Annotated in this window: 79 protein-coding genes and 1 tRNA gene (1 of these 80 running past the window's edge); 35 read left to right on the top strand and 45 right to left on the bottom strand. The window is 47.1% G+C overall.

Annotated elements, in window-relative coordinates; translation table 11 throughout:
- On the bottom strand, positions 1-1,739 hold the 5' portion of the coding sequence (locus tag NC994_RS02185) for an energy transducer TonB (protein WP_190440845.1). It extends 472 nt beyond the left edge of the window; only the first 1,739 of its 2,211 coding nucleotides appear in the window; the start codon lies at positions 1,737-1,739; its stop codon lies off the left edge, out of view.
- A 312-nt stretch (positions 1,740-2,051) separates the two neighbouring features.
- Here NC994_RS02185 and NC994_RS02180 point away from each other — a divergent pair, with 312 nt between their 5' ends.
- Entirely contained in the window at positions 2,052-2,702 is a 651-nt protein-coding gene (locus NC994_RS02180) for a MotA/TolQ/ExbB proton channel family protein (protein WP_190428953.1), read from the top strand.
- Positions 2,686-3,084: a biopolymer transporter ExbD gene (locus NC994_RS02175; protein ID WP_190415598.1), complete on the top strand. Its 399-nt coding sequence runs from the start codon at positions 2,686-2,688 to the stop codon at positions 3,082-3,084. Before NC994_RS02180 ends, NC994_RS02175 begins: the two co-directional genes overlap by 17 nt.
- 92 nt (positions 3,085-3,176) lie before the next feature.
- Here NC994_RS02175 and NC994_RS02170 read toward each other — a convergent pair whose 3' ends face one another.
- Genes NC994_RS02170 through NC994_RS02160 form a run of 3 tightly spaced genes read right to left on the bottom strand, consistent with a single transcriptional unit; the run spans position 3,177 to position 4,931 of the window.
- A complete protein-coding gene (locus tag NC994_RS02170) occupies positions 3,177-3,944 on the bottom strand; it encodes an ATP-binding cassette domain-containing protein (protein ID WP_190440843.1) in 768 nt (255 codons plus the stop codon).
- A gap of 4 nt (positions 3,945-3,948) precedes the next feature.
- On the bottom strand, positions 3,949-4,551 hold the full coding sequence (locus NC994_RS02165) for a hypothetical protein (protein WP_190440833.1): 603 nt from the start codon (positions 4,549-4,551) through the stop codon (positions 3,949-3,951).
- A gap of 41 nt (positions 4,552-4,592) precedes the next feature.
- Positions 4,593-4,931 (bottom strand): 2Fe-2S iron-sulfur cluster-binding protein, encoded by a 339-nt coding sequence (locus NC994_RS02160; protein WP_190428956.1) that lies wholly within the window; start codon positions 4,929-4,931, stop codon positions 4,593-4,595.
- A gap of 106 nt (positions 4,932-5,037) precedes the next feature.
- On the opposite strand from NC994_RS02160, the gene cimA reads away from it, so the two are divergent.
- Positions 5,038-6,699: a citramalate synthase gene (cimA, locus tag NC994_RS02155; RefSeq protein ID WP_190440831.1), complete on the top strand. Its 1,662-nt coding sequence runs from the start codon at positions 5,038-5,040 to the stop codon at positions 6,697-6,699.
- Between the two features lie 123 nt (positions 6,700-6,822).
- On the top strand, positions 6,823-7,542 hold the full coding sequence (locus NC994_RS02150) for a Uma2 family endonuclease (RefSeq protein WP_190441279.1): 720 nt from the start codon (positions 6,823-6,825) through the stop codon (positions 7,540-7,542).
- A gap of 23 nt (positions 7,543-7,565) precedes the next feature.
- Here the strand turns inward: NC994_RS02150 and NC994_RS02145 are convergent, their stop codons facing one another.
- Positions 7,566-8,450, bottom strand: a complete 885-nt coding sequence (locus tag NC994_RS02145; protein ID WP_190429421.1) for a lipid kinase — start codon at positions 8,448-8,450, stop codon at positions 7,566-7,568.
- A gap of 312 nt (positions 8,451-8,762) precedes the next feature.
- On the opposite strand from NC994_RS02145, the gene NC994_RS02140 reads away from it, so the two are divergent.
- The gene (locus tag NC994_RS02140) at positions 8,763-8,984 is read left to right on the top strand and encodes a DUF4327 family protein (RefSeq protein ID WP_190415607.1); all 222 of its coding nucleotides are present in this window, start codon (positions 8,763-8,765) and stop codon (positions 8,982-8,984) included.
- Here the strand turns inward: NC994_RS02140 and NC994_RS02135 are convergent.
- From NC994_RS02135 to NC994_RS02085, 11 genes are all read right to left on the bottom strand, one after another.
- Entirely contained in the window at positions 8,981-10,255 is a 1,275-nt protein-coding gene (locus NC994_RS02135) for an FHA domain-containing serine/threonine-protein kinase (RefSeq protein WP_190440830.1), read from the bottom strand. The genes NC994_RS02140 and NC994_RS02135 overlap by 4 nt on opposite strands.
- Before the next feature lie 77 nt (positions 10,256-10,332).
- Positions 10,333-12,645: a serine/threonine phosphatase gene (locus tag NC994_RS02130; protein WP_190440827.1), complete on the bottom strand. Its 2,313-nt coding sequence runs from the start codon at positions 12,643-12,645 to the stop codon at positions 10,333-10,335.
- Between the two features lie 224 nt (positions 12,646-12,869).
- Positions 12,870-13,484: a pseudouridine synthase gene (locus tag NC994_RS02125; protein WP_190441277.1), complete on the bottom strand. Its 615-nt coding sequence runs from the start codon at positions 13,482-13,484 to the stop codon at positions 12,870-12,872.
- A gap of 39 nt (positions 13,485-13,523) precedes the next feature.
- Positions 13,524-16,916: an isopeptide-forming domain-containing fimbrial protein gene (locus NC994_RS02120; RefSeq protein WP_190440825.1), complete on the bottom strand. Its 3,393-nt coding sequence runs from the start codon at positions 16,914-16,916 to the stop codon at positions 13,524-13,526.
- Positions 16,900-17,190: a hypothetical protein gene (locus NC994_RS02115; RefSeq protein ID WP_190440823.1), complete on the bottom strand. Its 291-nt coding sequence runs from the start codon at positions 17,188-17,190 to the stop codon at positions 16,900-16,902. Before NC994_RS02115 ends, NC994_RS02120 begins: the two co-directional genes overlap by 17 nt.
- Positions 17,190-20,270 (bottom strand): DUF11 domain-containing protein, encoded by a 3,081-nt coding sequence (locus NC994_RS02110; protein ID WP_190440821.1) that lies wholly within the window; start codon positions 20,268-20,270, stop codon positions 17,190-17,192. The genes NC994_RS02115 and NC994_RS02110 overlap by 1 nt, the downstream gene beginning before the upstream one ends.
- A 113-nt stretch (positions 20,271-20,383) precedes the next feature.
- The gene (locus NC994_RS02105) at positions 20,384-22,471 is read right to left on the bottom strand and encodes an OmpA family protein (protein ID WP_190440819.1); all 2,088 of its coding nucleotides are present in this window, start codon (positions 22,469-22,471) and stop codon (positions 20,384-20,386) included.
- Between the two features lie 90 nt (positions 22,472-22,561).
- Positions 22,562-26,620 carry a hypothetical protein gene (locus NC994_RS02100; protein WP_190440817.1) on the bottom strand — a complete coding sequence of 1,353 codons (4,059 nt, stop codon included), beginning with the start codon at positions 26,618-26,620 and terminating at the stop codon, positions 22,562-22,564.
- Entirely contained in the window at positions 26,620-27,543 is a 924-nt protein-coding gene (locus tag NC994_RS02095; RefSeq protein ID WP_190440814.1) for an isopeptide-forming domain-containing fimbrial protein, read from the bottom strand. Before NC994_RS02095 ends, NC994_RS02100 begins: the two co-directional genes overlap by 1 nt.
- Positions 27,544-28,105: 562 nt before the next feature.
- The gene (ileS, locus tag NC994_RS02090) at positions 28,106-31,033 is read right to left on the bottom strand and encodes an isoleucine--tRNA ligase (RefSeq protein ID WP_190440811.1); all 2,928 of its coding nucleotides are present in this window, start codon (positions 31,031-31,033) and stop codon (positions 28,106-28,108) included.
- Positions 31,034-31,332: 299 nt separating this feature from the next.
- Positions 31,333-32,271 (bottom strand): Ycf66 family protein, encoded by a 939-nt coding sequence (locus NC994_RS02085; protein WP_190440794.1) that lies wholly within the window; start codon positions 32,269-32,271, stop codon positions 31,333-31,335.
- Positions 32,272-32,501: 230 nt separating this feature from the next.
- Between NC994_RS02085 and gndA the strand changes: the two genes are divergently transcribed.
- The 4 genes from gndA (at position 32,502) to NC994_RS02065 (ending at position 36,358) form a co-directional block, all read left to right on the top strand.
- Positions 32,502-33,998: an NADP-dependent phosphogluconate dehydrogenase gene (gndA, locus tag NC994_RS02080; protein WP_190440791.1), complete on the top strand. Its 1,497-nt coding sequence runs from the start codon at positions 32,502-32,504 to the stop codon at positions 33,996-33,998.
- Positions 33,999-34,340: 342 nt separating this feature from the next.
- On the top strand, positions 34,341-35,414 hold the full coding sequence (locus tag NC994_RS02075; RefSeq protein WP_190440788.1) for a tocopherol cyclase family protein: 1,074 nt from the start codon (positions 34,341-34,343) through the stop codon (positions 35,412-35,414).
- A 49-nt stretch (positions 35,415-35,463) separates the two neighbouring features.
- Positions 35,464-35,537: transfer RNA gene (locus tag NC994_RS02070), tRNA-Arg, on the top strand.
- Positions 35,538-35,680: 143 nt separating this feature from the next.
- Positions 35,681-36,358 carry a YdcF family protein gene (locus tag NC994_RS02065; protein WP_190428839.1) on the top strand — a complete coding sequence of 226 codons (678 nt, stop codon included), beginning with the start codon at positions 35,681-35,683 and terminating at the stop codon, positions 36,356-36,358.
- On the opposite strand, the gene NC994_RS02060 is transcribed toward NC994_RS02065, so the two are convergent.
- The 7 genes from NC994_RS02060 to plsX form a co-directional block, all read right to left on the bottom strand.
- Positions 36,297-36,599, bottom strand: a complete 303-nt coding sequence (locus NC994_RS02060) for a DUF2288 domain-containing protein (protein ID WP_190415638.1) — start codon at positions 36,597-36,599, stop codon at positions 36,297-36,299. The two genes, NC994_RS02065 and NC994_RS02060, sit on opposite strands and share 62 nt — an antisense overlap.
- A gap of 74 nt (positions 36,600-36,673) precedes the next feature.
- Positions 36,674-37,723 (bottom strand): AI-2E family transporter, encoded by a 1,050-nt coding sequence (locus NC994_RS02055; RefSeq protein ID WP_190441275.1) that lies wholly within the window; start codon positions 37,721-37,723, stop codon positions 36,674-36,676.
- Between the two features lie 181 nt (positions 37,724-37,904).
- Positions 37,905-38,543, bottom strand: coding sequence for a lysophospholipid acyltransferase family protein (locus tag NC994_RS02050; protein ID WP_190415746.1), 639 nt, complete (start codon positions 38,541-38,543; stop codon positions 37,905-37,907).
- A 13-nt stretch (positions 38,544-38,556) separates the two neighbouring features.
- A complete protein-coding gene (locus NC994_RS02045; RefSeq protein WP_190428837.1) occupies positions 38,557-38,694 on the bottom strand; it encodes a hypothetical protein in 138 nt (45 codons plus the stop codon).
- Positions 38,684-39,571: an ACP S-malonyltransferase gene (gene fabD / locus NC994_RS02040; RefSeq protein WP_190440784.1), complete on the bottom strand. Its 888-nt coding sequence runs from the start codon at positions 39,569-39,571 to the stop codon at positions 38,684-38,686. The genes NC994_RS02045 and fabD overlap by 11 nt, the downstream gene beginning before the upstream one ends.
- Before the next feature lie 239 nt (positions 39,572-39,810).
- Positions 39,811-40,809, bottom strand: coding sequence for a beta-ketoacyl-ACP synthase 3 (locus NC994_RS02035; protein ID WP_190440781.1), 999 nt, complete (start codon positions 40,807-40,809; stop codon positions 39,811-39,813).
- Positions 40,810-40,936: 127 nt separating this feature from the next.
- A complete protein-coding gene (gene plsX, locus NC994_RS02030) occupies positions 40,937-41,968 on the bottom strand; it encodes a phosphate acyltransferase PlsX (RefSeq protein ID WP_190440778.1) in 1,032 nt (343 codons plus the stop codon).
- A 351-nt stretch (positions 41,969-42,319) separates the two neighbouring features.
- Here plsX and NC994_RS02025 point away from each other — a divergent pair, with 351 nt between their 5' ends.
- Positions 42,320-43,645, top strand: a complete 1,326-nt coding sequence (locus tag NC994_RS02025) for a D-alanyl-D-alanine carboxypeptidase (RefSeq protein WP_190440775.1) — start codon at positions 42,320-42,322, stop codon at positions 43,643-43,645.
- Between the two features lie 138 nt (positions 43,646-43,783).
- On the opposite strand, the gene lptC is transcribed toward NC994_RS02025, so the two are convergent.
- From lptC to metG, 3 genes are all read right to left on the bottom strand, one after another.
- Complete coding sequence (gene lptC, locus NC994_RS02020; protein WP_190440772.1) at positions 43,784-44,953, bottom strand: LPS export ABC transporter periplasmic protein LptC; 1,170 nt, start codon at positions 44,951-44,953, stop codon at positions 43,784-43,786.
- Between the two features lie 38 nt (positions 44,954-44,991).
- Positions 44,992-45,600 carry an NYN domain-containing protein gene (locus NC994_RS02015; protein WP_190415651.1) on the bottom strand — a complete coding sequence of 203 codons (609 nt, stop codon included), beginning with the start codon at positions 45,598-45,600 and terminating at the stop codon, positions 44,992-44,994.
- 166 nt (positions 45,601-45,766) lie between these two features.
- Positions 45,767-47,359, bottom strand: a complete 1,593-nt coding sequence (metG, locus tag NC994_RS02010; RefSeq protein WP_190440769.1) for a methionine--tRNA ligase — start codon at positions 47,357-47,359, stop codon at positions 45,767-45,769.
- Between the two features lie 409 nt (positions 47,360-47,768).
- Between metG and NC994_RS02005 the strand changes: the two genes are divergently transcribed.
- Positions 47,769-48,491 carry a lysophospholipid acyltransferase family protein gene (locus tag NC994_RS02005; protein ID WP_190430404.1) on the top strand — a complete coding sequence of 241 codons (723 nt, stop codon included), beginning with the start codon at positions 47,769-47,771 and terminating at the stop codon, positions 48,489-48,491.
- A gap of 228 nt (positions 48,492-48,719) precedes the next feature.
- Positions 48,720-49,535: an alpha/beta hydrolase gene (locus NC994_RS02000; protein ID WP_190440765.1), complete on the top strand. Its 816-nt coding sequence runs from the start codon at positions 48,720-48,722 to the stop codon at positions 49,533-49,535.
- A 227-nt stretch (positions 49,536-49,762) separates the two neighbouring features.
- On the opposite strand, the gene NC994_RS01995 is transcribed toward NC994_RS02000, so the two are convergent.
- Together NC994_RS01995 and NC994_RS01990 are read right to left on the bottom strand one after the other, a co-directional pair.
- Entirely contained in the window at positions 49,763-56,062 is a 6,300-nt protein-coding gene (locus NC994_RS01995) for a CHAT domain-containing protein (protein ID WP_242032607.1), read from the bottom strand.
- 240 nt (positions 56,063-56,302) lie between these two features.
- Positions 56,303-57,142 (bottom strand): COP23 domain-containing protein, encoded by an 840-nt coding sequence (locus NC994_RS01990; protein ID WP_199299811.1) that lies wholly within the window; start codon positions 57,140-57,142, stop codon positions 56,303-56,305.
- 313 nt (positions 57,143-57,455) lie between these two features.
- Between NC994_RS01990 and crtR the strand changes: the two genes are divergently transcribed.
- Positions 57,456-58,358: a beta-carotene hydroxylase gene (gene crtR / locus NC994_RS01985; protein ID WP_190440762.1), complete on the top strand. Its 903-nt coding sequence runs from the start codon at positions 57,456-57,458 to the stop codon at positions 58,356-58,358.
- Positions 58,359-58,415: 57 nt separating this feature from the next.
- Here crtR and aroH read toward each other — a convergent pair whose 3' ends face one another.
- On the bottom strand, positions 58,416-58,850 hold the full coding sequence (gene aroH, locus NC994_RS01980; protein ID WP_199291973.1) for a chorismate mutase: 435 nt from the start codon (positions 58,848-58,850) through the stop codon (positions 58,416-58,418).
- An 81-nt stretch (positions 58,851-58,931) separates the two neighbouring features.
- A complete protein-coding gene (gene sppA / locus NC994_RS01975) occupies positions 58,932-59,753 on the bottom strand; it encodes a signal peptide peptidase SppA (RefSeq protein WP_190440760.1) in 822 nt (273 codons plus the stop codon).
- 432 nt (positions 59,754-60,185) lie between these two features.
- Between sppA and NC994_RS01970 the strand changes: the two genes are divergently transcribed.
- From NC994_RS01970 to NC994_RS01920, 11 genes are all read left to right on the top strand, one after another.
- The gene (locus NC994_RS01970; RefSeq protein ID WP_190440757.1) at positions 60,186-61,307 is read left to right on the top strand and encodes a DMT family transporter; all 1,122 of its coding nucleotides are present in this window, start codon (positions 60,186-60,188) and stop codon (positions 61,305-61,307) included.
- 238 nt (positions 61,308-61,545) lie between these two features.
- Positions 61,546-62,859 (top strand): HEAT repeat domain-containing protein, encoded by a 1,314-nt coding sequence (locus NC994_RS01965; RefSeq protein WP_242030630.1) that lies wholly within the window; start codon positions 61,546-61,548, stop codon positions 62,857-62,859.
- Positions 62,860-62,919: 60 nt separating this feature from the next.
- The gene (locus tag NC994_RS01960; protein WP_190441267.1) at positions 62,920-63,993 is read left to right on the top strand and encodes a glycosyltransferase; all 1,074 of its coding nucleotides are present in this window, start codon (positions 62,920-62,922) and stop codon (positions 63,991-63,993) included.
- A 16-nt stretch (positions 63,994-64,009) separates the two neighbouring features.
- Entirely contained in the window at positions 64,010-64,951 is a 942-nt protein-coding gene (locus NC994_RS01955; protein ID WP_190441264.1) for an LD-carboxypeptidase, read from the top strand.
- Positions 64,952-65,100: 149 nt separating this feature from the next.
- Positions 65,101-66,321, top strand: coding sequence for a hypothetical protein (locus tag NC994_RS01950; RefSeq protein WP_190440753.1), 1,221 nt, complete (start codon positions 65,101-65,103; stop codon positions 66,319-66,321).
- Positions 66,322-66,602: 281 nt separating this feature from the next.
- Entirely contained in the window at positions 66,603-67,652 is a 1,050-nt protein-coding gene (hemE, locus tag NC994_RS01945; RefSeq protein ID WP_190440751.1) for a uroporphyrinogen decarboxylase, read from the top strand.
- Positions 67,653-67,711: 59 nt separating this feature from the next.
- Complete coding sequence (locus NC994_RS01940; protein ID WP_190440748.1) at positions 67,712-68,689, top strand: NAD(P)-dependent oxidoreductase; 978 nt, start codon at positions 67,712-67,714, stop codon at positions 68,687-68,689.
- Between the two features lie 270 nt (positions 68,690-68,959).
- Positions 68,960-70,561 (top strand): B12-binding domain-containing radical SAM protein, encoded by a 1,602-nt coding sequence (locus NC994_RS01935; RefSeq protein WP_190440745.1) that lies wholly within the window; start codon positions 68,960-68,962, stop codon positions 70,559-70,561.
- A 55-nt stretch (positions 70,562-70,616) separates the two neighbouring features.
- Complete coding sequence (locus NC994_RS01930) at positions 70,617-70,760, top strand: hypothetical protein (protein ID WP_190668467.1); 144 nt, start codon at positions 70,617-70,619, stop codon at positions 70,758-70,760.
- A 156-nt stretch (positions 70,761-70,916) separates the two neighbouring features.
- Positions 70,917-72,503 carry a B12-binding domain-containing radical SAM protein gene (locus NC994_RS01925; RefSeq protein WP_190440742.1) on the top strand — a complete coding sequence of 529 codons (1,587 nt, stop codon included), beginning with the start codon at positions 70,917-70,919 and terminating at the stop codon, positions 72,501-72,503.
- Positions 72,504-72,593: 90 nt separating this feature from the next.
- The gene (locus NC994_RS01920; RefSeq protein WP_190430938.1) at positions 72,594-74,183 is read left to right on the top strand and encodes a B12-binding domain-containing radical SAM protein; all 1,590 of its coding nucleotides are present in this window, start codon (positions 72,594-72,596) and stop codon (positions 74,181-74,183) included.
- A 215-nt stretch (positions 74,184-74,398) separates the two neighbouring features.
- Here the strand turns inward: NC994_RS01920 and NC994_RS01915 are convergent, their stop codons facing one another.
- From NC994_RS01915 to gyrB, 5 genes are all read right to left on the bottom strand, one after another.
- Positions 74,399-74,947 (bottom strand): DoxX family protein, encoded by a 549-nt coding sequence (locus NC994_RS01915; protein ID WP_190440739.1) that lies wholly within the window; start codon positions 74,945-74,947, stop codon positions 74,399-74,401.
- A gap of 225 nt (positions 74,948-75,172) precedes the next feature.
- Positions 75,173-76,012 (bottom strand): DUF1838 family protein, encoded by an 840-nt coding sequence (locus NC994_RS01910; protein ID WP_190411111.1) that lies wholly within the window; start codon positions 76,010-76,012, stop codon positions 75,173-75,175.
- A 44-nt stretch (positions 76,013-76,056) separates the two neighbouring features.
- Positions 76,057-77,985 (bottom strand): ABC transporter ATP-binding protein, encoded by a 1,929-nt coding sequence (locus NC994_RS01905; protein ID WP_190440738.1) that lies wholly within the window; start codon positions 77,983-77,985, stop codon positions 76,057-76,059.
- 89 nt (positions 77,986-78,074) lie between these two features.
- Positions 78,075-79,052, bottom strand: a complete 978-nt coding sequence (locus NC994_RS01900; RefSeq protein WP_190440734.1) for a type IV pilin-like G/H family protein — start codon at positions 79,050-79,052, stop codon at positions 78,075-78,077.
- Positions 79,053-79,490: 438 nt separating this feature from the next.
- Positions 79,491-81,434, bottom strand: coding sequence for a DNA topoisomerase (ATP-hydrolyzing) subunit B (gyrB, locus tag NC994_RS01895; RefSeq protein ID WP_190440731.1), 1,944 nt, complete (start codon positions 81,432-81,434; stop codon positions 79,491-79,493).
- Between the two features lie 342 nt (positions 81,435-81,776).
- Here gyrB and miaA point away from each other — a divergent pair, with 342 nt between their 5' ends.
- From miaA to NC994_RS01865, 6 genes are all read left to right on the top strand, one after another.
- Entirely contained in the window at positions 81,777-82,703 is a 927-nt protein-coding gene (gene miaA, locus NC994_RS01890) for a tRNA (adenosine(37)-N6)-dimethylallyltransferase MiaA (RefSeq protein ID WP_190441263.1), read from the top strand.
- 555 nt (positions 82,704-83,258) lie between these two features.
- On the top strand, positions 83,259-86,411 hold the full coding sequence (locus tag NC994_RS01885; RefSeq protein WP_190440728.1) for a PAS domain S-box protein: 3,153 nt from the start codon (positions 83,259-83,261) through the stop codon (positions 86,409-86,411).
- 186 nt (positions 86,412-86,597) lie between these two features.
- Positions 86,598-89,624 carry a tetratricopeptide repeat protein gene (locus tag NC994_RS01880; RefSeq protein WP_190440725.1) on the top strand — a complete coding sequence of 1,009 codons (3,027 nt, stop codon included), beginning with the start codon at positions 86,598-86,600 and terminating at the stop codon, positions 89,622-89,624.
- An 8-nt stretch (positions 89,625-89,632) separates the two neighbouring features.
- Positions 89,633-91,105, top strand: a complete 1,473-nt coding sequence (gene glcD / locus NC994_RS01875) for a glycolate oxidase subunit GlcD (protein ID WP_190440723.1) — start codon at positions 89,633-89,635, stop codon at positions 91,103-91,105.
- Between the two features lie 45 nt (positions 91,106-91,150).
- On the top strand, positions 91,151-91,804 hold the full coding sequence (locus tag NC994_RS01870; RefSeq protein WP_242032605.1) for a hypothetical protein: 654 nt from the start codon (positions 91,151-91,153) through the stop codon (positions 91,802-91,804).
- 111 nt (positions 91,805-91,915) lie between these two features.
- Positions 91,916-92,503, top strand: a complete 588-nt coding sequence (locus tag NC994_RS01865; protein WP_190440721.1) for a GDSL-type esterase/lipase family protein — start codon at positions 91,916-91,918, stop codon at positions 92,501-92,503.
- A 179-nt stretch (positions 92,504-92,682) separates the two neighbouring features.
- Here NC994_RS01865 and NC994_RS01860 read toward each other — a convergent pair whose 3' ends face one another.
- A complete protein-coding gene (locus tag NC994_RS01860) occupies positions 92,683-93,249 on the bottom strand; it encodes a hypothetical protein (RefSeq protein ID WP_190440719.1) in 567 nt (188 codons plus the stop codon).
- Here NC994_RS01860 and NC994_RS01855 point away from each other — a divergent pair.
- Positions 93,232-94,257 carry a 1-acyl-sn-glycerol-3-phosphate acyltransferase gene (locus NC994_RS01855; protein ID WP_190440717.1) on the top strand — a complete coding sequence of 342 codons (1,026 nt, stop codon included), beginning with the start codon at positions 93,232-93,234 and terminating at the stop codon, positions 94,255-94,257. The genes NC994_RS01860 and NC994_RS01855 overlap by 18 nt on opposite strands.
- A gap of 39 nt (positions 94,258-94,296) precedes the next feature.
- Here NC994_RS01855 and NC994_RS01850 read toward each other — a convergent pair whose 3' ends face one another.
- The 8 genes from NC994_RS01850 to dxs form a co-directional block, all read right to left on the bottom strand.
- Positions 94,297-94,830, bottom strand: coding sequence for a rhodanese-like domain-containing protein (locus NC994_RS01850; RefSeq protein ID WP_190440715.1), 534 nt, complete (start codon positions 94,828-94,830; stop codon positions 94,297-94,299).
- 107 nt (positions 94,831-94,937) lie between these two features.
- The gene (locus tag NC994_RS01845; RefSeq protein WP_190440714.1) at positions 94,938-95,738 is read right to left on the bottom strand and encodes a sterol desaturase family protein; all 801 of its coding nucleotides are present in this window, start codon (positions 95,736-95,738) and stop codon (positions 94,938-94,940) included.
- Between the two features lie 61 nt (positions 95,739-95,799).
- Complete coding sequence (locus NC994_RS01840) at positions 95,800-96,099, bottom strand: hypothetical protein (protein WP_190440712.1); 300 nt, start codon at positions 96,097-96,099, stop codon at positions 95,800-95,802.
- Between the two features lie 73 nt (positions 96,100-96,172).
- Positions 96,173-96,814 carry a type IV pilin-like G/H family protein gene (locus NC994_RS01835; RefSeq protein WP_190668444.1) on the bottom strand — a complete coding sequence of 214 codons (642 nt, stop codon included), beginning with the start codon at positions 96,812-96,814 and terminating at the stop codon, positions 96,173-96,175.
- 91 nt (positions 96,815-96,905) lie between these two features.
- Positions 96,906-97,454: a type IV pilin-like G/H family protein gene (locus tag NC994_RS01830; RefSeq protein WP_190440705.1), complete on the bottom strand. Its 549-nt coding sequence runs from the start codon at positions 97,452-97,454 to the stop codon at positions 96,906-96,908.
- A gap of 173 nt (positions 97,455-97,627) precedes the next feature.
- The gene (locus tag NC994_RS01825) at positions 97,628-98,260 is read right to left on the bottom strand and encodes a type IV pilin-like G/H family protein (RefSeq protein WP_190440703.1); all 633 of its coding nucleotides are present in this window, start codon (positions 98,258-98,260) and stop codon (positions 97,628-97,630) included.
- Between the two features lie 42 nt (positions 98,261-98,302).
- Entirely contained in the window at positions 98,303-99,361 is a 1,059-nt protein-coding gene (gene mtnA / locus NC994_RS01820; protein WP_190440701.1) for an S-methyl-5-thioribose-1-phosphate isomerase, read from the bottom strand.
- Between the two features lie 231 nt (positions 99,362-99,592).
- Positions 99,593-101,500 (bottom strand): 1-deoxy-D-xylulose-5-phosphate synthase, encoded by a 1,908-nt coding sequence (gene dxs, locus NC994_RS01815; protein WP_190440698.1) that lies wholly within the window; start codon positions 101,498-101,500, stop codon positions 99,593-99,595.
- 219 nt (positions 101,501-101,719) lie between these two features.
- Here dxs and NC994_RS01810 point away from each other — a divergent pair, with 219 nt between their 5' ends.
- The gene (locus tag NC994_RS01810; protein WP_190440696.1) at positions 101,720-103,315 is read left to right on the top strand and encodes a serine hydrolase domain-containing protein; all 1,596 of its coding nucleotides are present in this window, start codon (positions 101,720-101,722) and stop codon (positions 103,313-103,315) included.
- 192 nt (positions 103,316-103,507) lie between these two features.
- Positions 103,508-104,260 carry a peptidylprolyl isomerase gene (locus NC994_RS01805; protein ID WP_190426720.1) on the top strand — a complete coding sequence of 251 codons (753 nt, stop codon included), beginning with the start codon at positions 103,508-103,510 and terminating at the stop codon, positions 104,258-104,260.
- A gap of 531 nt (positions 104,261-104,791) precedes the next feature.
- Here NC994_RS01805 and NC994_RS01800 read toward each other — a convergent pair.
- Positions 104,792-105,028 (bottom strand): hypothetical protein, encoded by a 237-nt coding sequence (locus NC994_RS01800; RefSeq protein WP_190426718.1) that lies wholly within the window; start codon positions 105,026-105,028, stop codon positions 104,792-104,794.
- 37 nt (positions 105,029-105,065) lie between these two features.
- Between NC994_RS01800 and NC994_RS01795 the strand changes: the two genes are divergently transcribed.
- Positions 105,066-108,662, top strand: coding sequence for an endonuclease/exonuclease/phosphatase family protein (locus tag NC994_RS01795; protein WP_199299808.1), 3,597 nt, complete (start codon positions 105,066-105,068; stop codon positions 108,660-108,662).
- A gap of 538 nt (positions 108,663-109,200) precedes the next feature.
- Positions 109,201-115,343, top strand: a 6,143-nt coding sequence (locus NC994_RS01790; protein ID WP_190440693.1) for a DUF4347 domain-containing protein, incomplete at its 3' end; no start/stop codon positions are given.

The raw sequence follows: 115,343 nt of genomic DNA, 5'->3' as shown, positions 1-115,343 counted from the left end.
GCTGTTTCCAAACGCCGCCGCCGACTAATCCGGCGTGTTTCCGAAGCACTCGTGGAAGAAGAAGCCGTTTCCAAACGCCGCCGCCGCCGGGGAGTCGATGACTCCGAGCTACGGCTGGAAGATGCCGATTCTGTGCGACGACGTTCGCGAGAACGACGCGATCGCTCCGATCCCTCTAGCTGAAAATCAACTGAAGCCACAACCCCTTGTCGTCTACCAGAGGAAGAATCAAATTTCCAATTTCTTGCTGCTCTCACAGCAGCTTCATCAAGTTCGCTGCTACCGCTGGAACGCGACAGCCGAACATTAGTAACATTTCCTTTGTCGTCAACATCAACACTGACCTTGGATGCGCCTTCGACGCCTTGCCGTCTCGCATTGCTTGGATAGTCGGGCTTGTCACATTTAACGCAACCGATTCGGCTCGATCCCGATCTTCTCGAAGGACGTTCTTCATCCCTCTGTCTTGGCTCAGTTCTTGGCTCGGTTCTCGGTTTGAAATTTTCTGGAACTATCGCTACATCCCTTCCGCTTCCCGGTTCTTTGCTGGTGCCAGTGCCTCTACCAGAGCCACTGCCGGTACCTAAGCCATTGCCGATACCTGAGCCATTGCCCGAACCATTGCCTGTACCCGTACCCAAGCCATTGCCCGAACCATTGCCTGTACCCGTACCCAAGCCATTGCCCGAACCATTGCCTGTACCTGTACCCAAGCCATTGCCTCTACCAGAGCCACTGCCGGTACCTAAGCCATTGCCGGTACCTAAGCCATTGCCGGTACCCAAGCCATTGCCGGTACCGCTTCCTTGTCCTGAGCCTTGAGTGCTGCTGCCCGTCCCAGAACCACTGCCTAGCAGGCTTCCCAATCCGCTTGCAACAGTAGATCCGCCGACAGCACTGCTTTTATCAGTTTGACTGCCACTATTTCCTGCACTTTCTTGAGTTTGTCTAGAGCCAGTGATTCCTCTAACCAAATCTCTAAATCTTTCAGATGTTTGTTGCTGGAAAGATGGACTCGCTTGTGTTGGCGCTGCGGGCCTGTCATTTTGTGAAGACGGCGCAACGGCAACCGATCTAGGCTGGGGAATCGGCTGCGAGTTACTTGTTCGATTGGGTTCGTCAGTGCGTTCCAAAGACGTCTTTTCTACTGGTGTGGGTGGCACGCTTGCCACTCGATCGGGATCGACTCGTTGCTCGACTCGTTTGGGCGTTTGAGCGGGTCGGAACGGAGGTAAATTTACTGCAAGCGGCTGTCGCACTGGCTGCGGTACCACTTCAGGGCGTGTAGGCGCGGGTTGCGACGCTACTAGTGGAGAGCGAGCGATCGCTTTTGGTTCCGTGCGAGGTTGAGATGCTGGCGCAGCTGTACTGGTATTGGGTGTACTGCTTTGACTCGAACTCTCTGCTGCAACTGAACCTTCTTCCGATTCCTGCCTAGAACCCGTAAGTATGCGAGAACCTCCGGCTGCAACTGAACTTGCTGCCGATGGCGTCTGCTCTTGTTGATCTTCTTTTGGTGTATCTTCCTCTGGTTCCAAAGCTTCAAGGCTCTCAGGATCGAGAACCACAACTTCCATTGGCTCTTCTGCAATAATGTCAGATGTTTTCACCCAACGATTGCTCATCGCCAATACTCCGATATGGAGCGCTAGGGAACCGATGAGGCTATAGGCAATAAAAGACCTCAGAGCCTCTTCTTCTTTTTCTCGCTGCTGAACAGCAACAGTTGACAAGCCCATATATTATTGCAAGTTATTTGCACTTGTTTGGTCAAGGTAAGATGCACTGAAGTAAATGTCAAGAGGGAGAACCAGGAAAATGGGCTGTTATCACCTTAGCCAAATCCTCTCCAAACCTTTCCTTGATAGGCTTCTCAACCTTTTCAACAGTTCCGTTAAAATTACTTAATAAAAATCATTATTCCCCAAGTTGTGGAGAACTGCTTGACATAGATTCTCATTAGGTTTAATTTCTCTTGAGAACTTCTATCAGCTTTAAGACTCAAGTAAGCTGGTAGGCTTAGCCTTGTTGAGTGCCCTAGAGAAACTTAGATGGGAATTAGTAATCTTTTTGCGGCGGGCGGCGTGGTCATGTGGCCACTGCTAGCATTTTCTATATTAGCGATCGCCCTAGTAATAGAGCGTTCAAGATTTTGGTATGGTATTAACCGACGGCAAGGTCGGGTTGTCCGAGACGTGATGAAGCTTTATCAGCACGATCCCGAAGCTGCTGTGCATCGGCTCAAGCAGAATGCTGACTTGCCGATTGCGCGAATCTTTTTGGCAGCATTGGAACTGGAACAACCCAATCCAGAAGAATTTCGATTAGCGCTAGAAAGTGAAGCGCAAGCAGAGTTACCGGGATTGAAGCGATTCAATGTGGTGTTTGAAACGATCATCGCCCTGTCCCCTCTGCTGGGGTTGCTGGGAACGGTTTTAGGATTGATTAACTCCTTTGCCTCGCTGACGCTAGGGAGCGTCGGAGGTAGCCAGACGGTCGGTGTTACAGCAGGGATTAGCGAAGCGTTAGTTTCCACCGCCACCGGGTTAATTGTTGCTATTTTTGCCCTAGTATTCTCCAATGCCTTTCGCGGGTTTTATCAGAGGCAGATGGCACACATTCAAGAATACGGCGGTCAGTTAGAACTGTTATACCGCCGCCGTTATGAAAAAGGAGAGCCTTCTTATGCGACTACCCGATGAGCCGGATATCCCAGTGCAGATTAACATCGTGCCGATGATCGATGTAATCTTCGCCATTTTGACCTTTTTCATCATGTCCACGCTGTTTTTGACCCGTTCAGAAGGACTATCGGTAAATTTGCCGAAAGCAGCGACCGGACAAGCTCAGAAATCGACACCCGTAACGGTGTCAATTGATGAAGAGGGAGAAATCGCACTGAACCGCCAGCCCATTGATTTAGAGGAACTGGAAACCGGAGTGCGATCGCTTATTCCATCTGAGCAAGAAACCCTCGTCGTGCTAAATGCTGATGAAGGAGTTAATCACGGTCAAGTCGTGGCGGTGATGGATCAGTTGCGTAAAGTTAAAGGTGCAAAATTAGCGATCGCTACGAAGAAATAATCCGTCCATTGGGTAAAAGATTATTCGTTATCAGTCGATAGTCATTAGTTTGTTGCTACTAACTAATGACTTATCACTCATGAAAATTCTTTTTAACCCCAATCTTGAGCGGCTTGGGCTTCCGCTTGGATAAAGCGATCGCGTAAATTAGTCCAATCTATTTGTGCTGCTGAGACATCCTCCAGCAACTGCCCATCCTGCAAATACAAAACCCGATTGCAAAACATTTGGGCTAAATCTAACTGGTGATTGACCATCAATACTGTAGTTTTTCCCTCGTTGCAAAGTTGCGTTAATACTTGCAGGACGTAAGCAGCACGACCCGCATCTAGCGCAGATGTTGGCTCATCAAATAATAAAATTTTAGGTTCAATCATCAAGGCGCGAACAATTCCAACCAATTGCCGCTGTCCTTGCGACAGTTGCACTTCCGTCCGCCCTAACCAATCTTCTGGAAGGTGCAATTGCTCGATCCATTTGAGCAATTGTTGCTGAATTACCTGTTTTGTGACTCCTTGCAAAACCAGAGGATAAGCTAAGGCATCTCTAACCGTCATTCCCAAAAGTTTTGGTTCTTGAGAAACCAACATTACCTGCCGACGCAACGGGATAACCGGAAGCTTTCGGTAATCTTGATTTTCTAGGTAAATTGTGCCAGCAGTGGGTTCTAATAGCCGGTTTAATAGCCGCAATAGCGAGGTTTTTCCGGCACCAGAAGGGCCAATTAAACACAAGCGATCGCCCGGAAATACCTCAAACGAAATCTCCTTCAATAAATACTGCGAACCAACTGGCGCTGCAAGGCTTACCCGTTCCAGCCGCAGCAAATTTTTTTGTGCTTTCGTGTCTTCGTAGTTCAAAAAATTATGTTAATTGTCCTTGTGTAGTCGCCATCCAAATTGTCCACGCATCTGTAACAAAAAGCAGCAGCGAGAATACTAACAAAATTAGATACATCCAAGGCTGAGACAAAGGACGAACATCAGTTGTATCAATTCCCGTCTTGTCTTCCACCAGTTTAACTAACCGAGCAAACCCAACGACCCGCATCGGTAGCAAATAAGCTTTTTGCTCTGACTTACTTACAAAGTAATAAACGATTCCACCTTGCCCTGTCGAGCGAAATTTTAAATCTTTGACTTCTGCCCAAGCTAACGACCAACCCTTGCGGAAGAAAACGGGAACCCAGCGAGGATAAGTAACCTGGATTTTTTCATCATCCACAATTACCCGTTCGCTGAGGACGCCAGATAATGGGACTAACCCTAAGGCAATTCCCAGCCACAGCAACCAAGGCGGTACAGGTGACGCAGATGCCTGTGACAAAAACGGTAGCGGAATCGTCAGTGCCAGATAAAGTGCTATCAACGTGATGCGAATCAGGGGGGAAATGCGAAAAACGAAATGACTGGATTGCGCTGATTCCGGCTGGGCTGATTCCGACTGTAAATCAAGATTTTGTGACACGCTTTATAACCCAAAATCTAAAATTTAAAACTGAAATTGTTTTATTTTTGCGGCGTCCAAACCGTTTGAGTGCCTTGTCCCCAAAATCCATCAAATTTGGTTACTTTGACATCTCCTAAAACCTGGGTTTGACAAGCTAAGCGACGGTTTGCCGTGGGAGAATGAGGAGGAAGCGATCGCCTGGTTTTATCTTTCCAGTTGGCTTCGGAAACGTTTCCTTCTACTGCCACTGCACAGGTACCACAGGTGCCAATCCCCTGGCAGTTAATGATTTTTGCCTTGCCATTGTAGAGGTCGATGCCATTTTCCAGTAGCACTTTACGCAGGTTAGCACCCGTACTGCACTCAAACGTTTTTCCTTGAGCTGTTACCTTTGGCATAATGATGGATTCAACGAGCCTCTTGAGTGACGATTTATCTTCACTTTATTTTTACAGTTCTTTACAAAATTAGCTGTTAAATTTTCTCCCTCGGCGACAACTTCCCATGCACTCAGATCAAACAAACCGAATTTGGATTTACGACACGACATTGCGTGACGGTGCCCAACGCGAAGGGCTATCCCTGTCACTGGAAGACAAGTTGCGAATTGCCCGAAAGTTAGATAAGTTGGGCGTTCCATTCATTGAAGGGGGTTGGCCTGGAGCGAATCCTAAAGATGTACAATTTTTTTGGCAATTGAAGGAAGAACCGCTTTCCTCAGCGGAAGTTGTCGCTTTTTGCTCTACTCGCCGTCCAAATACAACTGCGGCAGAAGATCCGATGTTGCAGCCGATTCTCGCGGCGGGAACCCGCTGGGTAACGATTTTTGGCAAATCCTGGGATTTACAGGTTATAGAGGGTCTGAAGACCAGCTTAGAAGAAAATCTGGCGATGATTGGAGATACGATTGAATATCTCCGCAGTCAGGGGCGGCGGGTAATTTACGATGCCGAACACTGGTTTGATGGCTATAAGCACAATCGGGATTATGCGCTCAAGACCTTAGAAAGTGCGATCGCAGCCGGTGCAGAATGGCTCGTTTTCTGCGATACCAATGGCGGCACGCTTCCTCACGAAATCAGCCAAATTGTCCGGGATGTTGCCAGTGTAATCGGAATCAACGCTCAGCAGTCAGAAGCCAGCAGTGAGATCAAAACTCAAAACCTCCCGCTTCTCGGCATTCACACGCACAATGATTCTGATACAGCGGTGGCGAATGCTTTAGCAGCCGTCATGGAAGGAGCCAGAATGGTGCAAGGCACAATCAACGGCTACGGCGAACGCTGCGGGAATGCTAACCTTTGCTCTGTGATTCCCAATTTGCAACTCAAACTGGGATATGACTGTATTCAAGACGAACAACTGCTACATCTGACAGCTGCCAGTCGTTCAATCAGCGAAGTCGTCAATCTTGCTCCCGATGAACACGCACCCTTTGTGGGTCGTTCTGCGTTTGCTCACAAAGGCGGTATCCACGTTTCAGCGGTTGAGCGCAACCCGTTAACTTACGAACATATTCAGCCAGAACAAGTCGGCAACGAGCGTCGAATTGTGATTTCCGACCAAGCTGGACTAAGTAATATTTTGGCAAAGGCTCGCAGCTTTGGCATTGACCTAGATAAGCAAGACCCCGCCTGCCGCCAACTTTTACGCCGCCTTAAGGAACTGGAGAATGAAGGCTATCAGTTTGAAGCAGCCGAAGCGAGTTTCGATTTGCTGATGCGCGAGGCACTGGGACAACGACAGCAAATGTTTGAACTCAAAGGCTTTCAAGTCCACTGCGATATTGTCAGGAATGCAAACGCCCTTGCCACGGTGAAAGTCGCTGTCAATGGCAAAGATATTTTGGAAGCTGCGGAAGCAAATGGTCCCGTTTCGGCGTTGGATGCTGCATTACGCAAAGCTTTAGTCAATTTCTATCCAGAAATTGCTGTATTTCACTTGACCGACTACAAAGTGCGGATTCTCGACAGTGGCGCGGGGACTTCAGCCAAAACTCGTGTTCTCGTGGAATCTAGCAATGGTCATCAGCGCTGGGCAACTGTAGGGGTTTCTAGCAATATTCTGGAAGCTTCTTATCAGGCAGTCGTCGAGGGAATTGAGTACGGTTTGCTGTTGCAATCTTCAGCAAGTTGGACGACAGAAGTTGCAACGACACAATTGTAGAAACCAGAGTAACTTACGTCTTTCTCGATAAGTTTTGATGGCGATCGCGTGATGAGAAAATCCTCAGGCGCGATCGCATTCTCATCCGCCACAATAAAGCTAAACCAGTGCGAGGGAGAGAAGATGACTTTAACTGCCCAGCAACTAGATGCGATGATGCCCGACGCGAGTCAACTGTATAGTGATGAACCAGAAATGGAAAGTTCTTTACACTATATGCAACTGCTGTTGCTTGTCACTTGTCTGGAATGGCTGTGGCGCGAAAGAGAGGATTTTTTTATCGGTGCCAATCTCACGATTTATTTTAGTCGGCAACAACTGAGAAATCGTGATTTTCGGGGTCCCGATTTCTTCTTAGTCAAACAGACCCAAAAATCTCCTCGCAATGCTTGGGTGGTGTGGGAAGAAGATGGCAAGTATCCCAATTTGATTATCGAGTTGCTATCAACTTCTACCGCCACGACAGACCGCACGTTGAAAAAAGATTTGTATCAAGACCGCTTTCGCACACCGGAATATTTCTGGTTTTCCCCAGATACGCTGGAATTTCAAGGTTTTCGATTGATGGGAAATCGATATCAGGAAATTGCCCCAAATAAAAGGGACTGGCGTTGGAGTGAGGAGCTAGGCTTGTATCTGGGCGTAGAACAGGGACAGCTACGCTACTTTACTCCAGAAGGCGATCGCGTACCGACCCCAGAAGAAGCCGCTCAACAGGCTCAAGTGCAAGCTCAGCAAGCTCAAGCGCAAGCTCAACAGGCTCAATCCCAACTAGAACAAGAACGACAACGCGCCGAACGATTGGCTGAACGACTGCGATCGCTCGGTATCGATCCAGAGTAAGCGATCGCTCTTACCCTATCTATCTACCTTTTGCTAGATGACGGCACAAAAACCGATAGAACTTGCGGAATCACCCGAAATCGGGCTGGCGTCTCCGTTGTTCTTTCCCCATCGGTGTTAATTGGATAAGGTTTTCGAGTATATAACTCAATGTCTTTACCCTGGATGGTACGCACCCCCCTACCTATCGCAGATTTTCCCCGCAAAGCAGCAAATACCAACGGCAGGGTTTCCCACCAATGCTGAATTTCCAAACTATGCAGATCCAGCCTTTGGTCATCAATGGTGGCATCATCCGCAATCACTAAGCCACTGCCGTAATAGCGACCATTCCCCACCGTAATCTGCAAAGTTTTTACTTCGATAGACTGACCTTCCCAGTGGATATCAACCCAAAACGGTCGCACAGTCGAAATAACTTGCACTGCTGTAGCAATATAAGCAAAAACGCCCCAATGCCGCTTCAATCTTTTGGAGACTCTGCGGTTTACTTCTGCACTCAGTCCCAGACTGGCAATATTGAAAAAATACTGTCCGTTCACCCAGCCCAAGTCAATCCGTTGAATTTGACCATTGGCAATGATTTGACAAGCTTCTGGCAGCGACTGGGGAATATTTAGGGTTCTTGCCAGATTATTGGCGGTGCCTAAAGGCAAAATTGCCAAAGGTAAGTCAGTATCTAGCAATCCTTCGACTGCTGCATTGACACTGCCATCTCCACCCCCAATGATGACCAAATCAACCTGTTGGCAGTGTTTCCGAATAAGTTCAGAAAACTGCTTGGGATTTTCACTCTTTTCCTCTACTAGTTCAAAACCCAGTTGTTGCAATTGTTCAACTGCTTGCCGTCTGGCGTCTTGACCTCGTCGAGCATTCGGATTCACTAACAGCAGTGCCCGCTGACTCATTTGCATTGTTTTGAGGGAAATCGGTCATTGGTAGAAAGAAATTACCCCAATCCTCCCAGCCTCAAGTATATGCTTCCGATTGCAGCCTGCGATACTGTCTAGTTGTGTTGCAAAGGAGCTTCCAATCGCTCTTAGGGGATGCGACGGTAGTAATTTCCGTACAAAACTTGTCAAAACACTTGCCAGAATACCCTAATATACGCTACAAGGATAAAGGATTGCTTCCCTAGCGCATAGAATTCTACGCATTAAATCTCAGAAGCGGGAAGCTTTTTTACTTCGTAGTATTTACAAAACTGATTTCTAGACCCTATGACTCAGCAAGTAATTCACCCAATGGTGAAAATGCAGCGTCAAATGCATTCACTTGTAACATCGAATATTATCAAGCCCACAGATAAACTCTGGAAAATCGCTCTCCTCTATGGAGATGAGTGGTCTTACTGGAAAAAAGAACTGTTGGAATTTGGATTTACCATGCAAGATCCAGTCAGCGAACTGCTGGCGGTTGAAGCTTGGGAAGACGAGGATTAAAGGCAGGCGGTTAAAGCTTGGGAAAGTTCCCATGCTGATTGATAGCGATCGCTCGGTCGGGGTTCTGTCACTTTCTCTATCACTATCCGCAGTTGGGGTGTAATTGTCGGCATCCCTTCGACATTGAATCTGTAACCCATCCCCTTTCGTTTATAAAACTTTTGGGGGCTTTCACCACCTAATAGAAAAATTAGGGTCGGCCCGATTGCATATAAATCTGATTGTGTCACTGGCTGACCCCGATCTTGTTCTGGGGCGCTATAATCTGGGGCACCAATGCGTGTGCCTGGTGGCGTGCCAATTTCTTTGACTGCCCCAAAATCCAATACAACCACCTGATTGTCTCGAAAGCGCACCATCAAATTTGCCGGTTTAATGTCCCGGTGAATGAGGGGCGGATCTTGACTGTGGATATAGCCCAAGATGTCGCAGGCTTGAATCATCCACTCAATCGCCTGTTTGAGATGTACTGGTCCCTTTAGATAGATGCGCTTTTCTAAATCCTCGCCTTGGATCAGCTCCATTGCCAGGTATTTCTTGCCAGCCTCTACAAAAAAGTCATAATACTGCGGAATCCCTGAATGATGCAGCGTCTTGAGGGTACGAGCCTCTCGTTCAAAGAGTTCTCTGGCTTTAGAATTTTGTGCCATATCGGCATTCATTTCCTTTAACACCACGAGAGCCTCCCCGCGCAAACGTTCAGGGTCCCAGGCAAGATAAGTGGTGCCCATTCCTCCTTGTCCTAGCGTCCGCAACACCTGATACTGACGGATGTGGCGATGTATCTTGACTAGAGGTTGCCCGCAGTGGATGCAGAACAAATTCCCCGGCGGATTTCCGGCGTGAGAACAAGCTGCTTCAGAACTGACTGCTGGCTGTGGGATTGAACTACTGCGTGCCCTTTCTCCGGACTTCTGAGAGAGAGTTGCTGGCTCTTCTTTGCTGCTGAGTTGAAATTTCAGTACCGGGCCTCCTCGCGCCAGCTGAATGAGGGAATCATCTGATACCATCCCCTGAGAAATCAGGATGCCATTGACAAAGGTGCCGTTCGTGCCTTGATTAACCAACAACCATTGGACGGATGGGGTGCCTCCGTTGCTACTAGATGAGTTGCCTAATCTCCGAAGTTCTAGATGGTGCCTGGAAACCATGCCATCATTCAGAACTACGTCATTATCAGGGGCGCGACCAATCCGAATCGTGGATGCTCTTTGGAAGTTCCACTGCTGCGGAGAGGTAGACGAGGGATCGAGAAGGGTCAGCGTAACCATAATAGTTTTGAGTTATTGGTTTTAAGTTTTGAGTTTTAAGTTTGAATTCAAAACTCAAAACTCAAAATTCAAAACTTTTAAAACATCTGATGTTGATCCAGGTTTGGTCGCACTTTCGCTCGGATAACCACCGCTGTGATGTTATCGTGACCGTTGTGCTGATTGGCGAGGTCAATGAGTTGCAAAAGACCCTGATCTAGGTTGGCTCTAGAACTTAAGAGAGGCAAAAGGTGAGTTTGCCAGTGAGTTTCTATGAGGTCGTTGTCTGATAAACCATCGGAACACAGAAGCAATAAAGTATCTTCATTGAGTTCCAAAAATTGGACATCAGGACGGACAAAATTCTCGTCTCGCGGTCCCAAAGCTTGGGTCAGCTGGTAAGCATCAGGTCGATCGTAGGCGATGGCAGGGTCTACCCCGCGCTGGATTTCCCGTTGACCCACTTCGTGGTCGATTGTAATTTGTTCTAAACCGCGTTTGCGGCTGAGACGATACAGGCGGCTATCCCCAACATGAGCGATCGCTACCTTCGTATCCTCAATCAAAACCATGACAAGGGTCGTCCCCATTCGTCCAGATCCAGAGCGTTCTTGCTGTTGGTTAATATCAAAAATCGCTTTATTGGCTAAAAGCACTGCCTCTCTAATGCGGTCTTCTGTTGGTAAACGGTTTTGCCAATTGTCTTGGAAATAGCGCCTGACGGTGTCCACCGCCATCACACTTGCCACTTCGCCCCCAGCGTGTCCTCCCATTCCATCGCAGAGAATATACAGCCCCCGCGCTTGGACGGTTCGACCTAGTGGAGTTTCCTGCTTTTTAACTTCTGTGTTGATGCCGAAGTTGTCTTCATTGTGTTCGCGTTGCCGCCCGATATCCGTGGTACCCGCATCGTCGAGACTGAGCAACTGCATCGGCAGGATGATGGTGGGCATATCATCGCCCTCGCTGGTGTCAGGAACGCGATCTTCTGAGGTCAGGGGCGGCTGAATCCGAGTTTTTGAGGTTTGTGAATCTTCTTGTTCTTGAGCGATCGCTTGTAGCTGCGCTCTCAGCTCTAAGGGGGTTTGAATCTTACCGCTTTGTAGGTTAACCAAAAGTTGATCCAGAGAATCTAATTGCGATCGCCCTGATAGTTCAAATAATTTTTGCCACACTTGCCCCAAATTTTCGAGTGGCAGGGTTGCGTTGGCTGGCTCTTTATACAAGCGTTGCAGGCACAGTGTCTGATCTTCATCCACCCGCAGATTTGATAGCTCCAGCAGACTCTGACGCATTTGCCAGGGTTCTAGTGCTACCCACAATTTCGTCATTTCATCTAGCCAGTACAAAATCTGCAACAGCGGAATTTGAGCATCATTGTCCAAGTCATTAAGGAGAGGCCACTGGGAACGGTCTTCTAACAGCACAACGGAAGTTCTGTCCTGCTGCCATGCATCGTGAATCGCTGGCAGGGTCGGGGACAACTTATTCTGTAAATCCAAATAGGCTTGTGCAATATTGGGAATACTTTTGGCGGCTAAAGAATTTACATTCAGCGTCTGGTCAATAAAATTACGGTTTTTGACCGATTCCGCCGAAGAAGACATCGATTCCGAGCTACTTGCAGCATTTGCTGCTTCAGCACCTTGTAGCTGCTCCATAATGGCGGTCAGCGGAGCTTTTTGGAACGGCTGGCAATCCAAAACTCTCACCATCACCTCAGCGCTGTCCGAATTGGTCGGTAGAGAGTCTAGCAATTGATAACGCTGTTGAGGGTCTAAATATACAACCTGTGGCGTTAATTGAGTCTCCCCGCTACTGCTATTTTCAGGGGTTGTCTGTGTGGAAATGTCCGCAGCCGAACTTGAGGCGGTTAATTCGTTCTCCGCCATTGGAGTCTGAGCATCTGTTGATGAAACAGATGCGGAGGGTGACATTGTAGAAGCTGAAGAATTTGCGAATAAAGTGTTTTCCTCTAGTGAAGAGGTTGCCTGCAACTCCCCGGCCCCTGAAGCGTTTGGCAAGGGTACAGTTGCCCCGTCCAGGTCAACTTCAACTGTAAGGTCTGCTGGCATTGTAGCTGCGTCTGAAGCCGCAGCCGGTGACGGCGGTGTTGTTTCAGCAGTCGGGGCGCTCTCTGCAACTTCCATATTTTCGCGAGAATCAGATGTTGCCGCTTCCTGCCCAAGCATGGGAGTGGCGGCTGCGGCGACTTGCGAGTTTAAATCTTTCGAGAGAATTGCCCACCACACCGTTCCCGTCGTGGCACCACATTTGGGACACTCTACGAGATTAAATGGCACTTGAGTTGTGCATTCAGGGCAAACTTTGTGGGTTAGGGAAGTTCCACATTTTTGACAAAACTTGTTGGTATTTGGATTTTCAAACTGACACTGGGGACAGACAAGCATGGCGGAACTTCCTCGATTCCCGTGTGGTGTTTTAACTTAAGGGAGACAAAGTAACTGCGATCTAGTTTGCCACGTCACAATCGAAGCTTCCAACTTCAACGGGTAGAAGTCTTAAGGTTAGCGTTAGCAGACGGGGATGCCATACGCACGTCTTGCACCCTCAATGATTCGTGCTACGTCTACATTACGTGATCGCTACCTACTTCCGCGATCGCTACTCGTAACTACTGAATGCGACTAGCATCAGTTTGACACAGCTTCTTTAATAGTTCTAACTCAATTGAAGTTAGATCGCGCCACTGTCCGGGTTCCAGACCCACAAGATGCAGGTGAGCGATCGCAACTCGCACCAGCCGCAGCGTCGGAAACCCTACCGCTGCCGTCATCCGTCGTACTTGCCGGTTCCGTCCCTCCGTCAAAGTCATCTCCACCCATGCTGTCGGCACATTCTTGCGAAAGCGAATCGGTGGATCGCGAGGCGGTAGTTGTGGTTCATCGGGTAACAACTGCACCAATGCCTTTCGCGTTCGGTAATCTTGAATGACTAAGCCTTCGCGCAAATGTCTCAGCGCCTCTTCATCCGGAATACGTTCCACCTGCACCCAGTAAGTCCGGGGATGTCCAAAGCGAGGATTGCTCAAGCGATGCTGCATTTGCCCGTCATTCGTCAACAGCAACAATCCTTCACTATCCCAATCCAAACGACCGACTGGATAAACCGAGGGAACGGGAATGTAATCTTTCAGCGTGCTGCGTTTCTGCTCAGTTGGAGTGTTGTCCGTAAACTGAGTTAAGACGCCATAAGGCTTGTAAAAAATTAGATATCGGTACACGCTAATTTATGATTTCAAATTTAAGATTTTAAATTGTAATTTCCTTCAGTTAATTTTTATCCGAAAGCGCACGAAACCAAAGTTATTACTAGCGGTATTAGAAATACTACCTAAATTTACAATTATTGCACCGTCAGGATTACCTTGATTAGGACAGGCATTACCCGCAGCCAATGGAGCAAGAGATGAGAAAAATGTCCCTGCGTCAGCATCCGCTGCGTTAGTTAAAGAGGCAGTTATTCCTGCTCGATTCACCAAAATACCTGCACCAAGACCAAAACTATCAGAGATAAAAGTTGTTCCAGTAGGAATCGCATCGCAGAATCTGACATTATTGACTGGGCTACCACCATCAGATAGGAAATAAATCGTGTATTCTACCTCATCACCACTTATTAAAGGTGTATTTCCCCCTAGCTTTGGAACTCCCAATAACAGTTGAGCAAAGTTAGGAAAAGCTGTTTCATTGGGGTTGGCAGGTTCGGCTGGGACAAAGTTAGCGTACTGCGTTGCATTTACTCTCGTGATTCTCTTCACCAACCGCAGACGCGCCGGACCACCAGCAGCTACTACTAGCTGTGTTGGGTCATTGTTTCCACCACCAGTGCCTTGATTTAAGTCTCCTGGCCCTGACACCGCATCGGTAGGATAGGAACTACCAGGAGGTAATGTCCCTCCATTTAATGTAGCAAGGGCCTGGTTGCTAATCGACGTTCCAGCAGCAGCTACCACTTGGGCGCGGAACTTGATTGTTACCCTACCCCCACCTGCACCAAGTTGCCCTATGGCATTAGGATTGCTCAGATTAGTGTCTGTTGTACCGTTGAAATTAAGATTAGCTGTCACAGTTGTATTGTTGTTGGCAGCGGCAAAACCGTTAGTAGCTGTGAAAATATAACTGCCCGGTACGAAACTCAAACTGCTAGGCAAGGGGTCAATTACTAGAAAGTTACTAATTACGCTAGTGGAGTTATTGTTGGTGTAAGTAACGGTGTACTCTAATATGTCCCCGTTGGTGAGAGAGCCGCTGCCATCCGCGTCTACGGCTAAACGCACCGATTTGCTACCGGAGGGATTCAAGGGAGTAACAAAGTTGATAATTGTCGGGTCGGCATTACTATCATTTGGTTGGTTCACATTACCGCCAGAGGAGACACTTCCTGGAGTGCCGGGGTTAACTCCAGAACCAGGCTCAGTCGGATTAGTAGAGTCACTGGCATCTGTGAGGACGGGAGTACCAGCATCTCCCGTATAGTTGACGCTGCCTTGGTTAGCAACAGGACTGGCACTGTTAGGTAGAATCCGGGTGTTAAAGGTGAGGGTTGCTCTATTACCGGGGTTTAGCGTTCCCGGTTGGGTAAAGGTCACGGAATTGCCAGTGCCATTAAAGCTAGAGCTGGGCAAACTGGGGGAAAGCACAAAGCCTGAGTCAATAGTTACCGTGTTAGAACCATCTTGTAACACCTGTAACTGAGTAGGGATGGTGTCGCTAATTACTACTCCGGTGATTGCTGCTGTATTGCTGCTGGGATTCTCGACAATTATGGTGTATTGAATATCATCGCCAGATGTGAGCGTTCCAGTGTTGTCGTTGTCTCTCAAAAAGCGGACGGATTTGAACGTTATCGGACCGATATTAACCGTTGTGGGGTCATTAGCTGTATTGTTGGCTTTATTGGGGTTATTAGGATCGTTCGGATCGTCTCCAGGCGTGGTAACAGTAGCAGAGTTAGTAATATTTCCTGTCGCTGCACTGTCCACATTAACTCGCAGGGCGATCGCTGGCAGATTTTCACCTGCTGCAACGACGGAACCAGCATAGGTACAGGTAACGATTTGCCCACTCGCAGAGCAGTTCCAGTTGGTGCCGGTGGCGGAGACAAAACTCAAACCATTCGGCAGCGTGTCTTGTACTGTGACAGAGCCGGTAGTAGGGCCAGATGTTGGTAGGTTGCTGACACTCAAGGTGTAAACCCCTTGCTTACCTACAATGAAATTGCCGGTGTGGGTCTTTTGAATGATCAGATCGGGCGTAGTCGCTGGAATGGTTGTATTATCTGTAGCGCTGTTGTTGCCTGGATTGGGATCCGTTAGACCGGAATTTGCGGGCAGTGCCACGTTCGCCGTGTTTTGAATGGTTCCCGTCGCCCCAGCTTTCACCGTGGCTGTGACGGTGAAGGTTGCCGCGCCGTTAGGAATCAGGTTCACAGTTGTGTTTATATTCCCACTGCCAGTCGCGGCATTGCAGCTTGAGCCAGTTGTGGCTGTACAAGTCCAAGTCGCATTCTCAAGTTGGCTGGGTAAAGTATCATCGGTCACGCTAGCTCCAGAGACAACAGCAGGGCCGGTGCTGGTCGCCACAATGGTGTAGGTGATGGTGTCACCAGGCTTAGCGGTGGTCAAATTATCGGTTTTGGCGATACTTAAGTCCGCCTCAGGAGAAACTAGGGTTGTAATCAGTAAATTTTGAATTTCATGGTTATTATTAAAGCTTCCAGTTGAAGAGGCAAAGCCCAACTTGAAACCAGCAGTAGGGGGGGGTGGCAACTGGACGTTAGTCACAATCGGTACATCGTCTACACTAATTGAGATTCGGTTTGATGTATCCAGAGTAATTTCAACTGACTTTGCCTCTGGACGATTTTCCTGCTCGAAGTCTAAGCCTCCCGGCACAGTACCTTGAGCTAGCCAGCAGTACCCAGATTGACCATTCCCCGATCCTCTGATTACTACTTGATTGGGAGTCAGTGTTGTGCTAGTGCCTGTGGGCGGAACTTGAGATGGGGGACAGTTGGAAGCGGGATTACCGCTACCGCGACCCTGACTATCGTTGGAAAAATTTCCGTACTCATCCAATCCAATGCCAACATAGCCATTAGGGATTCCATTTTGAACTCCTGATTGATCGTTTCGCTGAGCGTAGCCAAGGGAGCCACCAAAACCCCCAGGCACGGGGGTGGCAGTATTGGCATCGAACAAGAAGAAAGTCGTCCCGTCAGCCCCTGGTAAGCCGGATGGGGGCTGGCTGTATGAGTAGTAGTCGAAGGTGATTTTCAGACCTTGGGTTGAAGGAATGGATAAGCCGTAGAAAACGAAGGCAGATTGATTGCCGGTGTTAAAAGTTAGTTTCAGCACCCCAGCCCCAACAGGATCGAGAGGGTCAGGAGTCGGACAGCCTGCAAGTGGTCCTTGCGGGGGCATAGCAACAAATGGGGAGGTAGTTGCTGTTAAGCAAGGGTTAATGCTGAAACCGGATGCTGGAGGAATGTTACCAGCTGACCAGTTAGGGGCATTAGTGTTTTTAAAAGTTTCATCGAGTACAATCGTTTGAGCGGCTACCTGCGAAGTAGTTGCTGCAAATAATAGAATGCTGCCGGTAATCCAGCTCAGATGGTGGTGACAAAGAACGGCGGTGAGATGTTTACCCAGTGATTTCACGGTTTGCTTGCGTCAGATATGGAGATAAGGAATTCCAAGGGATGGCAGTTTGCCAGGTGCCGGATTGAAAATGGGTAGGAAACCGCTTGGCAGACGCACCTCCTGTTTCCCGTACCTCGCAGTAGGCGATCGCGCTTAATTTATCCCTTGAGTGCAAATTGAAGAAATCATAATCGAGAATACATCTTTTGGTAGACCCAAATGCAGCGATCGCTTTAGGAGGTACCCCTGCTGCGCCTATAGTCGGCTTATGGATGAAAATATTGGTACCCATTAGTTTATTTTGACGCGGAAGCGGGTAAAACCATAGTTGCTACCCGTTGCATTGGAAATATTACCCAAATTCACAGTTACCGCTCCATCAGCATTATTTTGATTAGGACAAGCATTGCCCGCAGGTAAAGGAGCAAGTGGCGAGAAAAATGTTCCTTCATCTGTATCTGAAGCATTCGTCCGAGTGGCAATTGTCCCAGCGCGATTCACCGAAATCCCCGCACCCGAACCAAAACTGTCAGCACTAAATGTTGTTCCTGTTGGAATCGGATCGCAGAATCTAACATTGTTAGCTGGAGCCGTCCCATCAGAGAGAAAATAAATCGTGTACTCGACTTCGTCGCCGCTTCTCAAAGCTGTTTCAGCGGCTATGGTGGAAACTCCTAGTGGCGATAGTTGCGACCAGCCAGCTGCATTGTCATTGTCGCTGTTTGGATCATCTACAAAACTATTGAAGTTAATCCCACTCAGTGGCGCACCGTTTCTAGTCACAGATGTAATTCGCTTCACCAAACGCAGATTCCCATTCCCAGGTGAAGCGACCGTCAGCACAGTCGGGTCATCATCCCCAGTATTGGCAAGGTTTCCTTGATTAATTCCATCATCAACAATTTGAGGCAAGTCGCCATTCCCTTGAATGGCATCTGTAACCGATGAGTTAACGGTGCCACCTGTTGATGTGGCAACAGCTTGGTTGCTAATTTGCACCCCAGCAGCCGCCGTAATAATTGCCTGAAACTTGATGACTACCCGACCACCATTTCCACTTAATGTGCCCAAAGCTGTCGGATTGGTAAGGTTCGGGTCAGTTGTACCGTTGTAGTTGGGATTCTGTGTCACCGTTGTCCCAGTACCGGAGGCTGTAAAGCTATAACTACCAGCAACAAAACTCAACTTAGTAGCATCAATGCTGTCGGTCGCTAGAAAGTTAGTGACAGGGGTCGCGGAGTTATTAACATAGGTAATCGTGAATTCAACCGTATCTCCAGTGGTGACAGAAGCGCTAGCATCTGCGTCTGTGACCAGACGAACTGATTTGATGCCAGTGGGCGTAACTGGGTTAGGTTGAATAGTAGTCGTAGTGCTTGATGTGTTGTTATTGGGATTGGGGTCGGTTACATCATTGGGTCGCGTGACTGTTGCTGTGTTGCTTAATTCTCCAGATGGAGTTATGGGAGAGATGGCACCTGTAACGGTATAGGTAGCAACAGCTCCGCTATTTAGATTTACTGTTGTGTTGATAGCATTTCCCGTACCGCTAGCTTGTCCGCAACTACCAGTGCCTGTAGTAATGGCGCACGTCCAAGTAACTCCAGTGATTTGAGCTGGAACGTTATCTGTCACCGTTGCTCCAGTTACGTTAGAGGGGCCGTTGTTAGTAACGGTGAGGGTGTAGGTGACAGGGCTACCTGCAACCACTGGGTTCGTCACCAGCGTTTTTTGAATCTGCAAATCGGCTTCGGATATGGTGATGCCTTGAGCAAGAGCGGTGACTGTAGAGGGGTAGTATGTCCAGGTATCAATGCCTCTGTTGTTACCAAAACCTGTCTCGCTAGAGCCTGGAAACGCATGGGCACCATTGCTACTGGAAACTCCTCCTAGAGCATCTAATGGGTCGGGTGCTTCGGCAGGAGGCTGTTGATTTTGTGGTATTAAAGGCTCGTCATTATAGTAAACGGTAAAGGGATCGGGAGTTGGTAATGTTGCTGAAGCAGGCTCATTGAGTCGTTGGATGATCAGACCACCTGGGTTGTTTTCCGGATCTAGGAATGGAAAATGAATTTCACCCGCACTGAGTACGATTTGTGCGCCGTAAGCGATGGTACTAGCAGGGATAGTCGCTCCATTCGCATCTAAGCCATCCCAAGGTACAGTTTTTAACCCAACATCTGCCGTTCCTACTAGGATTCGGTCGTTTGCATTGCCGTATATCTTGTCTTGGTTGAGATCGAGAATAATCCGGTAGCTGCCTGATGCCGGGGTGTTAAAGCTGAAATTACCCCCCAATGGAGCAGTTGTACCCGCTTGCCCACTAGTCCCTTCCGTGCCTATAAATTTAAAATCAGTGGGAGTCGGGGGTGCAACGGCTGGTGTTAGCAGCCAAACGGACTTAGGCGTCGTTTGAGGAGCGCTGGCTGGATTTATGGGTGCAGATAGTGGCAGATCATTGCTGGGCTTATTAAAGAAAATTTTATAAGTAACATCCGTCCCAAAATCTGGCTGATCCGGGTTGTATACATTGCTTCCTGCCAGTGGAACAGATTGGTAAATGGGATCGCCGTTTGGATTAGCTGTGAAACCTTTGTTATTAGCAAAGAAGATAAATCCAAAAGCGTCGAGACCCTGTAGTTTGATTAGGTACTGATAGCCTTCCCTGGTCAAAACATAAGCTTGGGATTGGAGCGATTGCCCAACGGCTCCCATGTTCAACGGCAAATAATTAGCGTAGGCTCGACCAGGAATCGCTTGACCACCACTACTTCGCACCGTGACATCCCAAGCGCTGACGTAACTGACGTTATTGGGTTGATTCCAGTTATTATTGGCATCAATGGCAGGTGGGTCAGCAGTACTAGCGGACTCTGGGCTGATGAAGTCGATTTCCCAGACGCCATCTTGACCAGATGCAACATTAATTGTGCAGGGGGTGTAGCCAACTCCAGAACCAGCTTCTTCTGCGGCACGGTTAGGAATAAAACCTGTTCCGGGGGCCAAGAAACTACACTGAGACTGGGCACCATTCGGTTGCCGAAACTGGATATCACCCTCACCACCCCCAAGACCGTAAGCCATAGCACTAGAGCCAAGATTAATCGTCTCGCCTTGTTTAGCAAAAACCCTAATTGTGGTTCGACGTGCAATACCTCCAGTCCCGTACGGTTCAGTGTTAACATCGCCAATGCGATATTCCAAGTAAGGGCGATCGCCATTGTTATTGGTCAGTTCCCGACTGCCTTCAGCAAATGCAACTTTACTGGCAGCACTAATAGCACAAATGGCAAGGGCAAGGCTGCCGCAAAGGCGGTTCCAGCGGCTAACGGGAGTTTGATTTGTTGGGGAATGCGGGTAAAGTTTCAACATCAAACTAACAGTTTCCTCACACTTGGTCTGGTAACATCATCAAAAGGTAAAAGGCAAAAGAAAGAATTATTTTTTCTTTCGCATGAGAGTATGAGGGCATGAAAGCCTTTTTCCTACTCCAACTGCAAATCTTCTTCTTGGACAAACAGATCGATACCTCTGGCATCTTTGAAGATAAATTCGACCCGACGATTCCGGGCATGATCTAGACGGTTTCGTCCAGTGACTCGCAGTTGAGATTCACCCAAAGCGCGAATTGTCATGCGTTCTGGGGCAATGCCTTGCCGTAATAAATAATTTCTCACTGCGATCGCTCGCCGATTTGACAAGTCAAGATTATAAGCATCGCTGGCACGAGGATCGGTGTGACCTCGAAGCTCAATCACGATAGGGGGATTTGCTTGTAAAACTTCGGCAATTCGATTGAGAATTCTGGCACTTTCTGGGCTAATTGTGGCTTTGTCGAGGGCAAAGTGGACGTTGGTTGGCACTTGGATGCGGATTGGTTCTGGTGGTGACGGTGGCGGTTCTTCCGGCGGCACCTGTACTACTGGCGGAGCGGGTGCGGTGGTACATTGAGGAATTGTTGGTGCTGGGTTATTCGTTGCCACTGTTTGTTGTTTACCAGCAACTGTTGATGAAATTAAGGCATTCGCGGCGGGTTCGGAGGTGCCGTACTTGGGATCTGTCGCGATCGCGCTGACTCTATCTCCCGGTTGCAAATTATCAACCGTGACACTAAATTTCCCCTCGTCATCTGCTGCTATCGTCGTCAACGGTTCGCTGAGAGGGGCATAGGGCGTCTCGGTATTCTCCTTCACTTGATAAACTGTCACCTGAGAACCCGGATCGGCAGTTCCAGACAGATTCGTTTTATTACCGAGTACAAAAAATTCGCGGCTAATGAACTGGGGAGCATTAATCGCTGAATTAGCCGTATCCAAGCGACGATTGGGCGAATTCCGGGGTGGATTGGGGCCATCTCCCCGTTGATACTCTTGGACACCCGTGTTTTGTTGAGCAATTAAGTCGATGCTCAAACCGTCTAAATCGAAGTAGCGATTGGATTGAATGAGATTGCGATCGCTCTTGGGATAAGATGCAACCACGACACCCGGTCCGGTTTGATGACCGATTTGGTTCTCCCTCACCTGATGATCGTTCCCCATTAAGTAAACGGCTGCCCGACGCAAGCGACGACCGTTATAAATAATTTGGTTATTGTTAATCTGCGCCGCACCTTGGGGTTTAAATAAAAAGACACCACTACCATCGTTGCCGCAAATCAAATTAGCGCTAACTTGCGTGTTATCAATCCTTCCTTCTAAGCGAATCGCATCGGGCATTCCCGCAATCCCGTTGCCAACAATAATGTTTTCTGTCACCTGCAAATTCTCAGCTTGGACAGAGGTAATAATCCCGCTACCATCGTGGTTGGCAATTCGGTTGCGTTGAATCGTTGTTCCTAAGCTGTTAAAGACAAATACCCCAAATGCCGAAGTTTGCTGCGGCACACTTTGATCGGGCAAAATCCCTAACCAGTTGTTTTCAATTACTACATTTTTGGGGGAATTGGAAATTGGTGATGGTTCGCCTTCCCGATTCTCCATTAACTTTTGACCGTTCGCAGCTCCTTTAATCGCAGCAGACTGAGGATTATCGATAAAAATATCTGCGGGTGGCAAGGTAGCCGTGGCGCGATGGCGAGAGGTGAAACCATAGAGGCTTAATCCTCGAATCGTCACCCCATCCGCAACAACTGTTAAGCCACGGAAGACTTCTCGATTGGCAGCGGGAGCGATCGCGACTACCGGAATCGGAATTGCAATCTCGGCGGTTGCAGAACCTTCAGAGTCATACTCCGGTTGAGTTGTCCCATCGACGATCAATCCCGGACTCGCCAAGGGTGGCAACACATCAACGAGACGGATGGTGGTATCTGCTGACGGCAAATTAAAAGCAATCAGCGAACCTGTACCACCATTACTTGAAACTAGGCTTTTTTCGGCACTACTAAGACGATCTAAAGATAATGTCCCATTGACAATCTCAATCGCTTCCCGCAGCGTTAAGGCATCATCTGGATTAACGGCTCCATCCTGGTTGCTATTAACAACAACTTTTAAATTTTCTGTCTGAGCAGTTGCAGAAACAGGCAACAGTAAAAAAACAAAAGGTAAGAGAAACTTTTTAGCGTTCATTTGTAGTCATTCGTGATTAGCGATCAGCGATTGATAATTGGTTATTCTTTACCGATTACCCATTACCAATTACCCCTTTCTCATTCCCCATTACCTCTCTACCGCGACTGGTTGCACCTGGGACTCTTGCTGCTGTGGCGGTGATACTTTTTGTCGCCCGAAGCCGCCGAGTAATTCATTTACCTTCAGCGTTAAGCCAAAATAAACGCCACCCTCTGACCGATAGCCGCTAAAATCGCGGTCATCTACACTGCCAAAGCTATATCCCAGCGAAGCTCGCAAGTCTGGCGTCACATAATAACCCGCCTCTAAAGCGAAGCCAGTTTCATTAAAATTTGTGTCGGGTTGTCCAATCCAACGAGCTTCCCCCGCGACATCCCAGCGATATCCCAGCCGGTACATCGTCCGGAACTGTGCCAGAAACACAGTCGAAGAGTTGCTGAAGTTATTCGCTAAATCGGTAGTGCTGTTTCGCATGGCATATTTGCCATAAAATTCCCACCGCCAGGAAGGAGCATAAATCGCCTCCGCAGCGATGATGTGATCTCTGTAACCCGTGCCACTCCCTAGTAGCAATGTCTCTGGGATTGTGGAGGGGTTGCGGCGATATTCATAACTCAACAAACCATTCCACTTGTCAGAGTTGGGATTGCGGTAAGCCATGCCCAGCTTGACATTCATCGTGTCTCCCAAGGCATATAACAACTGGTTAGAAGCACTTGCTTGTTGATAGCGCACCAAGGCAGTCACGGCAGGAGAAAGTTTACCGGCAGCAGCGCCAGAAATCACGGTGTTACTGCCGCCAGAGCCGGTACGATGCTCGAATCGGGCGGATGCTTGGAAATTGGGATTGTCGGTATATTCCACCCCAACACTGTAAGCGTCGCCGCCGCTGAGTCCTAAGGAGGAAGCACTTTGTCCAGTAGCGTAGGGCTGTTCAAATCGCGGTCCGGCGGCGGTGCGGCTAAATAGGTCGCTGAAGATATGCTCGTAACCCAAATGGACTCGCAATCCAGGGGCAACAACCCAACGGTGGTTTAACCCGACCGCCCCTTGCCCGGTGATGGTGTTGAAGCCGCTGATAATCGAGTAGCGACCTGTAATGGAGGTGTTTTCGCCGAGTTTTTGTTCTACCAGTGTGTCCAGGCTGGTGATGGAATTGCGACCAAAGACTCTAGTGTCTACAAATTGGTGGGCGAGTCGCAAAGCTACTCCTTCCATCACTGCCCAATCCAGCCCAAAGGTAGTACGGTCGGGATAAAGGGCATCGCTGCCGTTTCCCAAGTTCAGTTCATTTTGTGCCCGAAAGGTTAGGGCATCATTTAAAGCAACGTTGAGGCGAGAGACAATTTGGCTGGCGTTGCTGTCGAAGGTGTCGCCGATACGGTCGTCGCGGGAGCGATTGACGTATTCTAAGCTGAGGTCTGAAGCCCCAAACTTTTGCAGAATTCCGGCGCGAACCGTGGTTAGAGAATTATCGACTTTTTCACCGGGTGTGGGTTGGGGTTGAGGGTTAAAAATATCAAAGAATTCAACCCGTTCTAAGGGTGCCGTACCGAAATTTACCTCGTGGTCGTAGCTAGCAGTAAGCGAAGTGGTTTGGCTAAGCTGGGCGGCAATATTTGCGCCGTATCTCGTTTGACCGGGGGTAAAACTGGTTGTCGCATTATTGGAGAAATTTTCTTCGACAGAACGGTAATAAGCGCGAGCGAGAATGCTTTTAGCGATCGCACCATACGCTTCTAGTCGATAAGCATTGCCGTTCACATCTCCGTTAAAGGGAGAATTATGGGCTGAGCGGGCATATTCCCCAACAATTTGACCGCTATTCCCTACAGGGAACAGGAAATCCGCACCCAATAGCTCAAAATCCTGCAATCCCTCGTCTTGCCGAAAATAGCTACCTCCCACCCAGGCTTGGCGATTCAAGTCCTGAGAGAAGTTATACTGCGCTCGTCCCGCATAAATATTTGTCTCTTCGCTATCAACCCCTTCATGCTGGTAAGTGACGACAATTCGCTGCACCTGAGTCACGCCAAACGGGTCAAATCGCGTGGCAAAGATGGGACGACGGAATAGCAGCGTGCCCCGGTCGTAGTCAATTTCGTAGTCAGGCCCACGAACCAGGGGTTTGCGCGATGTCACCGTTCCCGGACGATTAATTTCTTCGGTTTCTAGGAAAACACTTTCACTACCGGGGACAAGCAGACGACGGGACAGAAAGTAATAGCCGCTGGTACCATTGGGAGCAACAGTATCTCGCTGGAATCCTTCGACATCCGGGCTATAGAGGGCAGTGATTTGCAGATTGCCCAGGTTATAGTTGCCCTTGAACCCGTGTAGCTGGCGTGAAGTGGCGCTAAATAGCTGGGAGGCGCGGGAGAATTCGGTGGTGTTGTAATCTCCCCACATTACATAGTCTGGTTCGGCACCAAAAACCGGGGAAGTGCGTTCCAGACGGAAATACAGGCTATCTTTTGAAGGGGTTAGATAATCAACGGTGGAGCTATCGCCATAGACGGGATATTGTTGCTCGCAGAATTGCGGTCCCCGGAACAGGGTAGTGATGCCATCGCAAGTTTGGTTGAGCGGACGAGCGCTATTATATGCCCCCGTGAGCAGCCATTCCCCCACTTTACCTGTGGCGAAAACAGCAGCACTCAAATCGATATTGGTGCCATCGTCGATGGTATCCGGATTCAGAAACTCTCGGCGCGGTCCCCAGAAGTTTGTTCCTTTAGGGCCAATTCGCAGATTCACCACGCCCGAAACCAAGGAAGGACGGAGATTAGTGATAAATTCTACCTGCGTATAAGTTTCTAGGGTGTTAGCGGAAAGGGTGTTAGCAGATATTTCATCTTGGGTATAAGCAACGGGGTTATCAGTCGGCGGTACTGGCGGGTATTGGGTATTCGAGGGGATGGGATATTGCTGGAGATTGGGAGATAGGGGATTAGCGTTTGGGGATTGGTTAATCGGGGTAGGATGAGCGTCTTTCCCAACCCGAATCCCTTCTAACCGATTCCCCTCTGTAGCGGCTCGAATGCGGACTTTCTGCGCTTCCAAACCCGATTGCAGTTGGGCGGTAAATTGTCCTCCTCTGGCAATCACCTGAAATCCGGCTCGATCTTTATCCTCGTCAGCACCGACAAACTTACCGGCGCTAGTCGTTAAAGTGACAACTGTATCTTCGCGGATGAATTCGCCTTTCTCATTGGTGATTCTCCCTGCCAGGGGCAGTAGCGATCGCCCATCCGCAGGAATCCGAGCATCGCTCACCGGAGCAATTTCTAAGGTTTGGGCAGTTGTCCTTTTTACAGTTAGCTTGACACTTGCCGAGGTGCCGTTATTCGCTTGCACTGTAATTGTGTTCTCTCCCTTCTCTAGAGGGACGTTGTACCAAACCTGAGTAATGATATTTTGGGCTTCGTCTCGCTCTATCTGGGTGGATGTTTTGGCATCCAGTGGTTTTTTGTTGACGCTGAGTTTTACCTGAGCTTGGGTGTGGTACTGGACGACGAGGTTTGTAGAAGCCTCCCCCAATACTCCACTTTCAGGAGTCAGAATCCGAACTTCGGTAGGTGCCAGAGTCCCATCGGAAGTTTGCTGAGAGGTTTGCTGGACATTTGTTTGAGGGATCGACTGTCTCAGCTCGCTGGCGGTTGGTACGGTCGTTGTCGAGTTTTCAGAAGCTGACCCAACCTCTTCTCGAAGTTTGGGAAGAGGTGAAGCTGTCGGTGCGGTATTTTGAGGCGCTACGAGGCTGGGCGCTGCTGTTGCTGGTTTTGCCGATTCCTCTACCGTTACCGTCTCTACTGAAGGGAGGGGTGAATCCGTCGGTATAGTATTTTGAGCTAAATCTAGAATTTCTGCTGAATCTTGGACGGCGAATTCAGAATTTGTGCCCAAGACTTCTGAATTCTCTGGTGTCCTCTCTAGGGCAGCCGCCTGCTCGATTGCAGGGAGAGTGGTGGAATTTTTAATTGCAAACTCAGAATCTTCTGCGAGTCCACCTTGAGGTAGTGCAGACAGTTGATTTGCCTTCGCGGAGCGAGGAAGTAAGAAATAAAAAGTAAACAGTAAAAAGAACGAGAAATACGTCAAAATCCCATCTTTTGGCGGCTGCTTTTTGCCTTTTGCCTGGTTCATCACTGCTTGCCCTCCCGATAGGTGGGTGTCACTCCGAAATTCATCCGTACTAATCCTCCCGGTTCGAGTTGCACCAGGCGGGACTGACTATTGCGCTCAATAAATTTTTGGTTGGGAGCCAGAGTGTAGCCCGGTAGACTGGTTAAATCCAGCGTGCCGGTGCGGTAGCCAGAGATAACGTTGGCAAGTGAGAATAAACCGTTGGCATCGGTTGTGATGCGGTTGCCGTCATCCATAAAAATTACAGCATTGGGCACTCCTGGTTCTCCTGGCTGCTGTTCGCCATCAAAGTTTTTATCGACAAATACTCGCCCAATCAGGGTGCCGCAGTCTGACAAAATGCCGGGTCGAATCCGCAACTGATGGCTGGCGATGTTGCTCCGCGTTTCTTGTGCTTGATTTCTCCCGTTACCGCGAATGGCGTCTGGCGTTACCACGGCGGCATAAACCACGTTCAGAGTTTGGTTCGGCTCAAGTTTGGGAAAATTAAAGGTAACTGTCCGGTTGGACGTGGAAGCGGGCTGTATAGTGGTTTGGGCAGTACTGGAGCCAGTGGTCAGCGAGGCTTGCAAGGACTCCGGCACATACCGTAAGCCCACAGGTAGGGTGTCTGTAATGCTGATATTGCTGGCAGTGGCTGTGCCGGTATTTTTCAACGCCAAGCGATAAACAACCGTGTCCCCCGGTTCTGCTGCGGCGCGATCGCCTGTTTTGATCAGTTCTAGAGCCGCTTGACCTGCTGTGACTGAAGTTTCATTGGATTTCACGCCTTCTGGGGGGAGATTGTCACCCGCAGCAGAGGCGGTATTCAAGATGTCTATTGCGCTAACGGGCAACGACTGAAAAGCAAAAGCAAACGAACACGTTAGGATAGCTGTTAGACGCAGGTAGGTACGCCCCAACAGAGGTTGCAGGGATTTCATTCTTCAGAGATTAACTAAACAAAACACCCCATTGCTGGACTGTTAGAGAGATAAAGAAATTGTGGTGGTAGACTCCCTGATGCTCCCTGAGGGGTATAGACCCTGATTAGGTGAAACTTACACTACCAGGTTTCTACGATCTACGACAATACCTGTATCTGAGTCGCTTCCGCAAGAGAATTTTATAAGGAATATTGCTAGAGGAAGAGTTTCCTTTTAAGCTTTAATAATTTTTTTATAACTTTTGGTAGATGAAATTAACTAAAGATTATTAATATTTGTTTTTTACCTTTGCATCAGCCTGTTCTTGAGCGCGAAATTATCAATAAATTGCCAATTTTACTCAAAATCTGAAGTTTCTAAATTTAGGGCAAATTTGAGCGGCGTTGGCTACTTTGACGCCATGTGATGGTGAAGAATCTATACTAATTGCTCATCATAAAAGAACCCCACCCCTAACCCCTCCCCGCAAGCAGGGAGGGGAACTGGAAGCGTAGGGGATGGTAGGGTGGAGGAAAGAACGTAAGGTCTTAGCCGAGGCGAAGCCATCGCTTTTTGCGATCTAAAATTCACCAACCAAAGCAGGAATACAACGTTCGCACAACAGGGGATGCTCAGCAGATTCGCCGACATGAACCGAGTAGTTCCAGCAGCGATCGCATTTTTCCCCGTCTGCTTTCACTACGCCAATCGATAAAGCTTCTGTCTGCGAACTGTATTTTAAGCCTTGCAATGCTTCCGAAGAATCTAGCAGCTCTACTTGGGAGGAGATAAACAAGTATCTCAGCTCATCTACTCGATTACCCAATCCTGAAGACGGAGAATGAGAATGGAAAGCTGAAGTCAAATTCAAGGCTTGCAGTAAAGAGCGGAACTCAGCATTTGGGACATAAAGTAATACCTTGGCTTCCAAAGAAGAGCCAATCATTTTTTCTGCCCTTGCTTGCTCCATCACCTTATTCACCTCAGTGCGGATTTGTCGCAATTGTTGCCAGAATCCTGCCAATTTTGGAGCTTTCCAATGCTCCTCTAACTTCACCCACCCCGATTCAAACACGGATTTGTAAGGTGTGGAATAGGGGAGATATTGCCAAATATCTTCTGCTGTATGAGCGAGAACTGGCGCGATCGCGCGGGCTAAATTTTCCAGCGCGATCGCCAAAACTGTCTGACAACTACGGCGACGAGGGGAATCTGGGGCGCTGATGTAGAGCCTATCTTTGGCAATATCCAGATAAAAATTAGACAAGTCAACAACGCAGAAATTCTGCACTGTTTGGAAAAAGCGGAAGAACTGGAAACTCTCAAATGCTTGCGTGACTTCCCCGAAGACTTCTGTCATCCGGTGCAACATATAGCGGTCGAGTTCCGGCAGTTTATCGTAAGACACCGCATCTTTAGTTGGGTCAAAATCGTGTAGATTTCCTAACAAGAACCGCGCCGTATTGCGAATCTTGTTTCTAACATCTCCCATCTGTTTGAGGATGTTCTTGCTGATGGGGACATCTGAAGAATAATCCACCGAGGAAACCCACAAGCGCAAAACGTCAGCACCGTAGGGTGGCTCTTCTTTTTGATTTTTGCCCCCATTGATGACAATCGAGGGGTCGATGACATTCCCCAGAGATTTACTCATCTTGCGCCCCTGCTCATCCAAGGTAAAGCCGTGGGTCAAGACGGTTTTGTAAGGCGCGATGTCGTTCGTTGCCACACTCGTGAGCAAACTCGATTGGAACCAACCCCGGTGCTGATCGGAGCCTTCTAAATAGATATCCGCTGGATATTCCAATTCTGGTCGCTGTTTCGCTACCGCCGCCCAAGAGGAGCCAGAGTCAAACCAGACATCCATCGTATCGGTGCCTTTGCGGTAGCTGCGACCGTTATGGCGATAACTTTCTGGCAAGAGTTCTTCTACCGACATTTCCCACCAGACATCCGAACCCTTTTCGGCGATGATTGCCTGGACGTGGGCGATAGTTTCCTCGTTCAGTAGCGGTTCGTTGGTTTCTAGGTCGTAGAAAACTGGAATTGGCACGCCCCAGTTGCGCTGACGGGAGATACACCAATCGGAACGATCCGCGACCATTGCCGTGATCCGATTTTCACCTTGAGCGGGAATCCAGTTCACGGAAGCGATCGCTTTTAGCGCCTCTTCTCTAAATCCCTCCACCGATGCGAACCACTGTTCTGTGGCTCGATAAATGGTTGGCTTTTTCGTTCGCCAGTCGTAAGGATATTTGTGAACGTAGGGTTCCTCTTTCAGTAGCGATCGCGCTTGGCTGAGCGCATCAATCACTGCCTGATTTCCATCACCCAGGACGTTCAACCCCGCAAACTGCCCTGCTTCTTGCGTGAAGTTGCCATCGGCATCTACTGGCGACAGTAGCGGCAAACCGTAGCGTTGACCAACCTTATAATCCTCATCCCCATGACCGGGAGCCGTGTGAACTAATCCGGTACCAGAATCGGTGGTGACATAATCGCCCCCAATCACAATCGGACTCTCGCGGTCGAAGAGTGGGTGCTGGTAAGTGCTGTGTTCCAAATCTTTACCCGGTACTGTCGCCTTTACCGTGAGATTCGTCGAGAGCGTCGTTGACAACCGTTCCACCAAATCCGCAGCCACTAACAGGTATTTGGTCGAAATCGGCAGAGAATCTGCCTCCACTTCCACCACTGCGTAAGTCAGTTCTGGATTCAGGCTTACCGCTAGGTTGGCGGGAATCGTCCAAGGCGTCGTCGTCCAAATTGCCACACCGAGATCGGGCAAGAATGGTTGCAATTGCGATCGCACGGCTGGCCCCAGATTCGTCATCTGGAAAGCTGCATAAAGGCTGCGCGAGGTATGAGCTGGGCGACCTTCAGAATCTTCGGGATACTCTAACTCTGCCTCAGCCAGCGCCGTTTTAGAACTAGGACTCCAGTGAACTGGCTTTAAACCGCGATAAATATATCCCTTCAGCACCATCTCACCGAAGACGCCAATTTGAGCGGCTTCGTACTCTGGTTTTAAAGTCAGATACGGATGCTCCCAGTCGCCCCAGACACCGTAACGTTGGAAGCTTTGGCGCTGCTCGTCTACTGTATGAAGCGCAAAATCTCTGGCTTTGTGGCGGAGATCCAGAGGTGTCAGATTTTGCCGCTCTGCTGGCTTCATTTGCTGAAGGACTTTCAACTCAATCGGCAAGCCGTGACAATCCCAACCCGGAACGTAGCGAACTTTGCGCCCTTGCAGGAGCTGGTAGCGGTTGATGATGTCTTTGAGGATTTTATTTAAAGCATGACCAATGTGGAGCGAACCATTGGCATAGGGCGGCCCATCATGCAAAACAAAAATTTCGCCGGGATTGTTCTGCGACAGTCGCTCGTAAATTTGCTGGTCTGCCCAAAATTTTTGCAGTTCCGGTTCCCGCTTAATAGCGTTCGCCCGCATATCAAATTGGGTTTTGGGCAGATTAACGGTGTCTTTGTAGTTCCCTGTTTCTGTCACAGTTTAATGCCGAGAAATGATTGAGTTGCTTTCAATCATTATCGGTTACAAATCGCAATCTCTTCAAGTTGCAGCGGAAAAATGAACCGCAAAGATGCACAGAACACAAAGCAAGAAAATGGAATAAGCAGCGATCGCAATCCGATTTTAGCTGTAAGATGCCTGTCCTTCAGATCCCAAACTTCAAGAGAGAAGTCTGGGATCTCGCTTTAGAAAGCATTCAAGACTGCTATATCTTCCGCTGCTTTTTTGGCGCTATGCAACATCTTCGGGATTCATTTTCCTCCTAACCTTTATTTTTAAGTTGGGTTGGGTGGATTTTCTAACGGCTGATTTGCCTGCTCTGTTCCACTCACCGAGTCACTTGTTTCTTCATGGGCTGGTTCTGGAGGTGAAGCTGGAATATGCTTTTCTTCAGCATCTTCTAGAGCAGCTTCCACCAGTTCGGGGTCGGGTGGGTTCGGACGAACGGGTTCGGGCACATTTTCTGGGTTAGCTTCTGGGTTAGCCTCCACCTCTGAAGGTGAGGATGGGGCAGTCTCTGGTGTTATGACTGTTTCTCCTGTAGTTGCTTCTACAGATGCTGGGGGTTCCAAGTCATCCAAGTCTGTGTCTTGGACACTTTCTTCAGATGGGACGGATATTACTTCCATCTGAGATTCCGGCTGGGATTCCGGCTTTGAGGGTGCGGGTGGAACGGGTGGTTGATTGAGTAACACCGTTTCATCCTCATCTTCATCCGTCCGGTTATCCAGCACGGTAACACGGGGTTTTCCGGCGTCGGTGGAGGTTGGCGCAGGTGTCGTCTTGGATGCCCCTGATTGGGGGGTTCCAGTGCCCGATTTGCCCTGAGTCACTTTACTTGCCGTCTGCTGAGCTTTGTCCTTAAAAGTTGCAAATAGACTGGTTATCCGCTGCGGTATGGATAAACTGGTCAGTTTTTCCTGCAATGCTTCGGGACTCGGAATCTCAGTTTGCTGCGCTGCGGGGGTGAGACTGCGTCGTAATGTCAGGGTTTCCCAACCTAACCAACCGACTAGCGCTACGCTAGCGATTTGACCTAGCAGCACACCGCCGGTGATGCGTCCAGCACACACCCATAAAACCAGGGCATAGAACAATCCCACCCCACTCCAGATAAAATCACTCTTTCGGTGTACTTCGGGGAAAAAGAAAGCCGCCATGTAAAGGGCGAAGCTACCGACTGCAACAGCGATCGCTAGGATATATGCCAGCATTTCGTGGATGCTCCAAAACTTGTGTCTATGTTTCAATTCTGCTAGAGATTGTTGACTTAGATACAAATAAAAACTAAATCTGCTGTTTCAATTGTTGATTCTTCGCCGAAGGAGGCGGTACTACTTTTGCGACTCTTAATATCTTCTTTAGGGAAAACTCTCAGGATATCGGGCTACTCTGAAGGAAAAGCAACTGTTCAAAAGCATTGCAGAGTTGAACATTGAATCTTATGACACAGCAGAGCTTTGGTGTGATTGGTTTGGCGGTCATGGGCGAGAACTTGGCGCTGAATGTGGAGCGTAATGGGTTCCCCATTTCCGTCTATAATCGCACTCCAGAAAAAACGGATGCCTTTATGGCTGAGCGAGCGCAGGGCAAAAATGTCTATGCTGCTTATTCCATTGAAGATTTTGTCCAATCCTTAGAACGCCCTCGCAAAATCCTGATTATGGTGAAAGCGGGTGCGCCGGTAGATGCGGTGATTAACCAGCTCAAACCGTTACTGGATGAGGGTGACATCATTATTGATGGTGGCAACTCCTTATTTGACGATACCGCTCGTCGCACCCGCGAATTAGAGCCATCTGGGTTCAGATTTATCGGGATGGGCGTCAGTGGAGGTGAAGAAGGAGCGCTGAATGGCCCTAGTCTGATGCCGGGAGGTACGAAAAGCTCCTATGAGTATCTGGAACCAATTTTGACGAAAATTGCGGCTCAGGTGGATGATGGCCCCTGTGTCACATACATCGGCCCTGCGGGTGCCGGTCACTACGTCAAGATGGTACACAATGGCATTGAGTACGGCGATATGCAGCTGATTGCAGAGGCATACGACTTGCTCAAGAATGCGTTGGGGCTAGACGCGAACCAACTACACCAAGTATTCGCCGAATGGAATACGACTGATGAACTCAATTCTTATTTGATTGAGATTACAGCTGATATTTTCAATTACCGAGACCCCGACACTCGTCAGCCTCTGGTCGATGTGATTCTCGATGCGGCTGGGCAGAAAGGGACGGGTCGCTGGACGGTGCAGAGTGCGCTGGAGCTGGGGATCGCTATTCCAACGATGACGGCGGCGGTGAATGCCCGGATCATGTCTGCCTTTAAGAAGGAACGGGTGGCTGCTTCGGAGATATTAACGGGTCCTAGTGGCAAGTATGAGGGAGACGCCAAAACCTTCATTAACCAAATCCGTGATGCTTTGTATTGCTCGAAGATTTGCTCTTACGCCCAAGGGATGGCGCTATTGAGTTCGGCGTCGAAGGCTTATTCCTATGACCTGAATTTGAGCGAAACTGCCCGGATTTGGAAGGGTGGTTGCATTATTCGAGCCGGATTCTTGAATAAGATTAAATCTGCTTTCAAGGACAATCCAGAGTTGCCGAATTTGCTCTTGGCTCCTGAGTTTAAGCAGACCATTTTGGATCGCCAGGATGCTTGGCGGGAGGTATTAGCGCAGTCGGCGAAGCTGGGGATTCCAGTTCCGGCATTCAGCGCGTCGCTAGATTACTTCGATAGTTACCGACGCGATCGCTTGCCGCAAAATCTTACCCAAGCTCAGCGCGACTACTTTGGTGCTCATACCTACGAGCGCATTGACAAAGCAGGCTTCTTCCATACCGAGTGGACTCAAGTCGATGAGGAAAGCGTTCAAACCTCTACGCCTGAGCCACTGCAAGCCCAAGATCCTGCGGAAGTTGTACGCACAACGATTACATAAATAGGAGTAGTCGGGCGGGCAATGCCCGCCCGACTGTCGTTGTAGCGATTTCAACGGCTTTTGGCTCCGGACGCCCAAAATTTAGGAAATTTCCAGATGGAGGGTCGTTATTCTTCTGGGTAGACGCTGCGCGATCGCGTCTTTCTCCAGCGTTTTCGGGTGAAAATTGAAGGCAACTCCTCAGATCCTTTTTCTTTGCGATTCATGAGCCAGATTTTTCTAATAAAGAACTTTGCCTACACGAATTCATGCACAAACTGGATCTGGGGTATTTGCATCCAGCATCCAGGGAGCCGAGAAAAGGCGATCGCTATTCTGAGAAACAGTTAGGAATTTGAATTGATGCAAAATCCTTTACAAACGCCTCACAGTGGCTACCAGTGGGACGGCACCAGTCAGCGATTCTTTGAAGGTTGGTACTACCGCGTCACCTTACCAGATTGCGGACATACCTTTGCTTTCATGTACTCCCTCGAAGATCCCCTAGGCAATCAACCCCACAGCGGCGGTGCTGCCCAAATTCTGGGTCCCGAAGATAGTTACCTTTGCCGGACTTTCCCAGATGTCAACAAATTCTGGGCATCGCGGGACGTTTTAGCCTTGGGACACTGGGGCAAAACCGATTTATCCACCAAACCCGCCTACCTCCCTCCAGAGGCTTTTGAGCGTCACGTTCAGGATGGCTATCAAGCCACCGCTACTTGGCATCAGGGAGCTTTACACGATCCGGGCACAGGTTCTCAAGCGCGTTGGCAGTATGAAATTAAACCTGTATATGGATGGGGAAATCTAAATCAGCCACAACAATCAACAGCCGGATGGTTGTCTTCTTTCCCGATTTTTGAACCGGGATGGCAAATTTTGATGGCTCACGGGCTGGCAACTGGCTGGATTGAGTGGAATGGAAAACGCTACGACTTCACCAACGCCCCTGCCTACGGTGAAAAAAACTGGGGGCGCTCTTTTCCTCAAAAATGGTTCTGGCTGAATTGCAATAGTTTTGATGAGTCTTCAGATATCGCCTTAACGGCTGGTGGAGGCAGACGCGGGGTGCTGTGGTGGATGGAATCGGTGGCGATGATTGGCTTGCACTATCAAGGCAAATTTTATGAATTTGTACCCTGGAACTCGAAAGTAAGTTGGAATATCGAGCCTTGGGGCAGCTGGCAAATGCAAGCTCATAACTCCGAGTTTGAAGTTGAGTTAACCGCTACTACAAATTTACCGGGGACTCTCCTGCGTGCCCCCACGGAAAAGGGTTTAATCTTTTGTTGTCGCGACACGATGAACGGTCAAGTTGACCTGGAACTGCGCCAACGGGGTGACAAATCTAAAATCATCCTGAAAGCTGGCAGTTCTCTATGTGGATTGGAAACAGGCGGTGGCCCTTGGGAAGAAACCTGGCGGTCTACTTAAATTCAACTGGGTAATGCTGCCCTTGGGCTGCTATGATCGCCTTAGAATTGGGGCTGTAGCTCAGTTGGATAGAGCGAGCGCCTCCTAAGCGCTAGGTCGCCGGTTCGAGCCTGGCCAGTCCCGTTGTCTGCTACTCTCTAAAACAGTTAGTCGCCCAGTGGAGTGTATCTACGTGGACGCTAGCTAGGATAGGGAATTTTAACCAGTTAGCGATCGCGCTTCGTGCGTATCGCTTTCCATGTAAACACGGCTTTTTCAATTGATTGATGATCCTGAAAATTGGTGCTAGCCGACAAAAACACTTGTCTTCCAAGCCCTCGCGCTCTAAAAGTAGATATTCTCGGCTGCTAATGCTCGCTCTACCCGTGGCGCTGTGGTTTGGTTACAAGGAAGTTAAAAAAAGCCTGGTCAAACCCCAGGCAATGTTAGTTTTGGGTGGCTCTACCTCAGCCTTGGAGCGGGAGAAGTTGGCAGCAAGGATGGCTCGTCAGCATTCAGATTTGCCCATCTGGGTTTCTTCAGGTAGCACTAACAAAGCTTACGTTAAACGGGTTTTTGCCAAAGCTGGGGTTGCCCCTAGTCGCCTGCATTTGGACTATCAGGCGGTGGATACGGTTACGAACTTTACGACGCTGGTTGATGAGTTGCAGAGTCTTGGGATCACCAGCATCTATTTAATTACCTCTGACTATCATATGCGCCGCGCCAGAGTCATTGGAGAGATTGTTTTAGGCAGTCGGGGCATTACTCTAAAGCCCGTGATCGTGCCTTCGGACATACCGCAGGAGCCGATTGAGAAATCAATTCGGGATGGAGCCAGAGCCATTCTTTGGGTGACTACCGGCTATACGGGAGCCACCCTCGGTCAGTCATCAAATCAGATTAAGCAGGAATCGTTGCCGTTTCTTTCACCAAGACATAAGGCGACACAATCAGAGCGCTGAATCGCTTGTTTTTGTTGTCGTTCCAATCTTGTTTCTGAGCTTCGGAGGGCTTGTAAATCAATTGTTCGCTAATCCAGTGCTGCACAGAGGAAACATCATCATTAGCGATCGCTACCCCAACATCTAGCAAGTCCAGCTCTTGAGCTACGATAACCACAGCCTCCCGTTCCGCATGAGGCATCAGCCAGTTCCACTCAGCCTCATCTAGCAATTCTGCTAATTCTTCTCTTAAACCCTGCATTTTTACTTGTTTTGATTCCAGTAAATTTTATTTTAATCCATTTTATAGAAGCTGCTACTCTTCATGTCATTCCTCTAAGATTCTGCTTTCATTTCGTCAATTTCAAATAAACTGACAATGACTCCAGTAATCGGAATTGCAATAAAAATTCCGAGTAATCCTGCTACTCTAGCACCTACTAGTAAGGCGAAAAATACAACAACTGGATTAATATTAAGCGAATTTTGCATAATCCGGGGCGTGATGAAATTGTCTTGTACTTGCTGAATTATGATACAAACAACAACTACTTGAACGGCTAACCAAACACTCTGAGACAATAAAATAAGAAAAACAATACCCACCCCTAAAGTAGCTCCAATCCCAGGGATTAAATCGAATAATCCAGCAATAATTGCCAAAAGTAAGGGAAATGGTACATTTAAAATTAAAAAAACCAAAAAAGTAGTCGTAGTCAGAAATAAACATAAAACCATCTGTCCTCGAAAAAATCCGAGAAACTTGCGTTGAATGACAATGGTAAATCTATTTTGTAAATGTGCAGGAACAAGCTTAAGAATAAGCTTCCAAAGCTTTTCTCCATCTAGCAACATAAAAAAAGAAATAACGGAAATTAATATCAAATTAAGAAAATTGGCAAAAAATACTTGTATAGTCGTTAAGCTATAACCGATTCCTAACCCCAGCGATGAGACGATTTGATTCTGAAATTGTTCTTGAATTATGCTCAAATTTACTTGAACATTGAATCTTAAAAGGAATTTTTCTATTTGATAAGCCAAAGGAATTAAAGAATTTAAAAAGGTTGTTAAGCTAGAAATTAATTGTTGCCCTTGCGATACAACTGTTAAACCAACTGTGACAGTAAGACTAGCAATCACGATCATGCCTAGAATAAAGACCACGGTAACAGCAACACCGTGAGGCACAAAACGAGTTAGCGATCGCACGGGATAACTCAGTAGAAAAGCGACAATAGCTGCAAATGTAAAAATGACAATAACTGTTTCAAAGTAAGCTAAAACTTTTACAAACGCCCAGCCAGAAGCAACGAAAAGCAAAAATCTAACCAATGCCAAATTGTTCAGTCGCTGCAAAAGATACTTGGCAGAAGGTTCGCTCATTTCTTTTTGGGATGGTGATTTAATCCAGAATCCCGGTGATTGACTCATTTCTTTATTGAATGAACCAATAGCCGGATATCCAGACAGATTTGGAACAACCTAATCCTACTGAAAGCGCAACTGTCAGGACATCATCCCAACGTTTTAATTTCGCCGAGAAAATCTTGTCTTTTGAAATTCTTTAACGGCCTAAATCGTGTAAAGCATGAATCGCTGTGGCGCATTTTTGCGTTACCGCCTGTAACTCATCCCGGTCTGTTGAATTAGGAGGCTCAATTACCTGACCAATCCGCACCGTTACTGGCACCGGACGCGGAACCAGCGAACCTTTCTTAAAAATCGCTTCCGTACCCCACAAACTAACGGGCAGCAACGGCACCTTCGCCTTAGCGGCAATCAGCGCAGCACCTAGCTTTGGGTCTGAAATTCTGGCGTCTGGCGTCCGCGTTCCTTGTAAAAAGACACCGACTGCCCACCCTTCCTCTAGGAGAGACAGCGCTGAACGAATCGCACTCCGGTCTGCGGAACCCCGCTTGACGGGGTAAGCACCATACAACTTAATTGCCTGCTTCAAAACAGGGACTCGAAACAGTTCTTCTTTTGCCATATACGCTACGGGTCGTCGCACGCAGCAGGACAAAATCGGCGGATCAAAATCACTGGCATGATTGCTAACCACTAGAAGTGGTCCAATCGGAGGAACGTGTTCGCATCCATAAATCCGACCTCGCAGGTAGGCATGAAGCACGGGGCTGACCACCGACCACTTAAACAGGTGGTATAGAACTAAACTCGAAACAGGCTCGCGGCTTCTGCCCAGATTAGATAATTCGCTATCCACCGTACTCTCGCTGTAAACCTTTAACCACCTTGTCTGATTTTTCTCGTTCCCTGGCTGATGAGGGAAGGAGGGAATTTTTCCATTCTCTCACTCGCACGCGCTGTTGTGGTCGCCGGACTTTATTCTGCATTCGGCAACTCTGCAACACTACCCACGTTTTCCAAAGTTAAATCGGGGCAAGTACGTTTAATTAAACCCGTAAGGACTTTCCCTGGACCAATTTCCACAACCTGCGAAATTCCTTGTACTGGCAATTGTAGAGAAATTTCTCGCCACCGCACCGAGCCGGTCATCTGACGGATGAGGCGCTCTTTTAAAATATCAGCGTCCACAGATGGGACAGGTTCCACATTTGACAGCACTGGCACTTGAGCAGAATTAAATGGAACTGACTCCAAAACTACCTGGAACTCGGCGGCAGCTTCCGCCATTAAGGGAGAGTGAAAGGCTCCTGAGACATTCAAGCGGACAACACGCTTAACCTTTACTTGACTTAGCACTCCCTCCACCGCTTCTGGCGTTCCAGAGATGACGACTTGGGCGGAACTGTTGTCGTTGGCTAATACAACGTCGGGGGTCTGCTGAATTTGTTGTTCTAGCTGTTCGCGGTCGAAGCCAATCAGCGCTGCCATCATGCCATCGGACGCACTATCCATAAATTCTGCCCGACGTTTCACTAGGCGCAACCCCGCCTCAAAGTCAAAGACACCGGCGACGTAGAGAGCAACGTATTCTCCCAGACTGTGACCGGCAACGAGGTTAGGTTGATGTCTCCCAGCTTGCATTCGATCCGCTAAAATGCTTTCTACCACATACAGGCTGGGCTGGGTATAAAGAGTGCGGGATAATTTATCTTCCTGACTCTGACAGATTTCTGGTACAGACCAGCCTAAAATTTGCTCGGCTTGCTCAAATTTAGCCTTTGCCTCTGGCAAGTCTAATAAATCCACTCCCATTCCGATTGCCTGAGAACCTTGCCCAGGAAACACCCATGCGGTCTTTGTCATTGGTCATTGGTAATTGGTAATTCGTAATTGGCAATTAGCAATAGGTAATTGGAGAAAAGTTTTCAGTTTTAGAGGCGCAATTGATCGCGTCTGAGTTTTGACTTCAAGAATTTCTTTCTTGCCTTAAAACTCAATCCTTAACACTCCTAACTTTCATTACCCATTACCGATCCACCTATCGAAAATTATTGGAGGCGGAGAATCTCCGACCTCCGCAAAATTAAAAATCTAAAATTGATTTATCTGCCCCATTGGAAAATCGCTGCGCCCCACGTTAGACCCGCGCCAAAGCCGGAAGTTGCAATCATGTCTCCTGGTTTAATTTTGCCTTCTCGCACAGCTTCATCCAGTGCTAAGGGAATGGAAGCAGCAGAAGTATTGCCGTAGTTAGCAAGATTGCTAATGACTTTTTCGGCAGGAATCTTTAAGCGTTGGGCGACGGCATCAAGAATTCGCTGATTGGCTTGATGTAAAAGCAACCAGTCAATTTGTTCAATGCTGATATTTGCGCGAAACATTGCTTTTTCCAGCACTTCCGGCACTTTTTGCACGGCAAAGCGATAAACTTCCTTGCCGTTCATGGTGATGGGGTGGTAAGTGCCAGCTTGGACGTTGATCCCAGGAACCAGTTCTTTAGGCTGTGCCGTGTAGGCTAGGCTGAGGGATTTGTGCTGGGTTCCATCACTGCGGAGTTCAAATCCCAGCAGGCGATCGCGATCGCTCGCCTGCATGACAATGGCACCAGCACCATCCCCAAATAACACGCAGGTTCCCCGATCTGACCAATCTACCCAGCGCGACAGAATATCAGCCCCAATCAGCAAGACATTTTGATAGACGCCGGTGCGGATAAACTGCGATGCCGTAACTAGACCAAAGACAAATCCAGAGCAAGCGGCTGTTAAATCAAAAGCTACCGCCCTAGATGCTCCCAGTTGAAACTGAATTGCTGAGGCACTCCCGAACAAATCATCGGCAGTTGAGGTTGCCAGAATAATTAAATCCAGGTCTTCTGGGGCGATCCCAGCCATTGCGATCGCTCTTTGTGCCGCGAGTGTGGCGATCGAACTTAAGGACTCCTCACCCGCTAGCCGTCGCTGACAAATCCCGGTGCGGCTGGCGATCCAATCATCGGAAGTATCTACCAGCTGAGTGAGTCCATGATTATCCAGAGAACCTGAGGGGATCGCAGAGCCGCTTCCGGTAATGGCGACGCCGACGCCTGTTTGTTGCAACATTGCTCTCCATGCTTGCTGGGGTCTTTAGGTATCAGCTATCAGCATTTTAGCTTTTAGCTAAATCGATTAATTCTAAACGATCGACGCTGGAATGTCACATTTTACACTTCATCCTTCATACTTGTTGCTATTCGCCGATTGCCGATTGTTTAGTACTGATATCTTGAGACTGAATCCGCTCCAGTACCTGGTTATCAACAGCTTCTTTCGCTATGCGAATCGCGTTAAAAATTGAGGGAGCCTGGGAGCTACCGTGGCTAATAATACAAATGCCTCCTACCCCCAACAACAAGCAACCGCCATGTTCTGCGTGGTCTACCCGCTGCTTTATTCGCCGCAAGTTTGGTTTCAACAGAGCCGTGCCGACTTGCCCGCGCAGTCCTTGAGGTAACTCTTCCTGGAGGATTTGCAATACTGCCTCGCCAACGGCTTCAGCAAATTTCAACAAAACATTCCCGGCAAAACCATCGCAAACGACCACATCAAAATTACCCGTCAGGACATCTCGCCCTTCGGCATTGCCAGCAAAGCAAATTTGCGAATTCTCTTGCAGCCTTTGGTAAGTACGAACCGCTAGATCGTTCCCCTTACATTCTTCTTCACCAATGTTGAGCAACCCGACTTTAGGAACGTCTACACCCAGCACATACTGGCTGTAAATCGATCCCATCAGTGCGAACTGCTCCAAAAATTTAGGACGACAATCGACATTTGCGCCGACATCGAGAATTAGCACTGATTTACTAGCTACCATCGTTGGCAAAACTGCTCCGATGGCCGGGCGGTCAATCCCCCGAAGGCGTCCCAGTCGCAGCAGAGCAGATGCCATAGCGGCTCCTGAATGACCCGCTGACACTACTGCTTGGGCTTGTTTTTGTTTTACCAAATCCATTGCTACGTTGATCGAAGCCTTGGGCTTGCGTTTTAAACCACTTAGAGGCTCCTCGTGCATTTCAATTGTGCCCTCAGAAGGCACAATTTGAGGAAGATGAGAACTGGTGTGTTGCCCTAGGGAAGCTTCAATCTGATGAGGATCGCCCACCAGCAAAACCTCTACGTCTAATTCTTCCTGTGCCCTAAGCGCTCCAGCAACGATTTCGGCGGGGGCGTGGTCGCCACCCATAGCGTCAATTGCGATCCGTGCGCGAGTCGATCCCATTGATCAAAGTGATATAAACCTTAAAAATTCTACCAGTACCCGATGACTCGTGGAGAAACCGGGGTCAATCCGGGAGGATGAAACAGGACGCAGGAAGGATAAATAAAAGAATGCTGAAAAAAATGGTACTCCTAAATAGGTAAAGATAGAGAACTAGTTGTCCCACGGGAGAGTTTATCCATTTTCGCTTGCTCACCGATTACTCATTCCTTGTCCCTGATTGTGCTTTACCTATACGCGAACTCCCGAAAAAATATCTTCATTCTGGCGGAAGCAATTTCCGCCTTGGGCTTTTTTTATAGCTTGCACATCCGGCAGGCTCTTTGTTTAGTGAATAAAGGAAAGTGAGGAATGTTGCAATTATTTGGCTCTGGATTGGTAGCGCTGTGGATGAATATGGCTGGGGTAAAAACAACAGAGATAGATACTACCCAACTGGCTGCGTGGCGGGGAGTTCCTTTGTTTTCCCTATCGATGGCGACCGATCCGGTAGCTGAAAACACCATGCGGCAATATTTGAAGGGCTGGAGCGCTAAAGGCATGGGGGAGGCGGCTCAAGGGGTGTGGATTCAGTCGGGTTCTATGCCCTTGGCAACTCATCAGGGAAATATTCCCTTACCGGCAGCTTCTTTGACCAAGATTGCGACTTCTGCTGCTGCGTTGGAGACTTGGGGTCCAGGCCATCAGTTTGAAACCTCAATTGGCACGACCGGACCTGTGAGAAATGGAATTTTGCAGGGAGATTTGGTGATTAATGGCAGTGGCGATCCCTTTTTTGTGTGGGAAGAAGCGATCGCTCTGGGGAATGCTTTAAATAAACGAGGCATCCGCCGCATCAACGGCAATTTGGTAATTGTGGGCGATTTTTACATGAATTACCAATCTCACCCTTATATGGCGGGTCAGATGCTCAAGCAAGCATTTAACCCCACCTCATGGCCCAGAGATGCCCAATATCTATACAACTTAATGCCGCCAGGAACGCCAAAACCACAAATTGCGATCGCGGGTTCGGTCAAAGTTTCGTCAATTGCAATTCCCAAGCAAATTTTGTTGTTGCGTCATCGCTCAATGTCCTTAGCACAAATCCTCAAGGAAATGAACATTTACAGCAACAACGACATGGCGGAGATGCTGGCAAAATCTCTTGGGGGGGCACCTGCCGTCGCTCAGTTGGGGGCTACCTCTGCCGGTGTCCCCCAACAGGAAGTTCAGCTGGTAAATGGCTCTGGTTTGGGGGTGGAAAATCGCATCTCGCCCCGCGCTGTTTGTGGAATGCTGACGGCGATCGAAAGTTATTTACAACCCCATCAGCTTACGGTAGCCGACCTCTTCCCGATATCGGGACGCGATCGCCGAGGAACGATGGTATCTCGCCACATCCCCACAGGCACGATTATCAAAACTGGCACCCTGCGCGATGTCAGCGCCCTTGCTGGGGTAATGCCAACACGCGATCGCGGTCTGGTTTGCTTTGCGATCATCAACCGGGGTGGTGATGTCGATGGTTTTAGAAAACAACAAGACCAAATACTTCAAAAACTGGTACAACGATGGGGCGTTCCCCCCACTCTACCAGCAGCGATTCTTCCTAGCACTGGGCGAGCTGATATTGCTGGATTTCTCGGTGACGCCAGTCGCAATGAAATTCTCTCAGATTTTCAAGCGCGACGATAATATCGCACAGCACTCATAATGATTCGTGAAGGCAAGATCCCCGACTTTCCAAGAAGTCGGGGATCTCAACCACTGGCATCTCACAACTCAAATAGGATTGCTATACCATTTTGGTTTTTATGACCATCGCTTCCCGATTCAAGGAATAATTTCCGTCACCACTCTGCTACTACCACCGTTAGCACCACCGCCACCCGTGACAACAACCGTTTGACCTTGAAACTTACCGACTGCTCTGGAACCCGTCAGGTGCAGCGGCGGGTCAACTTGTTGATGATAAATTACATTGCCTTGAGCATCGAATTCTTCAGTTGGAATATTCCAAGTCACCTGATTGGCGTAAAGTTGGGATTTATTCCGGCTGCCAACGCCTTGGACGCCACCAACTAGACGAGCCCCTTTTCCCTTCAGATCCACCTGACCCCGGTTCCCCGTCAGCGTCACTTGCTGCTGCTGATGCACCACTTTCACAGGTTGGTCTGATGTAACCATTTGTGTGTTTAAGTTCCAGGTAACAGAATTCCCAGCGATTTGCACTGGCGGCTCTAAAGAAGTCATTTGAACATTCTTTGTCAGCGTTGCCATCTTCGTTTTCAGGTTTACCTGACCAGAATCTCCTGCTGCTTGCTCTGTCACGCGATTGCCTGTGTAGCGGTCAATCTGGATGCGGCGATCGCCAACTACCATCTGCTGGGGAATTTGCCACACTAAATGTTCGGTTCTCATTTGTACCGCTGGGTCTTTTGATGTTGCGACAATTTGACCCAATAATTCCATATGCTGCGACCGGCTAAAATATCGTCCTTCCTTCGCTGTTGCCACCATCTTTTGATGGGTGCCGACGAGATTTTGACGCACGATCACAACGTCTTCCTTTGGTCGCCACTCTAATTCATTCCCTTTTAAAACTGCCCCATTCCGAGGGTCTGTGGCAACAATCTGACCCTTCAGAAAGATTTTTTTACCATCCTCTTGAACTTCGCCACTATCTGCGGTGATTTGCATAATCATTTTTCCATCTTGGAACAAATCCCCGCTAGGATTTTGGATGCGAGCAGCTTTCTTATCTTTGGTATAAACTGCCTGCTTTGCCTTCACTTTCCACAAAGGTTGTCCCTTCTCATCTGCCTGATCCAGGGTCACATTTTGGAATACTAAACTCCCCTCAAAATCTGTCACGGAAGCAGTATCTTTCTGCAATTTTTTTTCCGTGCGTTTTTCGGTATTACAAGCACTAACTAAAAAAGTGAATAGCAAAAAGTAAATAGGCAAAAGAAATAATTTTTTGCGAGGAGCTACTTTTTTCATTTCTATTGCCTATTTATGTCTTTATTTCTTAGGTTGCGTTATCTATCTTCTTGGTCATCCATAAAGCCAATGCCCGACAGTGGACGGTAAGTATAATTTTGTCTGGGCGTCTTTTGGATATCTTCTTTGATGCTATCCAGGTCAATGTATCGATCTGATACATTGATTAAACTATCGCTGGTCATGGAGCGCAAACTGACCACTTCCACTCGGACACCCCGATAGCTAACGGCATCGACAGCGTAAGCTAAATCCCCATCCCCGCTGACGAGAACAGCGGTATCGTAAGAACCTACTAAAGCCATCATATCGACGGCAATTTCCACATCCAAGTTGGCTTTTTTCGAGCCATCTGGCAGCTGTACCAAGTCTTTGGCAATGACCCGGTATCCATTACGACGCATCCACAACAGAAAACCCTGTTGTTTTTCATTCGTGCGATCGACGCCGGTGTAAAAGAAAGAGCGCAACAAGCGAGATCCAGCGGTTAAGCGGCACAGCAACTTGGTGTAATCAATTTCTATACCGAGCTGTAGTGCTGCATAAAATAGATTTGATCCATCGATAAAAATGGCTACACGACCGCGATTTTCTAAAACCTGTTCTGGCGTGAATACAGAGTCGTTACTGCTGAAATTATTCAACATGATTGTTATGCCTCGATTTTTTTATGAAAAAAGCAATTAGCGATTTTGATGAACTTTTAGCTTTTGAGAGAGCGGTCTGTACCAGAGTTTTTACTTTTGTATGTATCAGCACCCGATGGTCAATCCGCCAACAGCCAACAGCTATTAGCTACTAAGACGAAACTCTTCAGGGGAGTTCCAGCCTTGGAAAAACAGGTCTGGCTTCACCTAAAGCTTGTCTTGCAGTTAGTGTTCCCCAAGTGGCATGAGCGGAAAACGCAGCCGAAACATCTATTAACGTTTTGTTATTAAAGTCAATTGAAAAACCTAGCTGTTGGTAAATGTCACTACTGATGGTAGGAATAATCGGTGATAGCAGATAAGCTGCTAGTCTAACAGATTCTAGAACCGCATACAGGACTTGTTCGACGGCCTGTTGTTGCCCTTGCTTATATAAAGTCCAAGGAGCTTGATCGTCAATAAATTTGTTGCTGGCTCGAATTAGAGTGAAAATATCTGCGATCGCATCACTAAACGCCAGAGATTCATAAGCTTGAGCAACGCGATCGCCTAAACTAAGGCCAATTGCTTTAATTGTGTTATCTGCGGGGATGTTTTCAGCTAAGCAGTCAGGCACGATGCCATTGCAATATTTCTTTGCCATGTTCATCGTCCGATTGAGTAAATTGCCCAGATCGTTTGCTAAGTCAGCATTGAGGATATTGATAAACCGAGTTTCGTTGAAATCTCCGTCTTGCCCAAATTCAATCTCCTTGAGAAAATAGTAACGAATAGCCTCAGCTCCGTAACGTTCGACTAAAGCGATGGGATCGATCGTATTACCAACCGTTTTACTGATCTTTCGCCCGTCTTTTGTCAGGAAGCCATGTCCAAATATTCGAGCGGGTAGCGGCAGATCCGCTGACATTAACATGGCAGGCCAATAGACCGCGTGAAACCGCAGAATGTCTTTACCAATCAGGTGCATATTAATCGGCCACCACTTGGATAAAGCATTCTCTAGCGTCGGTTCGCTATCTGGTTCGAGCAACGCCGTGACATAGCCCAGCAAGGCATCAAACCAGACATAGATGGTGTGGCTGGGATCGACGGGTATAGGGAAGCCCCAGTCTAAATTCACTCGCGAAATGGAGAAATCTTGAAGCCCCTGACTGACAAAGCTCAAAACTTCATTGCGGCGAATTTCTGGCTGGATAAAATCTGGTTGCTGGCGATATAAGTCTTCCAGCTGGCTTTGGTACTTAGAGAGGCGAAAAAAGTAGTTTTGTTCATCCCGCCACTCGACTTCTTTGTTGGGGTGGAGGGGGCAGTGGTGTCCTTCTAGAAGGTCGCGTTCCTCTTTGAATTCCTCGCAGGAGACGCAATACCAGCCCTTTTGTTGCCCCAAATAAATGTCGTTTTTTTCCCAGACGCGCAGGAAAAACTCTTTAACAATGGCTTGATGGCGAGAGTTCGTCGTGCGGATAAACCGATCGTACTGGATATTGAGTTTTTGCCAAAGGACATCGAATCCAGCCGCAATTTCATCCGAGTGAGCTTGCGGTGAAAGCCCTTTGGTTTCTGCTGTGCGCTGAATTTTCTGCCCATGCTCATCCGTGCCGGTAATCAACAGCACAGACTTTCCCCGGAGCCGTTCAAACCGAGCCACCACATCCGCCGCCATTGTTGTATAAGCGCTGCCAATGTGGGGTACGTCGTTCACATAATACAGTGGTGTAGTAATTGCAAATGAATTTTTACTTGTATGATTAGCACTCATAAATATAAAAAACAACCCCTTTCTTGCTTTTGATCATATACTTCGGGCTGCAATTTTGTATCTTTTCGTTATCTTGTCTTGAGAGTTCCACTTAGCTCCGGGAAATATAAGTATAAAATGTTACTTTTCCTTGACAAAATTAAAATCGTAAAAAATCTTTACCAGCGATTTCTACCCTGAGAGATTCGTATAGGTGAGGAAGTTACGTTAATAATTGTATTAAGAAAAATTAAGTTATGGGGCGATCGATCGCATCTGCTCAACGAATAAAGTCCAGGCTTGGTAAAAAGTGGAGAATGAACTCAAGAGTCAAGATTCAGTCTACCTCTAGACTCTAGCCATTTATAATCAAGGCGATTGCCTGTTGACTGTAGCGATCGCGCTTCCTGCAAGAAAGCCTATAGAAAGCATGTCTTCAGATAACCCATTACAGATTTCTCGCTTGCTGATGAAGGCAATGGGAACGCAGATGTATATATACCATCAGGATCGCGTTCCTCAAGAAGGTGGCGTTTTAGTGGTGAGCAATCATCGCAGCGTCATGGATGCGCCAATCCTGATGGCAGCTTTAAATCGTCCGATTCGCTTTGCCTGTCATCACTACATGGGACAAGTGCCCGTGATGCGGGAGATTGTCAATCAACTGGGTTGTTTCCCTTTGGAGACGCCAGAACACCGCCAGCAAGATTTCTTTAACAAGGCAATCAGCCTGTTGCAGTCCCAGCAGGTGGTTGGGATATTTCCAGAAGGTGCCCAACCAATGGTAAGCCTAACCCAGCCGAATGAAATGAAAACCTTTCATCGGGGATTTGCTCATTTAGCTTTGCGAGCGCCGGTGCAAAATTTGGCAATTTTACCCGTGGCGATCGCATCCCAGGAAGAAACCAATAACTCGGCAATCCCTCTGCGATTATTAAGTTTATTTGACCCTTCCGAACCCCTATTTAAACAGGCAGGCTGGCATCCGATGGTCGTTTACCGTCGATCTAGCATCCTAATTGGGCGTCCCTGTTGGATTACGTCTCAAGTGCGGGAACAATATCAAGGAAAACAAGCCAAAACTGCTGTTGCCAGTCTTATCAATTACTGTCAGGAAGAAATTGCTGGTTTACTTCGTCAAGTTTGGTATTAGTTCGCAAGGATGGGAGTCTGCCATAGAATAAGAATTAATACCTACGTCTACAGGTAGATGGCTTAAGGGTAGGCAAATGGGCAAAGTCCGCTCTCAGTATCCGTCGCCTTCAAGAATTTAGACTTGCCTAGTTTTTCACCGAAGTGTCTTGAGTCCTCGAATCGTTCGCATCCGCCCCAAAGAAAGGAATAAATTTTTGACCTGTTGTTTTTAAATGGACATTACGAAATGCCAGACGTAAAAAGCCATCCTTGTTTTCTCACCCCCAGGCTGTTTAATCCAGACTGCCCGCTGTTCGTGTTCCTCCCAGGCATGGATGGCACGGGTCAATTGTTGCGAGCGCAGACCGAGGGGTTAGAAGCAGCCTTTGATATCCGTTGTTTGGTCATCCCAGCCGATGACTTGACCAGCTGGGACGATCTAACCGATCAAGTGGTAGCGCTGATTGAAGCAGAAGTAGAAAAACAACCTAATCGGTCAGTTTATCTGTGCGGCGAGTCATTTGGGGGCTGTTTGGCGATGAAAGTAGCGTTGCGATCGCCCGAACTATTTGACCGAATTATTTTGATCAACCCCGCTTCTTCCTTTAATCAGCGACCTCTGCTAGCTTGGGGATCGCTGGTGAGCGGTTGGATACCGGAAGTCCTCTACCGAGTGGGATCGGTGTGGTTATTGCCGTTTTTAGCTCATTTAGAACGGGTTGCACCGCGCGATCGCCGCGCCCTTCTAGACGCTATCCACTCCGTACCCCCAAAAACTGTCCTTTGGCGACTGTCCCTCATCAGAGATTTTGATGTTGATGCTTCTCAATTACGTCGCATCACCCAACCTACCCTGGTGATTGCCGGAGGTACAGACCGACTACTGCCCTCTGTAAGTGAAGCTCAGCGCTTAGCTTCTTGCCTACCCGACGCGGAAATGGTCATACTGCCGAAGAGCGGTCATGCTTGTCTTTTAGAAGCTGATGTCAACCTCTACGCAATTATGAAAGCTGAAAATTTTTTAGAAAGTCGGGATAAAGTTTCCCTATTGGCGGTTTCTTAGCGAGCCGTCATTCAGCAGGAGATATGAATTGAATAAAAGCTTGTCATTTTGTACGCTGGGAACCGACCCCCATGTATGATTGTTCTGCGCGTTAAGAGCCTGCTGTTTGAAGTCCCAAACTGAATACTCAAACGGGTTTGATGGAAACGGGTTTGATGGGTAGAGCGGCAGGAAAACTTATCCTAAAAACAATTCAGTTTGTCTACTTTGTGATGAGTCATTTGCTTTTACCAAGGATTGCCAATCATTGTAAAAGCAGACCAGTAATAAGGATGGGAGAGGACTTGATTTCCGATTCCTAGCAATTGGGGTGGCAAAGAGATATCCCCATTGCGAGTCCGTAACTTTCCTCCTTCCAGTCGCACTTGCCCCCTGAGCATCGCTAACTGAGATTGACGTAGCGCCTCTGCCTTAATCGGAGCTGTTTTTAGTTCCTCGTAGAATTCTGCCATTAGTCCTAGAGTTCCCTCATCGCTGACGTACCACAAACTTGCCAACGCCGATTTCACCCCTGCTTGCACCGCTAATCCCGCAAACCCCAACTCTGCCTGCTCGTTCCCCACTGCTGTGCGACAGGCACTCAGCACTAATAGCTCTACTGGTGGGTTGTCCCAACCCAGTTCCCGCCACTGATCGAGTCGCAACTTGGTGTCCCATAACTGAATGTAGGAGTTGCTGGGAGAACCTGAATTAAACTCTCCGTGAGTTGCTAGGTGTACAATCTCAAACGGCTGTTGTTGACGCTGCGCCTTCAGATTCTTTAGCGTAAAATCCTCATTGAGAAAGGACTTGCCTTTCCACAGATAGGGGACGATTGCTGATAATTCCCTTGGTACTGCTGGTAAAGGATTTTTATCCGTAAATTTTGAGATGCCCATTGCCAAAACTTGAGCATTTTTCAAACTCTGGTAGTAAGTATCGGTGAGGCTAAGGCTGGGCATCAAACCAACGCTGTAGCGCTCAAGGATAAACCCTTTACCATCGTGGAGGGCAGCGATGGGGATCGTGCGTAGACCCTCGTCCATGAGGAAGACAAGATTCTGAATATCGAGTCTTTGCAGATCTTTCTCTAGCGGTGCTAGCAGCCATTGATACATCTGCTGAGAGGATGCTAGGTAGCCACGAGCGCTTTTAAGGTTGGTCACTTGCGTCTGGAATTGGTTGGCAAGTTTGAGAACTTTTTGGCGGGTTGCGCCTGTAACTCTTTTCCGAATCGGTTGTCCATCTGCCGTCACTAGTACGAGTTCCAGCTGATCTTGATAATTTTCCGTTTTTTGCGGTTCTAGGCTTTCAGGATTAATGGAATGGTCAATTGAGGAAGATGGGCTTTTTGCCTCATTTGCTACCGCAGTTATGGGAATAAAAACGGCGTAAATGAGTGCCGCTTTGATACCGCTAGATGCTTCAATGCTTCGCAGGGTACTACGGGCATCGGAAAGGCTCCTTGTGGGCGTATCGCTTACGCCTAGATATTGTTCATATTCCTTGGTGAAGGGTTCGTCAATTTGAGCCAACGCAGAATCAACTTCAACCAAGGACTGACTGGTATTGGCCGGAGGGGAAAGCGAAGTAGTCTCCTGCGGTTGTGATGCTTCTTGCTGTGGGATTTCGACGGGCAGTGAGGGGGTTTGAGCAGGGATAAAATCGGGAGTAGGGCTGAAGGTGATGATTTTAATGTTGCCCTGGATGTAAGTGTCCGGCGGTACGGGTACTGAAAAGATTGTGGCAATCGTATTAGTTGCCCCACTGGTTATCGATCCATCTGTCCCGTTGATGGTGGCATTCCCAACGACGAAGGGAGTGGTCGTGCTGCCACTGTGACGGATGGTGATGTCACCGCCGTTGGTTCCACCAGCGGTCGAAATACTGGAATTTAGGCTATTGCGGTCTGTAAACGTGCCTGTAGCCCGAAAGAATTTACCAGCAGTGATATTAACAGTTCCGCCAGTGCCACTTCCCAGACTTTGGGCATTGATGGTACGGGTAGTAATGTTGCCGTTGTTAGCAGTTAAGGCGATCGCTCCCCCATTCCCACTCTGCGAGTAAGAAGACAACTTTTCGGTATCGATCGATCCCGTAGTGCTGTTGAGCGCGATCGCTCCCCCATTCCCACTCTGCGAGTAAGATTCTAGATTGCCGGTGGTGATGTCCCCGGTGGCAGAAAAGGTTATGGCACCCCCCGTAAAGGTTGTCGAGGCGTTAATGACCGATCCAGTGCTGATGCCTCCCGTTCCTGATATCAGCGTGATGTCGCCGCCTTTGCCAAAACCACTATAAGATCTTGCATTCAAATTGCTGGTGGTAATGTCGCCCTTGGCAGAAAAGTTGAGCGCCCCTGCATCGCCATACTGAGAGTCAGAATACACCTCTAAAAGTGAAATTTTTCCAGTATTACTCGTGAGGCTGATGCCACCTCCAGTGCCGAAACCATAAGTGCCAGAATCTAAAGTGCCAGTCGTGATGTCACCGCTGGTAGAAACAGCGATCGCTCCTCCATCGTTATCAACTGACCAAGATTCCACGTTACCTGTCGTAATATTGCCATTGGCTTCTAGGGTGACAAATCCCCCGTAGCCTTCAGAGGAGGTTGTATCTAACAACCCAATATTAATGGCTCCTTGGTTACTGTAGATAGAGATATCACCGCCATCACCCTTCACTGACCAAGATTCCACTTTACTGGTGGTAATGTTGCCATTGGCTTCAAGGCTGATCGCGCCCCCAAAACCTTCCAAGGAAGTTGCATCTAGCGCCCCAGTTTGGATAGTTCCCTGGTTACTGTAGATAGAGATATCACCGCCATCACCCTTCACTGACCAAGATTCCACCTTACTGGTGGTAATGTTGCCTTTTGCATCAAACGCGATCGCGCCCCCAAAACCTTCCAAGGAAGTTGCATCTAATGCCCCAGTTTGGATAGTTCCCTGGTCACTGTAAAGATAAATCTCACCAGCATCCCCACTGTTTGAGAAAGCGTTCAAGTCAGCGGTAGTAATGTTGCCTTTTGCATCAAATGCGATCGCGCCCCCATCACCACCCTTTGAATTTGATCGTACTTGTTGGGTGTCGATCGTTCCTGTATCGGTTGTCAGAGAAATTTTTCCCCCATTGCCATACCCATTTGAAAAAGCATGAATGTAGCTGGTATTAATGTTGCTACCAGCGGTAAGGGTGATGTTTCCCGTAATGCCTGCACTCAGACCATAAGAGCCTGTGTTGAGGATACCAGTGGTAATGTTGCCCTGAGGGGCAAATAAGTTAATCGAACCCGCATCATTAGTCTGGGAGTAGGAGAATAAGTCTCCACTTGTGATGCTTCCCCCACTGCTAATAACGGTGATGTCACCCCCAATCCCAGAATCATAGGAGCGAGAATCTAGACTGCCCGTGGTAATGTTTCCATTGGCAAACAGGGCAATCTCTCCAGAAAAACCATAATCCGACCACGATTCCAAGTCTTTTGTTGTAATTTCTCCAAAAGCCGTCAGCGCGATCGCACCGCCATTGCCGTCAAAAGTGGTTGCGTCTAAGATGCCAGTATTAATGCTTCCTGCTTTGCTAGAGAGGACAATATCCCCGCCATCGTCTTCAACTGACCAAGATTTCAAATCACCAGTGGTAATATTGCCGAAAGCATTCAAGGCGATCGCGCCGCCGTTATCGCTATAAGCGCTAGTATCAAGCTTGCCTGAACTAGTATTGATACTGCCGAGGAAGCTGGTTAGCGTAATCTGACGACCGGAATTGATGATATTGCCAGTCGTGATATTTTGGTTGGCTAACAGGGTAAGCGTCGCGTTATCATCTCCGGCGAGAGTATAACCTGTCGTAGTTATAGAACCGGAACCTACAGGCGATCGCACGGTGACTGGATCGAAGAAGGTGGTGTTGCCAGCCAAAGTGATTGCACCGCTGCTATCTGCCCGTCCGATGATGATTTGAGAAAACCCATTTTCTAAAAAATTGAGTTCGCTTGTGTTGAGATTTAAGCGGTTGTCGTTGACTGTCCCGCCAATGGTAATACCCAAACTGGAAGTCAGAGGCCATAATTGAAGCGTACCGCTGCCCTTGATTTGCGGGGTGCCAGGATTCGTGGAGTCAATAAAATTAATTTCATTCGCGGTAAGAGTGATATTACCGCTACCCCCAATTCCAGTCGGATTAATGCCGCTGTCTTGTAAGAGAATGCCTGCTGCATCACTCGCACCAGTGCCATTTAGGGTAATCGCCCCTGTCCCAACAGATTCCACGACGCTTTCAGAGATAATAATAATCCCGTAGCTATCGCTACCCGTTCCCTTGACAGTGCCAGACAGATTAATATTTCCAGCTTGCGATCGCACTCTGCCGCTTCCATAAACAGCGGTTCCATCCTGACTTCCCGCCCCAGTGCCGCTGGTGCCTGTCAGGGTAAGATTCCCGCTATTGGATTGCACGATGCTGCCAATCGTGCCAATCGAAATGCCGTCATTGTTGAAACCCTTTCCGTTACTGGTACCGATTAGGGTAACGTTCCCCGCCCCAGTGGATGCTACATTGCTACCTGTAGAGACCTGAATTCCATGATTGGCAGCACCAGTTCCGTTACCAGTACCCTGAATATTAATATTTCCATCCACGGAACTCACTTTAGAGTTTTGGATGATTTCTATGCCGTCATTTGCATTTGTTCCACCTCCCGCCGAACCCGTTAGGGTAATCGTTCCGGTTCCGGTTGATTGCACTGCACTGTTGTTTTGAAGCGAAATCCCGTTGTTGGTAGTACCAGTAACACTAAGAAATCCTGTGCCCGTCAGGTTAATATTGCCGCCTTGGACATTAATAATGCTGTTGTTGAGCAGAATGCCATTGGTGTAGGTGGCATTTCCTCGACCAACTCCTGTAAGATTGCCGCCGTTTGTACTAATCGTGGCATTGGTGAGGGCGATCGCGCCGCTACCGTTGATGTCATTATCAGCAAAAAGATTGACATTCAGCTTGCCGCTACTGGAAGCGATCGCTCCATTCAGAATAATGTTGTTGTTAGCTTGTAAAGTAAGCGCGGCATCTCCCCCAGATGTCTTGCTAATAAAAGCATTGCTATTTTGAGTAATATTCCCGGCACCTGGAGAACCAGAAGCAGTTGCCGTGTCGAGGATGACGCTAGTGCCTGTATTCAGGGCAGCATTAATATTGACAATATCCACCGTATTCGTGCCAATCGCACCACCGCCACTATTCACAATCGTGATATCGGTCGGGTCAATCAGCCAAGTACCACCGAGTCCCTGAGGCGCACTTGCATCCGGCGTACTGGTGAGATTCAGAAACTGTTTGCTAGAAGTTTCAATCAACCCACCATTTCCAGAATAAATGCCTCCCCTTGCCGTTAGTGTCCCGTAAATGCTAGCTGTATCATCTGCAAAAACAATGACTTTTCCACCATTCCCGTTGTGCAGTGCGTCGGCAGAAATCACCGAGTCGCTGCTAACCAATGTTTGTAAGGCATTTGGCACTTTGCCTTGACCCTGATAATCACCGCCAATCAGTACCGCACCGCCGCCATTGGTGCCCGAAGCGTTGATATTGGCACTAATGACACTCGCTTGGTTGCCCAAGACATAGACGGTGCCGCCGGTTTGACCCGATACATTCAAGGTGCCAGAAGCAATGGCAGTACCTGGTTGTGTGCCAATTTCAGCACTAGAAGCCGTCAATCGTACCGTGCCATCGCTATTGACGGTTAATCCTGTGGCATTCGCGAGATTTCCGCCCGTTAGCAGCGAAGGGAGGGATAAAGGAGTAAAGGGTAGCGTGGCTGTATTTGAGGTAGGTAGCGGTTGAACTTCTAAACTTAGCGGACTGCCAGGTAGACTCAGCCGCACTAATTTCTCACCCGGTACACCGACTACAGCAATTTGCCCCCCAGTCGCCCTCATCTGCCCCGTAGTAACTGCCGTGCCACCTAACAGGGTTAAATTCTCCGATACTGCCAAATTCCCCGCATTGATAATGCTTCCAGGTTGAGGAGTGTTAAAAATAAACTGGTTGGGCGTTCCGACCAATGTAGCGTAGTCATTCGCCCCCATTGCATTAAACCAATTGCTGCCAAAAGCAATACCTGTGGCAGTGGTGGCGGTAAATGAAGCAGGAACGTTTAGGCTGGCATGAGAACCAAAAATAATGCCTGATGGATTCATCAAGAACAGGTTGGAGTTTCCCCCTGTGACTTGGATTAATCCATTGATATAAGAAGCATTCCCACCTGTAACGCGCCCTAAGATATTTTGAATATTAGGGTTAGAAAGAAAGTTTGCAATTTCCCCAGAATTTAACTCTAGCTGCTCAAAGCTATGAAAAAGATTTGCTTTATCCTTTGAAAGCGTGCCGCCGCTAATGTTAAAACGGTTCCCCTCTGGAGTAACAATTGTGCCGGTGCCGTCAGCCGCTGGGGTAATCGGCTGTGCTTGTACTGGTTGAAGCGAGTTAGCGATCGCTGTTAGTGAAAACACTACCAGTAACAGCCTTATATTTCTAACGGCTGACATAGTTATGCACTTACCCTGGTGTCAATATCCCTAAAGTAACATTGACAGATTCAACGTGTTAGGAATGCTTTTATTTGTTTTAGCTCATAAGAGCGATCGCCATCTATAAATAAATAAAATTGTCTGGCTTCCAGACGGCGCAATATTGGGAAGCCAAACAATTTTGTATCTTCTCTATTCTATTGATTGTGCTGATTATGCGATCGCGGGTTTGAGTCCCCGCTCGCCTATCAACAATTTTTAACGGAAGTTGCCTGGATTCAGTCGAGGATTGGCTCGATTCGAGCGCATAGGCACTCCGCCTTTCAACTGGGTGCCGGTGCCACCATCAGCTCGATCTAAGAAAGGTCGCAGGTTAACGCTTTGTGACTTACGGCTGGAGCGATTCGTGGTCCCGCCAAGGGAAGATAAGCCCAAGTTTAAGAGATCGTTGAGCATCTGAGCATCCCGACCCCCAACAAAGGTATTGACGCCCTCTGTCACCTGTCCGCTGTCAGCAGTGCTGATATTTTGGAAAACGCGATCGCGGATTAACTGCGGATTTTCACCGGGAGGTACAGTCAGGACAATCCGACAGTCTGGATTTTTCTGAGTCGTGATGCAAACAACGTTGTAGTTATTTTCCACCGATGCCCGCATTTCCTGAAGACCATCGGGTCGATAAGATTCTAATCTGCGACTAATTTCGTTACAGCGTCTCTCCGCAGTCCAACCACCGCCTAAAGGACTGGGAGTTGCCCAAGCATAAGCTTGATCGGGTTGACTTTTCGGGTGATACATCACCATATACTGACTGTTCGTTAGCTGGCAGGTAAACCGTGGCTTGTTAGCAGTTGTACTATTCTCTGATTCCGTTCCTGAGCTAGTGGTGCTATCTGGACTCCCATCGGTGTCTACCACAACATCCCCGTCCGAGGTCTGAGTATTCTCATCTTCTACACCCGGCAGTTGCGCTTGCTGAACAGAACCTGCAAAGGCGATACCGCTATTCAGTAGCATTGCTACACCAGCAGATAAAGCCACACTTTTGACAACTAAGGACTTTGTCTCAGACGCGAACCTAGACAGATATGGTGACATATCAACAATCCTCCTGTATATTTTTTGGCTATCGTTAGCATCATTTGAATTAAATGAGCTAATTTCATAAATCTTTATAAATTGGTCTCCGTAGCGTATACTACGAAAGCACGACTAGAATCCCCCGCTTCCCTAGTAGGAATAAGGGTAAGAAGTCAGGAAAATAGCTCGTATTTTTTGAAAATTGTCAATCAGTGGGTACAGTTTCTCGTGTATCCAATGTTGCACAACATACCCCCCTAGATGCCATAGTGACGGGAAAACCGAAGCAAAGTTCCCGCAGAACCCTTAAATCATTAAAAAGGAGAAAACAATGTTGTTGGAGGCACAAAAGCCGCTGACAGTTCCCAGACATTTCCTGGAACCGCCTGCGTCCCTAAGCCCAACGCTACTCATGTTTCTAGCCGCCGTAGCGATGGTTGTGCTATCAAACTTTGGTTATTGGCTCTGGGAGTGGCCTCACTGGTGTTGCTTTGTCACAAACACGATCGCCTTGCACATTTGTGGAACGGTGATTCACGATGCTTGTCATAATTCTGCCCATCGTAACCGAGTCATCAATGCCATCCTGGGACATGGCAGTGCGCTGATGTTAGTCTTTGCCTTCCCAGTATTTACTAGGGTTCATTTGCAGCATCATGCCCATGTCAATGACCCGGAAAACGATCCAGATCATTACGTTTCTACTGGCGGACCCCTGTGGTTAATTCCGGTGCGATTTTTATACCACGAAGTATTTTTCTTTAAACGTCAGCTGTGGCGAAAATACGAACTTTTGGAATGGTTCTTAAGCCGTTTGTTTGTCGGGACGATTTTCTATATTTCAATTCAGTACCACTTCTTAGGCTACATTCTCAATTTTTGGTTTATCCCTTCTGCCCTGGTAGGATTGGCGCTGGGATTGTTTTTTGATTATTTGCCGCATCGCCCTCATCAAGAACGCGATCGCTGGAAAAATGCCAGAGTCTACCCCAACCCCATCCTCAATTTGCTGATCATGGGGCAAAATTACCACCTCATTCATCATTTGTGGCCTTCCATTCCCTGGTATCACTACCAGAATGCTTATTACGCCACCAAGCCCCTCTTAGATGAAAAAGGCTGTTATCAAACTCTGGGAATCTGGCAAGGAAAAAATTTCTGGAGCTTTTTATATGACGTTTTTTTAGGCATCCATTTTCACAACAAATCACCTAAAAACCTAGAAAATAGCTAATAAATGTCATTAGTGATTCGTCAATGACGAGGGACGAATCACTAATGACAAAAAACCTCAGCGATGAAACGACTGAATCGTTGACTGCGAGGATAAGCTAACCTGAGACAAACTCCAATCCGGTCTTAGGCTTTTAGCTCCCCGCAGATAAGGATGGTAAATCGGTGGATGGGAAGCTGGCAAATTGACGTGAATTAAGAAGCGGATGCAACGCTCCAGCCCTCCCTCCACGTGCATTTGCTGGACATCTAGCAGAGGAACATTGTCCCAGTGGGGACGAGAGCGAGCGATCGCAGCGGGAAAGATCGCATCCAGATCCCGCGTTACCGAGAACGTGGCACTAATAATTAGATCGGGATGTAGTTGATTGTGTACTTCTAATTCATCGAGTAGTTCCGCTACCACTTCTCGAATTGCCTCAGCCGTGTTTTGTGAGGCAGTTGTTGCCCCGCGAATCGCTCGAACTCGCCACTCCACGCAAGCATCCTCCATTTTATAATTGAGATTTTGAATTTTAGATTTTGGATTTCAGAATCATCTAAATCATCTATAATCTAAAATCTAAACTTCAGACTAGGGTCGGTAAAGCCACAACGGCTGACCACTGGTAGAAAGTTCAAATTCTAACCAGTCTATCCCAGCTGATAGACTAGATGCCCCTTGAACTCTGCTCGATACCACACGATTCCAGAAAGGTTTGCGTTCTTCCAGGGTGTAACACTTCGTTTTTTCGGGATCGAGACCGACCAGTTCCGCAGCCCAACGGCGGGCATCTTCCTCAGTGCCAAGCCGGTCAACAATTCCCAGTTCTAACGCTTGTTGACCTGTGAAAATGCGACCATCGGCAAAACTTTTAACGGTTTCGGTTGTCAGCTTCCGAGCCTCAGCAACCGTTTGCACAAATTGCTGATAACTGACGTCAATCAGGTCTTGGAGAATATTCTTTTCCGGCTCGGTGAGTTCCCGGTCAAAAGCCAGAATATCTTTATAAGGACCCGATTTGATCACCTTGAAAGAAACGCCAATCTTTTCTAGCAAGCGCTCCAGGTTGTTTCCCCGGAGAATTACACCGATACTGCCGGTAATTGTGCCTGGGTTGGAAACAATGTGTTCGGCTCCCATCCCGATATAGACTCCTCCAGATGCGGAGATATTGCCAAAGCTGGCAACAATTTTCACCTTTTTTTGCAGGCGAGTCAGGGCTTCATAGATTTCTTGCGAATCCCCGACCGTACCACCAGGACTATCAATGCGTAGCAGTAATGCTGGAAACTTTCGTTCTTCAACCGTTTTCAGGCTTTCTAGAACTTGTTTTCGGGTAGTACTGCCAATCGCACCAGTCACTTCAATCCGAGCAATTTGTTTACGAAACTTAGGCTGAAAAGGCCAGATCATGAGCAGGCAAGCAATGAATCGTGAATGAATGAGCGAATTAGAGAAGGAAGCAAATCCTGCAAAACAGTAAATGTTTCCCTAGTAATGCTGGCTCTTTCTCTAGTTTGCACGATCTGCATCGGTTTCGTTGGCTTGCGGGTGAAGCCTGAAAGCTTATCAGAAAAAAGGTTTTCCCTAGCTCCCCAAATTTAACGGGTACTTACAAGTAAAAACCTACCCTTTTGTCGGCATCCCAACAATTTGCCAAAGCGCCTTAACAGAACTACATATTAAGTACAATTAAGTAAATAAACGCGCAACCAGCCAGAAAAAGAGCAAGAAACTGGAAAAATTTTTAATAAATTCAGTTGCGACTTCTGGAAGGGCAGCTCGTGATGACCTGCTTCAAGAGTGCTGATTTGGCTCTGTTATGTACGCCCACAAAGAACTTTTATGCAGCTAAAACTCACAGAATCCAAAATTCCGTTGGCACCCTTGCTGCTGATTGCCCCCTTTTTCTTGTGGGGAACGGCGATGGTGGCAATGAAGGGTGTTATTCCAAATACGACGCCCCTGTTTATGGCTGGTGTCCGGTTGGTGCCTGCTGGGGTATTGGTATTAGTTGCTGCCTTTTTGATGGGGAAACCTCAACCGAAAGGCATTCGGGCGTGGCTGTGGATTAGTTTGTTTGCCTTGGTTGACGGCGCTTTGTTTCAAGGCTTTTTAGCCTTTGGATTAGTGCGAACGGGTGCCGGGTTGGGTTCGGTGATGATTGACTCTCAACCCCTGGTAGTGGCTTTGCTGTCCTGTTGGTTGTTTGGAGAAACCATTGGGCTGTGGGGCTGGCTGGGCTTGGCATTGGGAGTGCTAGGGATTAGTTTGATTGGCTTGCCGGATGATTGGATTATCAATCTCTTCCACGGCAACGCGATCGCTGGCTCGTTTAGCTTCACGCACTTGTTTGAGAGCGGGGAATGGCTGATGCTGCTGGCGGCGCTGTCGATGGCTGTCGGAACAGTGCTGATTCGTTTCGTTTGCCAGTATGCCGATCCGGTGGTGGCGACTGGCTGGCACATGATTTTGGGCGGATTGCCTTTGTTTGCACTCTCCCAAGTGTGGGAATCTGACCAGTGGGTGCATCTAAATACGTCTGGCTGGATAGCATTGAGCTACGCAGCCGGATTTGGGAGCGCGATCGCCTATGGTTTATTCTTCTACTTTGCCTCTAGCGGCAATCTTACCAGTCTTAGTTCCCTCACCTTTTTGACACCCGTGTTTGCCCTCTTTTTTGGCAATCTACTTTTGGCTGAAGTTCTCAGCCCTCTTCAATGGCTGGGAGTGAGTCTAACCCTTGCCAGTATCTATCTAATTAATCAGCGCGAGAAGATAGCCGAACAGGTACGATTGCAAAGCCTTCGCTTCGGGCAACCCTCTACATCTGTTGAAACCAGGGTGACACAAGAAGAAAGCAAAACCGAGCAAATTTCTCTCTTAGAGCCATCCGAGCCATTACCCTATCAATCACTGCCAATACAAGCGAAAGAATCCGAAACCGAGATTTGGCAAAATCGGTAGAAATGAATAGGATGACAGACAAGTTAGCCGCTAAGATTTGAGAGCGAGTTGAAACTTTCTGTTATGATCAGCCCAATATTCACACTTGCTCCCAGAGCCGCTCGCCCAAAACATAGGGATGAATTGCTCGCTAACTATTTAGAACGAATAACTTCATGCTGGTACTAGAAGCTAAGCAGAAAATTATCAGCAAAGGATCTTGTCTGGTTGTATTCACTTAGACAGGTTTCCCAAAACTATGTTCTACCGCTCCACATGGCTTCTAGTTACCTGGATTATGTGTCTGGGCTTTATCCCCAGGTCGGGTGAGAATTCCATAGGATTGCCGTCAGCGATCGCCACTTCTTCCCCCAGTTTACCCGTCTCCCTAGAACTGGCTCAGGCGAGTTCCCCAAACCCTAAAAACGATTTGCCTACCCTCCAAGTAGGCTCTCAAGGCTTTGAAGTTGCAGAACTGCAAAAGTCACTAAAGCGTTTGGGGCACTACAACGGGCCAGTAGATGGCGTTTATGGGCGAACGACAGCCGTTGCCGTCTCTAAATTGCAAACATCTGTCGGGTTAACGCCTGACGGAGTTGCTGGTTCCACGACTCAAGAGCGTCTTCAGGCAGCCGAAACCGCAAAATCTTCACCGGCTCCCACCCCAAAACCCAAGGCGGCTAAACCGAGTTCTGAAGGGAATCGCCTCTGGTGGTTATTAGGTTTAGCAGCAGCATCAGCTGGGGTCGGATTAGGAGTTTACTTCTTGCTGAAATGGTTAGGCAACCTCAACACAGAGGAAGAGCCGGAGTCTGGAGCTGAGGAATCGGATGAAAGCCGCTACGAAGACCCTAAAGATGCCAATCATCCCGCAGATATCCATTCTCACCCGATAGAAAATGACAATGGCAATAACGGCTATCATGCCTCTGCTTTGACCCTTTCAGAAACAAGCAATTTAGAAAAAAGCAATTTAGACGGGAGAACAACCGCACAAAAGCCAACAGAAGCGGTTAGCGAAGCGAAGCCGTTAGCGCATCGGCGGCGAAGCAACGAGGCATCGGTGGGAGAAACCACTCGCCTCCCCAAAATTGACATTGTTAATGAATTAATTAAAGATTTACAGGGAGCCGATCCGACAAAACGACGCAAGGCGATCTGGGAACTGGCACAATGCGGTGACTCCAGAGCAATTCAGCCCTTGGTGGATTTGATGATCGACTCGGATTCTCAGCAGCGCGGCTTAATCTTAGAGGCGCTGTCGCAAATTGGCACCCGCACCCTCAAACCGATGAACCGGGCACTCGCGATCTCGTTGCAAGATGAAAACCCTGATGTTCGCAAAAATGCAATTCGGGATTTGACAAGAATTTATGACACGATCGGTCAAGTCAGCAATTTATTGCGTCACGCTGCTGAAGATCGGGATTCCGAGGTTCAGGAAACAGCGCGGTGGGCGATAGGGCAGTTAAATCGGCTTCGCTTGAATCCTGGCACGGATAATAATTTGCCCGCTTTGCCAAATTCCCAAAATTCCTCTAATCATCCGCCAGAGGAGTCAGAAAACCGCTAAATTGGCGTCTTGACAAGAGTTTAAATTTATTGTTTATCGTTTAGAGTCTAAAAGTTGTCCATCCTGCATCGTCCATTGAAACTGTTGTTGCTCTCAACCTCGGTGGGCGCTCTCGGCACGGGGTTGGGGGGCGGCGTAGAACTAACCCTGCTCAACGTTGCCCAAGAGCTGCTCCGGCGGGGACATACCCTCAAAATTGTGGCTCCCCAAGGTTCTGTGCTGGGAGATATTCCAATTATCGAAATTGCTGGAGAACTCCAGACAACGGCTCAGACTCAAGGACGGAGTGCCCCGATTGTCATGCCGGAGAATTCTGTGCTGGGCAATATGTGGGATTATGCGCGGCAAGTCCAAGCTGACTACGATCTGATTTTCAACATTGCCTATGATTGGCTACCGTTCTATCTAACGCCATTTTTTAATCGAGCGATCGCCCATTTCGTGAGTATGGGTTCTCTCTCGACCGCGATGGATCGCATCGTGGAACAGATCTCCGTCCAGTTTCCTGGTACGGTTGGCGTCTACACATTGACACAGGCAGAAACTTTTCCTAGTCCGTCGCAGTATCGGATTCTGGGAAGCGGTCTGGATTTATCGCTTTATCAATTTTGCCCAGAAGCCTCATCCTGCTTGGCTTGGGTGGGTCGGATTGCCCCAGAAAAAGGTCTAGAGGATGCCGTTGCCGCTGCCAAAATCACCGGCATTCCCCTAAAAATTCTTGGCAAAATGCAAGACGATGCATATTGGAAGCAGATTTGTCAAGATTATCCCGATGCTCCTGTAGAATATGCAGGATTTTTCTCCACATCCGAACTGCAACAGCATTTAGGCAATTGTCGGGCGTTGTTGATGACGCCTCGCTGGGTGGAAGCGTTTGGCAATGTGGTGATTGAGGCGCTTGCTTGTGGAGTCCCCGTCATTTCTTATTCCAGAGGTGGCCCGACTGAAATTATTCAGGATGGGAAGACGGGCTTTTTAGTGGAGCCGGATAGCGTGGCGGGGTTGGTCGAGGCCATTGGACGCATCGATCAACTTGACCGCTATACTTGCCGCCAACAAGCCGAAGCGGAATATTCCCTGGAAGCACTGGGCGATCGCATGGAAGAATGGTTTCGGGATATCTTGCAAAATTAAAACTTAAACCAGAAGAATTTTGGATTTTTCCGCGTACCAACTACCCCCGCCTCTACAAACTGGCGACTTGCTGCGAGTCATTGCTCCCAGCGGTGCCTTGCGAGAACAGGAAGCGTTCCACAAAGGTGTGGAAATATGGCGATCGCGCGGCTACCGAGTCGAAATTAGCAGCGGCGTAGAGGAACGGTGGGGCTACCTTGCTGGTCGCGATGACAGCCGCCGCCAACACCTCGCAGACGCTTGGAAAAACCCTGAATGTAAAGGCATTCTCTGTGCCAGAGGCGGTTATGGTAGCGCCCGCTTACTAGAAGATTGGTCTTGGCAGGGTGCGGAACAAAAAATAGTAGATTTTTTACACCGGACTCCCAAATGGCTAATCGGCTTTTCTGATGCCACTGGCTTGCTGTGGAGCCTCGGTAAAGTTGGCATTGCAGGGGTTCATGGCCCGTTGCTAACTACCCTTGCGGCAGAGCCAGAGTGGTCGATTCAGCGGCTGTTCGATTGCGTAGAAGGTCGCCCCCTAGAACCCTTAAAAGGAGTCGGCTGGGGCGGCAGTAAGGTCAGCGGCATCTTAATCCCCGGCAATCTGACTGTAGCCACGCATTTTCTGAACACGCCCGTACAGCCTCAGCTAGCGGGCGTCATTCTCGCCTTGGAAGATGTGACTGAGGCTCCCTACCGCATTGACCGAATGTTAACGCAGTGGCGGATGACAGGGGCTTTTCGGAAAGTCAAAGGGATTGCCTTGGGGCGCTTTAGCCGCTGCGAAGCTCCGCCGAACATTTCTAGCTTGACGGTGGAAGAAGTATTGCGCGATCGCTTGGGAAATCTTGGCATTCCCATTGTCTCCGATCTTCCCTTTGGTCACGATGGCCCTAATGCAGCTTTACCCTTGGGAATCCCCGCTCAGTTAGATGCAGATCGCGGCAGTTTGAGTTTTTCCTCTACCGAGCAATAATACTTAGGTGCTTCTAGATTGCATCAGTTGAGCAGGCATTTCAAACCGGCTTTACAAGTTTGAGGTGCCTGGACTCTGGGAACTATGGATGGATATCATCTGTCCAAACAGAAGGAAGCAGTTCTTGTTTATAGGAAAACGGGTCTACCATGATGGGTCGTAAGTTTATTAATAGGGTTGCGGCAAGTGTCGCGATCGCCGGGATGATGTTTACGGGGATCTCCGATATCGCTGGAGCAGCAACCGCACTAAAAAATGGTGAAAACGTTAACGGGTTCATCCGTACTAACTCTCCCACCTTCACCTTTAAAAACCAATCTCTAAGGGGTACTCCTGTCCAGAAAGCCTATGGTGAGGAATTCCTGATTAATGCTAAGCAAGGTGATGCAATCGTTGCCGCTGTTGATGTAGAAGACGGTAGTACTCTTTTGCCTATTCTAGTTCTAGTTTCCTCACAGAGTGGGGCGCAGGTTGCCTACGATGACCGATCGGGTTTGGTGAGGTATCGAGTGCCAACGACTGGAGAATATAAACTTCGCGTGTTGGGTAAGAACAACACTAGGGGGAGATACACGCTTTCAATTTCTGGGATTAGCCAGACAACAACTTCCCAAAATCCACCGGCTCAAACTCCCGCGGGTCAAAAAGATGCGCGACAAAAATTTCTAGAAGATGAATATGGATTGAGAGTCCTAGAAAATTGTCCGGCGGTAAGGAGTAATGTTGTTGTTGTCACCTTCCCCGAATACGGTCAAAACTATACCTACTGCGCTAATCCTAACCGCAATATCAAGGCAGGCGAATATCGTTACGACGTTAGCAGCAATGATATCAAGCCAGGGGGTGCTGTTACCCAAAATCCACCGGCTCAAACCCCAGCTCAAAATGACCCCCGGAAACAAGCTCTGCTCAATGAGTATGGGTTGAGGGTTCTGGATACCTGTCCGGAAGTAAAAACTTCTTTGGTTGTTGTCACGTTTACCGAATACGGTCAAACGTACAATTACTGCGCCAATCCTAACCGCCTTGTCAAAGCAGGAGCGTACACCTTTGACATTAGCAGTGGTGACTTAAAGCCGAAAACAACGACTTCCCAAAATCCGACTCAACCTACAGCTAACGATCAAAGAAGCCAACTGCTGCGAAATGAGTATGGCTTGACGGTTTTGGATAGTTGTCCTCCGGCAAAGAATTCTTTGGTGGTCGTGAACTTTACCGAAGCGGGTCAAACCTACACTTACTGCGCCAATCCCAACCGCGTTTTCAAGGCGGGGGAATACACCTATAACCCCACCACCCGCAACTTAGATACGGCTAAGAAACCGACGCGATGCACCGTTGAAATTAGTGGCATCTGCATTGTCAAATAACGTCAATAGGTAGTTAAAAAAGCACGCAACAGAAAAACCCGGTTGATTCAAGAAGCCGGGTTTTTCGCGTGTCGGAGAGTCACTCAGGCTCGCTGACTACTACTAGGGAAATGCACATTCCATGTCTCTAGGAGTTGATACCCTATCTAGAAGGGTTTAGCGTGGATTGCCTCTCTCATGGCGGGCAAACTCAAGAGAAGCGATCGCAAAACTAAACTTGGGGAATCCGACAATGATAAGCTAAACAAATGCCTTTAAATAAGTCTTTAGGTGAAGTGTCAATGACCGTTGCAACCCAAGTTCCGTATCTGCTGAGGGCAGCCCGTGGTGAAGTTTTAGACCGTCCGCCAGTGTGGATGATGCGGCAAGCGGGTAGATATATGAAAGCTTATCGAGATTTAAGAGATAAGTATCCTGCGTTTCGCGATCGCTCGGAAAAAGTAGAACTGGCAATCGAAATCTCCCTACAGCCGTTTCGCGCCTTTGAGCCAGATGGGGTAATTTTATTTTCTGATATTTTAACTCCGTTGCCGGGACTTGGCATTCCCTTTGATATCATCGAAAGCCGAGGACCAGTCATCGATCCGCCCATCCGCAGCCAAGAGCAAATTGATAAACTGCATCCTCTAGAACCTGGGGAATCGCTGCCTTTTATCGGTGAAATTTTGCAAACATTACGCCAAGAAGTCGGCAATAAAGCAACTGTCTTGGGTTTTGTGGGTGCCCCTTGGACGCTGGCAGCGTATGCGATTGAGGGCAAAAGCTCGAAAGACTACGCAATTATTAAAAGTATGGCTTTTTCAGAGCCAACGATGCTGCATCAATTTTTGGCTAAATTGGCGGATGCGATCGCAACTTACGTCCGCTATCAAATTGATAGCGGTGCCCAAGTCATTCAAATGTTCGATTCTTGGGCAGGACAACTGAGTCCTCAAGATTACGAGACATTTGCTCTACCGTATCAGCAGCGAGTTTTCAACCAGGTAAAACAGACGCATCCGGATACTCCCCTGATTCTCTACATCAATGGTAGTGCTGGCATTCTGGAGAGGATGGCACAATCCGGTGCGGATATCGTCAGCGTAGATTGGACGGTAGACATGGCAGAGGCAAGGACAAGACTTGGCTCAAACATCGGTGTACAGGGAAATATGGACCCCTGTGCCTTATTTGGCTCAAAAGAGTTCATCCGCGATCGCATTTATGACACGATCCGCAAAGCCGGAAACAAAGGTCATATCATGAATCTCGGTCATGGTGTTTTACCCAGTACCCCCGAAGAAAACGTAGCTTTCTTCTTTGAAACTGCCAAATCAGTCAAAAATCATTAGTCATTAGTCATTGAACTAAAGACGAATCATTCTTGACTAAGGACGAATGACCAACCCTTATGAACCCCAAGCGGATTTTGGTAACTGGTGCGAGTGGCTGCATTGGTCACTACATTAGCGAAAGCCTGATTCAAGAAACCGAACACGAGCTGTATCTGTTAGTCAGAAATCCAGACAAACTGCAAATTGACTACCAATCTCGACCGGGAATCACCGTTGTAAAAGCTGATTTGCGAGACATTGAACGAGTGGGAAATCTACTCAAGACAATCGATGTCGCGATATTAGCTGCAACCGCTTGGGGCGGCTCCCAAGCGGTATTTGACGTGAATGTGATTAAAACCATCCGGTTGCTAAACTTGCTCGACCCCGCAGTTTGCGAACAAGTCATTTACTTTTCTACCGCTAGCATCCTCGGACGCGACAACGAATTATTGAAAGAAGCGGGAGAACTAGGGACAGACTACATTCGTTCTAAGTATGACTGCTTGCAGCGCTTATCGAAATTAGCGATCGCACCCCGCATCACTACCCTCTTTCCGACCTTGGTTCTCGGAGGAGATGCCAACAAACCCTACTCCCATCTTTCTTCAGGATTGCCAGGGGTGGCAAAGTTGATTGACCTGATTCGCTTTTTTAAAGCTGACGGCAGTTTCCACTATATGCACGGGCGAGATATTGCCCAAGTGGTACGATTCCTGATCGAACATCCTCCTGGCCCCTCGGAACCTCGACAGCTGGTTTTGGGTCAAGCACCCATAACGGTCAACGAAGCCGTAGAAGAAGTTTGTGCTTATTTAGACAAGAAAATTTATTTTCGCGTGCCCCTGTCTCCCTGGCTAGCTGATTTCTTCATCCTCTTGTTCCGAATTCAGATGGCACCTTGGGATCGGTTCTGCTTGCGCTACCGTCATTTTACCTACCAAGATCCCGTCAATCCTGCTACCCTGGGTCTGCCGAATTACTGTGCCACATTCAGCGATGTGCTGAAAATAAGCGGAGTTCAAAAAAAGCAGCTGACAGCTAAGAACGAGTAGAAATTAGATTTAAAAGGTTGTTTTAACGCAAAGGTACGCAGAGGTTAGTGCAAAGGTACGCCAAGGAGGTTAAAGGCTGTCTTCAGAAGAGTTTCTTAGACATATCAAGACCTCTTACTGATTTTCTACGTACCTTTACGTCACCCTTGGCGTACCTTTGCGTTAAAAAAGCTATCAGACTTAACCTAAGCTTGCCAGATTCAGCTAGGCGCGTGTGCTATGTATTAGCTAATAGCTGAAATTTAAAAATGGTGTGAGGTTTTAAATTCAATGAAAGTTTTATTAGTTTATCCCCTGTTTCCTAAAACTTTTTGGTCTTACGAAAAAATACTGGAATTAGTCAACCGCAAGGTTTTATTGCCGCCGCTGGGTTTAGTAACCGTGGCGGCAATTTTGCCTCAAGCGTGGGAATTCAAGTTGGTGGATCGAAATATCCGCACCGTTACAGAAGACGAGTGGGAATGGGCAGATATTGTCATTCTTTCAGCAATGATTGTCCAGAAAGAGGATTTACTCGATCAAATCAAGGAAGCCAAGCGGCGCGGCAAATTGGTGGCGTGTGGTGGCCCTTACCCAACTTCTGTCCCGGAGGAAGCTCAAAAAGCGGGTGTAGATTATCTGATTTTAGATGAAGGGGAAATCACCCTGCCGATGTTTGTTGAGGCAGTTCAACGGGGCGAAAAACAGGGTATTTTCCGTTCCAATGGGGAAAAACCCGATGTGACGACAACGCCTGTGCCTCGTTTTGATTTGCTAGAGTTTGATGCTTACGATTCGATGTCAGTGCAGTTTTCGCGGGGTTGTCCTTTCCAGTGCGAATTTTGCGACATTATTGTTTTGTATGGTCGCAAACCCCGAACGAAAACACCGGAACAGCTATTAGCAGAGTTGGAGTATCTCTACCAATTGGGGTGGCGTCGTAGCGTTTTCATGGTGGATGATAACTTCATCGGCAATAAGCGCAACGTTAAGTTATTTCTCAAAGAGCTAAAAACCTGGCAAGCAGAACACCAATATCCCTTCCGGTTTAATACAGAAGCTTCGATTGATTTGGCGCAAGACCAAGAACTGATGGATTTAATGGTGGAGTGTTATTTTGATGCCGTGTTTTTGGGGATTGAAACGCCCGATGAAGAGAGTTTGTCGCTGACGAAAAAGTTCCAAAATACGCGCAGTTCTCTGGGTGAAGCGGTAGAGGCAATTACGCGAACCGGATTGCGCCCAATGGCTGGGTTTATTATTGGCTTTGATGGGGAGAAATCAGGCGCAGGCGATCGCATTGTTCGCTTTGCCGAGCAAACTGCTATTCCCACCACTACCTTCGCAATGCTGCAAGCCTTACCCAATACAGCGCTGTGGCATCGATTAGACAAGGAGGGTCGCCTGCGGGGGAAAGATGGCAACATCAATCAAACTACCTTGATGAACTTTGTCCCCACGCGACCCTTGCAAGAGATTGCCAGAGAATACGTTGAGGCTTTCTGGACGCTATACGATGCCGAAAAGTTTTTGGATCGGACTTATCGCTGTTTCTTGATGCTGGGTGCGCCCAAATGCAAGGCTCCTGCTAAATTACCAAATTTAGTGGATTTGCGAGCGCTGCTGATTGTTATGTGGCGTCAGGGTGTCAAACGCACAACTCGCTGGAAGTTCTGGCACCACTTATTTAGCATTCTCAAGCGCAATCCTGGTGTTTTTGAGCATTACATTGCAGTCTGCGCTCATAATGAGCATTTTCTAGAGTACCGCCAGATTGTGCGGGACGAAATAGATGCCCAGTTAGCTGAGTTTCAGGCAGAAGAAGCAAAACTGCAACAGATAGAAGATATCTCATCGGCATCTGTAAAAGAAAAAAATCCCGTCGGTGTATAAGACAGGGTTGTTTCGGGATGGCTAACAGAACAGGGGCTTTTGCGATCGCTCTGAAATGAAAATGCTCGTTAACCGGCAGGAATCAAAATTACTGGTAGTGTCTGGGAGTAGGGAGGCAGAAAGTCCAGAGTCAGTAGGTGGATATCAGGTTCCCACTCCCCCTAAACCAACGGTTAACTACATTCGGCTACTGAGTTAGTTAGCATGGAATATCCATTCATCATTAGCGAAAACCTAGCGGCATATTGTATTCGATCAATTTAATGACTCCTTCATGAGCGATCGCACGTCGAAAGTGATAGAACAATTTGCCCCTGCTACGAATCACTAAAATTAGTCCGAGGTTGCCAATTCAATGCGAGTTTTACTGCTTTATCCTTTATTTCCTAAAACTTTTTGGTCTTTTGAGAAAGTCCTAGAATTAGTAAATCGCAAGGTTTTATTGCCGCCGCTAGGTTTAGTGACGGTTGCCGCAATTTTGCCTCAAGAATGGGAATTCAAACTGGTCGATCGAAACGTTCGCAGCGTCACAGAAGACGAGTGGGAGTGGGCAGATTTGGTCATTCTCTCGGCAATGATTGTTCAGAAAGAGGATTTACTTGATCAAATCAAGGAAGCCAAGCGGCGCGGTAAAGCGGTTGCGGTAGGTGGCCCTTATCCGACTTCTGTACCTGATGAAGCGACCAATGCTGGTGCAGATTATCTGATTTTGGATGAAGGGGAAATCACTTTACCGATGTTTATGGAAGCGATCGCGCGAGGTGACAAGGGCGGGATTTTCCGATCCAATGGGGAAAAACCCGATGTGACGACAACCCCGGTTCCTCGTTTCGATTTGCTAGAGTTCGATGCTTACGATACGATGTCGGTACAGTTTTCGCGGGGTTGTCCCTTCCAGTGCGAATTTTGCGACATTATTGTTTTGTATGGTCGCAAACCTCGGACGAAGGCACCAGAACAGCTATTAGCAGAGTTGGAATGTCTCTACCAACTGGGGTGGCGTCGCAGCGTTTTCATGGTGGATGATAACTTCATCGGCAATAAGCGCAACGTCAAGTTATTTCTCCAAGAATTAAAAACTTGGCAAGCGGAACACCAGTATCCCTTCAGCTTTAATACAGAAGCCTCGGTTGACTTGGCGCAAGACCAAGAACTGATGGATTTAATGGTGGAGTGCAATTTTAATGCGGTGTTCCTGGGAATTGAAACGCCGGATGAAGCCAGTTTGCAGATGACGAAGAAGTTTCAAAATAACCGAACTTCGCTTGCTGACTCGGTAGAAACCATCACGCGGGCGGGGTTGCGGGTGATGGCTGGTTTTATCATTGGCTTTGATGGAGAAAAATCAGGCGCAGGCGATCGCATTGTCCGCTTTGCCGAACAAACGGCGATTCCGACGACTATTTTCGGAATGCTACAAGCTTTACCCCACACTGCCCTCTGGTTCCGCCTAGAAAAAGAGGGGCGATTGCTGGATAGCGCATCGGGCAACCAGTTCAATGTGATGAATTTTATCCCGACCCGACCCGTAGAAGAGATTACCAGGGAATACATCAACGCCTTCTGGGATTTATACGATGCGGAAAAGTTTTTAGATCGGGCTTATCGCCATTTTCTGATGCTGGGCGCACCCAAAGTAAAAGTTCCTTTTAAAATGCCGGGTCTGATGGAGTTAAGGGCTTTGGCAATTGTGGCGTGGAGACAAGGCATTAAGCGTCACACTCGCTGGAAGTTCTGGCACCATCTGTTTAGTATCATCAAACACAACCCTGGTGTTTGGGATCATTACCTCACCGTCTGTGCCCACAACGAACATTTTCTCGAATATCGCCAGATTGTCCGCGACCAAATTGAGGTGCAGTTAGCTGAGTATCTAGCACAACAATCGAAACAGGAAGCTAAAGTTTCCCCTGTGAAAAACAGCGTCGGTGCGAGTGCGTGATATCAAGTGAAAAATGGGGAATTAGAAATTTTTTACCCATTTTTCATTCCTTCTCATCAATGACCAATTAAGCGTGAGGATTGTCAATTAATGCGAGTTTTACTTTTATATCCACTATTTCCGAAAAGTTTTTGGTCTTTTGAAAAAACTTTAGCTTTGCTAAATCGTAAGGCAATGTTGCCGCCTTTAGGTTTAGTGACCGTTGCCGCAATTTTGCCCCAAGAGTGGGAGTTTAAGTTAGTAGATCGAAATGTTACCCAAATAACTGAAGCTGAATGGGCATGGGCAGATTTAGTAATTCTGTCGGCAATGATTGTCCAAAAAGAAGATTTGCTAGATCAAATCAAAGAAGCAAAGCAAAGGGGTAAGTTAGTCGCAGTCGGCGGCCCTTATCCCACTGCTTTACCTCAAGAAGTAGAATCAGTAGGCGCAGATTATTTGATTTTGGATGAAGGGGAAATCACCCTGCCGATGTTTGTGGAGGCAGTGCAACGTGGCGAAACTTCAGGAACTTTTCGGGCGGGAGGAGAGAAGCCGGATGTCAGTTCCACACCCGTTCCCCGCTTTGATTTACTAGATTTTGACGCTTATTCAGAAATGTCTGTGCAGTTTTCGCGGGGATGCCCATTTCAATGCGAATTCTGCGACATTATTGTCCTTTACGGACGCAAACCCCGCACGAAAACGCCAGCCCAATTACTGGCAGAATTAGAACGCCTTTATGAGTTGGGTTGGCGACGCAGCATCTTTATGGTGGATGACAATTTTATCGGGAATAAGCGGAATGTCAAGTTATTCCTGAAAGAGTTGCAACCGTGGATGGTGGAACACCAATATCCTTTCTCTTTTGCGACGGAAGCCTCCGTAGATTTGGCAAAAGATCAAGAATTGATGGATATGATGGTTCAGTGCAATTTTGGGGCAGTGTTTTTAGGAATTGAAACACCGGATGAGGAGAGTTTAGCACTGACTCAGAAGTTCCAAAATACGCGAGATTCCTTAAGTGATTCCGTTCAAGCGATCGCGCGATCGGGATTGCGGGTGATGGCTGGGTTTATCGTAGGCTTTGATGGAGAAAAACCCGGTGCAGGGGATCGCATTGTCAACTTTGTCGAGAAAACGGCAATTCCCACCGCTTTATTTAGTATGTTGCAAGCTTTACCCGATACCGCCCTTTGGCATCGGTTAAAGAAAGAAGGGCGGCTGCGAGGCGAATCTGCCAACATCAATCAAACGACATTGATGAACTTTGTGCCCACACGTCCTCTAGAAGACATTGCGCGCGAATACATCGATGCATTTTGGACATTGTACGATCCGGAGCGTTTTCTAGACCGCACTTATCGTCACTTTCGCATATTAGGAGAAGCGACGTATCCGAATAAGGGCAAACGTGCGAAGAAGAAAATAGATTGGGTCGTGATTCGAGCCTTATTAATCATTTGTTGGCGACAAGGTGTGCTTCGTAAAACTCGCTGGCAGTTCTGGCGCAACTTGTTTAGTATGTATCGCCACAATCGAGGCGGAATCAGCAGCTATTTAGCGGTTTGCGCTCAAATCGAGCATTTTGTAGAGTATCGCCAGATCGTTAAAGAGCAAATTGAGGCGCAGTTGGCAGAGTTTATGGCAGAAGACGCGGTTCAACAGCCGCAAGAGGTGAAAACCCCAGTGAATGCGTAGGGTAGACGACACCTCAGATCCTCCAAACCCCTATTATTTAAGAGACTGACTTAATAATGGGGTTTGGAGAATCGCAGAATAGCGCCCATAAAGTGACTGAAGAAGAGCAATTCCTTTATTTAAACCTGGTATATAGCAATCCTGTTTTAGTTGCGAGATGCCAGTGGTTTAAATCCCCAACTTATCCAAGAAGTCGGGAATCTTGCTTCCAGAAATCATTTAAGACTGGTATAGGTAGACAAACGTTTTTGCCGTCTGCGTCTTGTCCAAAAGTTGTTGGCAAAGTTGAGTATGTTTTTGTCGCGATGATCTCCTGAACCTGCAACAGTCCGCCTGTTGGCAAGCCAGCGATCGATGGAGTAAATATTGAAGCTGCTACCAGCTAGCAATATAAATAGCACAATCCCGTAGATAAGCATTGTTTGTGCTGCACCCCAGTTTTGTATGGATGTGACACCCATCATCAAGACGATCATCAGGATAAATGTTGCAATTAGGGCGCTGCGCGTTGCTAATCCAAGGGAGATCAACACCCCCACGATCAATTCAACCGGGGGTACTAAGTAAGAATTGAACCTTACCAAAAATTCCGGGAAATAAGAATTGGCAAGTTGGTTGACAGTATTTTCAGCAAAACCGGGAATATTGCCGATGCGAGTAAAGCCGTGATTAAAGTAATTCACGCCAATCAAAATTCGCAGTAACAAATAAGCGATCGCAATATCCCTAGTTTTTAGACCAATATAGGGTCTATTTTCAGTCATTGCTATAACTCCAACTGTGTTACTTAAACTTTAATTGATTTTAACTGTAGAGATTTGAATTAATTAAAGTTTAATGAGAAATGAATTAGCCAAGCTAAACCTACCAACCCAAATAAGTCTGTTTTTTCACTTTTTGAATAGCAGCCAACAAGCGCTATTCTCCGAGTGTTGAAGTTATAAGGTAAAATCCTGAGTTTTGTTATTTGTCAAGAGTAAGAATCGGCTTTATTCAATACAAGGCTCATCTATAATCGGGGCGGGTAGTGGAAATTCTTCTCCTCGTAGGTAGGCATCAAATTGTTCGTCAAAACGGCTCCAACTGGTAGCAATCGAACGCTGAATTCTACAGGTTGGAGCTTCGCGGAATAAAGGCAGCCGATGTTCGATTTGTTCTTTAATGGCTACAGGGATATCTTCAAATACATCAGTTTTATTGCCAGTGTAATTTAAGACTAAAAAGCCGGGTTTCCCCTTCATTTTCATCCACGGTTCCCACGGCCCCATGCGGTAATAAGAAAGTGTAACAGCGCGATTGTCGCTAGCACTGATGGGTTCGTCAGATAGTATTTTTGTCGGAAAAATAAATTTGTAGGAATCCGACGATTGGACATACTTCTCTGGCGAATAATCTGCAAACTTGGGGTTCGTTGATAACGGGTTAGGCAGTTTCATATTGAAATCTAATGAAACTGAGGATATTTCTGAAGTTATGTGAGCATCTATCTGTTGTGGAATCTGGAACTCCTGGTAGTCATAAGAACGGTGCATAATATTCAGTGTTTCACCTGACCAGGGGTTTTTCCAACTTTTTAGAATTTCTCCAGTTTTGGGATCGAGATAAAGTGTAATTTTACGACTTACAAGCGTCCAGCGGGATGTTGAATTATCTTGAATACAGCGCGAGATATCAACGCCTAAGAAATCAAACAGATGAACAGGTTGATCGTTATCTATCGGATGGGCATACATAGCACCTGTAGCCGGGAAATAGTGAGTTTTACTGTCACTGCTACAGCGTAGTTTGACAAACTGCTCATCGGTAATTGTTGATTTCGTTAAGGTCATAGTTTGCGCTTCCCCAAAGTATAGATTGAGCTAAGGATGAATACTTAACTAATAATTTCTCGCCCTCCTGCTGATATCTTGATTCGGTCTTGCTGACGCTGCTGAATCTGTTCTAGACTGCCGGTAGGAATGGCGGCAATTAACTGGCGCGTGTATTCTTGCTTCGGTTCGCGGTAGAGATTTTCAGCGGAGCCAATTTCTTCGATTTTGCCTCGATTCATGACCATGATGCGATCGCTCATAAATTTCACCACGCTCAAGTCATGGGAAATAAAGATGTAAGTTAAGCCAAATTCACTTTGGACTTCTTTGAGCAAATTCAGCACTTGCGCCTGTACGGACACATCTAGCGCCGAGACAGATTCGTCGCAGATGATGAATTTGGGATTGAGTGCCAAAGCACGAGCAATACAAACCCGCTGGCGCTGTCCGCCAGAAAACTCGTGGGGATAGCGATTCATCCAGCCAGGATTTAAACCTACACGCTCTAAGAGATAGGCTGCGCGATCGCGTCGTTCCTTAGAATTTTTACCATAGTGATGAATTTGTAGCGGTTCCATCACCGCATCTCCAATTTTTAGACGCGGATCGAGGGAACTAAAGGGATTTTGGAAGACAATTTGCATCTCGCGTCGCAATTGCCGCAGCCGCCGATTACTAACTTTCGTAATATCTTCCCCTTCAAACTCGATCTGCCCGCTTGTTGGTTCGATTAAGCGCAGGATGGTACGCGCTAAGGTACTTTTGCCACAGCCGGATTCTCCTACCAATCCCAGCGTTTCACCGGGATAAACATCAAATGAGATGCCATTCACCGCCATCAAATAGCGTTTGGTTTGACCAAACATTCCCTGGATTGGGAAGCCAACTTGGAGGTCGCGGACAGAGAGTAGAGCTTTTTCAGTGGTAAAGATGCGATCTATCGCTTCTGGGTTTTGAGTGGAACCCAGAATTTCTTCTGACTCCTGACTCTTGACGCCTGTTTTTTCTCGAATCTCGATTTCGCCGCTGGGTGTTTTCACCACTTCCATAAAGTCAGCGACGGTCGGCAGGTATTTCAACCGGCGGTTAAGGCTGGGGCGACAGGCTAACAAACCTTTGGTATAAGGATGTTGAGGGTTAGAAAAGATTTGCTCAACTGAGCCGTATTCAACTATTTTGCCTTGATACATCACGGCGACAACGTCGGCAATTTCAGCAATTACCCCCAAGTCGTGACCGATAAACATCATCGACATCCCACGGGCGTCGCGTAACTCCCGCAATAGATCCAGAATCGTCGCTTGAACCGTTACATCCAAGGCGGTTGTCGGTTCGTCAGCAATCAATACCGCTGGATTGCAGGAAATAGCCATTGCAATCATCATCCGCTGCAATTGCCCGCCGGAGAGTTCGTGGGGGTAGCGATCCAGCATTGCCAATTTTTGCTGATTGACCTGCTGATTAGTTTCCGCTTCGCTATCTCTTCTGGCTTCTGGTCTTTCTTCTAGATAGCGTTGTCGCATCTCTTCATCGCTAGCGAGGAGTTTGACTTCTTGGAGACGCGCGATCGCTTGCCGCCTCGCCTCGGCAGGGGTTACATTTTGATGCTGACGGATTGCCTCGACTAACTGAAACCCACACGTAAAAACTGGGTTTAAGGAACTCATCGGTTCCTGAAAAATCATTGAAATCTGACCACCCCGATATTTCCGCAACTCCTCTGCACTCAGATCCCGCAGATTCACTACAGATCCGCCTCGTTCCTGTGAGTTTTGAAACCAAATTTCACCGCCGCTAATCCTGCCCGGAGTTGGCACCAGACCCATGACGGCGAGGGAAGTCACCGATTTACCCGATCCCGACTCTCCCACAATGCCCAAAGTCTGCCCGCGACTCAGTTTGAAGGAAATACCATCAACTGCCAGAATTTGCTTTTCATCAGTTAAAAATTGAACTTGCAGGTTGCGGATGTCTAAAACGGTGTCACTCATGGCAGTCAAGGCAAAAAATTTAACTGGATTTTAACAATCTATGCGATCGCGAGAGAATCAATCGGGTTGTTGATAGCGACGGCAGCCGATTACTGTAACAGACGCGAACCCGATGGACATTGAACTGCTGATGAGCCACTCTGCGGCGGTTTCGGCATCGCTGGAGCCGAGGTTGAGGGGCGCTGGGTTTCGCAAACCGCTACGAGGGTGGTGGCTTCACCGTTCTTTTTGGTGGCAAATACCGCACCTGTGTAGCTATGAATTTCAGCATTCTTGGCTTGGGCGGCGATCATCACGCTTTGGGCGTCCTTTCCGGGTGATACCAACCGATAGTTGTAATACACGCTGGCTGGCTCGCCTCCTAAACCTAAATCTTCAGTGTTTGTGGCAAATTTGCCTTTTTGCTGATAATAAGCCTGTTGCGCTTTGTTTACCATCGCGATATACAGTTTGGCTTCCGTTTGCGGTTTTGGGAGCTGCGAATCTTCGGATACCTGACTCTGTGCATTCTCCAGCTCAATTACTTTGGCGTCTTTGGGTAATGTCGCGCTATCGGAAATTTTCTCAAATATCGTTGCCTTGGGGGTAAAAGCATTGGGTCTGGGTTGTCCAGCTTGCCGTCCCTCTAATTCCAGACGTAGTTTACCGCGATCGATAAATTCAAAAATGCTCAGGATGCTCTCTTTTTTGCTAAAAACCAGGTCAAGTTGTCCCGGTTTAGCCTGGGAATTGACTTTGTACTTAATTCCGACAGCAACCGGAGGTCCATCAGACGTTGGAAATACAATGAATAATTTTCCCTCTGGCGCAAATATAAATGTGACCAACTCCCCGGTTTGCGGATCTTCGGCTTGCCATTGCCCTACAAATTGCTGGGTGGCGGTCGTTGCTGGTGTGGTTTTGGTTGGAGTCGCTGCGGGTGCGGGTTTGGCTGGGGTATTTGCCGATCTCCCTAGGATACCTGTCACCAGGATGCCGTTGATTGCGATTAATAAGCTAGATACAATCAACTTGTTGTTAACTGGGAGTTTCACTAGTTTGGCAAAGTTGATGATAAAGTGATTCATTACTTTTTGGTGTTTGCTTGATATTTTTTATCCAAATTTTGATGATTTTCCTGTGAAATGTCGGAGATTAAATTAGTAAGACATGAAATTGCAAATATAGTTTCCTTCAAGTTATAACATAGCCAAGCTATAGCAATTCTATTTGAGTGATGAGCTGGCTCTTCAGATCCCGATTTTTAGAGAAGTCGGGGTTCTGTTCTTCATGAATCATTTAGAGCCGCTATATAGCCTTTTACAGGCTTCGATGTCACAGAAAAAATAGCGATCGCGTTCTTTTGGTGCAGTGTTGATGGGAAATCTAGCGCAGGGGCTTTAAAAGACAAAAGTATGGTTAAGTTCTTAATTAACCATACTTTTGTAACAAGGCAACCTTATGTACTAATCATTTTTACATTAGTTGCCCAATTTTGGGGTATTCAATCATTTCAACCGGAGAATCTAAATATCTAGATCGTTGAGATTGAGACGAGGACCATAGGTTTCGATAAATTCGCGGCGGGGTGCAACGCGATCGCCCATTAGAACGGTAAAGATGCGATCGGCTTCCGCCGCATCTTCAATTTCCACCCGTTTGAGAGTGCGAGTTTCCGGGTTCATGGTAGTATCCCACAACTGTTGCGGCATCATTTCACCCAAACCTTTGAATCGCTGGATGGTGTAGTTGGCATTAGCGGGAAACTCATGCTGAATCAGGTTTGCCATTTCGCGATCGCTATAGCAATAGTAATGATTGCGTCCGCGTTCTACCTTATAGAGTGGAGGACAAGCGATATAGATGTAACCCTGCTCGATTAGCGCCCGTTGATAGCGATAGAAGAACGTTAATAACAGCGTCCGAATGTGCGCCCCATCTACGTCCGCGTCAGTCATAATCACGATGCAGTGATAGCGCAGCTGAGAAGCATCAAACTCCTCACCCTTAACACCCAATCCCAGTGCGGTGATTAGCGCCTGGATTTCGGTGTTTTTGTAGATTTTGGCATCGTCGGTTTTCTCAATGTTGAGAATCTTACCGCGCAATGGGAGGATAGCTTGGTTGCGTCTGTCCCGTCCTTGTTTGGCACTTCCTCCGGCTGAGTCCCCTTCTACGATATAAATCTCCGATTCCGAAGGATCTCGCGTACTGCAATCGGCTAACTTACCCGGTAAAGGAGAAGATTCCAAAACCGATTTGCGGCGCACTAATTCTCGTGCGTGACGCGCTGCTTCGGCGGCTTTGAAAGCTTGAATCGCTTTTTCTAGAATCGCATCGCCAACGTTTGGGCGGAACTCTAAATATTCTGTGAGAACTTCGCCGACTAGGGAATCAACAATTCCTCGGACTTCGGTGTTACCGAGTTTGGTTTTAGTTTGTCCTTCAAATTCCGGATCGGGTACTTTGACGGAGATAACCCCCGTTAAACCTTCGCGGACATTCTCTCCGCCGAGGTTCGGTTCATTTTCTTTGATTTTATTGCGCTTGCGAGCGATCGTATTCAGCGTCCGCGTCAGCACCGCCTTCAACCCTTCCAGGTGAGTACCGCCGTCAACTGTACGAATATTATTTGCGAACCCCAGCAGAGTATCTGTATAGGCATCGACGCACCACTGCAACGCCACCTCTACTTGTACATTGTTGCGTTCGCCGGATACATAGATAATTTCTTCGTGGAGAGCCTGTTTATCGCTATTCATATAGGCGATATACTCTTTAATACCTCCTTCATAACAGTAGGTTTCTACTCTTGGCTCTCCACCCTTAATTAATTCCAGCCGGTTGTCAGTAAACGTGATTTTGACTCCCGCATTTAAGTAAGCCAGTTCCCGCAAACGACTTGCCAAGGTGGTGTAATCAAACTCAATGCCAGTCGTCACAAAAATCTGTAAATCTGGCTTGAAACTAATCGAGGTGCCTGTCCTCGCTTCTTTAATTGGCGTTGCCTTGAGTTCGGTGACAGGAATACCCCGCTCAAAGCGCATGATATGCTCCCGCTTCTCCCGCCAAACGGTTACTTCCACCCACTCAGACAAGGCATTGACTACGGAGATCCCGACACCGTGCAAACCACCAGAAACCTTGTAACCGCCGCCGCCAAATTTCCCTCCGGCGTGCAGCACCGTCATCACCGTTTCCAAAGCTGATTTGCCTGTAGTGGGATGAGTATCTGTGGGAATCCCTCGTCCATCGTCTGTCACCGTCACCGAACCATCGGCGTTTATGTCTATCTCCACATGGGTGCAATAGCCAGCCAGAGCCTCATCAATAGAGTTGTCCACCACCTCGTAAACTAGATGGTGGAGTCCCCTAGGGCCAGTCGAACCGATGTACATCCCCGGTCTTTTCCGGACTGGTTCAAGACCTTCTAGAACTTGAATCTGATCGGCACTGTAACTGCTCGTCATGAATAAGGATTCTCCAATAATGGCTTGGAAGCCCACCGGGACTTCAAAAATGTAAAAACACTCCAAAATTATAACACAAAAGGTTTCGGGGCGACCGTAGGGCAATTTCAAGAGATATTTGTTTAGGGGCTGTACCCAGTGAAAGGTAACAAAGTAGGAAAGCACGGTGGCACAAGGGAACGGGAGGCGAGAGAAACAGACACAGGGAGCAGCGGAAAATTACCTGTTCGCTCAGCCCTCTTCACTCAGTCCTCAGTCCTCAGCCCTCAGTTCTCAGCCCTCAGTCCTCAGCCCTCAGTCCTCAGTCCTCAGCCCTCTTCACTCAGCCCTCAGCCCTCAGCGCTGATTGTTATTTGTGGTGCTACCGCGACGGGAAAATCAGGGCTGGCATTAGCATTAGCACAGCGCTTGGGTTCTGTAATTCTTAGCGCTGATTCGCGTCAAGTGTACCGCGAATTTGATATCGGCACAGCTAAGCCAACAGATGCTGAGCGCAAGTTGGTACCGCACTACTTAATTGATATCTGCGAGCCCACAGAAACTTTGACGGTGGCAGATTACCAGCAGCAGACGCAAGCTTTAATTGCTGCTTTGGGCAAGGAAACTCCGCCTCTTTTGGTGGGAGGGACGGGTTTATACATCCGTTCTATTGTGCAGGGGTTAAAAATTCCTAGAGTAGCGCCCCAAGAAGAATTGCGATCGCAACTGCAATCTCTCGGTCAAATCCAACTTTACGCTTTTCTACAACAAGTTGATCCCGTTGCCGCTCAGAAAATTCATCCTAACGATCCCGTGCGGACATTGCGAGCTTTAGAAGTATTTTATGTGACGGGTCGCCCCATTTCAGAGCAGCAAGGAGAGAATCCACCCGATTATCCCATTCTCCAAATTGGCTTAGATTGCCCGGACTCTAGCCACCTTACGCAACGCATTGAACAGCGAACCGAACAGATGTTAGCAGCAGGGTGGGAAGCGGAGGTAAAAATCCTTTGTGAGAAATACGGTTGCAATCTGCCGCTGCTGGATACGCTAGGTTATAGGGAAATGAAGCAATATTTAGCTGGAGAGATTTCTCTATCGGACGCCAAAGAGTTAACCGTTTTGCACACTCGTCAATTTGCCAAGCGACAACGCACTTGGTTTCGTGCTTATCCCCAAATTGAGTGGTTTGAGGCAAATCAACCCGATTTATTGGAGCGCGTGTGGCAACGAGTGCTAGAGTTCATTGCTGCAAGTTGTCAGGATGTGCCTCCTCAAGCTAGATGCTAACTTCCTGTCCAATTTTATACTCTTGTAACTAAACTTAACTTCGTACATTTTCGAGTTGTATGGAAGTGATTTCTTTGCTTTCTTCTACAAGGAGTTGAAGGATTCGTGTATAGCAGATTACCCAGGAAATGCAATGATAAACTTTTCTGCTATATTAAACCGCCATCAACCTTTAGAGAGATTTTATAGAATTTATATATGAATAGGAAAACCATTTAATAGACTATGAAAACAGCAAAACCGCCTTTTTTAATTCCTACGGGTACAAATAACCCTTAGCAGTTGCGATCGCATTTCCGGCACTGCGGTAAAAGGCTGGAGACCTTTAGTTTGAGCGAGAATGCGTAGAATTTAGCAATTTTCATGTAGATTTTCCTGAAACTGTTAGTCAATTGGAGCGCCAGGGAACAATCTAGCTAGGGTTATCGGACGGAAAAGTTGATCGCTGAGACTTTCTCCTGCTTTTTCAGCATTGAGACATTTAACGCGACAAGGCAGAACAAGCATTTTCAGATGATGGCTACCGAAATCCGGTCCAAGTAGGAATAAGTACTGATGAAAATTTTAGAGTCTAGGAAGGAAGCGGCGAGGCTAGAAGCTCTGCGCCGATATCGGATTCTTGATACAGAACCCGAAGAGGCATTCGACGATCTTGCCCATTTAGCGGCGCACGTTTGTGGAACCCCGATTGCGTTAATAAATTTTTTGGATAAAAACCGTCAGTGGTTTAAGTCAAAGGTGGGTTTAGAAGTATCAGAATTCCCCCTTGATATCGGGTTCTGCCCCCTACTTGAGCAACACGAAATTTTAATGATTCCTGATACATTGGCTGATAAGAAGTTTGCCACTAATCCAGTCGTCATTGCTTGCCCCAGCGTCCGATTTTATGCGGGCGCACCGCTGATAACCCCTGAGGGACAGATAATCGGGACGATCTGTGTTGTTGATTATGTACCGCGAAACCTCAGTCCAGAACAAGTAGAGGCACTTAAAGCTTTAAGCCGCCAGGTAATTAGCCAACTAGAGCTACGGCGCAATTTAGCTGAAAAGGAACGCAGCATCGCTGCACGCGAACGAGCCGAGGAGGCGCTACAGCGAGCTGCTACCGAGAACCTGCACCTGGCACGGGCGATTACTTCAGCTTCTGAGGGAGTGATTATTACCGATCCGAACCAGCCAGACAACCCGATCGTTTACGCAAACCCAGCTTTCTCGCGGATCTCTGGGTATAAGCCAGAAGAAATTATGGGTCGCAACTGCCGTTTTCTGAAAGGTTCTGGCACAGATCCGCAAGCGATCGCTCAAATTCGCCAAGCGATCGCCGAACAAAAAGAGATTCAAACGACGCTGCTGAACTATCGAAAAGATGGTCAGCCATTCTGGAATGAATTAAGAATTTCGCCAGTATTTTCAGATGAGGGGAACTTACTCTACTTCGTAGGCTTGCAAACGGACATCTCCGCTCGTAAGCGGGCAGAGGAAGAGCGCGATCGCTTATTCACCCTCTCGTTGGATATGCTGTGTATTGCTAGTTTGGATGGCTATTTTAAGCGCGTAAACCCAGCTTTTGAGAAAACACTTGGGCTTTCTCAAGAAGAACTTTGCTGTACATTACTGTTTAACTTTGTTCATCCTGAAGACCAAGGAAAAACCCGTGACGAATTCCAGAAACTTGCCACGGGCGAACCAACCATCGACTTTGAGAACCGCTACATCTGTCAGGATGGTTCTTATAAATGGCTATCCTGGACAGCCTCTCCGGTCGTTGAAGAAGGGTTGATGTATGCGATCGCCCGCGACATTACCGAGCGCAAAGCTAACGAGGAGGCATGGCGTCAAAGCGAAGAGCGGTTTCGCAATTTAGTCGAAACCACTAGCGATTGGGTCTGGGAGGTGGATGAAAACGTTGTTTACACGTATGTCAGTCCGAAGCTCCGCGACATTTTGGGTTATGAACCAGAAGAAGTTCTGGGCAAAACTCCCTTCGATCTCATGCCTCCGGAAGAAGCTTTTCGAGTTGCTAATATTTTTGGGCAAATGGCTGCCCTTGCACAACCCATTACGTGTCTTGAGAATACGACTGTTCACAAAGACGGTCATCTGGTTGTCCTAGAAACTAGTGCAGTTCCAGTTTGGAATTGTGATGGAAAATTCCAAGGTTATCGCGGCATGGATCGGGACATCACCGAGCGAAAGGAGGCAGAACAAAAAATCCGCAGACAAGCTGCCTTGCTAGATGTAACAACAGATGCAATTCTTGTGCGAAATCTAAAAGACAAAATCGTACTTTGGAGTAAAGGAGCTGAGTTACTGTACGGTTGGAAGGCGGAGGAAGTTCTGGGGAAAAATGTCTCGGAGATTTTGTACAACGATCCTTCGCCTCAACTCCTAGAAGCGCACAAGACTGTTAACAACAAAGGTGAATGGCAAGGTGAATTGTATAAAGTCACCAAAGAAGGCAAACAAATTGTCGTTGCCAGTCGTTGGAGTTTGGTGCGCGATGATGAAAATAACCCCAAATCAATCCTCTCTGTAGACACCGATATTACAGAGAAAAAACAACTTGAAGCACAGTTCCGCCGCGCCCAACGGATGGAGAGTATCGGTACTCTGGCTGGCGGCATTGCCCACGATCTAAACAATGTACTGACGCCAATTCTTGCCGCCATTCAAATCTTACAAATGGTAATTCCCGATCCGCGCAGTCAGCGGCTTTTGGATTTACTAGAAACAAATACTAAACGCGGTGCTGAGCTAATTAAGCAAGTCTTGTCATTTGCTCGAGGAGTTGAAGGTGAGCGAATGACCCTTCAAGTAGGGCACTTAATTGGGGAAATTCAGAAAATTGCCAAAGAGACCTTTCCTAAATCAATCGAAATCTATACAGATGTACGAATGATGGAACTTTGGCCTGTCTCTGGAGATGCTACTCAAGTACATCAGGTGTTGATGAATCTCTGCGTTAATGCCCGCGATGCGATGCCAGATGGTGGAGTCTTGAGTATCTCTGCCGAAAATCTTATCATCGATGAAAACTATGCCCGGATGAATATTGAGGCCAAAATGGGGCCTTATATCGTTATTACTATCTCGGATACTGGAAGTGGTATTCCTCCAGAAAGTTTAGAAAGAATTTTTGAACCATTTTTCACAACAAAAGAACTCGGTAAAGGCACAGGGCTAGGTCTGTCCACTGTGTTGGCAATCATTAAAGGTCATGACGGTTTTATCAATGTCTATAGCGAAGTAGGAAGAGGAACCCAATTTAAAGTTTATTTTCCAGCAACTAACACAACTACAACAGATCCAGAAGCTACGGAGCGTTATGAACTGCCCAGAGGTCACGGAGAATGGATTCTTGTGGTTGATGATGAACCAGCCATTCGAGAAGTGACTAAAACATCCCTAGAAGCCTATGACTATCGGGTACTCACTGCCAACGATGGGATTGAAGCGATCGCACTCTATGCCCAGCATCGCGCGGAAATCAATGTCGTGTTAATTGATATGATGATGCCTACGATGGATGGTCCAACCACCATCCGCGCCCTACAAAAAATGAACCCGCAGGTCAAAGTTGTTGCTGTGAGCGGACTGGTTTCCAACCATAAGCTCCCAGCGATCGCAGGTGGCGTCGTCAAAAGATTTTTGTCGAAGCCCTACACCGCAGAAGATTTGTTGAAATCCATTCACGAGCTTCTAAGTTAGCGCTGTGATTCCAGCAGTCGATGCAATACACGCTACGAGGTCAAGTATGCACGATTGGCACTCCCTCCCCTTTCTAGCACTAACTTTTGCCCTGTTTATCATCTTCCTCAAGATTTTAACGAACCAAAGCTTTGTGCCTAATTTTTTCTTTAGATAAACTAAAAGTAAGCATACAAGGTGTTAGCGATGGATTACCAAAAGTTTGTTGAGCAACTGCCCAGCCTTTATGAAAATTGGGGACGCGAATCGGTTGTACCTAAATCAATGCGATTTCAGCAGGCTCTTGACCAAGTTCAAGGAATGACTACTGCCAACGTAATGCAGTTGCTCAATTTTGCGGTTGCGTGCATGGAACCAGATGAAATATATTGCGAGATTGGCTGCTATCAAGGTTCGACTTTAATTGGCGCACTGCTCGATCATCCAGAACGAATGGCATACGCTATAGACAACTTTGCTGAATTTGATCCAGCAGGTGAAAACCTAGGAAAATTAATTGATAATTTATCAAAGTTTGATATTCAAGATCGAGTTTATTTTTATAATCAAGATTTTGAAGAGTTTTTGTTAGAGCTTCGAGAAATTAATCCGGACGACAAAATTGGTGTTTATTTATATGACGGCGCTCACGACTATAGATCGCAATTATTAGGATTACTTCTACTCAAACCGTTTCTGGCTGAAAAAGCCCTAATTATTGTGGATGATAGCAATTGGGAGACGGTGCGCCAAGCTAATTGGGACTTTATGGCTGCTAACCCAGAGTGCCAGTTATTGATAGAGTTGCTGACGCCAGGAGACGGCCATCACACTTTTTGGAATGGGATTCAGGTTCTCAGTTGGGATGCAAATAAAAAATCTAACTACCCCTGGTCTGCTTTCAGCCAAGTGCGCCAAACATCAGTTGTTCAGGCTATCTATCAATTACAATTTATTGAACAAAAAGAAGAAGAATTAGATAAACTTTATCAAGAAGCATTATCTTTCCACCATCAGCGGGATTTTGCAGCAGCAGAAAAAAAGTATCGCGAGTTTCTTTTGTGGCGAAATAACAAGACTGAAGCGTGGCTAAACTTAGGGGTACTATATTATGAAACAGAAAAATATCAAGACTGCATCGAATCTATTCAAACTTTAATAAAAATAGATACCTCTTCAGCTCAAGCATATTATATTCTTGGTTTAGCTTTAGAAAAAATCAATCAAGATATTCAAGCAATTTCAGCTTATAAAGAAGCGATCGCGCTTGAACCCAAACTAATTGAAGCTTACAACAATTTAGGCAATCTTCTCACTCAGGTAGGTGAAAGCAAGGAGGCGGAAGCAGTCTACCGTCAAGCGATCGCAGCTAACTCAAGCCACTTTGGTAGCTACCTCAATTTAGGAAACCTCCTGATGGAGCAAAACCTTCTAACTCAAGCGATTGAAGCCTATGAAATAGCTCTATCTCTCAACCCAAACGATACCACTATATTGAGTAACTTGCAAATCGCATTAACAGCTCAAGCTAATCCAGCTCAGCTTCTTTTAAACTCGGGAAATAAATTTTATAGCTTAGGGAAATATGAGGAGGCGATTAAGCAATATCAAAGCCTTTTGGAAATTTCAGGAGCAGATCCAGAAATTTATTTTAATTTGAGCGAATCTTTTAGGCATTTAAGTCGAATAGAAGAAGCGATATCTACACTTCAAGAAGGCATTCGCTTTCACTCGAAAGCTGGGAAACTGCACTTTTATTTAATTAAATTATTGCAACAGGACGGACGGATTAAAGAAGCAATATCAAGTGCAGAAAAGGCATCTCAAATTCTGCCTAATGAATACGTATTCAAACTTTTCAAAAACTTGATTTTACCATCTGTTTACGATACCCCAAATGAAATAGACTTTTATCGTCAAAAATTTATACAAGGCCTACAAAAATTAATTCGAGATACAGAAATCCAAACGCCAGAAGACAAAACTAATGCTTTAATTGGTATAAGTTGTTTTACTAACTTTTACTTAGCTTATCAGGCTCACAATGTTGTAAAGTTGCAATGTCAGTATGGAAATTTAGTCCATCAAATTATGGCAGCAAACTATCCACAATGGGTGCAGCCTATATCCATGCCTCCGCTTAAGGAGAATAACAAAATTCGTGTTGGTTATGTTTCGGCCTATCTGCATTCTTACAGCGGAACCTTGTGGTTAACAGGCTGGTTGCGTTACTGTGAAAAGCAAAACTTTGAAATTTACTGTTATTATACAGGAAATGAACCAGACCATATAACACAACAATTTCGGGATTACAGTGATGTATTTCACCATATTCCTTATAATCTTGAAGCTGTATGTCAACAGATTTCGTCTGACAAACTACATATACTTGTATTTCCAGAAGTTGGGATGGATGCTCCAACGATACAAATAGCTGGATTGCGTCTTGCTCCTGTACAATGCGTAGCGTGGGGACATCCAGTTACAACTGGTTTACCAACTTTGAATTACTTTTTATCTAGTCAGTTGATGGAGCCGGAAGATGCACAAGAACATTATTCGGAGGAACTGATTCGTCTACAAAATATTGGTGTGGCTTATCCAAAGCCACAAGATATTCCTGTCTTGGCAAAAACCCGCTCAGATTTTCAGTTACGGGATGATTCAGTTATTTATTTGTGTTGCCAAGCACCTTTCAAATATTTGCCACAATATGATTTTATTTTTGCGGAAATAGCACAGCGTATTCCTGAAGCTCAATTTGTATTTCTTCGAGGTGATTTACTGCGGAAACGTCTCTCACGTGCTTTTGAATTAGTTGATCTGTATAGCGAAGACCATTGTGTATTTCTTAAGGTTCCTAGTCGCCCAGATTATCTAACGCTCAATTTACTTTCAGATATTTTTCTTGATACGATAAGCTGGTCTGGTGGCAATACAGCGCTAGAAGCGATCGCTTGCAATTTACCCGTCGTCACCTGTCCGGGGAAATTTATGCGAGGTCTTCACTCTTATAGCTTCCTCAGAATGCTCGGGGTGACAGACACAATTGCTCAGACTGAAGCAGAATATATTGATATTGCTGTAAGGTTAGGTTTAGACCCAGTTTGGCGGCGCGACGTTTCAGAAAGAATCAAGGCTCGCCATGACTATCTTTATGACGACAAAAGTTGTGTAGTCGCTCTTGAAGATTTTTACAAACAGGTTGTCCAAAAGGGACTTACGCAGATATAGAGTTACTGATGATTACCCAAGACAAACAACAGCACAACTGGCAACCGATCATTAAGCAATTTGAGGCAGTTATCGGGAAAAACGGCGTCGTGCAGCGTCGTGAGGAGTTAATAACCTACGAGTGCGATGGTTTAACTAGCTACCGACAAAAACCTGCCCTCGTTGTGCTACCGCGCACCACAGAAGAAGTCGCAGCGGCAGTGAGGATATGCGACCAAAATCAAATTCCCTGGGTTGCACGCGGTGCTGGCACTGGACTTTCTGGTGGAGCCTTGCCTGTAGAAAATTGCGTGCTAATTGTTACTGCATTGATGCGAAAAATCTTGAGCATTGACTTAGAAAATCAGCGGGTTGTGGTGCAGTCAGGAGTAATTAATAACTGGGTAACACAAGCCGTTAGCGGTGCCGGATTTTACTATGCGCCTGACCCTTCCAGCCAGATTGTATGCTCGATTGGCGGTAACGTTGCAGAAAATTCTGGAGGCGTCCATTGTCTTAAATATGGCGTCACCACCAACCACGTTTTAGGTTTAAAATTAGTTCTCGCCGATGGCTCTATTGTAGACGTGGGAGGACAAATTCCCGAAATGCCTGGTTACGATTTAACGGGTTTATTTGTTGGTTCTGAAGGCACGCTAGGTATCGCTACAGAAATTACTTTGAGAATTCTTAAGACCCCGGAATCTATTTGCGTTCTTTTAGCAGATTTTACCAGTGTCGAAGATGCTGGAGCCGCTGTATCAGATATTATCAGCGCTGGCATAATTCCAGGCGGTATGGAGATTATGGATAATATCAGCATCAACGCTGTCGAAGATGTTGTAGCAACAGGTTGTTATCCTAGAGATGCTGCCGCTATCTTGTTAGTTGAAATAGACGGCTTAGAAGTGGAAGTGGCGGCAAATAAACAGCGTATTGCGGAAATTTGCACCACCAATGGAGCGCGTAGCATCACCACGGCAAACGAGCCAGAAACCCGTCTAAAGCTCTGGAAAGGACGGAAAGCAGCCTTCGCAGCAGCAGGCAAACTCAGTCCTGATTATTATGTCCAAGATGGGGTAATTCCCCGGACTCAAATGCGATTTGTACTGCAAGAAATTGAAGCATTGAGCCAAAAATACGGCTATCGTATTGCTAACGTCTTTCATGCTGGAGACGGGAATCTTCACCCACTCATTCTTTATGATAATTCGATTCCTGGGGCATTGGAACAGGTGGAAGAATTAGGGGGAGAAATTCTTAAACTTTGCGTAGAAGTAGGCGGAAGCCTTTCTGGGGAACACGGGATTGGTGCAGATAAAAAATGCTATATGCCGCAAATGTTTACCGAAACGGATTTAGAAACAATGCAATGGGTGCGCCAAGTATTTAATCCCAAGGGTTTGGCTAATCCAGGTAAAATATTTCCTACTCCCCGCACCTGTGGCGAAGCTGCACACGCTCAGTCTCAAAAGCACTTTGAGTCAGTTGATGTATTTTAATTCATTAACCAAGAGCAAATGATTCGCTAAGAAATTTGGGGAAGTATGCGATCGCGCTACAATCTAGACACAGAAAGATGCTTTACTTTGCAATCTAGATGGGAGTCTTTACTACAACCGTTTCAGGTTGAGCAAGAGATTGGTCAGAAAGTGTTGCTTGAATTATTTGAGGCTTACTCCAGTGATGGTAGATATTATCATACTCTGGAGCATATAGAACAAATTTTAGCAACACTTAACGATTTGCGCTCGCTATCCCAAAACCACGCAGCAATTGAATTTGCAACTTGGTTCCACGATGCAGTTTATAACCCAAAAGCTAACGATAATGAGGAAAAAAGTGCAGAATATGCAGCGATGATTTTGAAAGGGTTAGACATTCCCTCATCAACTATAGAGGTTGTATATTCCTTAATTATAAAAACCAAATACCATCAAAATATAGACGGTATTGACAGCAAAATTTTTCTAGATGCAGACCTTTCTATATTAGGAGCATCGGCTACTAAATACAGAATATATGCTCAAGCAATTAGAAAAGAGTATTTATGGGTCTCTTCCACAAAATACAGAACAGGTAGGAAACAAGTATTGCAGAGCTTTTTAAACCGAGAACGAATATATTTTACTGAAAAAATGTTTGTTGCTCTAGAACAACAAGCTAGGCAAAATATTAAAGAGGAAATGGAATTTTTATGAAAAACTGTAAGAGCGCTCGCTCAATCCGGTGAAGTTCTTCTAGAGCCAAGGATGCTGGTGCTATTCAGAAAAATAAATATGGGAAAAAACTAAAAATAAATTTCAGACAAAATGCGAATTTGCTTTATTGGTGACTCCTTTGTAAACGGAACTGGCGATCCAGAGTGTCTTGGTTGGACGGGAAGAATTTGTGCAGCAGCACGAAAGCAAGGTTATGACATTACTTATTACAATCTTGGGGTACGGCGGGAAACCAGCGCGGATATTAGATCCCGTTGGCTAGGTGAGGTTGCTTGTCGCTTGCCTAAAGAATATGATGGCAGGATTGTTTTCTCGTTTGGTGTCAATGACACCACCCTGGAAAATGGGAAGACTCGTGTGGAGTTAGCGGATTCCCTAGAGAATTGCACGGAAATTCTTGAAGTTGCACGGCAAACATTTCCAGTCTTGATGGTGGGAGCGCCACCTGTTGCAGAGATTGAGCAAAATTTTAGGATTGCTGGTTTGTCTGAGCAGTTAGCTCGTTTATGTAGCGATCGCAATGTGCCTTATTTAGATGTTTTTACTCCTTTACAGGCGTCATCGGTGTGGATCGGTGAGGCAACAGCGAATGATGGCGCTCACCCCGGTGCTGCCGGTTATGCCGAATTTGCTCACTTAGTACAAAGTTGGTCTGCGTGGTTATCGTGGTTAAAATAGCTCAACTCACATCTTGCGCCAAGCTCAGAATGGAAAGGCGATCGCATTCTAGCTAGGAAAGCGCGAACCAACTGAAAATAAAGGGTTTTGTAACCTGCTCCCAGCAGGTTTTGTTTGTGTAACTGTGTTTCAACAGCCTAGAGCAAGATGTAACTTCATGGCGAAAAGTTCAATATTTCTTAGAAAACCCAGAAGTAGAGATAACTGAGCCAATAAATCAAGTTCACTGCAATGAGTAGTCCTTTGCCGATGTAGGAGTGAACCATCCCGAAGACGTAAACGGTTGCTACCAGCACCAGCAACCGCTCAACGAAAGAAACAATCGTGCCGTATTTGTTAGTATCCCAATAAGAGATAGGACTGATAAAACGATAATCGCTGAAGGGCAAAAAATGCCTGTGCGCGTCGTCGCTGTGGACGGGTAAATCTCCGAGGGAATGTAGCACCATGCTCAAAAAGATAATTTCAATAGGTTTCCACCCGTAGTAGCGAGCGATCGCTACCCCAATTAAAGGCAATGGAATTGAATGAAACAGGTGGATAATATTTTGCCAAAAGGGTTGGTAATAAGCGGTTGACCAGATTTGGCGTTCTGGTAGGCGTTGAATATATCTCGCCACAAGGTAGAAAACAAAAATTGGAATATCGGGTAATATAGCGCCGAACACGATTAGGAGATTGAAGTGCGATTGTTGCGGTTTAGCGAGAATGCCGAGATTGAGAATGGCATGGCTGGGCGTATTCACGATTATTGTTGGAATTGGTTTGATTGGTTTTGTCTTTGGTATCCTCCAGGCTGGCTGATTTTATTCAACCGCCACTGGCAACACTATCACGCCGATTCCGATGGTTGGAATTGGCTGGAGTATGGATTGTTTCTCATTCCTGGGGGATTTTATCTGGCGCTGTTGATTCGTTGGATACGTCTCGGCTTTCGTTCACCCCGCCGGGGAGAAGGGGAGTTTGACCCAAATTATCAGCAGGCTTTCCGAGATGAAGTGCTGGCTCCAATTGTGAAATATTATTTTCAAGGAGAGCTACAACAACTCGAAAATTTACCTCAAACTGGGCCATTGATTGTATCAATGAACCATGCGGGAATGTGTTTCCCTTGGGATATTTTGGGATTAGGAACGCTCTTAAGCCAGACACGTGAATGGGTTGTGCAACCGCTGGCGGGTGTTTCGTTGTTTGAACATCCCTGGGTGATTTGGTGGCTACCTCCAGGATGGTCGCAAGTTCTAGGTGGCGTTAGGGCAGAAGCTGATGAATTTGAAGCGGCGGTGGCTCAAAAAACCATCTTACTATACGCTCCGGAGGGCATACGCGGGCCGGGAAAAGGGTGGAAAAGGCGTTATCAGTTAGACACTTTTCATCCAAGTTTTATCCAGTTAAGCGATCGCTATCGCATTCCGATTCTGCCCGTTGCTTGCATTGGCAATGAATCTTTGCATCCTTGGGCAATCAATCTCAAAAAATTTGCAAGAGCCATCTACTTGCCTTTCTTGCCTGTCTCTTTTTTGATGTTTTTCTTCATTCTCTTCCCATCTATGGGTGTTTGGGCAATGCGAAGTCGGCTGCGTTATTTTATTCAGCCTCTCTATCAAACTTGGTCAACCGAAGTTGTTGAAGACGAGCAACTTCCAGAACCAAAAACTTCTACTCGGCAAGACCGAAACGCTGCTTACCGACACGCACAACTATTACAAGAAAAGCTGCAAAGTCAAATTAACCAACTTCTGAGGAAGAAGTAATCTAGGTTTGATTTGCATTCAATCAGTTTTTATAAGAAGTTAGTTAGCATTCAACTTCTTGGCTTGTAAAATAATTGGAGATAAGACCGCTTTATCTTGTTCCGCAGGCACGGCTTTCCGCCATGCAGTAATACCGCCTGATAAGACTGCCATCTTCAACCCCGTTCCCTCTAACATCCAGTAGGCTTTAGTTGAACGGGTTCCTTTGGTGCAATATAGCACTACCGTTGGTTCGGGTTGATTGGGTTGAACGCTCTTTTTCACCAATGCCTTAATACGCTCAATCCCTATACCCGTTTCAATCTGAGTCAGAGGTACCAGTGGAGTTTGAGCAATATGATCTTCAGCGTACTCCTCTGGCGATCGCACATCAATTAGGAATACTGGCTTTAGTCTTCCTTGCTGTAACTGCGCTACTGTTACTTTGTTTGCATATTTGCCAGTTGCGATCGCTTGGATGTCGATGTCTGCGATCGCGATCGCGGCACCTATTGCACCAACACTAACAGCGACAACCCCTAACATTACAGGTAAAGGACGTAAACGACTGGTTCTTTTAGTTATTATTTGCATAAAACTTTCCGATGAGTGACACCTCAACCTCATTACCATAGCAACCGTAATACCGAGATGTCATTAGTCACAACTAGAAATAAAAATTATGAACCATAAAAACTTTTTTATATATTTGCTATTCTTTTAACTTGATTCATAAACTTTTTTCGTTTAGAAAACGGGTAGAGTATTTGTCCAAGATACCCAGAAGGCACAGGTTCGTATATCCCATACTTGTTCGGCATTTTACCCACAGGCATATAGAGAGTGCCGAAGATTAAATCTAAAATTGGAAGCTGAGCTGCAAAGTTTTTGTCATAGAACTTTCGCTCGGCGGTGTGATGCCAGTGATGAAATTCTGGGGTGGCAATTATCCACCGAAGCCAGCCAAACCTAATTTTTATATTGGCATGAATAAAGAAAGCTTCAAAAGCACCAAAAATAAAAAATATAGCGAACGTTTCTTTAGTAAAGCCTAATATGTATAGCGGGACTATCTGAAAAGTTTTCGTAAATATTTGGTCAATGGGATGCAGACGCACCGTTGCCAACCAGTCCATTTCTTCTACGCTATGGTGAATCGCATGGAATTTCCACAGCCAAGGAATCTTATGAGTGAGTTTATGAGCAATGTAATATCCAACATCAGCGATAAAAATTGCTTCCACAAACTGGAACGCTACAGGTTGAGAAGCAACGTTCATCTGTATTTCTGAATTGATTAAGCTTTTGAGAAACTGTCCAATTAATATTCCACTAATGGCTAATACTGCCGTTCTGCCAACAAAGTAACCAATAAAATAATGGATGGCATCTGTTTCCCATCCTTTACGAAATATCTTCTGTTTGTGTAAAAAAAATATTTTTTCTATGGGGACTAATATAAACAGCAGCAAAAAAAAGCCTTTAACAACATCAGGAAGCATAACTTTTAGGCATTATTGATTAATTATGGTGGGCATTGCCCACTAGACACCTTTTTAGGATTTAGAGAGGCTGGATAGTGTCTTCTGAGTGTATCTCTATACAAGTATCCGACGAAGTAGTAGACATATCATAAATGGCGAAGATACAGAGCGTGAACAAGGCTCCAAGACCCAGCGCCCCGAGAATTCCCATTAAGACGAAGAGTGGCTTTAGGTCGTGACTAAGATGATTTCGCGATAACTGCTCTTTAGAAGCCGCATTCGTTGCTGTATCTTCAGTTGTTTCTTCAGCTTGAATGGGTAGATTTAATTGTGAAGATATCTTGGCTGACTCTTGTTCTTCTTTATCCTTAAGCTGCATGATTACCTCCGGTGAATCACTTGATTTGGAAGATTGCCGTTTCAGGCGATCGCTATATTTTTTAGGTGTGGCACTATGGTATCGAATGAGTATTAGAACCGCAAGCGAGGACACCTTTTTGGTAAGTCGGCTCTGCGGGGAGTTGGTTAGTAGGAGTATCTGTCTCGCATAGTATTGCTAACGTTTCTTTGTTATTTTTAGCTGCCTTTTTGTCTACCTTGGATGCAGGTACTATGAAGACAGCCCCAACATAGCTCTTCAGCGGTTTTGAGGCAGTTTTTTGAGCGATCGCGTAGTTGAAGACTGCCGTTTTTGTGGCTCGAACGGAATATTCGTAATTTTTTGTTTTAGATTGAACACCTAACCCTAGTTTCGGAATTGAAGCCACAAAAGCACCATTGTCTAGATAGTAGGCTTGCTGTGCTCTATTCATTGAGCCGATATATTGTTTCCCTTCTGATTGACCAGCTTTACCTCCACAGCTCACAGCGCTAGGAAGTGCTATAGCTACCAATATACCAACAATGCTAATGACAACGACAACCAAAAGCGCAATCAAGACATTACCCTGGTTCTCATTTCTATTTGACAAATATTGTAACCACTTAGCTCTAAAATAGATATTCATATTCCATCTTTTTAAGTAAACAAACCCTGGATATTTTTTTGTGTTTTGCGTAGGTGCAAAGTCCAAAATGCTTGAATAAGTATTCACTGGCAAGATGAGAAATTCCTGAAAAGTTTAGATTTTGGCCGGCTTAGATACCAATCCATAATCTAACCTTTCTTCCGAGTTAGCCTTAAGACTAATAACGGGAGATTTTTGTGGTGTTAGAACCGCAAGCGACTTCGCCATTTTGATAAGCTGGCTCTACAGGCTTGATTGCACCGGGAGCATTCGCTTGACACAGAATCCTTACTGTAGTTAAGTCTCGGGAATGATTGTCCGGTACGATGAATACAGCCCCAACATAGCTCTTCAGGGGTTTTGAAGCAGTTTCTTGAGCGATCGCGTAGTTAAATACCGCTGTTTTTGTTGCACGAATAGAATATTCATAATCTTTTGTTTTACTTGGAATACTTAGACCGAGTTTCGGCAGAGAAGCAACAAAAGTATTATTTTCTAAATAGTAAGCTTCTTGTCCTCTGTTTATAGAGACGATATAGATTTCTCCTTGCGATCTCTTGTTATTAGCTGTGTTGGCACAATTCAAAAAAATAGGCAAAGCCATAACTGCCAAAACACCAAAAATTATTATAAGAATCAGAATTCCAATGTAGAAGGCTATACCTTCATTTTTATGTTTTTTAAATAAAAAGTTTAACCACTTAGCTCGAAAATAGATGCTCATCATCTTCACTTTTGTCAAGTAAATAAACCCAATATAATTTTTTTGTGCTTTGCATACACGCAAAGCACAAAAAGCTTTAATAAGTATTCACTGGGAAAATGAGAAATTCCTGAAAAGGTTAGATTTGGGATTGCTTAAGTGTCAATTCCCAATCTAACCTTTCTTCCGAGTTAGCCTTAAGGCGAATAACGGTAGATTTCTGTGGTGTTGGAGCCGCAAGCAACTGCGCCATTTTGATAAGCTGGCTCAACAGGTTTGATTGCGCCAGGGGAATCCGCTTGGCACAAAATTGTTACTGTTGTCTCACGGTTAGCAACTTTAGATTTGGCCTCAGTAGCTGGTATTACAAACACAGCCCCAACGTAACTGTTATTTCCTTTACTTTGGGATATCCCGTAACTAAAGGCAGCCGAAGAAGTGGCACGGGTTGAATATTCGTAGTCATCACCCTGCTTTTGAAGGCGGATTCCTAACTTATTAAAGTCGTTAGCAAAGGACTTTTTTTCAGAAAAATGGGCTTCTTGAGCTAAGTTAATTGACTCAATATTTTCTTCCAGTGCTGATTGCTTAACTGGGCCACATTTCAACATAGGGGGAAACCCGAGTGCGAAAGCAATGGGATTACCTACCAATACCAAACTCCCTATCGTTATTACACCCGTTGCGAAAAAGAGTATGTTTCTTCGCTGTTTGAGGGAATCTTGCCAATTGTAAAGAGACGATGAATCTGTTTGTGTAGACGCCGCAAATTTACGGATTGGTTCGTTTTTCAAAAGATGATGTTTGGTTTCGGCTGTAGTCTTTCCCAAGGTTCGTTCCTTTTTATTTTTCTGTTGTATTCTTGCGCCCTTCTAAACCAATTGTTTGGTCTGAAACTGTTTTAACTCACTGGGTGCGATCGCGCCATACTCGGTAATCACTGCTGAAATTAATTCAGCGGGAGTGACATCAAATGCTGGATTGTAAAACTCCACACCAGCAGGGGTCAGAAGCGTATCGCCAACTTGGTAGATTTCTGATGGATGGCGCTCTTCAATCGGAATTTTGTTGCCAGAAGACAACTCAAAATCAATTGTAGAGAGGGGTGCGGCAACAAAGAAAGGAACATTGTGAGCCTTAGCAACCAGTGCCAGACTGTAAGTGCCAATTTTATTAGCAGTGTCACCATTTGCGGCTATCCTGTCAGCACCGACAACGACTGCATCAATTAGACCCTGTTTCATACAGTGAGCTGCCATGCTATCAGTAATTACCGTAACGGGAATGCCTTCTTGGACGCATTCCCAAGAAGTCAGCTTTGCACCTTGCAAGCGGGGACGAGTTTCATCGGCATAGACTCGCTCCAGACGCCCATCTCGCCACGCAGAACGAACAACGCCCAAGGCAGTTCCATAGCCAGCAGTTGCCAAGGCTCCAGCGTTGCAGTGAGTCAAAATAACCAGTTTATGGGGCTTGGAGGGTAAAGCTTTTAAACCGTGATCGCCGATTGCCTGACAAGTTTGCAAGTCTTCTGCATTAATCGCCTTAGCAGTTGTCAGTAAAATAGATTTGATTTCTTCTACCGTTCCGAGCGACTCATAGGCAGTTCGCAACATCCGCGCGATCGCCCAAAATAAATTAACCGCAGTTGGACGAGTTTGCCGTAACATCTCGGCAATTTGCTCCAACTTGCTCAAAAATTCCTCACGCTTGTCTGACTGAATCTCCCTTGCCCCTAGGTACATCCCGTAGGCAGCCGCAACACCAATCGCCGGTGCCCCCCGGACAATCATCGTTTTAATCGCCTGCGCCATATCTTCGCAGCAGCTGATTTCGACAAACGTGTACTCGGTAGGCAGGCGGTTTTGGTCGATGAGCAAAACGCGGTCTTGATTCCAAATAACCGGAAAAACTTGAGTTTTGGTAGACATATTGGCGGTGAGTTGCTAGTTATCAATATGATAGTTTCTAACAACTTAGCCGATATTTACCCGACTAACTGCTTTTTTACCTCGTGCTTTCTCCCGAAAACACTTAGGGTAATTTTGCCTTAACGCAAAAGAACGCCGAAAGCGCAACTGATATCTTTGCGTAACTCTGCGTTAGCGAAGCCGCAGGACAGCGCTTACCTGTGCGTACCTTTGCGTTAAAAAAACCTACCTTTAACCCATCACTGCTGACAGCTGAGGACTAAAACATTTCCTCACTCGCTCGGCAATTTGAGCTGGTGTCAGACCCAGTTCCGCCATCGACTGTTCTGGCGTAGCATGATCCACTAATACATCAGGCACGCCAATCCGCGTTATCGGCACCATCAGATTATTATCCAGCAAGCTTTCTGCCACAGCCGAACCAAAGCCGCCGATGATGCAGCCTTCTTCTAGCGTCACCACCCGACCAATCTGCTGAGCCAAAGGCAAAATTAAATCAGTATCCAGCGGCTTCGCAAAACGAGCATTCACAACAGTCGCCTCAATCCCATGCTCACTCAAAATCTCCGCTGCCTGCATGGCGGGATAGACCATCGAGCCATAACCCAGGATCAAAACATCATCGCCTTGGCGCAAAATTTCGGCTTTGCCGATGGGCAGTTCTTCCCAGCCTTCTTCCATCAGGGGCACCCCGTAGCCATTGCCGCGAGGATAGCGCATGGCAATCGGGCCATCGGTGTAGTTAACACCCGTCACGATCATCTGCTGCAATTCAGCTTCATCTTTGGGTGCCATCAACACCATATTCGGGAGACAGCGCAGATAGGCGATATCGTACATCCCTTGGTGCGTGGGACCGTCAGCACCGACAATTCCGGCGCGGTCAAGACAGAAGAAGACGGGTAATTTTTGAATGCAGACATCGTGAACGATTTGGTCGTAGCCACGTTGCAAAAAAGTAGAGTAAATCGCGACAACGGGTCGCATTTCTTCACAAGCTAAACCGGCGGCTAAAGTAACCGCATGTTGTTCGGCAATGCCGACATCAATGTATTGCTTAGGCAGTTTGCTGGCGAGTTTGTCTAAACCCGTGCCCGTCGCCATTGCTGCTGTGATGCCGATAATTTTGGGATTATTCTCAGCGAGTTTGACCAGCGTGTGGGAAAACACCTTGGCATAAGAAGGAGGTTTGGGTTTGCTGGAAGGAACCGCTTTCCCAGTTGCGAGGTTAAAGGGGGATTGTGCGTGGTAGCCGACTTGGTCTTTCTCCGCTATTTCGTAGCCTTTCCCTTTCACTGTTGCGACGTGAACCAAGACTGGCCCCTGCATCTTGTGCGCTTGCTTGAAGGTGGCAATCAGTTCCTCTAAATTATGACCATCCACCGGCCCCATATAAGTAAAGCCGAGTTCTTCAAATACCGCCCCTACCTTCGGAACTGCCAGACGCTTCATCCCTTCTTTCACCCGTTCCAGTTCTGGGGTTAGGGATTCACCGACAAAGGGAATATGCTTAAATTGCTCCTCTAGATTATCTGTAATAAACTGCATCGGCGGACTAAGACGCATTTTGTTCAGATAGCGAGGAATCGCACCGACGTTGGGCGAAATTGACATTTCGTTATCGTTCAGCACCACCAGCAGGTTAGTTTTGGGCAAGTGTCCGGCATGGTTAATCGCTTCCAACGCCATACCGCCTGTGAGCGCCCCATCGCCAATTACCGCCACGACTTTGAAGTTATCGCCTTTGAGGTCTCGCGCCATCGCCATGCCCAAAGCAGATGAAATACTGGTGGAAGCATGACCAGCACCAAAGTGATCGAATTTACTTTCACACCGCTTGAGATAACCGGCGATGCCATCTTTTTGGCGCAGCGTGTGGAAGCGGTTATACCGCCCGGTGAGCAGCTTGTGCGGATAGGCTTGGTGCCCGACATCCCAGGTTACTTTATCGCGGTCTAAGTCTAGCGTTTGATACAAAGCGATTGTCAGTTCTACGACCCCCAATCCCGGTCCCAAATGACCGCCGCTGGTGGCTACAGTTTGGAGATGCTTTTCCCGAATTTGACGGGCAATTTGCTGAAGTTGACGAATTGATAGACCGTGCAACTGGTTGGGATGAGTAATTTCACTCAAATGCATTCCAGATTTCCCTATAAGCTTAAGGATCGGATTTTAGTTATCTCTTTAAACTGTAATGGATTTGGGGGAACGAACCGAATGATTACGGTAGACAAGGCGGGTTTAGTCTGCGTAACCGTTAGGGACACGGAAGCCCCCTCGCTGTTACCCGGATTGTTAGCGGGATGCACAATATCCGATGAAATCCGTTAATTACAAAAATTCTGGATGTAGAGACCAATGCTTAACTTTTATCAATTAGAACAGCAAATTGAAGAACAGATGAAAGCCTCCGCTATCCCAGGCGTGGCGCTTTCGGTTGTCCAAAATCGGGAAGTCATCTATGCCAGGGGTTTTGGTGTCACCAGCGTGGAAGATGGCTCAATCCCCGTGACGCCGCAAACTCTGTTTCGGATTGGTTCTGTCACCAAGCCGCTTACTGGTACTGCGGTGATGCGGCTGGTTGAAACGGGCAAGCTTGACCTCGATCGGCCCATTAAAGATTACATTGATTGGTTCGCACTCAGTGAGGAGGGAGCCGCCGAACAGATCACCCTACGGATGCTAATGACTCATACTTCTGGACTCCCTACGGATGCCCAAAATTTTGGTCGGCGCGATCCAGAGGGACTTGAGGCTTACGTCCGAGACCAGATACCGAAGTACCCGATTATTGCACCTCCCGGCAAGCTGTATTCCTATAGCAACCCCGGCATTATGGTGGTTGGTTATCTCGCTGAGGTAGTCGGCGGTAAGCCATTTACACAACTGATGCAAGAGTTGGTTTTCGATCCTTTGGAGATGCAACGCACGACATTTGATCCGACGGTGGCGATGACTTATCCGATTGCCCAATCGCATGACCAAAATGAGGATGGGACGTTAAGGGTGGATCGCCGTTTTGCTGATAATACAGCTGGCTATCCGGCAGGATTTATCATTTCCACGGTGCTAGATTTGGCAAACTTTGCGATGATGCACATGAACGAGGGTTGTTTTCGCGATTGCCAGATCCTCTCACCCCAGTCGGTTGCCCAAATGCAAACACTTCATGCAGACTGGTATACGGCGGAAGGGGCGGGATATGGACTGACTTTCATGGTTGATCCCTACAAGGGGATACGTCGAATTGGACACAATGGTGCAATTAGCAGCTTTGGTAGCTGGTTCCTCATGGTTCCGGAGGCTGATGTTGCAGTTTCGCTGGTGTTCAACCGTCGTGCCCCTGACTTTGCTGCTTACAAAATCGTCAACCGAATCTTTGACGAACTCCTGAATCTGCCAAAGCAGGCACCGAAGCCGCAAGCGATCGCGCCCGATACCGCGTTATGGTCGCAGTATACAGGATTATATTTGGGACCTCAGACGGGTTTGCTCAAGATTCAGGTGGTGGATGGTCAGCTGATGCTTGAATTAAACGAGCAGGTAATGCCTTTACAGGCGCTCAAAAAAGACCTTTATTTTGCACAAAAGCCAGATAGTCAAGATAAAATTCCTGTCGGTTTTATCCTCGAAGCAACAGAACCGACACGGTATATTATGGTCAACTCTTCACCCTGCGAACGCATCGAACTCGATGCTTCGTTTGTGCCGGATTTCTCGGCTTGGGCATCTTATGCGGGCAGCTACACGTCATATCTAGATACGCTGACTATCCATGTTGAGGCAGATCGCGTGTTCCTCCACACCAAAATGTTCAACCAAGATGTGCCCTGCATCCTGATAGATAACACCCACTTTGCTTGCAAATTCGGTCTAATTGAAGTGCAAGTTGCGGAGGATGGCGTTGCGCGATCGCTTAACTTAGGAAATTATTTCATCTTTACCCGCTGTTAAATCATCCCAATTGCTCTGTTGATTTCAGCCAAAACAATAGTTGCGTCATCTGGCAATTCTCTAGTTCAATCCACACTTCTGTAAAGATAACGACCGAATCTGCTATAAGATTTGGTCAGTAGCAAAGAGTTGAGAACCAATCCGAGTGACTCATGCAATCGGGGAAAACCTAGGCGGGTAGCTGCGTTTGAGATGGCGGAAATTTTTCAAGTTGGCAGCAAGGTAATTCTGGCACATGAGATTCCGTCTTTGTTGAGCCGTTATCAGTTGCTGCCCCAGTTTTTGCAAGGGATTATTATCGACGAAGCGATCGCGCTCTATTCTTGCACGGATGCAGAGCGCAAATTGGCTGTAGAGCAGTTTGCCGCGCAGCACCAACTCACCTCCCCGGAAGCGCGAAAAGCTTGGGCGGTATCCCAAGGCATGACCTTAGAACAACTGGAAGACTTAGCTGTACGACCCTTGCTGCTAGAGAAGTTTAAGATGGCTACTTGGAGTTCAAAGGTCGAGTCTTATTTTATCGCTCGCAAAGCGAGTCTCGACCAGGTAGTGTGTTCCTTAATTCGTACCAAAGATATGGGAATTGCCCAGGAAGTCTACTTTAGAATTCAGGAAGGAGAGCAATCTTTCGCAGAGTTAGCTAGAGAATATTCCCAAGGAACAGAAGCTCACACTGGGGGAGTCATTGGCCCGGTAAGTTTGAGTGCTTTGCATCCAGCGATCGCAAAAATGCTATCCATTAGTCAGCCGGGACAGTTATGGCCTCCTACTCGTCTGGAAGAGTGGTATGCAATCGTTCGACTTGAAAAGTTCTTGCCAGCACAGCTAGATGAACAAATGCGCCGTCGATTGATTGACGAAATGTTTAATAACTGGCTCAAAGAGCGGATGCAACAAGTCGGTTTATTACAGTTTATCGAGTCTTCAGTCTCGGATTCAGCGTGACTTTAAAGGCAAAGTTGATGTAAATTGATTGCCCCCCAATTTAGCGGGGGTTGGGGGATCAAAACGGGACTTGCAAATTCAAGAAGACTTGTATATACACGGTAGCTGTGGACGGGGAGCGGTAACAGGGTGGTTTCATTTATTAAAAGAAAATTCTGTAACGTTGATTTTGGTTGGCGGTAGGGGCTTTTTGATTGCCATATCCCTACAAAACGTCGCAATGCCTCGAAATTTTCTAAGGATTGTATGAAACCACCCTGCTGTAGACGGGGTGGGGTCTCCCTGTCCGACTTTAAGGTAGCCCCGCAGCAGGGTTCGCCCTCCCAAGATAGAGGGTGGTTGCCGACAAGTATTAGCCCACTTTTTGCCGCTCTCAGTATATCTACAGAGATAGTGATTTCTTAGTACCAAGATGGTTTATGAAGATTGCGTGAATTTACGGCAACTTCATCCCAGCTTAATTTATACTTAGAATTAATTATCAGGGTTTGTTAACATCAACTGAATATCTTTAGGGGGGCGCTATTTAGGCTAAGGAAAGTTTGAAATCCTGCCCTTGGCACTGAGATAAGTGCTGATGATGTTGGCTACAAACAACCAATTTTCTGGAGAGATAGATTTTGCCAAAGTATCTGTTTTACCACAAGTAGGTTGGCTCAATTTGACCTGCCGAGGGAAAGAGTAATCTCTGTGAAGAAACAGTAGTATGGCGATCGCTCCTGAAAATTGGAATTTAGCGATCGCCATACTACTCCCACTTGACTTCACAGTTCTAGACAACCATTGAAAATGAAAAGAGACTTATATGGCTCCGACAACGCTTGCTGCTGGTGACATCGCCATTATCGGTTTCAATTTTGACGATCCCGATCAACTTGCCTTTGTTTTACTAAAAGATATTGCTTCTGGAACTGCAATTCACTTTACAAATAAAGGTTGGCAAAGCAGCAACGAATTTAGAAAGGGTGAAGGAACCCTGACTTGGACAGCAAATAGAAACTACTCGGTTGGCGAAATTGTCAATCCGGGCGTTGGTTCAATGAAACTTTCAAGTGATGGAGATCAAATCCTTGCCTACCAGGGTTTGGCAACAGCTCCCACTTTTATTTATGCAATTAATAGTAACGGTTCGGAATGGGCAGAGAATGCGACCAGTAACAATAACTCTGCATTACCGCCAGGATTAATAAACGGATTAACGGCGGTATCTATCCCAGAAATTGATAACGCAACTTATAACATTACTAACGGCACTTCTGGAACTAGAGCAGAGTTACTTACAAAAATCAGCAACCCAGCGAATTGGACAGGCAATAATACCCAACGGTTGACGATGCCCAGTAGTGCCTTTACAGTGACAAATACTGGCAGTGGAATAACAGAATCCCTTAGTTTGACTGTTGACTCCGCCACCTTCTCAGAAGCCGCAGGTGCAGGTGCTGCCACTGGAACTGTTACCCGAACCGGAGACTTATCAAAGTCACTCACGATTAACTTACTCAGCAGCGACACCAGCGAAGCTACCGTTACGACAACTGTAACCATTCCAGCAAATCAGGCATCAGCAACCTTCGCAATTGATGCGGTGAACGATCCGTTTGTAGAGGGTTCTCAGACGGTGACATTAACAGCTTCTGCAACCCAATATATTAGCGGCACAATTACCGTAACCGTAACTGACGACGAACTAGAAGCTGGTAATATTCGCATCCACGATATTCAAGGTGCTAGCCATACATCGCCGTTGGTGGGTCAGTTGGTTTCCAAAGTCCCTGGTATCGTCACCGCAGTAAAGTCAAATGGATTTTATCTGCAAGATCCCAATCCGGACACGAATGATGCTACCTCCGACGGGATTTTCGTCCTCACTTGGATAACCCCCAAAGTCAGTGTTGGGGACTCTATTCTGGTTAGCGGGATTGTTGATGAATTCATTCCTAGCGGTTCTGATAGCAGCAGTCTCTCCACAACTCAAATTATTGTGGGGAATGCAGGGATTGCAACAATTTCCAAGGGCAATCCTTTACCTAGTAGCACTATTTTGGGTGAGGGCGGACGCACGATTCCAACTCAAGTGATTGATGATGATGGATTAGGTATATTCAACCCGACGCAAGACGGCATTGACTTCTACGAAAGCCTAGAAGGAATGCGGGTGCAGGTGAATAATGCGGTAGCGGTAGGGCCTACCAATGATTTTGGTGAAATTCCCGTCCTGGCTGACAATGGTGTGAATGCTAGCACCCGAACGGACAGGGGCGGTATTGTGGTTCAGCCGGGGGATTTTAACCCAGAACGGATTATTATCGACGATGCTATTATTAACGGTGAACCTCAAGTAAATGTGGGCGACACCTTCACTGGTTCCATCACTGGCGTCATCGACTACAGCTTTGGCAATTATAAGCTTCTCAACACTGCACCTTTACCTAACGTCACTTCGGGAAATTTAGCACGGGAAACAACGGCATTAACAGGAAGTGCTGACCAGTTGACGGTTGCTAGTTTTAACGTCGAGAATCTCAATCCTGCTGATGATAACGCTAAATTTAGCAGCCTTGCGAATATTGTTATCAACAACCTCAAATTACCAGACATTATTAGCTTGGAGGAAATCCAAGACAACAATGGTGCCACAAATGATAGTGTCATTGATGCTAACCAAACTTACCAAACCTTAATAGATGCGATCGCATCTTTGGGTGGTGCAACTTACCAGTACCGTCAAATTAATCCGGTAGACGACCAAGATGGCGGTCAACCGGGGGGGAATATCCGCGTCGGCTTCCTCTTCAACCCGAATCGCGTTGAGTTTGTAGACCGTCCTAGCGGCACCTCCATAACCAACACCACCGTAAATAGCGGCACAGATGGCGTAGAACTTTCCGCTAGTCCGGGTCGCATTCTTGACACTAACCTTTCCAATGGTGACGCCTTTGCCAACAGTCGCAAGCCTTTGGTTGGGGAGTTTCTCTTCAAGGGCAATCAAGTATTTGTCATCGGCAACCACTTCAACTCCAAAGGTGGCGATCAACCTCTTTTCGGAAGTTCTCAACCGCCAATACTCACTTCAGAAGCGCAACGTCTACAGCAGGCCGCTACCGTTAATAACTTTGTCGATAGCCTACTGGCAATTGACCCCAATGCCAATGTCATAGTACTGGGGGATTTTAATGATTTTCAGTTCTCGAAGCCGTTAGAAGTATTGAAAGGAAACGACCTCACGAACCTGATTGATACTTTGCCGAAAAACGAACAATATTCTTACATTTTTGAAGGGAATTCTCAAGCACTTGACCACATCTTGGTCAGTAAAAATCTCAACACAACGGCAGAAATCGATGTAGTACATCTCAATGCCGAGTTTGCAACTCAAGATAGCGACCACGATCCGCTAGTCGCCCGTTTTACCTTACCAATCAATGGCAGCGCAAGTTCTAATACCTTGGTTGGCAATAATAGTAATAATCGCATTGATGGGAAAGCGGGGAACGATACCCTGATCGGACTGCAAGGAAATGATATCCTCACCGGCGGTGGTGACCAAGATATTTTTGTGATTCGCAGTGGCGATGGCACCGACACGATTACAGATTTTGGTAGCGTAGGAACGGGAAATCATCCATCCGCAGAAATGATTTCCGAAGTCGATACCCTCAAATTTGAAGGTACTGGTTTAATTGCCAGCAATCTACTTTTAACTCAAACGGGTAACGAGCTAGTGATCGCATTCGATGGCGTTGATAACACGAAGGTTATCTTGAAAAATTTTACCCTCCAAGATTTCAATAACCTCCAACAATCTACAGGTGCGTCGGTAGACATCGGCAATATTCTCTTTAACGGACAAACGCAGATTCAGAAAAGCTTTGAAATTGCTAACGCTAACGAGGATCTCAAACAGATTTTCAACAAAAATACCGTCGCTTTCCTTAACGATTTGGATAACAACACCCAAGGTTTTGATGCTTCTAACGATGTTATTAACGGTCAAGGTGGCAATGATACGTTAGAAGGATTGGGTGGCGATGACTTGCTGCGTGGCGGGATTGGCAACGACACTCTATTAGGTGGAGAAGGAAACGATTACCTCGCCGGTGGCGACGGTGATGACTGGCTTAATGGTGGGATTGGTCAAAATACACTCTTCGGCGGTAATGGTAGCGATCGCTTTGTTGTATCGAATAACAGCGGCACAAACACGATTCTTGACTTCACCGATACTCAAGACCTCATCGTATTATCCGATGGTTTGAAGTTGGAGTATCTAACGATTACCCAAGGGACGGGTGCGAATGCAAACAATGCTTTAATCGATCTTGCGAACACAGGGGAACTATTAGCAACACTTACTGGAGTGCAAGCAAACACCCTGACCAGCGCTGATTTCACCACGATCTAGTTAAGTGAAAATCAATTGGTAATCGTCTGTTGACCGTAATCGGACATCGTTCTGGTTAGGGTTTACGGATCTAAACCTCTATAACAAAAAGTTATATAAAGCAGAGATAAAGTGACAATGAATTTTTTATAAAGTTTTTGTCAAAATTTTTTCATCTTCCTAAAGTAGTAAACAATTAAAGTGTCAAATAAGTACAGAAAGAATTGAAATGTGCTAAAGACTACACTATAACTTTTCCAAGCAATGCAATTTTGAGATTGTTTGCATTTGTCCTCGGTCGATACACCTTTATCAACAAAATGTCCTCTCTAGCCAGATATTTGCAGGAATTTCGATAATTGAGGCTAAAAACGCTAGTTTATCAAAATTCCTGGAAACTATATGACAGCATCTACTGAGATTAATTCAGTTCACCAGCTATTGGCGACCTGAATATCTACAAACTGACGACTTTCTCTACGTTATTGAGCGACACGCTGGCGATCGCTCTGGTGTCTCTACTTATCTCAACCATTGATATTTACACCCAAACCTCATCATGCAAGACTTTTGGAATCATTCCTCCTCAAATCAAAAACCAAACCAAGCTGGTCAGGGCATTGCTGGTGAAAACTCTTCAGTGGTAGAGACTTCTCCTACCCAGCGAGTACAAAAGATAGTCTTCATTGACTCTACAGTTGAGAATTACCAGAGTCTCGCTGCTGGTGTGGAACCGGGGACGGAAGTATTTATCCTGAACCCAATGCAGGATGGAGTAGGGCAAATTGCACAAGTGCTGGCAGAACGCACCAACGTCACCAGCGTTCACATAGTTTCCCACGGGACACAAGGCAGTTTGCAACTGGGGTCAACCCAACTGAATTCAAGCAACCTAGAAGCATACACTAGCCAGTTACAACAGTGGGCAAATGCTTTAACCCCTGATGCTGACGTCCTTCTCTACGGTTGCGATGTGGCAGCAGGAGAAGTCGGTGCGGATTTTGTGCAACAACTGAGTCAGCTAACAGGTGCTGACATTGCCGCTTCGGTTGACTTGACCGGCAGCGCAGCTTTGGGCGGTGACTGGGATTTGGAAGTTGCTACAGGGCAGATAGAAACTTCTCTGGTGTTTGGGGGAGCAGCGATCGCAACTTATACTTCAGTCCTGCCAAGCGATCTGTTCATCTCAGAGTATGTTGAAGGTAGCAGCAACAATAAAGCTCTTGAATTTTATAACGGTACTGGGGCAGCAATTAACTTAGCCGCAGCAGGTTACGCCGTAGACTTTTATGCAAACGGTAGCACTAGCCCGACTCTAACTATCAACTTGAGCGGCATAGTAGCAGATAAGGATGTATTTGTTTTAGCACAAGCTAATGCTGCCCTTAGCATTCTGGGTCAAGCCGATCAAACCAACAATTTTAATGGCTGGTACAACGGGGACGATGCGGTTGTGCTGCGTAAGGGTGCAACCATCATTGACTCGATTGGTCAAATTGGCAACGACCCTGGCACAGAATGGGGTAATGGGCTTACCAGTACCCAAAATAATACCCTGCGCCGTAAGAGTAACGTAACAACTGGAGATCCAAGTCCTTTCGATCCATTTGATCCCAGCGTTCAATGGGATGGGTTCGCCCAAGACACCTTCAATGGTTTAGGAAGCCACACGATCGCCAACACCAACATTGCGCCGGCGATTGCTCTCACAGTTGCACCTGTGGCTTACACCGAAAATGCAGCTGCTACCGTCATTAATAGCACCGCCACTGTCACAGATAGCGACTCCCTCAACTTTGACACCGGGAAGCTGACAGTAGATTTTACGGCAGGTGGCACGGCATCCGACCGTTTAGCAATTCGCAACCAAGGTAACGGTGCAGGGCAAATTGGGCTAGATGGCACAATTGTCAAATACGGCGGAGTGCAAATCGGCACCTTCACAGGCGGGACTGGCACCACTCCTCTAGTCGTCACTTTCAACGCCAACGCCATACCCGCCGCCGCTACTGCACTGCTGCAAAACATCACCTATCAGAACGCCTCAGAGAACCCCAGCACCACTCCTCGCACCGTCCGCTTTGTCGTTACCGATGGCGATGGTGGCACCAGCACCGCTGTTACTGAAACCATCAACGTTACATCTGTCAACGATGCGCCGATTATTGGTGCTTCGGTAATTAAATACGATGGTTCGTTAAATACCACGCCCGACACTCAAGGATTTACATACATTCCCGTTGGTAGTGCAACGCAAAGTGCCTCCGGTGGCGCAACTACCTTGGATACCACTGCCGACTCAGGCACTTATGCGGGCTATTCTCCTAACAGCGTGCCGAACCTGGATCGCACTACTGGTTACACCGTCAGCTTCACTGCCCAAGTTCTCTCAGAAGATCATACGACGAGCGGCACCGCTGATAAAAACGGCGATGGCATTGCTGATAGAGCTGGTTTCAGCATCATAGTTCTCAGCAGCGACAAAAAAGGCATCGAATTAGGATTCTGGGATGACGAAATCTGGGCGCAGGAAGATGGCACAACTCAGACAGATCCAAGTACAAATCCTTCTGCCAGCAACAACCAACTTCTGTTCACCCATGCTGAAGGCGCTACCTTCAACACTACTGCGGGTTTAATTCCCTACCAGCTGACAGTTCTTGGCGATACTTACACTCTCTCAACAGGTGGCACCACCATCCTTAGCGGTAAGCTGCGGGATTACACTGCTTGGGTGGGGGTGGGGCCTATCGATCCCTATGAAACCCCTAACTTCATTTTCTTTGGGGATGGTACTACCTCTGCCAGCGCCAAAGTAAAGTTATCAGATGTCTCAATTACAACTAACAGCAGCTTTGCACCCCAAACAGTTGCTGAAGATACCGATTTATCGATCGCAGGAGTTAGCGTATTTGACGTGGATGCGGGAAATACTGCTATCACCGTCACTCTAGAAGTCAACAATGGTGCTTTGACAGTCAACTCTACTGGGTTAACAGTCAATGGCAACGGCACGGGAACTGTCACCCTGACAGGCAGTCAAAGCAAGATTAACGCTAACTTAGCCGCCACAAACGGACTGCTATACAAAGGCAAGCAAGACTTTAATGGTAGCGACACGCTCAAGATTACAGCTAACGATGGTGCAGCTACTAGCAATATCAAGACGATACCAATTACCGTCACCCCAGCCAATGATGCCCCGGTGTTAAATAATACCGGGAGTCCGGCACTAACAGCAATTAACGAAGACGTTGCCCTCGCCAGCAACAATTGGACTCTGGTTTCTGAGATTATTGCTAGCGGTGCTGGCGGCAACCCCATCACCGATGCAGATGCAGGTGCAGTCGAGGGAATTGCGGTAATTGGGGTAGATAACACCAACGGCACTTGGGAATATTCTACTGATGGCGGAAGTAGCTGGAATAAGTTTGTAGTGTCTGCTGCGGCTGCTACCGTACTAAAAGATACAACAAGCGATCTCATCCGTTTTTTCCCTAATGCCGATTTTAACGGTACTGTCACTTCAGGCATTACCTTCCGCGCTTGGGATGCCTCTGATGGACTCGCTAGCGGTACAACTGGAGTAAATCCTGGGGTTGGTGGCGGCGCGTCTTCTTTCAGTCTCAATGCTGAAACAGCAAGTATTATTATTAACTCAGTAAACGATGACCCCAGTTTCATTCTTGGTGGCAATCAAAGTATTGCAGCCGGGGCAGGGGCGCAAACTGTCACTGGATGGGCGAGTGGGTTTAATCCGGGGGCTGCCAACGAATCAAGCCAAAGCATCGACAGCTACATCGTCAACGTTACTAGCAACCCTGGTATCTTCGCCTCTGCACCAAAAATCGACCCGCTGACAGGCAATCTTGCTTATACTCCCGCTGCAACAATTGCGACAGCTACTACAGCGACAGTTCAAGTCCAAGTTAAGGACAATGGCGGCACTGCTAACGGTGGTGTGGATACCTCAGTAGTGCAAAGCTTTCAAATTACCGTCAACCCTGGAACGCCGACAGTTAGCATCCAGGCGATAGATGCTGATGCAGCAGAAGCGGGTGCAAATACTGGAACGTACCAGATTACCCGGACTGGCAACACAACGGGCAATTTAACTGTAAAATTTGCCGTCAGTAACAACAGTGCCAGCAGTGGTGACTACACCCTAACAGATAGTAACGGCAATGCGATCGCTATCTCCAATGGAATTGCCAGCGTTACCCTATTAGCTGGGCAAACATCTTTCAATATTACTCTTACCGCAGTTGATGACATCCAAGCGGAGGCAGCTGAAACACTAAAGTTAGATTTAGTCGCTGACGCGGCATATGCGATCGCATCTTCTCAAAATACCGCAACCGCCACCATCCAGCAAAATGACACCGTAGTAATTAACACCAACGACAGCGGCGAAGGTTCGCTACGACAAGCAATTATCAATGCCAACGCCTTTAGTGGCACCGATACCATCGGTTTTCAAATTGGCACTGGCTTACAAACAATTACACCCCTTTCAGCTTTACCTACCCTAACCGGTTCCGTAATTATTGACGGCACTACTCAGACTGGATTTTCTGGTACTCCGATTATTCAATTAAGTGGAAGCGGGACGGGTACTGGACTGAAAATTACTGCGGGTAACAGTACAGTACGCGGCTTAATTTTTAATGGTTTTCAGGATGGGGTTGAGTTAAGTGGCGGTGGCAATAATGTTATTGCAGGCAACTTTATTGGGACTAATGCGGCGGGTAATGCAGTAGCAGGTAACTCCCGCTGGGGCGTGTTTATTAACGGTTCCTCTAACAACATCATCGGGGGAACGACGGCAGGGACGCGCAATATTATTTCCGGTAACAGTGTCGGTCTCTTCGTCACTGATAGCGGGAATCAAATCCAAGGGAACTACATCGGGACTGATGTTACTGGTAATGTTGACTTGGGTAATACTGCTGACGGCATCAGCATCCAAGGAACTAACAACATCATTGGCGGGACGACAACAGGCGCACGGAACGTCATCTCCGGCAATAATCAGAATGGTGTCAGCATTAGCCAAGTCGGTTCCACCGGAAACCAGGTATTAGGGAACTACATTGGCACCAATGCTACTGGTACTGCCGACTTAGGCAACACTCAGAATGGTGTAGAAATTCAATACGCACCCAATAACATTATCGGTGGGGCAACCGCAGGTGCAGGTAATGTTATTTCTGGTAACAACAATAACGGTATCTGGATTACAGGCAACACGGCTACGGGAACTCAGGTATTAGGTAACTACATCGGCACTAATGCTTCCGGAAAGGTGGCGATTGGCAACTCATTAAGAGGTATCACTGTATCTGCCCCTGACAATACCATTGGAGGTACAGCGGCGGGTGCGGGTAATGTTATTTCTGGCAACGTTGAGGGGATTGCTATCCAAGGTACTGAGGCAACAGGAAATCAGATACAAGGCAACTACATTGGAACCCAAGCAGATGGCACTAGTGCTTTAGGGAATACTTCTCACGGTGTGGTAGTAAGAAGCGATGCCAAAAACAACACGATTGGCGGAACCACGGCTGGTGCAGGCAATACCATTGCCTTTAATAATGGCGATGGAGTGTTTGTTGATACCAACTTCGGCACTGTTATTAACAATGGCATCCTAGCCAACGCCATCTTCTCTAACTCTGGTTTAGGAATCGATTTAGGGACTAATGGAGTAACCGCTAACGATGTTGGCGATGGTGACGCAGGGGCGAACAATCTACAAAATTTCCCGTTGCTTACTTCTGCGGTTTTAAATGGTGCCAACACAACAGTTACAGGAACGTTCAACAGCAACCCCAACGCTACATTCAGGCTGGAATTTTTCTCTAACACAGCCTTAGATCCGTCTGGTAATGGAGAGGGTAAAACATTGCTTGGCTTTACCAATGTAACCACTGATGCCAGCGGTAATGGCAGCTTTACAGCGAATTTGGCGACGATGGTAGCGTTGGGTAACTTTATTACCGCAACAGCAACCAATTCCAACAACACCTCCGAGTTTTCCACCGGAATCCCCGTTACCACACTCGTCAGTATTAGTGCCATCGATGCTACCGCTGCTGAATCAGGCACAGATACAGGCATTTACCAGATTACTCGTACTGGTACAACAGGCGATTTGACAGTAAATCTTGCTGTCGATGGTAGCAGCACTGCTAGCGGAAATGACTATACGCTGAGTAGCAAGGGTTTATCGGTGGTGATTCCGGATGGGAAGAGTTTTGTCAATGTTACTCTTACTGCTGTTGATGATACTTTGCCGGAGTTAGCGGAAACGCTGCGGCTAAACTTGGCGACGGGTGCAGGTTACACCATTGATACTGCTAAGAATAATGCTACGGTAGCGATCGCATCCAACGACACGATTCAATACGCGATTACCACTGCTTCCCCAACTCTAATGGAAGGTGACACTGGTAAGCAAACCGTTACCTTTACTGTCACGCGCAGCGGCGGAATTGGTGTAGCCAGTACCGTTGATTATGGAATTGGTGGAACCGCAACTAATGGCATTGACTACAACAACATACTGGTTACAGGTGGCACAACTGCTCTTTCCGGCACGCTTAGCTTTGGAATTGGCGAGACAACCAAAACAATCAACCTAGATGTTTTGGGTGACACAATATTTGAGCAAGATGAAACCATCAATGTCACCCTGAGTAA

Source organism: Trichocoleus sp. AS-A1 (assembly GCF_039962015.1).
Lineage (GTDB): Bacteria > Cyanobacteriota > Cyanobacteriia > Cyanobacteriales > FACHB-T130 > FACHB-T130.
Note: the sequence above shows the minus strand (reverse complement) of the source record. Positions and strands in the feature narration are given on the sequence as shown.

Bases quoted from the DNA above. Each gene is read 5' to 3' on its own strand.
- NC994_RS02180 (WP_190428953.1), top strand. From the start codon at position 2,052: ATGGGAATTAGTAATCTTTTTGCGGCGGGCGGCGTGGTCATGTGGCCA.
- NC994_RS02175 (WP_190415598.1), top strand. From the start codon at position 2,686: ATGCGACTACCCGATGAGCCGGATATCCCAGTGCAGATTAACATCGTG.
- NC994_RS02160 (WP_190428956.1), bottom strand. From the start codon at position 4,931: ATGCCAAAGGTAACAGCTCAAGGAAAAACGTTTGAGTGCAGTACGGGT.
- cimA (WP_190440831.1), top strand. From the start codon at position 5,038: ATGCACTCAGATCAAACAAACCGAATTTGGATTTACGACACGACATTG.
- NC994_RS02150 (WP_190441279.1), top strand. From the start codon at position 6,823: ATGACTTTAACTGCCCAGCAACTAGATGCGATGATGCCCGACGCGAGT.
- NC994_RS02145 (WP_190429421.1), bottom strand. From the start codon at position 8,450: ATGAGTCAGCGGGCACTGCTGTTAGTGAATCCGAATGCTCGACGAGGT.
- NC994_RS02140 (WP_190415607.1), top strand. From the start codon at position 8,763: ATGACTCAGCAAGTAATTCACCCAATGGTGAAAATGCAGCGTCAAATG.
- NC994_RS02135 (WP_190440830.1), bottom strand. From the start codon at position 10,255: ATGGTTACGCTGACCCTTCTCGATCCCTCGTCTACCTCTCCGCAGCAG.
- NC994_RS02130 (WP_190440827.1), bottom strand. From the start codon at position 12,645: ATGCTTGTCTGTCCCCAGTGTCAGTTTGAAAATCCAAATACCAACAAG.
- NC994_RS02115 (WP_190440823.1), bottom strand. From the start codon at position 17,190: ATGGGTACCAATATTTTCATCCATAAGCCGACTATAGGCGCAGCAGGG.
- NC994_RS02110 (WP_190440821.1), bottom strand. From the start codon at position 20,270: ATGTTGAAACTTTACCCGCATTCCCCAACAAATCAAACTCCCGTTAGC.
- NC994_RS02105 (WP_190440819.1), bottom strand. From the start codon at position 22,471: ATGAACGCTAAAAAGTTTCTCTTACCTTTTGTTTTTTTACTGTTGCCT.
- NC994_RS02100 (WP_190440817.1), bottom strand. From the start codon at position 26,620: ATGAACCAGGCAAAAGGCAAAAAGCAGCCGCCAAAAGATGGGATTTTG.
- NC994_RS02095 (WP_190440814.1), bottom strand. From the start codon at position 27,543: ATGAAATCCCTGCAACCTCTGTTGGGGCGTACCTACCTGCGTCTAACA.
- NC994_RS02085 (WP_190440794.1), bottom strand. From the start codon at position 32,271: ATGCTGGCATATATCCTAGCGATCGCTGTTGCAGTCGGTAGCTTCGCC.
- gndA (WP_190440791.1), top strand. From the start codon at position 32,502: ATGACACAGCAGAGCTTTGGTGTGATTGGTTTGGCGGTCATGGGCGAG.
- NC994_RS02075 (WP_190440788.1), top strand. From the start codon at position 34,341: ATGCAAAATCCTTTACAAACGCCTCACAGTGGCTACCAGTGGGACGGC.
- NC994_RS02065 (WP_190428839.1), top strand. From the start codon at position 35,681: ATGATCCTGAAAATTGGTGCTAGCCGACAAAAACACTTGTCTTCCAAG.
- NC994_RS02060 (WP_190415638.1), bottom strand. From the start codon at position 36,599: ATGCAGGGTTTAAGAGAAGAATTAGCAGAATTGCTAGATGAGGCTGAG.
- NC994_RS02055 (WP_190441275.1), bottom strand. From the start codon at position 37,723: ATGAGCGAACCTTCTGCCAAGTATCTTTTGCAGCGACTGAACAATTTG.
- NC994_RS02045 (WP_190428837.1), bottom strand. From the start codon at position 38,694: ATGCAGAATAAAGTCCGGCGACCACAACAGCGCGTGCGAGTGAGAGAA.
- fabD (WP_190440784.1), bottom strand. From the start codon at position 39,571: ATGACAAAGACCGCATGGGTGTTTCCTGGGCAAGGTTCTCAGGCAATC.
- NC994_RS02035 (WP_190440781.1), bottom strand. From the start codon at position 40,809: ATGTTGCAACAAACAGGCGTCGGCGTCGCCATTACCGGAAGCGGCTCT.
- plsX (WP_190440778.1), bottom strand. From the start codon at position 41,968: ATGGGATCGACTCGCGCACGGATCGCAATTGACGCTATGGGTGGCGAC.
- NC994_RS02025 (WP_190440775.1), top strand. From the start codon at position 42,320: ATGTTGCAATTATTTGGCTCTGGATTGGTAGCGCTGTGGATGAATATG.
- lptC (WP_190440772.1), bottom strand. From the start codon at position 44,953: ATGAAAAAAGTAGCTCCTCGCAAAAAATTATTTCTTTTGCCTATTTAC.
- NC994_RS02015 (WP_190415651.1), bottom strand. From the start codon at position 45,600: ATGTTGAATAATTTCAGCAGTAACGACTCTGTATTCACGCCAGAACAG.
- metG (WP_190440769.1), bottom strand. From the start codon at position 47,359: ATGAGTGCTAATCATACAAGTAAAAATTCATTTGCAATTACTACACCA.
- NC994_RS02005 (WP_190430404.1), top strand. From the start codon at position 47,769: ATGTCTTCAGATAACCCATTACAGATTTCTCGCTTGCTGATGAAGGCA.
- NC994_RS02000 (WP_190440765.1), top strand. From the start codon at position 48,720: ATGCCAGACGTAAAAAGCCATCCTTGTTTTCTCACCCCCAGGCTGTTT.
- NC994_RS01995 (WP_242032607.1), bottom strand. From the start codon at position 56,062: ATGTCAGCCGTTAGAAATATAAGGCTGTTACTGGTAGTGTTTTCACTA.
- NC994_RS01990 (WP_199299811.1), bottom strand. From the start codon at position 57,142: ATGTCACCATATCTGTCTAGGTTCGCGTCTGAGACAAAGTCCTTAGTT.
- crtR (WP_190440762.1), top strand. From the start codon at position 57,456: ATGTTGTTGGAGGCACAAAAGCCGCTGACAGTTCCCAGACATTTCCTG.
- aroH (WP_199291973.1), bottom strand. From the start codon at position 58,850: ATGGAGGATGCTTGCGTGGAGTGGCGAGTTCGAGCGATTCGCGGGGCA.
- sppA (WP_190440760.1), bottom strand. From the start codon at position 59,753: ATGATCTGGCCTTTTCAGCCTAAGTTTCGTAAACAAATTGCTCGGATT.
- NC994_RS01970 (WP_190440757.1), top strand. From the start codon at position 60,186: ATGCAGCTAAAACTCACAGAATCCAAAATTCCGTTGGCACCCTTGCTG.
- NC994_RS01965 (WP_242030630.1), top strand. From the start codon at position 61,546: ATGTTCTACCGCTCCACATGGCTTCTAGTTACCTGGATTATGTGTCTG.
- NC994_RS01950 (WP_190440753.1), top strand. From the start codon at position 65,101: ATGATGGGTCGTAAGTTTATTAATAGGGTTGCGGCAAGTGTCGCGATC.
- hemE (WP_190440751.1), top strand. From the start codon at position 66,603: ATGACCGTTGCAACCCAAGTTCCGTATCTGCTGAGGGCAGCCCGTGGT.
- NC994_RS01940 (WP_190440748.1), top strand. From the start codon at position 67,712: ATGAACCCCAAGCGGATTTTGGTAACTGGTGCGAGTGGCTGCATTGGT.
- NC994_RS01935 (WP_190440745.1), top strand. From the start codon at position 68,960: ATGAAAGTTTTATTAGTTTATCCCCTGTTTCCTAAAACTTTTTGGTCT.
- NC994_RS01930 (WP_190668467.1), top strand. From the start codon at position 70,617: ATGAAAATGCTCGTTAACCGGCAGGAATCAAAATTACTGGTAGTGTCT.
- NC994_RS01925 (WP_190440742.1), top strand. From the start codon at position 70,917: ATGCGAGTTTTACTGCTTTATCCTTTATTTCCTAAAACTTTTTGGTCT.
- NC994_RS01920 (WP_190430938.1), top strand. From the start codon at position 72,594: ATGCGAGTTTTACTTTTATATCCACTATTTCCGAAAAGTTTTTGGTCT.
- NC994_RS01915 (WP_190440739.1), bottom strand. From the start codon at position 74,947: ATGACTGAAAATAGACCCTATATTGGTCTAAAAACTAGGGATATTGCG.
- NC994_RS01910 (WP_190411111.1), bottom strand. From the start codon at position 76,012: ATGACCTTAACGAAATCAACAATTACCGATGAGCAGTTTGTCAAACTA.
- NC994_RS01905 (WP_190440738.1), bottom strand. From the start codon at position 77,985: ATGAGTGACACCGTTTTAGACATCCGCAACCTGCAAGTTCAATTTTTA.
- NC994_RS01900 (WP_190440734.1), bottom strand. From the start codon at position 79,052: ATGAATCACTTTATCATCAACTTTGCCAAACTAGTGAAACTCCCAGTT.
- gyrB (WP_190440731.1), bottom strand. From the start codon at position 81,434: ATGACGAGCAGTTACAGTGCCGATCAGATTCAAGTTCTAGAAGGTCTT.
- NC994_RS01885 (WP_190440728.1), top strand. From the start codon at position 83,259: ATGAAAATTTTAGAGTCTAGGAAGGAAGCGGCGAGGCTAGAAGCTCTG.
- NC994_RS01880 (WP_190440725.1), top strand. From the start codon at position 86,598: ATGGATTACCAAAAGTTTGTTGAGCAACTGCCCAGCCTTTATGAAAAT.
- glcD (WP_190440723.1), top strand. From the start codon at position 89,633: ATGATTACCCAAGACAAACAACAGCACAACTGGCAACCGATCATTAAG.
- NC994_RS01870 (WP_242032605.1), top strand. From the start codon at position 91,151: ATGCGATCGCGCTACAATCTAGACACAGAAAGATGCTTTACTTTGCAA.
- NC994_RS01865 (WP_190440721.1), top strand. From the start codon at position 91,916: ATGCGAATTTGCTTTATTGGTGACTCCTTTGTAAACGGAACTGGCGAT.
- NC994_RS01855 (WP_190440717.1), top strand. From the start codon at position 93,232: ATGGCTGGGCGTATTCACGATTATTGTTGGAATTGGTTTGATTGGTTT.
- NC994_RS01850 (WP_190440715.1), bottom strand. From the start codon at position 94,830: ATGCAAATAATAACTAAAAGAACCAGTCGTTTACGTCCTTTACCTGTA.
- NC994_RS01845 (WP_190440714.1), bottom strand. From the start codon at position 95,738: ATGCTTCCTGATGTTGTTAAAGGCTTTTTTTTGCTGCTGTTTATATTA.
- NC994_RS01840 (WP_190440712.1), bottom strand. From the start codon at position 96,099: ATGCAGCTTAAGGATAAAGAAGAACAAGAGTCAGCCAAGATATCTTCA.
- NC994_RS01830 (WP_190440705.1), bottom strand. From the start codon at position 97,454: ATGATGAGCATCTATTTTCGAGCTAAGTGGTTAAACTTTTTATTTAAA.
- mtnA (WP_190440701.1), bottom strand. From the start codon at position 99,361: ATGTCTACCAAAACTCAAGTTTTTCCGGTTATTTGGAATCAAGACCGC.
- dxs (WP_190440698.1), bottom strand. From the start codon at position 101,500: ATGCATTTGAGTGAAATTACTCATCCCAACCAGTTGCACGGTCTATCA.
- NC994_RS01810 (WP_190440696.1), top strand. From the start codon at position 101,720: ATGCTTAACTTTTATCAATTAGAACAGCAAATTGAAGAACAGATGAAA.
- NC994_RS01805 (WP_190426720.1), top strand. From the start codon at position 103,508: ATGGCGGAAATTTTTCAAGTTGGCAGCAAGGTAATTCTGGCACATGAG.
- NC994_RS01795 (WP_199299808.1), top strand. From the start codon at position 105,066: ATGGCTCCGACAACGCTTGCTGCTGGTGACATCGCCATTATCGGTTTC.